General features: G+C 69.6%; 122 protein-coding genes and 3 tRNA genes (2 of these 125 running past the window's edge). 103 read left to right on the top strand and 22 right to left on the bottom strand.

Features of this window, described 5'->3' with window-relative positions; all coding sequences use genetic code 11:
• Positions 1-70, bottom strand: partial view of a GNAT family N-acetyltransferase gene (locus tag ACZ7PG_RS14625; protein WP_470239560.1) — the 5' end (the start) only. The gene continues 869 nt to the left of window position 1, outside the view; only the first 70 of its 939 coding nucleotides appear in the window; it begins with the start codon at positions 68-70; the stop codon falls past the left edge of the window.
• Between the two features lie 238 nt (positions 71-308).
• On the opposite strand from ACZ7PG_RS14625, the gene ACZ7PG_RS14620 reads away from it, so the two are divergent.
• From ACZ7PG_RS14620 to ACZ7PG_RS14595, 6 genes are all read left to right on the top strand, one after another.
• On the top strand, positions 309-2954 hold the full coding sequence (locus tag ACZ7PG_RS14620; RefSeq protein WP_470239559.1) for a putative bifunctional diguanylate cyclase/phosphodiesterase: 2646 nt from the start codon (positions 309-311) through the stop codon (positions 2952-2954).
• An 80-nt stretch (positions 2955-3034) separates the two neighbouring features.
• Positions 3035-3107 (top strand) — tRNA-Thr (locus ACZ7PG_RS14615).
• A 50-nt stretch (positions 3108-3157) separates the two neighbouring features.
• Positions 3158-3230, top strand: a tRNA-Met gene (locus tag ACZ7PG_RS14610).
• Positions 3231-3281: 51 nt separating this feature from the next.
• Complete coding sequence (gene rpmG / locus ACZ7PG_RS14605) at positions 3282-3446, top strand: 50S ribosomal protein L33 (protein WP_005152047.1); 165 nt, start codon at positions 3282-3284, stop codon at positions 3444-3446.
• A gap of 79 nt (positions 3447-3525) precedes the next feature.
• Entirely contained in the window at positions 3526-3975 is a 450-nt protein-coding gene (locus ACZ7PG_RS14600) for a MaoC family dehydratase N-terminal domain-containing protein (protein WP_470239558.1), read from the top strand.
• The gene (locus tag ACZ7PG_RS14595) at positions 3972-4370 is read left to right on the top strand and encodes a MaoC family dehydratase (protein WP_470239557.1); all 399 of its coding nucleotides are present in this window, start codon (positions 3972-3974) and stop codon (positions 4368-4370) included. Before ACZ7PG_RS14600 ends, ACZ7PG_RS14595 begins: the two co-directional genes overlap by 4 nt.
• Before the next feature lie 157 nt (positions 4371-4527).
• On the opposite strand, the gene ACZ7PG_RS14590 is transcribed toward ACZ7PG_RS14595, so the two are convergent.
• The gene (locus ACZ7PG_RS14590) at positions 4528-5430 is read right to left on the bottom strand and encodes an SGNH/GDSL hydrolase family protein (protein WP_470239556.1); all 903 of its coding nucleotides are present in this window, start codon (positions 5428-5430) and stop codon (positions 4528-4530) included.
• A gap of 152 nt (positions 5431-5582) precedes the next feature.
• Between ACZ7PG_RS14590 and ACZ7PG_RS14585 the strand changes: the two genes are divergently transcribed.
• Entirely contained in the window at positions 5583-5798 is a 216-nt protein-coding gene (locus ACZ7PG_RS14585) for a hypothetical protein (protein ID WP_470239555.1), read from the top strand.
• Positions 5799-5802: 4 nt separating this feature from the next.
• Here the strand turns inward: ACZ7PG_RS14585 and ACZ7PG_RS14580 are convergent, their stop codons facing one another.
• Positions 5803-6687: a TIGR03619 family F420-dependent LLM class oxidoreductase gene (locus tag ACZ7PG_RS14580; RefSeq protein WP_470240761.1), complete on the bottom strand. Its 885-nt coding sequence runs from the start codon at positions 6685-6687 to the stop codon at positions 5803-5805.
• Positions 6688-6982: 295 nt separating this feature from the next.
• On the opposite strand from ACZ7PG_RS14580, the gene ACZ7PG_RS14575 reads away from it, so the two are divergent.
• The 6 genes from ACZ7PG_RS14575 (at position 6983) to ACZ7PG_RS14550 (ending at position 10577) form a co-directional block, all read left to right on the top strand.
• Positions 6983-7055: transfer RNA gene (locus ACZ7PG_RS14575), tRNA-Trp, on the top strand.
• A 26-nt stretch (positions 7056-7081) separates the two neighbouring features.
• On the top strand, positions 7082-7522 hold the full coding sequence (gene secE / locus ACZ7PG_RS14570; protein WP_470239554.1) for a preprotein translocase subunit SecE: 441 nt from the start codon (positions 7082-7084) through the stop codon (positions 7520-7522).
• A gap of 73 nt (positions 7523-7595) precedes the next feature.
• Entirely contained in the window at positions 7596-8423 is an 828-nt protein-coding gene (gene nusG, locus ACZ7PG_RS14565; protein WP_470239553.1) for a transcription termination/antitermination protein NusG, read from the top strand.
• 73 nt (positions 8424-8496) lie between these two features.
• Positions 8497-8934 carry a 50S ribosomal protein L11 gene (gene rplK / locus ACZ7PG_RS14560; RefSeq protein ID WP_470239552.1) on the top strand — a complete coding sequence of 146 codons (438 nt, stop codon included), beginning with the start codon at positions 8497-8499 and terminating at the stop codon, positions 8932-8934.
• 79 nt (positions 8935-9013) lie between these two features.
• Positions 9014-9733: a 50S ribosomal protein L1 gene (rplA, locus tag ACZ7PG_RS14555; protein ID WP_086675533.1), complete on the top strand. Its 720-nt coding sequence runs from the start codon at positions 9014-9016 to the stop codon at positions 9731-9733.
• Positions 9734-9803: 70 nt separating this feature from the next.
• Positions 9804-10577 (top strand): alpha/beta fold hydrolase, encoded by a 774-nt coding sequence (locus ACZ7PG_RS14550; protein WP_470239551.1) that lies wholly within the window; start codon positions 9804-9806, stop codon positions 10575-10577.
• A 1-nt stretch (position 10578) separates the two neighbouring features.
• On the opposite strand, the gene ACZ7PG_RS14545 is transcribed toward ACZ7PG_RS14550, so the two are convergent.
• Positions 10579-11436 (bottom strand): hypothetical protein, encoded by an 858-nt coding sequence (locus tag ACZ7PG_RS14545; RefSeq protein WP_470239550.1) that lies wholly within the window; start codon positions 11434-11436, stop codon positions 10579-10581.
• 279 nt (positions 11437-11715) lie between these two features.
• On the opposite strand from ACZ7PG_RS14545, the gene rplJ reads away from it, so the two are divergent.
• From rplJ to ACZ7PG_RS14465, 16 genes are all read left to right on the top strand, one after another.
• Positions 11716-12270 (top strand): 50S ribosomal protein L10, encoded by a 555-nt coding sequence (rplJ, locus tag ACZ7PG_RS14540; protein WP_155548847.1) that lies wholly within the window; start codon positions 11716-11718, stop codon positions 12268-12270.
• A gap of 50 nt (positions 12271-12320) precedes the next feature.
• Positions 12321-12704, top strand: a complete 384-nt coding sequence (rplL, locus tag ACZ7PG_RS14535; protein ID WP_284747833.1) for a 50S ribosomal protein L7/L12 — start codon at positions 12321-12323, stop codon at positions 12702-12704.
• A gap of 102 nt (positions 12705-12806) precedes the next feature.
• Positions 12807-12950, top strand: coding sequence for a hypothetical protein (locus tag ACZ7PG_RS14530; protein ID WP_470239549.1), 144 nt, complete (start codon positions 12807-12809; stop codon positions 12948-12950).
• Positions 12951-13237: 287 nt separating this feature from the next.
• On the top strand, positions 13238-14434 hold the full coding sequence (locus ACZ7PG_RS14525) for an ABC transporter ATP-binding protein (RefSeq protein WP_470239548.1): 1197 nt from the start codon (positions 13238-13240) through the stop codon (positions 14432-14434).
• A 38-nt stretch (positions 14435-14472) separates the two neighbouring features.
• On the top strand, positions 14473-15225 hold the full coding sequence (locus tag ACZ7PG_RS14520; protein WP_470240760.1) for an MlaE family ABC transporter permease: 753 nt from the start codon (positions 14473-14475) through the stop codon (positions 15223-15225).
• 4 nt (positions 15226-15229) lie between these two features.
• Positions 15230-16066 (top strand): MlaE family ABC transporter permease, encoded by an 837-nt coding sequence (locus ACZ7PG_RS14515; RefSeq protein ID WP_284747835.1) that lies wholly within the window; start codon positions 15230-15232, stop codon positions 16064-16066.
• Complete coding sequence (locus ACZ7PG_RS14510) at positions 16063-17388, top strand: MCE family protein (RefSeq protein WP_470239547.1); 1326 nt, start codon at positions 16063-16065, stop codon at positions 17386-17388. The genes ACZ7PG_RS14515 and ACZ7PG_RS14510 overlap by 4 nt, the downstream gene beginning before the upstream one ends.
• Positions 17385-18413 (top strand): MCE family protein, encoded by a 1029-nt coding sequence (locus tag ACZ7PG_RS14505; protein ID WP_470239546.1) that lies wholly within the window; start codon positions 17385-17387, stop codon positions 18411-18413. The genes ACZ7PG_RS14510 and ACZ7PG_RS14505 overlap by 4 nt, the downstream gene beginning before the upstream one ends.
• Entirely contained in the window at positions 18410-19396 is a 987-nt protein-coding gene (locus tag ACZ7PG_RS14500; protein WP_470239545.1) for an MCE family protein, read from the top strand. Before ACZ7PG_RS14505 ends, ACZ7PG_RS14500 begins: the two co-directional genes overlap by 4 nt.
• Positions 19393-20574 carry an MCE family protein gene (locus ACZ7PG_RS14495; protein WP_470239544.1) on the top strand — a complete coding sequence of 394 codons (1182 nt, stop codon included), beginning with the start codon at positions 19393-19395 and terminating at the stop codon, positions 20572-20574. Before ACZ7PG_RS14500 ends, ACZ7PG_RS14495 begins: the two co-directional genes overlap by 4 nt.
• A complete protein-coding gene (locus tag ACZ7PG_RS14490; RefSeq protein WP_470239543.1) occupies positions 20571-21749 on the top strand; it encodes an MCE family protein in 1179 nt (392 codons plus the stop codon). The genes ACZ7PG_RS14495 and ACZ7PG_RS14490 overlap by 4 nt, the downstream gene beginning before the upstream one ends.
• Positions 21749-23014 carry an MCE family protein gene (locus tag ACZ7PG_RS14485; RefSeq protein WP_470239542.1) on the top strand — a complete coding sequence of 422 codons (1266 nt, stop codon included), beginning with the start codon at positions 21749-21751 and terminating at the stop codon, positions 23012-23014. Before ACZ7PG_RS14490 ends, ACZ7PG_RS14485 begins: the two co-directional genes overlap by 1 nt.
• A 36-nt stretch (positions 23015-23050) precedes the next feature.
• Positions 23051-23641 carry a hypothetical protein gene (locus ACZ7PG_RS14480; protein WP_470239541.1) on the top strand — a complete coding sequence of 197 codons (591 nt, stop codon included), beginning with the start codon at positions 23051-23053 and terminating at the stop codon, positions 23639-23641.
• A 72-nt stretch (positions 23642-23713) separates the two neighbouring features.
• Positions 23714-24694, top strand: coding sequence for a hypothetical protein (locus tag ACZ7PG_RS14475; RefSeq protein WP_470240759.1), 981 nt, complete (start codon positions 23714-23716; stop codon positions 24692-24694).
• Positions 24695-25409: 715 nt separating this feature from the next.
• Complete coding sequence (gene rpoB, locus ACZ7PG_RS14470) at positions 25410-28913, top strand: DNA-directed RNA polymerase subunit beta (RefSeq protein ID WP_470239540.1); 3504 nt, start codon at positions 25410-25412, stop codon at positions 28911-28913.
• Between the two features lie 89 nt (positions 28914-29002).
• Positions 29003-32914, top strand: a complete 3912-nt coding sequence (locus ACZ7PG_RS14465; protein WP_470239539.1) for a DNA-directed RNA polymerase subunit beta' — start codon at positions 29003-29005, stop codon at positions 32912-32914.
• Between the two features lie 147 nt (positions 32915-33061).
• On the opposite strand, the gene ACZ7PG_RS14460 is transcribed toward ACZ7PG_RS14465, so the two are convergent.
• Complete coding sequence (locus ACZ7PG_RS14460) at positions 33062-33388, bottom strand: hypothetical protein (protein ID WP_470239538.1); 327 nt, start codon at positions 33386-33388, stop codon at positions 33062-33064.
• Between ACZ7PG_RS14460 and ACZ7PG_RS14455 the strand changes: the two genes are divergently transcribed.
• Positions 33372-34799 carry a hypothetical protein gene (locus tag ACZ7PG_RS14455; protein WP_470239537.1) on the top strand — a complete coding sequence of 476 codons (1428 nt, stop codon included), beginning with the start codon at positions 33372-33374 and terminating at the stop codon, positions 34797-34799. The genes ACZ7PG_RS14460 and ACZ7PG_RS14455 overlap by 17 nt on opposite strands.
• Positions 34800-34850: 51 nt before the next feature.
• Here ACZ7PG_RS14455 and ACZ7PG_RS14450 read toward each other — a convergent pair whose 3' ends face one another.
• Both ACZ7PG_RS14450 and ACZ7PG_RS14445 read right to left on the bottom strand, forming a co-directional pair.
• Positions 34851-35633 (bottom strand): M15 family metallopeptidase, encoded by a 783-nt coding sequence (locus tag ACZ7PG_RS14450; RefSeq protein ID WP_470239536.1) that lies wholly within the window; start codon positions 35631-35633, stop codon positions 34851-34853.
• Positions 35634-35679: 46 nt separating this feature from the next.
• Positions 35680-36180, bottom strand: a complete 501-nt coding sequence (locus ACZ7PG_RS14445; protein ID WP_470239535.1) for an Lrp/AsnC family transcriptional regulator — start codon at positions 36178-36180, stop codon at positions 35680-35682.
• A 95-nt stretch (positions 36181-36275) separates the two neighbouring features.
• Between ACZ7PG_RS14445 and ACZ7PG_RS14440 the strand changes: the two genes are divergently transcribed.
• The 6 genes from ACZ7PG_RS14440 (at position 36276) to ACZ7PG_RS14415 (ending at position 42470) form a co-directional block, all read left to right on the top strand.
• Positions 36276-37448 carry an MFS transporter gene (locus ACZ7PG_RS14440; protein WP_470239534.1) on the top strand — a complete coding sequence of 391 codons (1173 nt, stop codon included), beginning with the start codon at positions 36276-36278 and terminating at the stop codon, positions 37446-37448.
• Between the two features lie 61 nt (positions 37449-37509).
• The gene (locus ACZ7PG_RS14435) at positions 37510-38151 is read left to right on the top strand and encodes a zinc ribbon domain-containing protein (protein WP_470239533.1); all 642 of its coding nucleotides are present in this window, start codon (positions 37510-37512) and stop codon (positions 38149-38151) included.
• A gap of 269 nt (positions 38152-38420) precedes the next feature.
• Positions 38421-40268 (top strand): hypothetical protein, encoded by a 1848-nt coding sequence (locus ACZ7PG_RS14430; protein ID WP_470239532.1) that lies wholly within the window; start codon positions 38421-38423, stop codon positions 40266-40268.
• Positions 40269-40323: 55 nt separating this feature from the next.
• Entirely contained in the window at positions 40324-42006 is a 1683-nt protein-coding gene (locus ACZ7PG_RS14425) for a hypothetical protein (RefSeq protein WP_470239531.1), read from the top strand.
• Positions 42007-42031: 25 nt separating this feature from the next.
• The gene (locus ACZ7PG_RS14420) at positions 42032-42238 is read left to right on the top strand and encodes a hypothetical protein (RefSeq protein WP_470239530.1); all 207 of its coding nucleotides are present in this window, start codon (positions 42032-42034) and stop codon (positions 42236-42238) included.
• 13 nt (positions 42239-42251) lie between these two features.
• Positions 42252-42470, top strand: a complete 219-nt coding sequence (locus ACZ7PG_RS14415) for a hypothetical protein (protein ID WP_470239529.1) — start codon at positions 42252-42254, stop codon at positions 42468-42470.
• A 117-nt stretch (positions 42471-42587) separates the two neighbouring features.
• Here the strand turns inward: ACZ7PG_RS14415 and ACZ7PG_RS14410 are convergent, their stop codons facing one another.
• Positions 42588-43067: a GNAT family N-acetyltransferase gene (locus ACZ7PG_RS14410; RefSeq protein WP_470239528.1), complete on the bottom strand. Its 480-nt coding sequence runs from the start codon at positions 43065-43067 to the stop codon at positions 42588-42590.
• Positions 43068-43125: 58 nt separating this feature from the next.
• Here ACZ7PG_RS14410 and ACZ7PG_RS14405 point away from each other — a divergent pair, with 58 nt between their 5' ends.
• Positions 43126-43347, top strand: a complete 222-nt coding sequence (locus ACZ7PG_RS14405) for a hypothetical protein (protein WP_285482319.1) — start codon at positions 43126-43128, stop codon at positions 43345-43347.
• On the opposite strand, the gene ACZ7PG_RS14400 is transcribed toward ACZ7PG_RS14405, so the two are convergent.
• Genes ACZ7PG_RS14400 through ACZ7PG_RS14385 form a run of 4 tightly spaced genes read right to left on the bottom strand, consistent with a single transcriptional unit; the run spans position 43328 to position 46042 of the window.
• A complete protein-coding gene (locus ACZ7PG_RS14400; protein WP_470239527.1) occupies positions 43328-43945 on the bottom strand; it encodes a hypothetical protein in 618 nt (205 codons plus the stop codon). The two genes, ACZ7PG_RS14405 and ACZ7PG_RS14400, sit on opposite strands and share 20 nt — an antisense overlap.
• On the bottom strand, positions 43945-45135 hold the full coding sequence (locus tag ACZ7PG_RS14395) for a hypothetical protein (protein ID WP_470239526.1): 1191 nt from the start codon (positions 45133-45135) through the stop codon (positions 43945-43947). Before ACZ7PG_RS14395 ends, ACZ7PG_RS14400 begins: the two co-directional genes overlap by 1 nt.
• 8 nt (positions 45136-45143) lie before the next feature.
• Positions 45144-45485, bottom strand: coding sequence for a hypothetical protein (locus tag ACZ7PG_RS14390; protein WP_470239525.1), 342 nt, complete (start codon positions 45483-45485; stop codon positions 45144-45146).
• Positions 45485-46042 carry a YbaB/EbfC family nucleoid-associated protein gene (locus ACZ7PG_RS14385; RefSeq protein WP_470239524.1) on the bottom strand — a complete coding sequence of 186 codons (558 nt, stop codon included), beginning with the start codon at positions 46040-46042 and terminating at the stop codon, positions 45485-45487. Before ACZ7PG_RS14385 ends, ACZ7PG_RS14390 begins: the two co-directional genes overlap by 1 nt.
• 166 nt (positions 46043-46208) lie before the next feature.
• Between ACZ7PG_RS14385 and ACZ7PG_RS14380 the strand changes: the two genes are divergently transcribed.
• The 42 genes from ACZ7PG_RS14380 (at position 46209) to ACZ7PG_RS14175 (ending at position 72446) form a co-directional block, all read left to right on the top strand.
• Positions 46209-46364, top strand: a complete 156-nt coding sequence (locus ACZ7PG_RS14380) for a hypothetical protein (RefSeq protein ID WP_470239523.1) — start codon at positions 46209-46211, stop codon at positions 46362-46364.
• 508 nt (positions 46365-46872) lie between these two features.
• Positions 46873-47247, top strand: coding sequence for a 30S ribosomal protein S12 (gene rpsL / locus ACZ7PG_RS14375; RefSeq protein WP_003102113.1), 375 nt, complete (start codon positions 46873-46875; stop codon positions 47245-47247).
• Positions 47247-47717 (top strand): 30S ribosomal protein S7, encoded by a 471-nt coding sequence (rpsG, locus tag ACZ7PG_RS14370; protein ID WP_003102106.1) that lies wholly within the window; start codon positions 47247-47249, stop codon positions 47715-47717. The genes rpsL and rpsG overlap by 1 nt, the downstream gene beginning before the upstream one ends.
• A 63-nt stretch (positions 47718-47780) precedes the next feature.
• Complete coding sequence (gene fusA / locus ACZ7PG_RS14365; protein ID WP_470239522.1) at positions 47781-49880, top strand: elongation factor G; 2100 nt, start codon at positions 47781-47783, stop codon at positions 49878-49880.
• A gap of 129 nt (positions 49881-50009) precedes the next feature.
• Entirely contained in the window at positions 50010-51203 is a 1194-nt protein-coding gene (gene tuf / locus ACZ7PG_RS14360; RefSeq protein WP_155548869.1) for an elongation factor Tu, read from the top strand.
• 424 nt (positions 51204-51627) lie between these two features.
• On the top strand, positions 51628-51933 hold the full coding sequence (gene rpsJ / locus ACZ7PG_RS14355; RefSeq protein ID WP_003102098.1) for a 30S ribosomal protein S10: 306 nt from the start codon (positions 51628-51630) through the stop codon (positions 51931-51933).
• A 31-nt stretch (positions 51934-51964) separates the two neighbouring features.
• Complete coding sequence (gene rplC / locus ACZ7PG_RS14350) at positions 51965-52621, top strand: 50S ribosomal protein L3 (protein ID WP_470239521.1); 657 nt, start codon at positions 51965-51967, stop codon at positions 52619-52621.
• Positions 52618-53307, top strand: a complete 690-nt coding sequence (gene rplD / locus ACZ7PG_RS14345) for a 50S ribosomal protein L4 (RefSeq protein WP_155548870.1) — start codon at positions 52618-52620, stop codon at positions 53305-53307. Before rplC ends, rplD begins: the two co-directional genes overlap by 4 nt.
• Positions 53304-53615: a 50S ribosomal protein L23 gene (rplW, locus tag ACZ7PG_RS14340; protein WP_284745387.1), complete on the top strand. Its 312-nt coding sequence runs from the start codon at positions 53304-53306 to the stop codon at positions 53613-53615. The genes rplD and rplW overlap by 4 nt, the downstream gene beginning before the upstream one ends.
• Positions 53616-53630: 15 nt before the next feature.
• Complete coding sequence (gene rplB, locus ACZ7PG_RS14335) at positions 53631-54467, top strand: 50S ribosomal protein L2 (RefSeq protein WP_284745388.1); 837 nt, start codon at positions 53631-53633, stop codon at positions 54465-54467.
• 18 nt (positions 54468-54485) lie between these two features.
• On the top strand, positions 54486-54767 hold the full coding sequence (gene rpsS, locus ACZ7PG_RS14330) for a 30S ribosomal protein S19 (protein ID WP_026468892.1): 282 nt from the start codon (positions 54486-54488) through the stop codon (positions 54765-54767).
• A gap of 29 nt (positions 54768-54796) precedes the next feature.
• Positions 54797-55213 (top strand): 50S ribosomal protein L22, encoded by a 417-nt coding sequence (gene rplV / locus ACZ7PG_RS14325; RefSeq protein ID WP_470239520.1) that lies wholly within the window; start codon positions 54797-54799, stop codon positions 55211-55213.
• Positions 55213-56040: a 30S ribosomal protein S3 gene (rpsC, locus tag ACZ7PG_RS14320; protein ID WP_086842942.1), complete on the top strand. Its 828-nt coding sequence runs from the start codon at positions 55213-55215 to the stop codon at positions 56038-56040. Before rplV ends, rpsC begins: the two co-directional genes overlap by 1 nt.
• 3 nt (positions 56041-56043) lie before the next feature.
• A complete protein-coding gene (gene rplP, locus ACZ7PG_RS14315) occupies positions 56044-56463 on the top strand; it encodes a 50S ribosomal protein L16 (protein WP_004558864.1) in 420 nt (139 codons plus the stop codon).
• Positions 56463-56708: a 50S ribosomal protein L29 gene (rpmC, locus tag ACZ7PG_RS14310; RefSeq protein ID WP_086675500.1), complete on the top strand. Its 246-nt coding sequence runs from the start codon at positions 56463-56465 to the stop codon at positions 56706-56708. The genes rplP and rpmC overlap by 1 nt, the downstream gene beginning before the upstream one ends.
• On the top strand, positions 56705-56983 hold the full coding sequence (gene rpsQ / locus ACZ7PG_RS14305; RefSeq protein ID WP_086675499.1) for a 30S ribosomal protein S17: 279 nt from the start codon (positions 56705-56707) through the stop codon (positions 56981-56983). The genes rpmC and rpsQ overlap by 4 nt, the downstream gene beginning before the upstream one ends.
• Before the next feature lie 78 nt (positions 56984-57061).
• Positions 57062-57430 (top strand): 50S ribosomal protein L14, encoded by a 369-nt coding sequence (gene rplN, locus ACZ7PG_RS14300; RefSeq protein ID WP_004558867.1) that lies wholly within the window; start codon positions 57062-57064, stop codon positions 57428-57430.
• Positions 57430-57744, top strand: coding sequence for a 50S ribosomal protein L24 (gene rplX / locus ACZ7PG_RS14295; protein ID WP_086675498.1), 315 nt, complete (start codon positions 57430-57432; stop codon positions 57742-57744). The genes rplN and rplX overlap by 1 nt, the downstream gene beginning before the upstream one ends.
• A complete protein-coding gene (rplE, locus tag ACZ7PG_RS14290) occupies positions 57744-58307 on the top strand; it encodes a 50S ribosomal protein L5 (protein ID WP_284745391.1) in 564 nt (187 codons plus the stop codon). The genes rplX and rplE overlap by 1 nt, the downstream gene beginning before the upstream one ends.
• Positions 58308-58311: 4 nt before the next feature.
• On the top strand, positions 58312-58497 hold the full coding sequence (locus tag ACZ7PG_RS14285; protein WP_004558870.1) for a type Z 30S ribosomal protein S14: 186 nt from the start codon (positions 58312-58314) through the stop codon (positions 58495-58497).
• Between the two features lie 95 nt (positions 58498-58592).
• Positions 58593-58991, top strand: coding sequence for a 30S ribosomal protein S8 (gene rpsH, locus ACZ7PG_RS14280; protein WP_155548873.1), 399 nt, complete (start codon positions 58593-58595; stop codon positions 58989-58991).
• 16 nt (positions 58992-59007) lie between these two features.
• A complete protein-coding gene (rplF, locus tag ACZ7PG_RS14275; RefSeq protein ID WP_470239519.1) occupies positions 59008-59547 on the top strand; it encodes a 50S ribosomal protein L6 in 540 nt (179 codons plus the stop codon).
• A 2-nt stretch (positions 59548-59549) separates the two neighbouring features.
• Complete coding sequence (gene rplR, locus ACZ7PG_RS14270; RefSeq protein ID WP_470239518.1) at positions 59550-59948, top strand: 50S ribosomal protein L18; 399 nt, start codon at positions 59550-59552, stop codon at positions 59946-59948.
• A 34-nt stretch (positions 59949-59982) separates the two neighbouring features.
• The gene (rpsE, locus tag ACZ7PG_RS14265) at positions 59983-60630 is read left to right on the top strand and encodes a 30S ribosomal protein S5 (RefSeq protein ID WP_470239517.1); all 648 of its coding nucleotides are present in this window, start codon (positions 59983-59985) and stop codon (positions 60628-60630) included.
• A 1-nt stretch (position 60631) separates the two neighbouring features.
• Positions 60632-60817, top strand: a complete 186-nt coding sequence (rpmD, locus tag ACZ7PG_RS14260; protein ID WP_470239516.1) for a 50S ribosomal protein L30 — start codon at positions 60632-60634, stop codon at positions 60815-60817.
• The gene (rplO, locus tag ACZ7PG_RS14255; RefSeq protein WP_470239515.1) at positions 60814-61260 is read left to right on the top strand and encodes a 50S ribosomal protein L15; all 447 of its coding nucleotides are present in this window, start codon (positions 60814-60816) and stop codon (positions 61258-61260) included. Before rpmD ends, rplO begins: the two co-directional genes overlap by 4 nt.
• Before the next feature lie 99 nt (positions 61261-61359).
• Entirely contained in the window at positions 61360-61968 is a 609-nt protein-coding gene (locus ACZ7PG_RS14250) for a hypothetical protein (protein WP_470239514.1), read from the top strand.
• Positions 61969-62016: 48 nt separating this feature from the next.
• Positions 62017-63084 carry a hypothetical protein gene (locus ACZ7PG_RS14245; RefSeq protein WP_470239513.1) on the top strand — a complete coding sequence of 356 codons (1068 nt, stop codon included), beginning with the start codon at positions 62017-62019 and terminating at the stop codon, positions 63082-63084.
• A 31-nt stretch (positions 63085-63115) separates the two neighbouring features.
• Entirely contained in the window at positions 63116-63748 is a 633-nt protein-coding gene (locus ACZ7PG_RS14240; protein WP_470239512.1) for a LysE family translocator, read from the top strand.
• A 266-nt stretch (positions 63749-64014) separates the two neighbouring features.
• The gene (gene secY / locus ACZ7PG_RS14235) at positions 64015-65322 is read left to right on the top strand and encodes a preprotein translocase subunit SecY (protein WP_470239511.1); all 1308 of its coding nucleotides are present in this window, start codon (positions 64015-64017) and stop codon (positions 65320-65322) included.
• Positions 65319-65873 carry an adenylate kinase gene (locus ACZ7PG_RS14230; RefSeq protein ID WP_470239510.1) on the top strand — a complete coding sequence of 185 codons (555 nt, stop codon included), beginning with the start codon at positions 65319-65321 and terminating at the stop codon, positions 65871-65873. Before secY ends, ACZ7PG_RS14230 begins: the two co-directional genes overlap by 4 nt.
• Before the next feature lie 44 nt (positions 65874-65917).
• Positions 65918-66694, top strand: coding sequence for a type I methionyl aminopeptidase (gene map / locus ACZ7PG_RS14225; RefSeq protein WP_470239509.1), 777 nt, complete (start codon positions 65918-65920; stop codon positions 66692-66694).
• A gap of 263 nt (positions 66695-66957) precedes the next feature.
• The gene (gene infA, locus ACZ7PG_RS14220; RefSeq protein ID WP_004558881.1) at positions 66958-67179 is read left to right on the top strand and encodes a translation initiation factor IF-1; all 222 of its coding nucleotides are present in this window, start codon (positions 66958-66960) and stop codon (positions 67177-67179) included.
• Between the two features lie 37 nt (positions 67180-67216).
• Positions 67217-67330 carry a 50S ribosomal protein L36 gene (gene rpmJ / locus ACZ7PG_RS14215; RefSeq protein ID WP_004558882.1) on the top strand — a complete coding sequence of 38 codons (114 nt, stop codon included), beginning with the start codon at positions 67217-67219 and terminating at the stop codon, positions 67328-67330.
• Positions 67331-67627: 297 nt separating this feature from the next.
• Positions 67628-68008 carry a 30S ribosomal protein S13 gene (gene rpsM / locus ACZ7PG_RS14210; protein ID WP_004558883.1) on the top strand — a complete coding sequence of 127 codons (381 nt, stop codon included), beginning with the start codon at positions 67628-67630 and terminating at the stop codon, positions 68006-68008.
• Complete coding sequence (locus ACZ7PG_RS14205; RefSeq protein WP_086681363.1) at positions 68005-68190, top strand: hypothetical protein; 186 nt, start codon at positions 68005-68007, stop codon at positions 68188-68190. Before rpsM ends, ACZ7PG_RS14205 begins: the two co-directional genes overlap by 4 nt.
• A gap of 18 nt (positions 68191-68208) precedes the next feature.
• Positions 68209-68616, top strand: coding sequence for a 30S ribosomal protein S11 (rpsK, locus tag ACZ7PG_RS14200; protein WP_004558885.1), 408 nt, complete (start codon positions 68209-68211; stop codon positions 68614-68616).
• 23 nt (positions 68617-68639) lie between these two features.
• The gene (gene rpsD, locus ACZ7PG_RS14195) at positions 68640-69245 is read left to right on the top strand and encodes a 30S ribosomal protein S4 (protein ID WP_364623796.1); all 606 of its coding nucleotides are present in this window, start codon (positions 68640-68642) and stop codon (positions 69243-69245) included.
• A gap of 105 nt (positions 69246-69350) precedes the next feature.
• Positions 69351-70424 carry a DNA-directed RNA polymerase subunit alpha gene (locus ACZ7PG_RS14190; protein WP_364623794.1) on the top strand — a complete coding sequence of 358 codons (1074 nt, stop codon included), beginning with the start codon at positions 69351-69353 and terminating at the stop codon, positions 70422-70424.
• A 44-nt stretch (positions 70425-70468) separates the two neighbouring features.
• Positions 70469-71143, top strand: a complete 675-nt coding sequence (rplQ, locus tag ACZ7PG_RS14185) for a 50S ribosomal protein L17, sunset domain variant (protein ID WP_470239508.1) — start codon at positions 70469-70471, stop codon at positions 71141-71143.
• Positions 71144-71208: 65 nt separating this feature from the next.
• On the top strand, positions 71209-72057 hold the full coding sequence (gene truA / locus ACZ7PG_RS14180) for a tRNA pseudouridine(38-40) synthase TruA (RefSeq protein WP_470240758.1): 849 nt from the start codon (positions 71209-71211) through the stop codon (positions 72055-72057).
• Between the two features lie 41 nt (positions 72058-72098).
• The gene (locus ACZ7PG_RS14175; RefSeq protein ID WP_470239507.1) at positions 72099-72446 is read left to right on the top strand and encodes a DUF6355 family natural product biosynthesis protein; all 348 of its coding nucleotides are present in this window, start codon (positions 72099-72101) and stop codon (positions 72444-72446) included.
• A 51-nt stretch (positions 72447-72497) separates the two neighbouring features.
• On the opposite strand, the gene ACZ7PG_RS14170 is transcribed toward ACZ7PG_RS14175, so the two are convergent.
• The 3 genes from ACZ7PG_RS14170 to ACZ7PG_RS14160 are packed head-to-tail and all read right to left on the bottom strand — an operon-like array spanning position 72498 to position 74766.
• Positions 72498-73217 (bottom strand): hypothetical protein, encoded by a 720-nt coding sequence (locus ACZ7PG_RS14170; protein WP_364623790.1) that lies wholly within the window; start codon positions 73215-73217, stop codon positions 72498-72500.
• Entirely contained in the window at positions 73214-74449 is a 1236-nt protein-coding gene (gene eccE, locus ACZ7PG_RS14165) for a type VII secretion protein EccE (RefSeq protein WP_470239506.1), read from the bottom strand. Before eccE ends, ACZ7PG_RS14170 begins: the two co-directional genes overlap by 4 nt.
• Positions 74413-74766: a hypothetical protein gene (locus ACZ7PG_RS14160; protein WP_470239505.1), complete on the bottom strand. Its 354-nt coding sequence runs from the start codon at positions 74764-74766 to the stop codon at positions 74413-74415. The genes eccE and ACZ7PG_RS14160 overlap by 37 nt, the downstream gene beginning before the upstream one ends.
• Before the next feature lie 250 nt (positions 74767-75016).
• On the opposite strand from ACZ7PG_RS14160, the gene eccB reads away from it, so the two are divergent.
• From eccB to ACZ7PG_RS14145, 3 genes are all read left to right on the top strand, one after another.
• Positions 75017-76657 carry a type VII secretion protein EccB gene (eccB, locus tag ACZ7PG_RS14155; RefSeq protein ID WP_470239504.1) on the top strand — a complete coding sequence of 547 codons (1641 nt, stop codon included), beginning with the start codon at positions 75017-75019 and terminating at the stop codon, positions 76655-76657.
• A 67-nt stretch (positions 76658-76724) separates the two neighbouring features.
• Positions 76725-77042: a hypothetical protein gene (locus ACZ7PG_RS14150; protein ID WP_470239503.1), complete on the top strand. Its 318-nt coding sequence runs from the start codon at positions 76725-76727 to the stop codon at positions 77040-77042.
• Entirely contained in the window at positions 77042-78184 is a 1143-nt protein-coding gene (locus tag ACZ7PG_RS14145) for a WXG100 family type VII secretion target (protein WP_470239502.1), read from the top strand. Before ACZ7PG_RS14150 ends, ACZ7PG_RS14145 begins: the two co-directional genes overlap by 1 nt.
• A gap of 42 nt (positions 78185-78226) precedes the next feature.
• Here ACZ7PG_RS14145 and ACZ7PG_RS14140 read toward each other — a convergent pair whose 3' ends face one another.
• Positions 78227-79852: a S8 family serine peptidase gene (locus ACZ7PG_RS14140; protein WP_470239501.1), complete on the bottom strand. Its 1626-nt coding sequence runs from the start codon at positions 79850-79852 to the stop codon at positions 78227-78229.
• 20 nt (positions 79853-79872) lie between these two features.
• Positions 79873-81237, bottom strand: a complete 1365-nt coding sequence (eccD, locus tag ACZ7PG_RS14135) for a type VII secretion integral membrane protein EccD (RefSeq protein WP_470239500.1) — start codon at positions 81235-81237, stop codon at positions 79873-79875.
• Between the two features lie 305 nt (positions 81238-81542).
• Here eccD and eccCa point away from each other — a divergent pair, with 305 nt between their 5' ends.
• The 5 genes from eccCa (at position 81543) to ACZ7PG_RS14110 (ending at position 88988) form a co-directional block, all read left to right on the top strand.
• Positions 81543-85556, top strand: a complete 4014-nt coding sequence (eccCa, locus tag ACZ7PG_RS14130; protein WP_470239499.1) for a type VII secretion protein EccCa — start codon at positions 81543-81545, stop codon at positions 85554-85556.
• A 103-nt stretch (positions 85557-85659) separates the two neighbouring features.
• On the top strand, positions 85660-87678 hold the full coding sequence (locus ACZ7PG_RS14125; RefSeq protein WP_470239498.1) for a type VII secretion-associated protein: 2019 nt from the start codon (positions 85660-85662) through the stop codon (positions 87676-87678).
• 15 nt (positions 87679-87693) lie between these two features.
• Positions 87694-88050, top strand: a complete 357-nt coding sequence (locus tag ACZ7PG_RS14120) for a hypothetical protein (RefSeq protein ID WP_470239497.1) — start codon at positions 87694-87696, stop codon at positions 88048-88050.
• Positions 88051-88307: 257 nt separating this feature from the next.
• Entirely contained in the window at positions 88308-88634 is a 327-nt protein-coding gene (locus tag ACZ7PG_RS14115; protein WP_470239496.1) for a WXG100 family type VII secretion target, read from the top strand.
• 60 nt (positions 88635-88694) lie between these two features.
• Positions 88695-88988: a WXG100 family type VII secretion target gene (locus ACZ7PG_RS14110; protein WP_470239495.1), complete on the top strand. Its 294-nt coding sequence runs from the start codon at positions 88695-88697 to the stop codon at positions 88986-88988.
• 78 nt (positions 88989-89066) lie between these two features.
• Here ACZ7PG_RS14110 and ACZ7PG_RS14105 read toward each other — a convergent pair whose 3' ends face one another.
• The gene (locus tag ACZ7PG_RS14105; protein ID WP_470239494.1) at positions 89067-89807 is read right to left on the bottom strand and encodes a DUF4333 domain-containing protein; all 741 of its coding nucleotides are present in this window, start codon (positions 89805-89807) and stop codon (positions 89067-89069) included.
• Positions 89808-89836: 29 nt separating this feature from the next.
• On the bottom strand, positions 89837-90730 hold the full coding sequence (locus ACZ7PG_RS14100) for a hypothetical protein (protein WP_470239493.1): 894 nt from the start codon (positions 90728-90730) through the stop codon (positions 89837-89839).
• Between the two features lie 262 nt (positions 90731-90992).
• Between ACZ7PG_RS14100 and rplM the strand changes: the two genes are divergently transcribed.
• The 3 genes from rplM to glmM all read left to right on the top strand — a co-directional run bounded on the left by rplM (position 90993) and on the right by glmM (position 93589).
• Positions 90993-91445, top strand: a complete 453-nt coding sequence (gene rplM / locus ACZ7PG_RS14095) for a 50S ribosomal protein L13 (protein WP_470239492.1) — start codon at positions 90993-90995, stop codon at positions 91443-91445.
• 14 nt (positions 91446-91459) lie between these two features.
• Positions 91460-92068, top strand: a complete 609-nt coding sequence (gene rpsI / locus ACZ7PG_RS14090; protein WP_470239491.1) for a 30S ribosomal protein S9 — start codon at positions 91460-91462, stop codon at positions 92066-92068.
• A gap of 186 nt (positions 92069-92254) precedes the next feature.
• On the top strand, positions 92255-93589 hold the full coding sequence (gene glmM, locus ACZ7PG_RS14085; protein WP_470239490.1) for a phosphoglucosamine mutase: 1335 nt from the start codon (positions 92255-92257) through the stop codon (positions 93587-93589).
• Here the strand turns inward: glmM and ACZ7PG_RS14080 are convergent.
• Positions 93575-94456 carry a cytochrome P450 gene (locus ACZ7PG_RS14080; protein ID WP_470239489.1) on the bottom strand — a complete coding sequence of 294 codons (882 nt, stop codon included), beginning with the start codon at positions 94454-94456 and terminating at the stop codon, positions 93575-93577. The genes glmM and ACZ7PG_RS14080 overlap by 15 nt on opposite strands.
• Before the next feature lie 30 nt (positions 94457-94486).
• On the opposite strand from ACZ7PG_RS14080, the gene ACZ7PG_RS14075 reads away from it, so the two are divergent.
• The 5 genes from ACZ7PG_RS14075 to ACZ7PG_RS14055 all read left to right on the top strand — a co-directional run bounded on the left by ACZ7PG_RS14075 (position 94487) and on the right by ACZ7PG_RS14055 (position 99762).
• Positions 94487-96022, top strand: coding sequence for a fatty acyl-AMP ligase (locus tag ACZ7PG_RS14075; RefSeq protein WP_470239488.1), 1536 nt, complete (start codon positions 94487-94489; stop codon positions 96020-96022).
• Positions 96015-96275: an acyl carrier protein gene (locus ACZ7PG_RS14070; RefSeq protein ID WP_470239487.1), complete on the top strand. Its 261-nt coding sequence runs from the start codon at positions 96015-96017 to the stop codon at positions 96273-96275. Before ACZ7PG_RS14075 ends, ACZ7PG_RS14070 begins: the two co-directional genes overlap by 8 nt.
• A gap of 175 nt (positions 96276-96450) precedes the next feature.
• Entirely contained in the window at positions 96451-96729 is a 279-nt protein-coding gene (locus tag ACZ7PG_RS14065; RefSeq protein WP_470239486.1) for a hypothetical protein, read from the top strand.
• On the top strand, positions 96729-99269 hold the full coding sequence (locus tag ACZ7PG_RS14060; protein ID WP_470239485.1) for a WXG100 family type VII secretion target: 2541 nt from the start codon (positions 96729-96731) through the stop codon (positions 99267-99269). The genes ACZ7PG_RS14065 and ACZ7PG_RS14060 overlap by 1 nt, the downstream gene beginning before the upstream one ends.
• A 25-nt stretch (positions 99270-99294) precedes the next feature.
• A complete protein-coding gene (locus ACZ7PG_RS14055) occupies positions 99295-99762 on the top strand; it encodes a hypothetical protein (protein ID WP_470239484.1) in 468 nt (155 codons plus the stop codon).
• Between the two features lie 42 nt (positions 99763-99804).
• Here ACZ7PG_RS14055 and ACZ7PG_RS14050 read toward each other — a convergent pair whose 3' ends face one another.
• Positions 99805-100629: a dienelactone hydrolase family protein gene (locus ACZ7PG_RS14050; RefSeq protein ID WP_470239483.1), complete on the bottom strand. Its 825-nt coding sequence runs from the start codon at positions 100627-100629 to the stop codon at positions 99805-99807.
• A 348-nt stretch (positions 100630-100977) separates the two neighbouring features.
• Here ACZ7PG_RS14050 and glmS point away from each other — a divergent pair, with 348 nt between their 5' ends.
• The 8 genes from glmS to tsaE are packed head-to-tail and all read left to right on the top strand — an operon-like array spanning position 100978 to position 110396.
• A complete protein-coding gene (glmS, locus tag ACZ7PG_RS14045) occupies positions 100978-102837 on the top strand; it encodes a glutamine--fructose-6-phosphate transaminase (isomerizing) (protein ID WP_470239482.1) in 1860 nt (619 codons plus the stop codon).
• Between the two features lie 17 nt (positions 102838-102854).
• Complete coding sequence (locus ACZ7PG_RS14040; RefSeq protein WP_470239481.1) at positions 102855-104294, top strand: NAD(P)H-hydrate dehydratase; 1440 nt, start codon at positions 102855-102857, stop codon at positions 104292-104294.
• Positions 104295-104350: 56 nt separating this feature from the next.
• A complete protein-coding gene (locus ACZ7PG_RS14035; RefSeq protein ID WP_470239480.1) occupies positions 104351-105184 on the top strand; it encodes a DeoR/GlpR family DNA-binding transcription regulator in 834 nt (277 codons plus the stop codon).
• Entirely contained in the window at positions 105174-106604 is a 1431-nt protein-coding gene (xylB, locus tag ACZ7PG_RS14030; protein WP_470239479.1) for a xylulokinase, read from the top strand. The genes ACZ7PG_RS14035 and xylB overlap by 11 nt, the downstream gene beginning before the upstream one ends.
• A gap of 3 nt (positions 106605-106607) precedes the next feature.
• Positions 106608-107696: an ABC transporter ATP-binding protein gene (locus tag ACZ7PG_RS14025; protein ID WP_470239478.1), complete on the top strand. Its 1089-nt coding sequence runs from the start codon at positions 106608-106610 to the stop codon at positions 107694-107696.
• Between the two features lie 29 nt (positions 107697-107725).
• Positions 107726-108841 (top strand): alanine racemase, encoded by a 1116-nt coding sequence (alr, locus tag ACZ7PG_RS14020; RefSeq protein ID WP_470239477.1) that lies wholly within the window; start codon positions 107726-107728, stop codon positions 108839-108841.
• Positions 108838-109935: an alpha/beta fold hydrolase gene (locus ACZ7PG_RS14015; protein WP_470239476.1), complete on the top strand. Its 1098-nt coding sequence runs from the start codon at positions 108838-108840 to the stop codon at positions 109933-109935. The genes alr and ACZ7PG_RS14015 overlap by 4 nt, the downstream gene beginning before the upstream one ends.
• Positions 109932-110396, top strand: a complete 465-nt coding sequence (gene tsaE, locus ACZ7PG_RS14010) for a tRNA (adenosine(37)-N6)-threonylcarbamoyltransferase complex ATPase subunit type 1 TsaE (protein WP_470239475.1) — start codon at positions 109932-109934, stop codon at positions 110394-110396. Before ACZ7PG_RS14015 ends, tsaE begins: the two co-directional genes overlap by 4 nt.
• Positions 110397-110445: 49 nt before the next feature.
• Here the strand turns inward: tsaE and ACZ7PG_RS14005 are convergent, their stop codons facing one another.
• Positions 110446-110501: the 3' end of a serine hydrolase gene (locus ACZ7PG_RS14005; RefSeq protein WP_470240757.1), read on the bottom strand. It continues 907 nt past the right edge of the window; 56 of the gene's 963 nt are visible here — the last part of the coding sequence; its start codon lies off the right edge, out of view; the stop codon is at positions 110446-110448.

Genomic DNA, 110501 nt, shown 5'->3' with positions numbered 1-110501 from the left:
AACCGGGGAGCAGGGGATCCGCCGCCGCGAGCCGCGCCGCGTGGTCGGTGGCAATCACGTCGCTGTGCATGGGCACATTGAAGCGCTACCCGGACTGGCGTGCGAAGAGAACCACCCCTGCTCGCCACCCCCCAATGTTTCACCCCTTGGTCCACGCAGGTCAGCGCCATCGAGGCATTGTTAACCCTGGGGTGATCTCCTACTGTCTCGAAAGGGACGCGGGTACGCCCTACGGGGTACGGTATGGCCCTTGTCCACACCCGAAGTCACGGATCAGCACCGGTGGACAAGCCGGGAGGGAAGGTCGGATGCCGGACACCAACGCCCACGGCGACGCCGTCGCACAGGCGCAGCCCGGGCCGGGAGCCGCTTCCGGGACACCGCCCGTTTCCGTCGAAGCTCGCACCGACGAGCGCCGGTTCCGCGCGTACACCTTCGCCGTCCTGAGCATCGGGCTCGTCGCCGCGTTCGCCGTCGGGTCCTGGCTGCCGTTCCACTGGGACAGCAGGCTGCTGTGGATCGGGCCGGTGCTCGCGGTCGCGTTCCTGCTCGCCGAACAGCTCGGCATCAACGTCGACGTCCGCAGCGGCATCTCGTGGACCATCTCCTTCACCGAGATCCCGCTCGTCATCGGGTTCTTCGTCGCGCCGTTCGAGGTCGTGCTGGCCGCGCACCTCGTCGCCGGCATCGGGACGCTGCTCGCGCGCAAGGTCGCCGGCCGCGTCCTCTACAACGCGGGCGCGTTCCTGCTCGAGATCACCGGTGCCTTCGCGGTCGCCGGGCTGGTCAAGTACGCCGTCGGCGCGGGCGTCGGCGACAAGATCCCGTGGGTCGCCGCGCTGGCCGGCACGCTCACCGCGCCGCTGGTGAGTACCTTGCTCGCGCTGGCCGCCGTCCGCGTCCTGCGGCGCCGCATGCGAGTCAGCACCGCGGTCCGGCTCACCGCGCGGATCCTGGTCGTCGGCTTCGTCAACGCGTCCGTCGGCCTCTCCGGCTACCTCGTCATCTCGAACACGCCCAAGGCGTGGCCGCTGGTGCTCGCCGTGTTCCTCGGCCTGACCGCGCTCTACTGGGCCTACTCCGACCTGCTGCGCGAGCAGCGGGACATGGAGGCGCTCTCCGACGTCAGCCTGATGGTGGCCCGCTCCGGCCAGCAGGCGGCGGCGCGTCCGGCCAGCCGCGCCGACGAGCTCGTCGGCGGCGTCGACGTCCGCGAGTGGGCCACGATCGCCGAGCGCATCAAGGACCAGCTGGCCGCGGGCCGCGTCGTGCTGAGACTCCGGCTCGAGCCGAAGGACACCATGCGCGTGGTCGTCGCCGGCGACGACCTGCCGCCCGCCGACCCGGCCGCCGACGACCCGCTGCTGCGCCTGCCCGGCGCGCACGTCCGGCACTTCCGGATCACCGAGGCCAACCCCGACGTCCGCGCGGCGCTGCTCGACCGCGGCGCGCAGGAGGCGCTCGTCGTCCCGCTGCGCAGCGCGAACCAGCTGCTCGGCGTCGTCGAGGCGCACGACCGGCTGTCCCGCTGGCGCGGGTTCGGCAAGTACGACGTGCAGCTGCTCGGCACGATGGCCAGCCACCTCGCGACGTCGCTGGACAACCGGCGCCTGCTCGCGACGCTGCGCCACGACGCCTATCACGACCCGCTCACCGGGCACCTCAACCGGCCGGGCTTCCGGCAGGTGGCGAAGGAACCGTTGCGGGACTTCGCGAACGCCGTGGTGCTGCGGATCGACCTCGACGTCTTCTCGACGGTCAGCGACGCGCTGGGCTACGCCTGGGCCGACCGGATGGTGATCGCCGCCGGCCGCCGCATCCGCGACGCGCTCGGCCCCGACGTCCCGCTCGCCCGCCTCGAGGGCGCGTCGTTCGCGGCGCTGCTCGTCGGCTGCCCGCCCGAGGACGCCCACGCGGCGGCGGAACGGCTGCGCGAGGAGCTGTCCGCGCCGTACCCGGTGGACCGGCTGTCGGTCGAGGCCAACGCGATGATCGGCTACGCGACGACGACGCCCGAGGAGTCCGGCGACGTCGTGGACATCGAAGGCCTGCTGCAGCGCGCCGATGTCGCTGTTCGCGCTACCAAGGGTGGCGAAGAGGTCCGCGGGTACGTGCCGAGCATGGGCCAGATCTTCCTGCGCCGCTTCCAGATGGTCACGCAGTTCCGGCAGTCCCTCGAGGACGGCCAGGTCAGCGTCCATTACCAGCCCAAGATCACCTTGCCGAACCGCCAGGTCCAGGGCGTCGAGGCGCTGGTCCGCTGGGTGCACCCGGAGTTCGGCAGGCTCGGCCCGGACGAGTTCGTCCCGGCCATCGAGGCGGCCGGCCTGATCGGCGTGCTGACGTCGTTCGTGCTCGGCGAGGCGCTCAAGCGCTGCCGCAAGTGGCTCGACGAGGGCCTGCGGATCTCGGTGGCGGTCAACCTGTCGGTGCGCAACCTGGCCGACGAGGACTTCCCGAACAAGGTGGCCCGCGAGCTGGAGCGCGTCGGCATCCCGCCCGAGCTCCTGACGTTCGAGCTGACCGAGTCCGGTGTGATGTCGGACCCGCAGAAGGCGCTGCCGATCCTGCGCGAGCTGCACTCGCTGGGCATCACGCTGGCGGTGGACGACTTCGGCACCGGCTACTCGTCGCTGGCCTACCTGCGGCAGCTGCCGGTCGACCAGGTCAAGATCGACAAGAGCTTCGTCCTCGGCATGGGCACCGACCTCGGCGACCTGGCCGTCGTGCGGTCGATCGTCGAGCTGGGCCACTCGCTCGGCCTGACGGTGGTCGCGGAGGGCGTCGAGGAAGACGTGGCGCGAGACCAGCTCGAGGCGATGGGTTGTGACGTCGCCCAGGGCTACTTGATCTCCCGGCCGCTGCCGGAGGACCGCCTGGAGGCGTGGCTGCAGGCCCGCACGGCGCGCTCGCCGGGACGCCACTCCGAGACCGTGCTTACGCTGCTGACCTGAGGTTTTGTGCTAACGGGACCCCGGTTGCACGGGCGGGTGACAGGGCTTGCTAACCTTTCCAAGTCCTCGCGAGAGGCCAGGCCCCTTTAGCTCAGTCGGCAGAGCGTCTCCATGGTAAGGAGAAGGTCTACGGTTCGATTCCGTAAAGGGGCTCACGACCTCAGCCGCGTCACGCCTGCGTGTCGCGGCTTGGGTCATGTAAGGGCGGTGTAGCTCAGTTGGCAGAGCAAGCGGCTCATAATCGCTGTGTCGCCGGTTCAAGTCCGGCCACCGCTACGCGGTAACGACTGGGGCTGGCCCCCGGGACCTGAGAGAGAAGGAAACGCTGTGGCTGCCACCGACGTGCGACCCAAGATCACGCTGGCGTGCGAAGAGTGCAAGCACCGCAACTACATCACCAAGAAGAACCGGCGCAACAACCCGGATCGCCTGGAGATGAAGAAGTTCTGCCCGAACTGCGGTACGCACCGGACGCACAAGGAAACCCGCTGACGTAGCGCGTTCACACCAGCTTTCGAAGAGCCGCCCCGGACCACCGGGGCGGCTCTTCTGCTGTTGGTAGCCTCTCCGGGTGCCCTTGGACGAGTCGTTCACCGGGCGGGTGTACCCGCCGCAGACCAGCTACGAAGTGAGCCGGGAGAAGATCCGGGAGTTCGCCGACGCGATCGGCGACGACAACCCGGTCTACCGCGACCCGGAGGCAGCGAAGGCGGCCGGCTACCCGGACGTGATCGCGCCCCCGACGTTCCTCACGATCATCAACCTGGCATCGATCAACTCGATCGTCACGGACCCCGAGCTGGGCCTCGACTATTCCAGGATGGTCCACGGCGACCAGCAGTTCACGTACAGCCGCCCGGCCCACGCAGGCGACAAGCTGCTGCTGACCACGCACATCGACCGCATCATGGCCAGGGCGGGCAACGACTTCATCAACTTGCGCGCGGAGATAACGGACGCCGAAGGCGCACACATCGCGACGACGAAGGCCCAGCTAGTGGTGCGAGGGGAGAGCGCGTGAACACCGGCGACGAGCTGCCCACCCTCGAGGTGAGGATCACGCGCGACCAGCTGGTCCGCTACGCGGGAGCGGCCCTGGACTTCAACCCGATCCACTGGAACGAGGCCTTCGCCAAGGAGGTAGGGCTCCCGGACGTGATCGCCCACGGAATGCTGACGATGGCGGTGGCCGGCCGGGTGGTGACGGACTGGCTGGGCGACCCAGGCCGCCTGCTGGACTTCAGCGCGCGTTTCACGCGCCCGGTAGTGGTCCCCAACACACCCGAGGGAGCCCTGGTGGAGATCACCGGCAAGGTAGCGGCCATAGACGACGAGGGCACAGCCCGCATCGACCTGGTGGTCAAGTACGACGGCAAGACGGTCCTAGGCAAGCCCCAGGCACTGGTGCGCACGTAAGACGGCAGCACAAAGAGGGCAACGCGAACCCAGACCGCCCCCAGCACCCCGATCCGAAGCCACAACACGGCCGCCGCCACCGGGTCAAGGCATCTTTCCCGCCTTGACGCGGTCGCGCCGGCCGTAGTCACAATGAGGGCTTCGGGGTGCCGGAGGCCTAGAACAGCTTCAAAACCCCCAGAACAGCATCAGCCATCCCCTGCTCCCCCCGAGCATTGGGATGCAGAGCGGTCCCATGCAGGGTGGGAATCACACCCTCGACCCACCGGGTATCCGAAGCCGTACAAACATCATGCCCCTTACCAGGCGTAGCGGTATCGGCATACCCAGCCGAATGACCATCAGCCTGATCCTCGAGCATCTTGTTCAACTTCCCCAAAGCCCCCCGGAAGTAAGCAACATCCCCAGCCCCGATCGGCAGCACCGGCCAGCACCCATCCCCATCGGGCAGCACGGACGGATACCCGACAACAACGACCTTCGCCTTCGGAGCCTGCTTGTGGATCCGATCGAGCACAGCACCGACCTTCGGCGCAGTGGCATCGATCCGTTCAGCGAGCTGATCACGCCCACCAGCGGTCAGCTTGTCCTTGCAGGGTGACCCGGACCGATGAGCCGTCGCACAGGAAGAAGCCAGCGACAGAAACCCGATGTCGTTCCCCCCGATGCCCAGCGTGACAAGCGTCGTCTTCGCGGTCACGGCATCCAACTGAGGCGGGTTGGAGCCGTTGCCGGTCTTCTGAGAAGCGGTCAAGTTGGCGGTAGTAGCCCCACTGCAGCTGACGTCATCGAACTCGGCCGGCTTCAGATCAGCCGAGACGAGCCGCGGGTAGTTGTCATCGGACCGGTCACAACCAGGCGGCGTCCCGACGTTCTTCCCGGTGCGCGGCGAGGCTGTGTAGGAGTCACCCAGCGCGACGTAGCGACCGCTGCCGTCCCCGGTCGCCGCACCAGCCGGTGGCGCGGACGACGATCCGTGATCCCACTTGTAGTAGCCGTAAGCCAGAAGCCCGACCACGAGTACGACGACGAGGCAGCCGCCCCCGCTGTTCTTCGCCACCCTACGTTTCTACCGAACTCCGGACGGTTTCGACCGCGTCGATCTGGGTGACTAGGGAAAACCTGAACGAGGTATTGACTGTTGCGCGAGACGCGGATCACAGCGAGGGTGGGCCCGTCCGATGTTGTCCGGTGAGAAAGGCAGGAAAGCAAGTGAGCCTGAACCTGAACAAGCTCGTCGACAAGGCCTACGAGGACAAGTCGATCAAGGAGCTGCTGGACGCGCCGCCGTCCGCGCTCGAAGGGCTCACGCCGAAGCACGACGAACTGCTCGCCGAACTGAAGATCAAGACCATTCGCGACCTCGCGAACTGGAAGTACGCCGCCAAGGCCCGGGCACTCGCGACCCTCGCCGACAGCGAGAGCTGAGGCCTCAGACGGCCAGTTCGGCCGCCAGCTCCAGGGCGTGGTCGACGTCCTTGGCGACGTAGTGGAGGTCGACCAGCACCTCCGTGATGCCCAGCTCGCGGGCCACGTCCAGGCACGGCGACACGTCCGCGACCGTGTCGACCCCGGTACCCGCGCGCGGGTTGATCCGCAGCACGCGCCGCAGGGTGCCGGGGTCGCGCCCGGCCTTCTCCGCCGCTTCGAGCGCGACCGACCAGAGGTCGTTCAGGTACTGCTTCGGCATCCAGCCGGCCAGCCAGCCGTCGGCCCGCCGGCCCACCCGCGCCAGCGCCGGCGGCGAGAACCCGCCGAGCAGCACCGGCGGCCGCGGGTCCTGGGCCGGGCGCAGGCCGACCGTCGACGGCGCGATCCGCCACTGCGGGCCCTCGTGCTCGACCGGATCGCCGGTCCACAGCGCCTCGAGGGCGTCGAGCAGCTCCTCGAGCCGCTTGCCGCGGCCCTCCCACGACTTGCCGGTGGCGAAGTACTCCTCGCGCAGCCAGCCGACCCCGAAGCCGACGTCCAGCCGTCCGCCGCTGGCGAGGTCGAGCGAGGTCAGGGCGCGGGCGAGCAACACCGGGGAATAGACCGGGCCGGTCAGGGCGCTCATCCCGAGGCGGGCTGTGCGGGTCACGGCGGCCGCGGTCGCGAGCGTCGTGAACGGGTCCGCGAAGGTCTCGAACTCCTTGGGGTACGGGTGCTCCGGCGTCCCGCCGCCCGGGTACAGGTCGGACGGCTCGTGCGGCGTCAGGATCCGGTCGCCGACCCATAAGGAGCCGAAGCCGAGGTCCTCCGCGGCTGTCGCGAAGCGCGCGACGGCGGCGGGGTCGGCGAGGGTGCCGTACTGGGGGAGCGCCAGCCCGAGCCGCATCCCGCTCACCGGTCCACGACGGACGGACGTGGCGGAGCGGCCGGCCCGGGTGTGAAGCTCCGGAAGTCACACCCCGGGATGCTCGTCATGGCGGACATCCTGGCATGATCGGGTGGTCGGCGGGGAGTTTTCCGTCGGCCGGCCGGGGTGCGGCGGTCGATCGGGGGGCGCGGTTGCGGGCTCTCACGGGGGTTGCCGTAGACTTCGGGACTTGGAACGCACTACGGTCATCCCCGCCTGGATGGTGGGGACGATGGAATGCGTCCTCCGGGGCTCCGAGCGATCGGGGCTCCAAAGGGGTGTAGCTCAATTGGCAGAGCAGCGGTCTCCAAAACCGCAGGTTGCAGGTTCAAGTCCTGTCACCCCTGCGTAACGGAACTGGTGGAGCAGAGGAGTGGTCGTGAGCGACAGCGACGCCAGCGGCGGCGAGCAGGAGCAGGACGGCAGCGGGCAGAAGCCCGAGAGCCCGTCCCGTCCCGTCACAGCCGCTGCCAGGCGTGAGCGACGTGCGACCGCTCGTCCGGCGGGCAAGTCCGCGGCACGTGCGGACGACAAGTCCCGGCCGGCCGGGAAGTCGGGGGAGAAGTCCGCCTCCGACGCGAAGGGCGCTCCGACCCCGAAGCGGGACCAGAAGCCGAAGAAGGCGTCGGTGTTCGCGCGGCTGGTCCGCTTCATCCGCGAGGTGTGGGCGGAGCTGCGCAAGGTCATCTGGCCGAACCGCAAGCAGATGGTCACCTACACGGCGGTCGTGCTGGCCTTCGTGGTGTTCATGGTGGCCCTCGTCAGCGTGCTCGATCTGGCATTCAAGTGGGGCATCGGCAAGATCTTCGGCTGACGCGCCTCGGCGCGCGCCGATGGGGCTCAGGTCCCGGCCTGACCCCGGCAATGATCAACTGAGAGGACGGAACGTGACCTCCGACAACGGCACATCAGCCGGTCATGACCTGACCGAGCTTTCCGACGAGCAGGTGCACGCGGCACTCGGTGACGAGGAGTCCGCGCACCTGGAGCCCGTCGAGGTGTCCGACGAGGTCGACGAAGCCGCTTCCAGCGACGAGAGCACCGAAGACGAAGCCGCCTCCGACGACGCCGAGGCCGAGCCCGCCGCGGCGGACGACGACCCCGTCGCCACGCTGCGCGCCGAGCTGGTCGCCGCGCCGGGCGAGTGGTACGTCGTGCACTCCTACGCGGGGTACGAGAACAAGGTCAAGACCAACCTCGAGACCCGCACCACGACGCTGGACGTCGAGGACTACATCTTCCAGATCGAGGTCCCGACCGAAGAGGTCACCGAGATCAAGAACGGCCAGCGCAAGCAGGTGCAGCGCAAGGTGCTGCCCGGCTACATCCTGGTCCGGATGGACCTGAACGACGCCTCGTGGAGCGCGGTGCGCAACACGCCGGGCGTCACCGGGTTCGTCGGCGCCACCTCGCGGCCGTCGCCGCTGACCGTGGACGAGGTGCTGAAGTTCCTCGCCCCGCGCGTCGAGAAGGAAGCCCCGGCGAAGGGCGGCAAGGGCGATTCCGCCACGACCGCCGCTCCGCTCGGTGGCCCGGCCGTCGAGGTCGACTTCGAGATCGGCGAGTCGGTCACGGTCATGGACGGCCCGTTCGCGACGCTGCCGGCGACGATCTCCGAGGTCAACGTCGACGGGCAGAAGCTGAAGGTCCTGGTGTCGATCTTCGGCCGGGAGACCCCGGTCGAGCTGTCGTTCACGCAGGTCTCCAAGATCTGACGGCTGCAGCGCGGCCGCAGTCCCCACGTCCACGGCAGGTACGCGGGGAACGTAGTACAGGACAGGAAAAGAAATGCCACCCAAGAAGAAGAAGCTTGCGGCGATCATCAAGCTGCAGATCAAGGCGGGTGCGGCCAACCCCGCGCCGCCGGTCGGCCCCGCGTTGGGTCAGCACGGCGTCAACATCATGGAGTTCTGCAAGGCCTACAACGCCGCGACCGAGTCGCAGCGCGGGGACGTCGTCCCGGTCGAGATCTCCGTGTACGAAGACCGGTCGTTCGACTTCAAGCTGAAGACGCCGCCGGCCGCGCGCCTGCTGCTCAAGGCCGCTGGTGTCGAAAAGGGCTCGGGCGAGCCGCACAAGACCAAGGTCGCCAAGGTCACTTGGGACCAGGTCCGCGACATCGCCAAGACCAAGGAGTCCGACCTCAACGCGCACGACATCGACCAGGCGGCGAAGATCATCGCCGGCACCGCCCGCTCCATGGGCATCACGGTCGTCGACGCCTGACGTCTGCAGCTTTACCCGTGGGAGAGCCCCGTGCGGCTCGTCACCACACTGATCCGTTTTCGAAGTTAAGGACAGAAGCATGACCAAGCACAGCAAGGCATACCGCCAGGCTGCGGAGCTCGTCGACAAGGCGCGGCTGTACGCGCCGATCGAGGCCGCGAAGCTGGCGAAGGAAACCTCCAAGACCAAGATGGACGCGACCGTCGAGGTCGCGATGCGTCTCGGTGTGGACCCGCGCAAGGCCGACCAGATGGTCCGCGGCACCGTGAACCTGCCGCACGGCACCGGTAAGACCGCCCGCGTCATCGTCTTCGCCGTCGGCGACAAGGCCGCCGAGGCCGAGGCCGCCGGTGCGGACGCGGTCGGCACCGACGAGCTGATCGAGCGCATCCAGGGTGGCTGGCTCGACTTCGACGCCGCGATCGCGACGCCGGACCAGATGGCCAAGGTGGGCCGCATCGCCCGCATCCTCGGCCCGCGTGGCCTGATGCCGAACCCGAAGACCGGCACGGTGACCCCCGCGGTCGAGAAGGCCGTGAAGGACATCAAGGGCGGTAAGATCAACTTCCGCGTCGACAAGCAGGCCAACCTGCACCTGGTGATCGGCAAGGCTTCCTTCGACACGGAGAAGCTGGTCGAGAACTACGCCGCCGCGCTGGACGAGATCCTCCGCGCCAAGCCGTCGTCGGCGAAGGGCCGGTACCTGAAGAAGGTCACCTTCACCACGACGATGGGTCCGGGCATCCCGGTCGACCCGCTGCGGACCCGCAACCTCCTTTCCGAGGACGCGAACGTCTGAGTCGGACATCACCGGAAAGGGCGTCCCCGCTTGCTGCGGGGGCGCCCTTTCTTCGTGTCTGATGGAGGTCATGCCGACTTTCGCGTCGTTCGACGGCCTCCGGTTGAACTACACCGTCTGGGAGGGCGACGCCGCCCACCGCCCGGTGCTGCTGCAGCACGGCTTCGCGGCCGACACGAACGCGAACTGGATCTCGACCGGCGTCGTCGCCGCGCTGCGCAAGGCCGGCCTGACGGTGATCTCGCTGGACGCGCGCGGCCACGGCCGTTCCGAGAAGCCGCACGACGAGTCCCGCTACACCGAGGACAGCATGGCCCGGGACGTCTCGGCCCTGCTGGACGAGCTGCGCCTCGACGAGGTCTCCCTGGTCGGCTACTCGATGGGCGCGATCATCGCCCTGACGGCCACGGCGGCCGACAAGCGCATCCGCTGCCTGGCAACGGGCGGCGTGGGTTCGGGCATCGTCGACTTCGGCGGCGTCGACACCCGGGTCGTCAAGCCGGCCGACATCGCGTCAGCCCTGCTGGCGGAGGACCCGTCGACGGTCCCGCCATCGGGAGTCCCGTTCCGCCTCCTGGCCGACGCGGTCGGCGGCGACCGCCAGGCGCTGGCGGCAGTGGCACTGGCCTCGCGCGAAGGACACCTGAACCTGTCGTCGATCGGCGTCCCGACACTGGTACTGGCGGGGGACCAGGACCCACTGGCCGCGGAGCCGGAACGCCTGGCGGCGGCGATCGCGGGCGCCAGGCTGGTCCGCATTCCGGGCGACCACATGACGGCGGTGATGTCCCCGGCGTTCTCGGAGGCACTGGTGACGTTCCTGACGGCGCCGCACCCCCGCTGAGTCAGCTGGTCGGCGGCGCCGCCGGGCACGGCGTGGGTTCGTTGGTGTGCGCGACGATCAGCCACTGGCTCTTGTCGACCTTCTGCACGGTGAACGCGCCGAGCGCGGGACCGCCCTTGATGCCGAACCGGCAGGAGCTGATCGTGAACCGGTCGCCGGGCAGGGGCTCCGACACGTACGACGGCATCGACTCGGCGTAGTCGTTCTTGCTGGTGACCTTGCGGTTCAGCTCGTGCACCGCCACCTGGCAGTCGGCGTAGCCCAGGTCCTGGGCGAACTTCTGCTGGATGGGCTCGTCCATCCGCCCGCAGGCCTGCGGCACGAGGTTCTGCGCGATGGCGTCGTAGACCTCGCGGACCGCCTCGTACGGACTGGTCGAGAGGATGCGGTTGGTGTGATAGGTCCCGCCGCCTTCTTGGGCCAGCTGGGCCGACGTCTTGCCGGCGTCGTTGGGGAAGAAGTGGTTGTACAGCCACGTCCCCGCCAGGCCCAGGATCACGATCGCCAGTACCCACGCGATGACCTTCTTGCCGAGCCAGCTCACCCACTTCGGCGCCCGGCGGCGCTCGGTCGGGACCAGCTGGTAACCCGGGGGAACAACCGGCGGCTGGCCGCCCTGCTGGGCGACCGGCTGAGACGTCGGTGCCTGGACGACTCCCGCGTCCGACGGAGGTGCCGGCTGGTTGCCCTGCTGGGACTGCGTGAACCTCAAGTAGTCCTGGAACTGCTGGAACTGCCTGAACTCCTCGAGCTGCGCCGGATCCACCGGCGGCTGCGGACCACCGGAAGAAGCGGGCGCGTTCGGCCCCGCCGGTTCGATTTCCGAGCCCGGCTTTCCGTCATCGCGCTGCTCCGCCACGTGACCATGATGCCCCACGCCGCCGGGAACGTGGGGGTCGGAGAAGGCCTGTCGGCCTGACGAGGTATTCTTGACGACGTTCTACCGAAGACCGCTGGTTTTCCCCGTCCGAGACGGGGAACGAAGGTCCCGCAACTCGTCGGGCGGCCCGCGCAGGAGGAACGAGGCTCGGCACCCTGTGTGCCGTATGACGCCCCGCGCCTGCTTGCGCGAGGGCGTTTCGTCGTATCGGGGGCCCCTCGGCGCCAGTGGAAACACTAGCCAAGAGAGGAGGCGACCATGGCGAAGCCCGACAAGGTGGCGGCCGTCGCCGAGATCGCGGAGAGCTTCCGCACCAGCTCGGCCACCGTCGTTACCCAGTACACCGGCCTCTCCGTGTCCCAGCTGTCCCAGCTGCGCCGCGCTCTCGGCACCAGTGCCAAGTACCGGGTCGCGAAGAACACCCTCGTCAAGCGTGCCGCTGAGGACGCCGGCGTCAAGGGTCTCGAGAACCTGTTCGTCGGCGCCACCGCCATCGCCTTCGTCGAGGGTGAAGCGGTCGACGCCGCCAAGGCGCTTCGCGACTTCGCGAAGGACAACAACGCGCTTGTGATCAAGGGCGGCTACATGGACGGCAAAGCGCTGTCCGTGGACGAGATCAACCGGATCGCCGATCTCGACAGCCGTGAGGTCCTGCTCGCCAAGGCGGCGGGCGCGTTCAAGGCGAAGCTCTCCCAGGCCGCCGCGCTGTTCCAGGCGCCGGCGTCCCAGGTCGCCCGCCTGGCTGCCGCGCTGGAGGAGAAGCAGCGCAACGCCGCCGGTACCGAAGCAGCCGAAGCACCCGCCGAGAGCTGAACCACCCCCCACCCCGAACGTCTAGTTCGTTTTTCTGAGAGGAAGCCATCATGGCGAAGCTGAGCACCGCCGAGCTGATCGACGCCTTCAAGGAGCTGACCCTCCTCGAGCTGTCCGAGTTCGTGAAGGAGTTCGAAGAGGTCTTCGACGTCACCGCCGCCGCGCCGGTCGCCGTCGCCGCCGGCCCGGCCGCCGCCGCTGCCGCCCCGGTCGAGGAGCAGGACGAGTTCGACGTCATCCTCGAGGGCGCGGGCGACAAGAAGATCCAGGTCATCAAGGTCGTCCGCGAGGTCGTCTCCGGTCTGGGCCTGAAGGAGGCCAAGGAGCTGGTCGAGGCCGCTCCCAAGGCCCTCCTGGAGAAGGTCGACAAGGAGGCCGCCGAGGCCGCCAAGGAGAAGCTCGAGGCCGCGGGCGCCAAGATCTCCATCAAGTGATCCCGGGCGCGCGAGCGCCTGTGCACCACCTCGAGAAGGGGCGGGCATCCACTCGGATGCCCGCCCCTTCCGTGTTGCGCGGACGGCTCTCGAAGCGATTCGATGACCATGACCGACTCGCAGCACCTCGAACTCCTCGCGCAGCAGCTGTCCGCCCGCAAGCCCCTGGTGACGCTTTCGCCGGCGGCCGTGGTCGCGCCCGTGCTGTTCCTGCTGGTCCTCGCCGCTTTCACCGTGATCCCCTAGGAGCGGTGTCCGAATAGCCCCGAGTCCCTAAATCGAGGGTTCCGGGCTCCGGAGATCTGCGTCGTTGCCCCGAATGGACTACCGTGCCTCCCGATGCCGATCACGGCGGGGTGACGATGGATCCGGGTCTGGCCAGAAAAGAAAACTGGTGAGTAACCTGTTCGCACTCAGCTCGTTGCACCTGGTTGACGCGGGTTCATGGGGCCCCGGCCCGCACCTGCCGCCGACGTGGGGTGGCTTGGGTGTGGCAGCGGGCGCAATGACGCGGAACAGCTCCTGGAGGTGCGATGGGTGCCGAGGTGGTCATCGAAGGTCTGACCAAGTCCTTCGGTAAGCAGGCCATCTGGCGGGACGTCACGTTGACACTGCCTCCGGGCGAGGTGTCGGCGATGCTCGGTCCGTCGGGAACCGGCAAGTCGGTGTTCCTCAAGTCGATGATCGGGCTGCTCAAGCCCGACCGCGGCCGCTGTGTGATCAACGGGGTGGACATCGTCACCTGCTCCGAGCACAAGCTGTACGAGATCCGGAAGCTCTTCGGCGTCCTCTTCCAGGACGGCGCGCTGTTCGGCTCGATGAACCTCTACGACAACGTCGCCTTCCCGCTGCGCGAGCACACGAAGAAGTCCGAGACGGAAATCCGCCGGATCGTCCTCGAGAAGCTCGACATGACCGGTCTGAACGGCGCCGACAAGAAGCTCCCCGGTGAGATCTCCGGCGGTATGCGCAAGCGCGCCGGCCTCGCCCGCGCCCTCGTGCTGGACCCGGAGATCATCCTGGTCGACGAGCCGGACTCGGGTCTCGACCCGGTCCGCACCACCTACATTTCGCAGCTGTTCCTCGACGTCAACGCGCAGATCGACGCGACGTTCCTGATCGTCACGCACAACATCAACCTGGCCCGCACGGTCCCGGACAACCTGGGCATGCTCTTCCGCAAGGAACTGGTCATGTTCGGCCCCCGCGAGGTGCTGCTGACCAGCGAAGAGCCGGTCGTCAAGCAGTTCCTCAACGGCAAGATGCAGGGCCCGATCGGCATGTCCGAGGAGAAGGACTCCGCCCAGATGGCCGCCGAGCAGGCGATGTTCGACGCCGGTCACCACGCGGGCGGGGTCGAGGACGTCACCGGGGTGCCGCCGCAGATGCAGACGACGCCGGGCGTGCCGACGCGGATGGGCGGGGTCCGCCGCAAGGACCGGGTCATGGAGATCATGCACCGCCTGCCGGACGCCGCGCAGCAGAGCATCATCGCCTCCCTGTCGCCGGACGAGCAGCGCCACTACGGCGTCAGCCCGCGGCGCGTCGCGCAGGCCCAGCAGCAGCAACAGCAGCAGGTCCCGGCGGGTGCCCGCCAGGGCGACGGCGTCCCGAACCAGCACCACGGGCAGCTGCCCGCCGACCAGGTGGCCCGGATCCCGGGCGGCGGCCAGCCGCCGAGACCCGGCACGCACCGGATGCCACCGAGCAACGGGCCAGGTGGCAGGTGAGCTCTCCCGCTTCACAGGCGAAGATCCCCGGGATCGGCATGCTCCGCGAAACCGGGAACCTGTTCGCCCTCGGCCTCGACATCGTTCGTGGCATCTTCCAGCGCCCGTTCCAGCTGCGGGAGTTCATCCAGCAGTCGTGGTTCATCGCGAGCGTGACCATCCTGCCGACGGCCCTGGTGGCCATCCCCTTCGGCGCGGTCATCTCGCTGCAGTTCGGTTCGCTCGCCCGCCAGCTGGGCGCGCAGTCCTACACCGGCGCGGGCTCCGTGCTCGCCACCGTGCAGCAGGCCAGTCCGCTGGTCACCGCGCTGCTGGTGGCGGGCGCGGGCGGCTCGGCCGTCTGCGCCGACATCGGCGCTCGCACCATCCGAGAAGAGATCGCCGCGATGGAGGTGCTCGGCGTCTCCGCGGTGCAGCGGCTGATCGTGCCGCGCACCCTCGCGATGATGCTGATCGCGTTGCTGCTCAACGGCATGGTCAGCGTCATCGGTGTGCTGGGCGGCTACTTCTTCAACGTCGTGCTGCAGGGCGGGACGCCGGGCGCGTACCTGGCGAGCTTCTCCGCCCTCGCGCAGCTGCCCGACCTCTGGGTCGGTGAGCTCAAGGCGCTGATCTTCGGGTTCATCGCCGCCGTCGTCGCGTCCTACCGGGGCCTCAACCCCACCGGCGGCCCCAAGGGCGTCGGGGACGCGGTGAACCAGTCGGTGGTCATCACGTTCCTCATGCTGTTCGTCGTGAACTTCGTGATCACCCTGATCTACCTGCAGATCGTGCCCGGAAAGCTGGACTAGCGCCATGACGTTCCTCCAGGGCGCGAAACGCGTCGCCAACCGACCCCTCCAGACACTGGACACCTTGGGTGACCAGATGTCGTTCTACGGCCGGGCGTTGCTGTGGACACCGCGGACGCTGCGCCGCTACACGAAGGAAGTCCTCCGGCTGCTGGCCGAGGTGAGCTTCGGGTCCGGTTCGCTCGCGGTCATCGGCGGCACGGTGGGCGTGATGGTCGGCCTGACGCTGTTCACCGGTGTCCTCGTCGGCCTCCAGGGCTACTCGGCGCTGAACTCGATCGGGACGTCGGCCTTCACCGGCTTCCTGACGGCGTTCTTCAACACCCGCGAGATCGCGCCGCTGGTCGCCGGCCTCGCCTTGAGCGCCACGGTCGGCGCCGGGTTCACCGCGCAGCTGGGCGCCATGCGGATCTCCGAGGAGATCGACGCGCTGGAAGTCATGGGTGTGCCGAGCCTGCCGTACCTGGTGACGACGCGGATCATCGCCGGGTTCGTCGCGGTCATCCCGCTCTACATCATCGGCCTGCTGAGCTCGTACCTCGCGTCACGACTGGTCGTCATCTACATCTACAACCAGTCGGCCGGTACCTATGACCACTACTTCGACCTGTTCCTACCACCGCAGGACGTGCTCTATTCGTTCATCAAGGTGCTGATCTTCAGCGTCCTGATCATCCTGTCGCACTGCTACTTCGGGTACCGCGCGACCGGCGGCCCGGCCGGTGTCGGCGTCGCGGTCGGCAAGGCCGTGCGCCTGTCCATCGTCACGGTGTCGATCATGAACTTCTTCATCGGCTTCGCCATCTGGGGAACCGACGTCACGGTAAGGATCGCGGGATGAGGACGCTCCGACGCAGGCTGCTGGGCCTGGCGCTCATCGCCGTGATGGTCGGCGGCGTGGCGCTGTCCATCGCCATGTACGACAAGGCGTTCACGTCCGTCGTCACGGTCAAGCTGCAGGCCGACAAGATCGGCAACCAGCTGATCAAGCAGTCCGACGTCAAGGTGCGCGGGCTGATCGTCGGCTCGGTCCAGGACATCGTCGCCACCGACCACGGCGCGGAGCTGACCCTCGCGCTCAGCCCGGAGTCGGCGAAGCTGATCCCGGAGAACGTCTCGGCGCGGTTCCTGCCCAAGACGCTCTTCGGCGAGCGGTTCGTTTCGCTGGAGATCCCGAAGGACCCGTCGGCCAGGACGCTGGCCAGCGGCGACGTCATCCCGCAGGACCGCACGTCGAGCGCCGTCGAGCTGGACCAGGCCTTCGAGCACCTGATGCCGGTGCTGCAGGCGGTGCAGCCGCAGAAGCTGTCGGCGACGCTCACCGCCATCTCGACGGCCCTGCAGGGCCGCGGCGACCAGCTCGGCGACACGCTGACGCAGCTGGGCACCTACATCGGCGAGCTGAACCCGCACGAGCCCGAGCTGCAGCACAACCTCAAGGCGCTCGCGGAGTTCTCCGACCACCTCAAGGACGCCGCGCCCGACCTGGTGCAGAGCCTCGACAACCTGAGCACGACGACCCGGACCGTGGTCGACGAGCAGCAGAACCTCTCGAACCTCTACGGCAGCCTGACCCAGGCTTCGGTGGACCTGCAGACGTTCCTGCAGAACAACAAGGACAACATCATCTCCCTCGCCAGCACCGCCCGGCCCACGGCCGAACTGCTGGCGAAGTACGCGCCGGAGTACCCCTGCGTGATCTCGCAGATGGCCGACAACGTGCCGCTGATCGACCAGGCGCTCGGCAAGGGCACCGACAAGCCCGGCCTGCACGCGACGATCGAGATCATCGTGCCGCGCGCGCCGTACCAAGCGGGCAAGGAGGAGCCGCGGTTCGAGGACAAGCGCGGTCCGCGGTGCTACGACATGAAGGACATCCCCAAGCCGTTCCCGTCGGAGCCGCCGGACGGCGCGTTCCAGGACGGCACGAAGCACCAGACCGCGCCCAAGACCGTGGGCGACGGCCTCAACCCGGCCAAGTTCAAGGCCGACGCGGCCGGCGGCAACGGTAGCGGCGGAGATCTGGCCTACTCGCCGGCGGAGCAGGGCTTCCTGGCCGACCTCCTCGGCCCGCAGCTGGGCATGAACGCGGCCGACGTCCCGGGCTGGAGCTCGCTGCTCGTCGGACCGCTCTACCGCGGGGCGGAGGTGACGGTGAAGTGAGGGGACTGCTCGCACCGCTGATCAAGCTCGGCGTCTTCGTGGTCGTCACCGTGGTGCTCACGACGATCCTCGGGATCAGCATCGCCAACATCAACACCACCAGCACCAACGCCTACAAGGCGCGCTTCACCGACGCGACGCTGCTGCTGCCCAACGACGACGTCCGCATCGCCGGCGTCCGGGTCGGGCAGGTCAAGGACGTCAAGATCGTCGACAAGCGCCAGGCCGAGGTCGAGTTCGAGGTCGACGCCGGGCGGACGCTGCCGGCCGGGGTGACCGCGCAGATCAAGTTCCGCAACCTGGTCGGCCAGCGCTACGTCTCGCTCGGCGAGGGCGAGAACTCCGGCGGGAAGACCCTCGGCCCCGGCGGCACCATCCCGCTGGACCGCACCACCCCCGCGCTGGACCTGACCGAGCTGTTCAACGGCTTCAAGCCGCTGTTCACCGCGCTCAACCCGGACGACGTCAACAAGCTGTCCTACGAGGTCATCCAGGTCCTGCAGGGCGAGGGCGGCACCGTGGAGAGCCTGCTGTCGCACACGGCGTCGCTGGCCACCACGATCGCCGACAAGGACCAGGTGATCGGCCAGGTCATCGACAACCTCAACTCGGTGCTCGACACGGTCAACGCGCACACCCCGCAGCTCAACGACCTGATCGTCAAGCTGCAGCAGCTGGTGTCCGGGCTGGCCGCCGACCGCAAGCCGATCGGCGACGCGATCGAGAGCCTCGGCAACCTGGCCGAGACGACGTCGGGCCTGCTGGGTGACGTCCGGGAGCCGCTGAAGAACGACATCAGCGCCCTCGGGAACCTCACGGACCAGCTCAACAAGAACGAGCCGGAGCTGGAGCACTTCATCCAGTTCCTGCCGACCAAGGTGAGCACGCTGACCCGCACCGCGGACTACGGCTCCTGGTTCAACTTCTACGCCTGCGAGTTCTCCGGGAGCGTCAGCTTGCCCCCCTTGATCCCCGAAGTGTCGCTCCCGCTGGTGCCTCTCAACCGGGAGAGGTGCAAGGGATGAAGTCCTTCCAGAAGCGCAACCCCGTCCCGATCGCGCTGGTCGGCATCGCCGTACTGGCCCTCGGTTTCATCGCCGCGCTGAACTCCGACGACCTGCCGGTGATCGGCGGCGGGACGACCTACACCGCCGAGTTCAGCGAGGCCTCCGGGCTGCAGAAGGACAACGACGTCCGGGTCGCCGGCGTCAAGGTCGGCAAGGTCAGCGACATCGAGCTCGACGGCGCGTCGGTCAAGGTGTCGTTCAAGGTCAAGGACGCCTGGCTCGGCGACCGGACCAGCGCCGCGATCAAGATCAAGACGCTGCTCGGCCAGAAGTACCTGTCGCTGGACCCGCAGGGCGAGGGCTCGCTGAACCCGGGCACCGGGATCCCGCGGGACCGCACGATGGCCCCCTACGACGTGCTCGACGCGTTCCGCGGGCTGTCGCAGACGGTCGACAACATCGACACCCAGCAGCTGGCGAAGAGCTTCGACACCATCTCGGGGACGTTCGCGAACACGCCGGAAGACGTGAAGGGCGCGCTGTCCGGGCTGTCGAAGCTGTCGGACACGATCGCCTCGCGCGACACGCAGCTGTCGAACCTGCTGGCCAACACCCGCGAGGTGTCGCAGACGCTGGTCGACCGCGACACCGAGGTCCAGAAGCTGCTCGACGACGGCAACCAGTTGCTCGCCGAGCTCTCCAAGCGCGAAGACGCGATCACGTCGCTGCTGAACGGCTCGCGTGAGCTCGCGACGCAGCTGCAGGGCCTGATCGACGACAACGGCAAGCAGCTCGACCCGGTGCTCACCTCGCTGGACCAGCTGACGTCGATGCTGCAGCGCAACCAGGACTCGCTGGCCCAGGGCATCGCGAAGTTCGCGCCGTTCATCCGCGTCTTCACCAACACCATCGGCAACGGCCGCTGGTTCGACAACTACATCTGCGGCCTGGTGCTGCCGTCGTTCGGCCCGATCAACGAAGAGGGGTGCTACACGAAATGAGTGACACCCGCTTCGGAATGGCCCTGACCCGGGGCTTCACCATCGCGATCGTCCTCGCGCTCGTCGTCGCCGGCGGGATCTGGTGGACGCTCAAGGACGCCGGCCGCAACCACCTGACCGCGTACTTCGCCGGTGCCGTCGGCCTGTACGAGGGCAACAGCGTGCGGATGCTCGGCGTCGACATGGGCACGGTCACCAAGATCCAGCCCATGGGCAACCAGGTGAAGGTCGAGTTCGAGTACGACCGCTCGGTCGCCGTCCCGGCCGACGCCAAGGCGCTCATCGTGGCGCCGTCGCTGGTGTCGGACCGCTACGTCCAGCTCGCCCCGGCCTACACCGGCGGTCCGCGGATCTCCGACGGCGCGGTCATCGGCCTCGACCGCACCGAGGTGCCCCTCGAGGTCGACCAGCTGGCGGCCAGCCTGGCCAGGGTCAGCGAGACCCTCGGCCCGAACGGCGCCAACAAGAACGGGTCGCTGTCGAACCTGCTGACCACCGCGGCGGCCAACGTCGACGGCAACGGCCAGGCCCTGCACGACACGATCACCAAGCTCGGCCAGGCGGCCGGCACGCTGTCGGGCAACAAGGACGACCTGTTCTCCACCGTGGAGAACCTCGGCAAGTTCTCGCAGACGCTGGCCGACAGCGACAAGCAGGTCCGCAGCTTCGAGAGCCAGCTCGCCGACGTCAGCGGCTACCTCGCGTCCGAAAAGGACAACCTCGCCGCGACCGTCCAGCAGCTCGGCACCACGCTCACCTCGGTGCAGGCGTTCATCGACCAGAACCACGAGCGGCTCAAGTCCAACGTGGACAAGCTGGCCGGCATCACCAAGGTGCTCGTCGACCAGCGCAGCTCGCTCGCCGAGATCCTCGACGTCGCGCCGGTCGGCCTGAGCAACCTGGTCAACACCTACAACGGCTCGGCGGGCACGCTCGACGCCCGGCCGAACCTCAACGAGCTGACCCAGCCGCCGCTGGTGATGATCTGCCGGCTGCTCAAGCAGGCCGGCAAGGGCATCCCCGACGTGCTGGGCAGCGCCTGCGAGGGCATCGCCGGCGTCGTCGACAAGGTGATCCCGCTGCCGTCCGTGGCGCAGACGGTCCAGGCGCTCCAGGCGGGCCAGCTGCCGCCGCTGCCGCTGCCCATCGCCGGGCAGCTCTACGGAGGTGGCCAGTGAGGAAGCTACTGACCGTCGGGGCATTGGCCACGGTGTCCGCGCTGGTTCTCTCGGGCTGCGCCTTCAAGGGCATCTACGACCTGCCGCTGCCCGGCGGCGCCGACCTCGGCGACCACCCGTACACGGTGAACGTCGAGTTCCGGGACGTGCTCGACCTGACTCCGCAGGCCGGGGTCAAGGTCGACGAGGTGCCGGTCGGCCGGGTCGAGAACGTCGGGCTCACCAAGGACGGCTGGCACGCGCTGGTGACGCTGAAGGTCAACGGCGGCATCAAGCTGCCGGCCAACGCGATCGCCAACGTGAAGCAGTCCAGCCTGCTCGGTGAGAAGTACGTCGAGCTGGCCTCGCCCGGCGACGACCAGGCCCAGGGCAAGCTCGCCGACAACGCGACGATCCCGCTGGCCCGAACGAACCGCAGCGTCGAGGTCGAAGAGCTGCTCGGTGCGTTGTCGCTGCTGCTCAACGGTGGTGGCATCGACCAGCTCAACACCATCACCAAGGAGCTCAACAACGCCACGTCCGGCCGCGAGCCGGACATCAAGGCGCTGCTGGACAACGCGAACCAGCTGGTCACGAACCTCGACCAGCAGTCGCGGAACATCACCCGGGCCATCGACGGGCTGAACCGGCTGTCCTCGACCCTGAACGGCCAGAAGGACAAGCTCGTCGGCGCGGTCGACAACCTCGGACCCGGCCTCGGCGTGCTGGAGCAGCAGCGCGGCCAGCTGGTCACGATGCTGCAGGCGCTGGACAACCTCTCCGGCGTCGCCACCGACACGGTGAACCGCTCGCAGAAGGACCTCGTCGCCGACCTGAAGGCGCTGACGCCGACGCTGCAGAAGCTCGGCGAGGCGGGCAACGACCTGCCGAAGGCCCTGCAGATCCTGCTGACGTTCCCGTTCAGCGACCAGGCCGTCAACGGCGTCAAGGGCGACTACTTCAACCTGTACGCGAAGGTGGACCTGAACCTGAAGACGGTCGTCGAGAACCTGGGCAACAGCCGCCAGAACATCCTGTCCGGGCAGCTGCCGCTGGCGGGGCTGACCGGCGGTACCGAAGGCGCGTCGGGCAACCCGCCGCTGCCGATCCCCGGGGAGAGCGGCCAGCCGCAGTCCGGGCAGTCGAAGCCGGGGCTCGGCAACCTCTTCGGGCTCCTGCCGGGAGGTGGGGGCTGATGCTGGTACGCCGGACGAAACTCCAGCTGGTCGCCTTCGCGATCATTTCGGTCGTCGCGATCGTGTACGCGCTGATCCGGTTCGCCGGGCTCGGCACCGTCTTCGGCAACGACGGCTACACGGTGAAGCTGCAGCTCAACGAGTCGGGCGGCATCTTCACCAACGCCGAGGTCACCTACCGCGGCTACAACATCGGCCGGGTCGGCGAGATGCGGCTGACCCCGACCGGGCTCGAAGCCGACCTGAACATCGACCCGTCGGCACCGCAGGTGCCCGCGGACCTCGACGCGGTCGTCGCCAACCGGTCGGCGGTCGGCGAGCAGTACGTCGACCTCAAGCCTAAGGCCGACAAGGGCCCGTACCTGGCGGGCGGCTCGGTGATCCCGGCGTCGAAGACGACCACCCCGCTCAGCACCGACCGGCTGATCGGCGACCTCGACACGCTCGCCGCGTCGGTCCCGGTCGACTCGCTGCGCACGGTGGTCGACGAGTCCTACGACGCCTTCCGCGGCACCGGCGGCGACCTGCAGAAGCTGCTCGACACCGCGCGCAGCTTCACCGCGACCGCGCAGGAGTACCTGCCGCAGACGATCCAGCTGCTCGACCAGGGCGGCAAGGTGCTGGACACGCAGAACGACGAGGCCGAGAACTTCGCGTCGTTCAGCAAGAGCCTCAACGAGCTCACCGGGACCCTGAAGAACTCCGACGGTGACCTGCGCAAGCTCATCGGCATCACGCCGCAGGTGGCGACGCAGATCAGCCAGGTGCTGAAGGAGTCCGGGCCCGGCCTCGGCGCGCTGACGGCGAACCTGCTGACCACGGCCAACCTGACCGTGACCCGGCTCGACGGCATCGAGCAGGGCCTGGTCACCTACCCGGCGCTGGCCGGCGCGGCGAGCAGCGTGGCGCCCGGCGACGGCACCGCACACCTCGGCCTGGTGCTCAACCTCTTCAACCCGCCGGCGTGCACGAAGGGGTACCTGCCGTACTCGCAGTACCGCACCGGAGCCGACACTTCGCCGAAGCCGGCGAAGGAGGACGCGTACTGTGCCGAACCGAAGGGCAGCCCGATCAACGTCCGGGGTGCGCAGAACGCGCCGTACGGCGGGGTGCCGGTCGCGCCGTCCTCGAGCGACGTCAACGCGAACGCCAACCGGCCGGCGGAGGAGCTGGCCGAGGAGCGGGACACCCGGGGTGTGCCGGGCATCGTCGGGAGCCCCGGCGTCAGCCTGACCAGCCTGGGTTCGCTGCTCGGCCTGGCCTGACGTGGATTTGATGACCGTTACCTACCCTGGAGTGCTATGAGTGCGGACGAGCCGGCCGACGTGGCGGTGAAGGAGCCCGAAGCGGCGCCCGCGGCCGACGGGACGCCGCCGAAGGAGTCTTCGCGGATCCTGGTGCTCGGCGCCGCGGCGCTGGCACTGGCCGCGCTGATCGCGGCGGCGATCTTCGGCGTCCAGTGGTGGGTGGCGGCGAACGACGACAACGCCGGCTTGGCGGCCTCGCGCGAGGCCGTGGTCAAGGCCGGCACGAACGCGCTGAAGGCCTACACCGAGGTCGACTACACGGACCTGGACGGCTTCTTCGCCCGGCAGAAGTCCGTGTCGGACGACAAGATGTCGCAGCAGATCGACCAGTCGGCGCCGACGTTCCGCAAGGCGCTCGCCGACGCCAAGACGAAGGTCACCACGGACGTCCAGGACATCGCCGTCGAGGAGCTGGACGACCACGAAGGCAAGGCCAGCTTCCTGGCCGCCATCGCCACGACCGTCACCCAGGGGGACAAGAGCAGCGCGAAGCCGCTGCGCCTCGAGGTGTCGATGACCCGCGTGGGCGACGACTGGAAGCTGTCCGGCATCGACAGCGTCCCGCTCGTCGCGGCCGGCCAGTAGCGTCTTTCAGAAGGAGCAGCAGTGCCCCCCTCCCGCCGCCAGCCCAGCACCCCGCCGTCGCGCCGGCCCCGCGTGGCCGGTCTGCGCAAGCCTGCCTCGGACGAGTCCGCCGCCGAGCGGACCGGCCAGCTCCCCGCGGTGCCGTCGCCGCCGGCCGAGACCAAGAAGCCGCGGCCCCGGCCCGCGCCGCGTCCGGCGCCGAAGCCGGCCGCCAAGCCCGAGTCGTTCGAGGCCGCGAGCGGGCAGCTGGACACCGCGCCGTCCGCCGAGGACACGGCGGTGTTCGCGGCGGTCGAGACCGAGGACGAGGCCAAGGTCGACGCCCTCACCGGCGAGCCCGAAGCCGAGGAGGCGCCCGCGCGGCCGGCGCCGCGGCGGAAGAAGCGCGACACGGGGATCGCGAAGCCGACCGACGTCGCCGAGGTCCCGGTCGCCGACGAGGAGGAGCCGGCGAAGCCCGCGGGCCCGAAGGCGCAGCGGCCGTACGTCGTCGCGGGCGCGTTGGTGCTCGTCGCGCTGGTCCTGGGCGGCCTGGCGTTCTGGTTCAAGTCCGAGGAGGTCGCCGTGTCGCAGGCGACCAGCAACACCGCGCTGCTGGACGTCGCGAAGACGGCCCAGGTCAAGGACGCCGTGTCGAAGGCGGCCGAGGCGCTGTTCTCCTACGACTTCAACAACATCAAGAAGACCGAGGACGCGGCGAACGACCTGCTCGCCAACGACGACGTCAAGAACAAGTACAACTCGCTGATGGGCGAGGTGAAGCGGCTCGCGCCGGCCCAGAAGATGATCGTGACGTGCAAGGTGACGCGCGCGGCGGTGATCATGCTCAACGGCGACCTGGCGAAGGTGATGGTCTTCGTCGACCAGACCTCGACCCGCACGGACACGAAGAAGACGACCGCGGGCACCGCCCAGCTCCACCTGAACGCCCAGCTGCAGGGTGACAAGTGGAAGATCACGGACATGGACACCTACAACGCGCCCAAGGTCCCGGCGGCCACCCAGGCGCCGGCGTCCTCGGCCCCGCCGGCGTCGCCCTCGCCGACGAAGTAGCGCTCGCGACGGCCGCGGCCCGTGACCCCGATCGGGTCGCGGGCCGCCGCTGTGTCCGGGGCTCAGCGGCCCGTGGCGCCGCGCTCCGCCCGGGGTGGTCCGACGGGTGCCGATGGAGGCGTCCGGGGCGTCAGCGAGGACGTCGTCCGGCGCGGGGCGCGTGCGACGCCTGGGGCCGCTGGGACGGCGTCCACCCGGTCACTCGAAGCGCCGCGACACGCCGTTCGCGGCGGAACCGGTGCCGTCCGAAGTGGCCTGGAACACAGGGTGCGCCGGGGTCGAAACAGGGTAAACGCCCAGGTCCAACCCCTATTACTGGCGCTACTCGCCGGTAACTGGAACACTATACGGCCGCTCACGCTCCGCTGAACCTCTTCCACGCTGCGCCAACCGGCGGGACCCCCGTGTGGCATCTTGACTCTCGGGCCCGGTGGGTTCACGCTTACTCCCGAACGGCGAAACCGGCGGCCCTTGCGGGAGGGACAACCGGTTCGCCTGGAGGCATACCTGAAGACGTCGCGAGGCAGGCTGGGCCCCATCGGGAGCGCCCCCTGGACAGACCGCGCCGTTCGGGCTAGACTGCCTCTTTGCGCTGCCCTCTTTCAGGCTGCCCGGAGCCGGTAGTTAGGATAGTGGGCACACGGCACCCTTGACAGTCGCTGATAGCTGTTGCTATGGCGGCCGTCACCGCTCATTGTCCCCGGAAGGACGCATCTTGGCAGTCTCTCCCGCGAACCAGGCCACTGCTGCGACCACCTCGGCTGAATCTCGCTCGGAGTCCACGGGAATCCCCGGCGCGCCCAAGCGGGTTTCCTTCGCAAAGATTCGCGAACCGCTCAACACGCCCAACCTGCTCGACGTCCAGATCCAGTCGTTCCAGTGGTTCACCGGGGACGAAGCGTGGTTCGAACGCCGTGTCGAAGAAGGTGAAGAAAACCCGGTCGGCGGCCTCGAAGAGGTCCTGAACGAGATCTCCCCGATCGAGGACTTCTCCGGTTCGATGTCCCTGTCCTTCTCCGCTCCGCGCTTCGACGAGGTCAAGGCCTCGATCGAGGAGTGCAAGGACAAGGACATGACCTACGCCGCCCCGCTGTTCGTGACGGCCGAGTTCGTCAACAACAACACGGGCGAGATCAAGAGCCAGACGGTCTTCCTCGGCGACTTCCCGGTCATGACCGACAAGGGCACGTTCATCATCAACGGCACCGAGCGTGTCGTCGTGTCCCAGCTGGTCCGCTCGCCGGGCGTCTACTACTCGAAGGACGTCGACAAGACGACCGACAAGGACGTCTTCAGCGTCCGCGTGATCCCGAGCCGCGGCGCGTGGCTCGAGTTCGACGTCGACAAGCGCGACACCGTCGGCGTCCGCATCGACCGCAAGCGCCGCCAGCCGGTCACCGTGCTGCTGAAGGCGCTGGGCTGGACCACCGAGGCGATCCGCGAGCGCTTCTCCTTCTCGGAGACGCTGCTGGCCACCCTCGAGAAGGACCACACCGCCGGTACCGACGAGGCGCTGCTCGACATCTACCGCAAGCTGCGCCCGGGCGAACCGCCCACCAAGGAGAGCGCGCAGACCCTGCTGGAGAACCTGTTCTTCAAGGCGAAGCGCTACGACCTGGCCAAGGTCGGCCGGTACAAGGTCAACAAGAAGCTGGGCCTCGACACCCCGTACGACACCGGGACGCTGACCGAAGAGGACATCGTCACGACCATCGAGTACCTGGTCCGGCTGCACGCCGGCGAGGACAAGGTCACCGGCGCGAACGGCACCGAGATCCCGGTCGAGACCGACGACATCGACCACTTCGGCAACCGTCGCCTGCGCACCGTGGGCGAGCTGATCCAGAACCAGATCCGGGTCGGCCTGTCGCGCACCGAGCGCGTCGTGCGTGAGCGCATGACCACGCAGGACGTCGAGGCGATCACCCCGCAGACCCTGATCAACATCCGCCCGATCGGCGCGGCGATCAAGGAGTTCTTCGGCACCTCGCAGCTGTCGCAGTTCATGGACCAGAACAACCCGCTGTCGGGCCTGACGCACAAGCGTCGTCTGTCGGCCCTCGGCCCGGGTGGTCTGTCCCGTGAGCGCGCCGGCATGGAGGTCCGGGACGTCCACCCGTCGCACTACGGCCGGATGTGCCCGATCGAGACGCCGGAAGGCCCGAACATCGGCCTGATCGGCTCGCTCTGCTCCTACGCGCGGGTCAACCCGTTCGGCTTCATCGAGACGCCGTACCGCAAGGTCGTCGAGGGCCGGGTCACCGACCAGGTCGACTACCTGACCGCGGACGAAGAGGACCGGTACGTCAAGGCCCAGGCCAACGCGCCGATCTCGGACGACGGCACCTTCGTCGAAGACCGGGTCATGGCCCGCCGCAAGGGTGGCGAGGTCGAGCTGATCGACCCGCTCGACATCGACTACATGGACGTCTCGCCGCGGCAGATGGTCTCGGTCGCGACGGCGATGATCCCGTTCCTCGAGCACGACGACGCGAACCGCGCCCTGATGGGTGCGAACATGCAGCGCCAGGCCGTGCCGCTGCTGCGCAACCAGGCCCCGTACGTGGGCACGGGTGTGGAGCTGCGCGCCGCGGTCGACGCCGGTGACGTGCTCGTCGCCGAGCAGGCCGGCATCGTCGAGGAGCTCTCGGCCGACCTGATCACGATCATGCACGACGACGGCACGCGGAAGAGCTACGGACTGTACAAGTTCCGCCGCTCGAACCACGGCACCTGCTTCAACCACCGCCCGATCGTCAACGAGGGCGACCGGGTCGAGCAGGGTCAGGTCATCGCCGACGGCCCGTCCACCGAGAACGGTGAGATGGCGCTCGGCAAGAACCTGCTCGTCGCGGTCATGCCGTGGGAGGGCCACAACTACGAGGACGCGATCATCCTCTCGGAGCGCCTGGTGCAGGACGACGTCTTGACGTCGATCCACATCGAGGAGCACGAGATCGACGCCCGCGACACGAAGCTGGGCGCCGAGGAGATCACCCGGGACATCCCGAACGTCTCCGAGGAGGTCCTGGCCGACCTCGACGAGCGCGGCATCATCCGCATCGGTGCCGAGGTCCGCGACGGCGACATCCTGGTCGGCAAGGTCACGCCGAAGGGCGAGACCGAGCTGACGCCGGAAGAGCGCCTGCTCCGCGCGATCTTCGGCGAGAAGGCCCGCGAAGTCCGCGACACCTCGCTGAAGGTGCCGCACGGCGAGACCGGCAAGGTCATCGGCATCCGCGTGTTCTCGCGCGAGGACGACGACGAGCTACCCCCGGGCGTCAACGAGCTGGTCCGCGTCTACGTGGCCCAGAAGCGCAAGATCCAGCCGGGCGACAAGCTCGCCGGCCGGCACGGCAACAAGGGCGTCATCGGCAAGATCCTGCCGGTCGAGGACATGCCGTTCATGGAGGACGGCACCCCGGTCGACATCATCCTGAACACGCACGGTGTGCCGCGACGGATGAACATCGGCCAGATCCTCGAGCTGCACCTGGGCTGGCTGGCCTCGCAGGGCTGGACGATCGAGGGCAACCCGGACTGGGCGGCCAACCTGTCCGAGGAGCTCTACGACGTCGCGCCCGGCACGAACACCGCGACCCCGGTGTTCGACGGCGCGAAGGAAGAGGAGCTCACCGGGCTGCTCGGGGCGACCAAGCCGAACCGCGACGGCGAGCGCATGGTCAAGGAGAACGGCAAGGCGACCCTGCTGGACGGCCGCTCCGGCGAGCCGTACCCGTACCCGGTCGCGGTGGGCTACATGTACATCCTGAAGCTCCACCACCTGGTCGACGACAAGATCCACGCCCGCTCCACCGGCCCGTACTCGATGATCACGCAGCAGCCGCTGGGTGGTAAGGCGCAGTTCGGTGGCCAGCGCTTCGGTGAGATGGAGTGCTGGGCGATGCAGGCGTACGGCGCTGCCTACACGCTGCAGGAGCTGCTGACGATCAAGTCGGACGACGTGGTCGGCCGCGTCAAGGTGTACGAGGCCATCGTCAAGGGGGAGAACATCCCCGAGCCGGGCATCCCGGAGTCGTTCAAGGTGCTCCTGAAGGAGCTCCAGTCGCTGTGCCTCAACGTCGAGGTGCTCTCCAGCGACGGTGCGGCGATCGAGATGCGCGACTCCGACGACGAGGACCTCGAGCGCGCCGCGGCGAACCTCGGCATCAACCTGTCCCGCAACGAGTCGCCCTCGGTGGACGACGTCGTGCACTGATCGCGAGCTGAGCCGGGGCCGGCCTCCCGCAGGCCCCGGCTCGCCCGCCACCCCCTCTCTAGCCGAAACAACCCCAAGGGGATCTAGACGTGCTGGACGTCAACTTTTTCGATGAGCTCCGCATTGGTCTCGCCACGGCCGACGACATCCGTCAGTGGTCGTTCGGCGAGGTCAAGAAGCCGGAGACCATCAACTACCGGACGCTCAAGCCCGAGAAGGACGGCCTCTTCTGCGAGAAGATCTTCGGTCCGACCCGGGACTGGGAGTGCTACTGCGGCAAGTACAAGCGCGTCCGCTTCAAGGGCATCATCTGTGAGCGCTGCGGCGTCGAGGTGACTCGCGCCAAGGTGCGCCGTGAGCGGATGGGCCACATCGAGCTGGCCGCCCCGGTCACCCACATCTGGTACTTCAAGGGTGTTCCCTCGCGCCTCGGCTACCTGCTGGACCTGGCGCCGAAGGACCTCGAGAAGATCATCTACTTCGCTGCTTACGTCATCACGGGCGTGAACACGGAGCTGCGCCACAACGACCTGCCGACCCTCGAGAACGAGATCGGCGTCGAGCGCAAGAACCTCGAGACCAAGCGTGACGCGGACATCGAGACCCGCGCGCAGAAGCTGGAAGCCGACCTGGCCGAGCTGGAGGCGGAGGGCGCCAAGTCCGACGTCCGCCGCAAGGTCAAGGAAGGCGGCGAGCGCGAGATGCGTCAGCTGCGTGACCGCGCCGGTCGCGAGCTGGACCGCCTCGAGGAGGTCTGGACGACCTTCACGAAGCTCGACACCCGCCAGCTGATCGCCGACGAGCTGCTCTACCGCGAGCTCGTCGACCGCTACGGCGAGTACTTCACCGGCGGCATGGGCGCGGAGGCCATCCAGAAGCTGGCCACCGAGTTCGACGTCAGCGCCGAGGCCGACAACCTGCGCGACACCATCCGCAACGGCAAGGGGCAGAAGAAGCTCCGCGCGCTGAAGCGGCTCAAGGTCGTCGCCGCGTTCCAGGCGACCGGCAACGACCCGCGCGGCATGGTGCTCGACGCCGTCCCGGTCATCCCGCCGGACCTGCGCCCGATGGTGCAGCTCGACGGTGGCCGGTTCGCGACGTCGGACCTGAACGACCTGTACCGCCGTGTGATCAACCGCAACAACCGCCTCAAGCGGCTGATCGACCTCGGCGCGCCCGAGATCATCGTCAACAACGAGAAGCGGATGCTGCAGGAGGCCGTCGACGCGCTGTTCGACAACGGCCGCCGCGGGCGTCCGGTCACCGGCCCGGGCAACCGGCCGCTGAAGTCGCTGTCCGACCTCCTCAAGGGCAAGCAGGGCCGGTTCCGCCAGAACCTGCTCGGCAAGCGCGTCGACTACTCGGGCCGTTCGGTCATCATCGTCGGCCCGCAGCTGAAGCTGCACCAGTGCGGCCTGCCGAAGGACATGGCGCTCGAGCTGTTCAAGCCGTTCGTCATGAAGCGGCTGGTCGACCTGAACCACGCGCAGAACATCAAGTCCGCCAAGCGGATGGTGGAGCGCTCGCGGCCGCAGGTGTGGGACGTGCTGGAAGAGGTCATCACCGGCCACCCGGTGATGCTGAACCGCGCGCCGACGCTGCACCGCCTCGGCATCCAGGCCTTCGAGCCGCAGCTGGTCGAAGGCAAGGCCATCCAGCTGCACCCGCTGGTCTGCGAGGCGTTCAACGCGGACTTCGACGGTGACCAGATGGCCGTGCACCTCCCGCTGTCTGCGGAGGCGCAGGCCGAGGCCCGCATCCTGATGCTGTCGGCGAACAACATCCTCTCGCCGGCGTCGGGCCGTCCGCTCGCCATGCCGCGACTGGACATGGTGACGGGTCTGTTCCACCTGACCCGCCTCAACGAGAAGGCCGAGGGCGCGGGCGGCGCGTACTCGTCGACGGCCGAGGCCATCATGGCCTTCGACCGCAAGGCACTGGGCCTGCACGCCCCGGTCAAGATCCGCATCACCGACCGTCAGCCGGCGAAGGCCGACGAAGCGGCGCTCGCGGAGAAGGGCTGGGAGCCGGGCAAGACCTGGCTGGCCGAGACGACCCTGGGCCGCGTGCTGTTCAACGAGCTGCTGCCGGCGGACTACCCGTTCATCAACGAGCCGATGCCGAAGAAGCGTCAGGCCGCGATCGTGAACGACCTCGCCGAGCGGTACTCGATGACCCAGGTCGCGCAGACCCTGGACCGCCTGAAGGACGCCGGTTTCTACTGGGCGACCCGCTCGGGCGTCACCATCGCCATCTCGGACGTGCTCACCCCGGTGGGCAAGGCGGCCATCCTCGACGAGTACGAGGGCAAGGCCTCCCAGGTGGAGAAGCGCTACCAGCGTGGTCAGCTGTCGCACACCGAGCGCAACAACGAGCTCGTCAAGGTGTGGACGCAGGCCACCGAAGAGGTCCACAAGATCATGGAGACGGCGCTGCCGGACGACAACCCGATCGCGGTGATCGTGAAGTCGGGCGCGGCGGGCAACATGACGCAGGTCCGGTCGCTGGCCGGTATGCGTGGCCTGGTGTCGAACCCGAAGGGTGAGTACATCCCGCGTCCGATCAAGGCCAACTTCCGTGAAGGCCTGTCGGTGGCGGAGTACTTCATCGCGACGCACGGTGCCCGGAAGGGCCTGGCGGACACGGCGCTGCGTACCGCCGACTCGGGTTACCTGACCCGTCGTCTGGTGGACGTCTCGCAGGACGTCATCGTCCGCGAGATCGACTGCGGCACCACCCGCGGCATCATGATGCCGATCGGCGAGGACATCGGCGACGGCAAGGTCCTGCGCGACCAGCACGTCGAGACCTCCGTGTACGCGCGGAACCTCGCGACGGACGCGGTGGACGCCAAGGGCAACGTCGTGCTGAACGGTGGCGACGACATCGGCGACCCGGCCCTCGACAAGCTGCTCTCCAGCGGCATCTCGAAGGTCAAGGTCCGCTCGGTGCTGACCTGCGAGTCGGCCGTCGGCATCTGCGCGACCTGCTACGGCCGCTCGATGGCGACCGGTCAGCTCGTCGACGTCGGCGAGGCCGTCGGTATCGTCGCGGCCCAGTCGATCGGTGAGCCGGGTACGCAGCTGACGATGCGTACGTTCCACCAGGGTGGTGTCGCCGGTGACGACATCACGACCGGTCTGCCCCGTGTGCAGGAGCTCTTCGAAGCTCGTGTCCCGAAGGGCAAGGCGCCGATCGCCGACGTCGATGGCCGCGTGCGCATCGAGGAGAGCGAGCGGTTCTGGAAGATCACGCTGATCCCGGACGACGGCGGCGAAGAGATCGTCTTCGACAAGCTGTCCAAGCGTCAGCGGCTCGCGAACACCCCGAACGGCCCGCTGGGCGACGGTGACCACGTCAACGTCGGGCAGCAGCTGCTCGAGGGCACCCCGGACCCGCACGAGGTCCTGCGCGTGATGGGCCCGCGTGAGGCGCAGATGCACCTCACCGACGAGGTCCAGAAGGTGTACCGGGCCCAGGGTGTGTCGATCCACGACAAGCACATCGAGGTCATCGTGCGGCAGATGCTGCGCCGCGTGACGGTCATCGACTCGGGTGGCACGGACTTCCTGCCGGGCGAGCTGCCCGAGCGGACCAAGTTCGAGGCGCGCAACCGCTCGACGGTGTCCGAAGGCGGCGAGCCGGCTTCGGGTCGTCCGGTGCTGATGGGCATCACGAAGGCGTCGCTCACCACGGACTCGTGGCTGTCGGCGGCGTCGTTCCAGGAGACCACGCGAGTGCTGACCGACGCGGCCATCAACGGCCGTTCGGACCGGCTCGTGGGCCTCAAGGAGAACGTGATCATCGGTAAGCTGATCCCGGCCGGTACGGGCATCAACAAGTACCGCAACATCCAGGTGCAGCCGACCGAGGAGGCGCGGGTCGCCGCTTACGCGATCCCGTCCTACGACGACGGTTACTACACCCCGGACGTGTTCGGTACGGGTACCGGTGCCGCGGTTCCGCTGGACGACTACGACTTCGGCCGCGACTTCCGCTGACCGAGTCCCGCTCAACGGGAAAGGCCCTCGCCGGGTTTCCGGCGGGGGCCTTTCCCGTTTCCCAACCGTCACCCCAAACGGTTGCGCACCCCGCTAGATTGACGAGGTTCACGCGGTTCGGGGGCTTTGCGCGTTTCCAACGGGTATTCAGGGGTGACTGTTCGTGAACAAATCCAGAAGCGCGAGATCTGTCGCGCGTTCTTTCGCCGTGCTCGCCGCCGCGGCCTTGCTGACCGGCGTGTTCGCCACACCGGCAGGCGCGGAAGATGAGCCGGCACCGACGTCGGTCGCGACGTCGGAGGCACCGTCGAGCAGCTCGGCCGTGCCGACGCCCACGGCACCGGAAAGCGAGCCGGCGCCGGACAGCAAGCCGGCGGTGGTCGAACCGAAGGCGGAGCGGGCGCAGGTCGCGGTCTCGGTCGATTTCGACAAGCCTTCATACGGGACCGACGAAGACGTGACCTTCACGCTCAAGCTGAAGAACGGCGCGACCCGCGCGACCGGCCTCACGATCTACCAGCAGAGTCTCGACCCGACCGACCTGGCCGTGCCGTACGGCGGATGGGGTCCGCTCGCGAGTGCGCCGGGCGTGACGCTCGAACCCGATGAGGCTTTCGAGCTGAAGGTCTCCGGCAAGGTCCGGGACCTCGACCAGCACACCGCGGTCGTGCGGGGGGTCCTGTTCGACGGGTCCGGTTCCAGCGCCAGCCAGTCGTTCAGCTTCAGCGTCCCGGTGACGAAGGTGTCCGGTCGCGCGACGGGGACCGTGTACGGGGACAAGAACGGCAACGGGTCGTTCGACAGCGGTGAGCAGCTGGCCGGCGCCAAGCTCACCTTGCGGTACGTCCACGGCAGCGGCACCTACACCGCCACGAGCGACGCCGCCGGGAAGTTCGGCTTCGACGTCTCGGCCGGGGACTACTACCTCGGCGGCGAGGTCGTCGACGGGTGGCTGATCCCGTGGCAGACCGTGCGGATCACGCCGGATTCGGAGGACCTGCTGGTCCGCGGGGCGCCGCCGTTGAACGGCGCGCTCAAGGCGTCGATGGCCTTCACCCAGGACAGCTACCAGGTCGGCGATCTGGCGCACCTCACCGTGACGCTGTCGAACTCCGGCTCGATCCCGATGCGGGGCGTCGTGGCCGAGTGCAACCGGGTCGGGAGCGACTACGTCCTGCAGGGCACCGGGCCCGGCTGGGGTGACCTGGTCTATTCGCGTGGGGTGACGATCGCCCCCGGTGAGACCCGCACCTTCGATGTCACGGACACGGTGCCGAAGACCGCGTTCAACCGCGGTCTCGTCGTCGCGGCCTGCGACTTCGGGTACTACGAGGTCGACATCGAGAACCACGCGGAGGCCGACGACCAAGCCGCGGTGCCGGGCGCCAAGGGCTCCGTCGTCGGGGACGTCACCCACGGTCCGGGCGAGGGGCTGGCCGGGGTCAAGGTCGTGCTCGTCTCCGACCAGCACTGCCCGGTCACCGGCGAGCAGACGACCGATGCGAAGGGGCACTTCGAATTCCACGACGTGGCGCCCGGCCCCGCGTACCAGCTCTACCTCCTGCCGCCGGCGGGTTGGAAGGTCAAGTACGAGAACCCGACCTCGATCGACGTCTGGGGTGGCCAGGACGGCCGGGTCGGGATCGACGTCGAGGAGGGTGACGCACCCTTGCCGACCGTGCCCGTCAACCCCGCGGACTGCGCGCCCGGTGCCCCGACGTCCACCACTGGTGCGGCGGGTGGTTCCGGCGGCGGCGAAAGCACAGGCGGTGGCCTCGCTTCCACCGGCGTCGACGCCCTCGGGCTCGGCGTGCTCGCGCTGGCGGCCCTGGGTCTGGGCGGTGGACTGGTGATCGGCTCGCGCCGGCGCCGGAACGCGGCCTGACGCACACCGTGAAGCGCCCCCGGTCCACAGTGGACCGGGGGCACTTTCGTTTCAGCGCAGGCTGCACCGCGACACGGGGAAGTCGAAGTAGGTGTCCGGGAACGGTTCGCCGTCGAGGGTGTAGTGCCACCACTCCTCGGGCAGGTTGTGGAAGCCGGCGGCGATCATGGTGCCGCGGAGCAGGTCGCGGTTCTGCCGCGCGACGCCGGTGATCGCCGGGTTGTCGGTGTGGGCGAGCGGGTCGAAGCAGTCGTAGCCGGTGCCCATGTCGACCATGTTGTCGGGGAAGCGCTGGTTTCGCGGCGCGAAGCACGGCTTGAGCGGCTCACCGGGGAAGTACGGCCGCTGGAACCGCGGCGGGAGCTTGACGACGGTGAGGTCCATCGTGCTGCCGCGGCTGTGCCCGGACTTCTCGGCGATGTACCCGTCCTCGAACAGCCGGTCCTTGGCGACGTTCGGGTAGAACTCCGCCTTCATCTTCTCGTCGGCGAGGTCCTTCGCCCACCGCACGAAGTGGTCGACCGCGCGCTGCGGGCGGTAGCAGTCGTAGACCTTGAGCGTGTAGCCCTGCCTGAGCAACTTCGCCTGCGCTTGGCGAAGTCCCGAAGCGGCCTGCCGGGTCAGGATGCAGGTGGGTTCGAGGTAGCCGTCGATGCGCTGCCCGACGAAGTTGTGCGGGGTGGCGTAGCGGATGTCCTGCAGGATCGACGGGGCGACGTCGGAGAGCGCGACGAACTCGGCGGGCGCGGCCGGCGGTGCGGCCTGGGCGGTGCTGGGGACGGCGAGGGCGGCCACCGCGGTGAGGGTGACGGCCAGCGCACGGAAGATCGGCATCCCCCTCGTCTATCAGCCGGAGGCCGGGCAAACAGCCGCCAACCGGTCAGGACCACCCTTCGGAGGTGGTCGCGCGCAGGAAGTCGTCCGTGGGCGGCTGCACCGGCCGTCCCTCGAACTGTGTCGACAGCACCACCGACGACCGCAGCTCGCCGTGCTTGCCGAGCCGCTCCAGCAGACCCTCGAAGTGTTCGAGCGAGGCCGCGCGGATCTTCAGCATCGTGCAGTGGTCGCCGGACAGGCGGTGGATCTCGACGACCTCCGGGTAGTCCTCGGACTTCGACGTCTTCAGCAGGCAGCTGCTCAGCGCGCAGCGCATCTCGACGAACGCCTGCAGGGGCTGACCCGCGCGCCGCGCGTCGACCTGCGCGCGGTAGCCGGTGATCACCCCGGTCTCCTCCAGCCGCCGCACGCGCTCGGCCACCGCCGGCGCCGAGAGGTTGATCCGCCGGCCCAGCTCCTTGAACGACAGGCGCCCGTCGGACTGCAGCAGGTCCAGCAGCCGCCAGTCGACGTCGTCCAGCGGCTTTTCCGAACGGAAGGTCATGGGCCCCATCTTCCTTCCGAAGAGCGGCCGTGGCGACGGATTTGCCGTCGTCCGGCCCTTCGAAAGATCGCCGGGAGTTCCTAAAGTTGCTGGTCATGGGGACTTCGACGGTGACCGGCCGGACCCGGTCGATGGGCGCGCTGTTCGCGGGCGTCGCGCTGCTCAACACGGCCACGGTCGGGCTGAGCACCGCGGCGACGCTGATCGTCGCCGCGGGCAGCGGACCGGGCTGGAGCGGGCTGCCGAGCGTCGCGAACGTGCTCGGCACGGCCGCCGGCGCGCTCGGCGCGGGACTGCTGCTGCCGGCCCACGGCCGCCGTCGCGTGCTGGCCGCCGGGTACGGGGTCGCCGCGGCCGGTGCGCTGGTCGCGTTCGCCGGCGCGCTGACGACGTCGCTGGTGCCGCTCCTGCTCGGCATCCTGCTGGTCGGCCTCGGCAACGGCGGCGCGCAGCTGTCGCGCTACCTGGCCGCGGACCTGTACCCGGAGGAACGCCGGGGCCGCGCGCTGTCGAACGTCGTCTGGGCCGGGACGATCGGGGCACTCGCGGGGCCGGCGCTGATGGCGCCGGCGGCCGACCTCGCCACGCGCTTCGGCTGGCCGTCGCTGTCCGGGCCGGTCGCCGTCGCGGTGCTGGCCACGGCGGGCGCGGCGCTGGCGGCCGCGTTCCTGCCGCGGCACGTCCCGCCCCCGCGGGAAAAGCCGGTGACGGCGCCGGTGCGCGCGACCGGCGTCGCGCGGCCGCTGGTCGCGATGGTCGCCGCACAGCTCACGATGGTCGCGGTGATGACGATGACGCCGTTGCAGCTGGAGGACCACGGCCACGGTCTCGACGTCGTCGGCTGGGTGCTGAGCGCGCACCTGTTCGGCATGTTCGCTCTGGCGCCGCTGTCCGGCCGGATCGCCGACCGCTGGGGCCCGGGCGTCACGATCAACGCGGGTCTCGGGGTCCTGGCGCTGTCGACGGCGACCGCGCTGGCGGCACCGACCGCGCACACGTCCGGCCTGCCGGTGGCGTTGTTCCTGCTGGGGTACGGCTGGAACCTGGTGTTCGTCGGCGGCAGCGCGCAGCTCAGCCGCGACCTCGCCCCGGAGACGCGCAGCCGGGTGCAGGGGACCGTCGACGCCGTCGTGTGGTCGGCGTCCGCGCTGGCCGGGCTGGGCTCCGGGCAGCTGTTCGCCGGCGGCGGGTACGGGCTCGTCGTGGTCGTCGGCGGGGTGCTGGCCCTGCTCCCGCTGGTGCTGCTCGTCCCTCGTAACGGCCGGTAGCCGGGTCGTTGTCGGCAAATCTCTCGTCGCCGGGTGCGCGGTGCACTGGCGAAGATGGGCCGTGGCTGACTCTGTGCCCTTCACGGACAACTTCTCGGACCTCTCGAACACGCAGGGGTACCAGTTCGAATTCCGCTGCGAGCGCTGCGGCAACGGCTATCGGTCCGCTTTCGCGCGCGACAACATGGAAACCGGGCGAAGCGTGCTTCGCACGGTCGGCTCGTTCTTCGGCGGGACGCTGCGAGACCTGAGCAACTCGGCCGACCAGTGGCGCTACGACCGCGCGACCAACTCGCCGGCCAAGGACCGCGCACTGGCCGCCGCGGTCAAGGAGATCACCCCGAGCTTCCGCCAGTGCCGCGGCTGCGGCGACTGGATGTGCCACGACCAGTGCTGGAACGAGGAGATCGGCCAGTGCCTGCGCTGCTCGCCGAGCGTCGCCGAGGAGATCTCGCGCGCGCAGGCGTCGGCCCAGCGCGACCAGATCTGGGACAAGGCCCGTGACAAGGACTGGACGTCCGACCTCGACCTCGACACCCGGGCGAAGGTCACCTGCCCGGGCTGCGGCCTGAAGGCCGACGGCGGGAAGTTCTGCTCGTCGTGCGGGACTTCGCTGGCGCTCAAGGTTCGCTGCGGCGGCTGCGGGAGCGAGGGCAACAAGCCCGGCGCCCTGTTCTGCTCGGACTGCGGCGGCAAACTCTGACCGGAGTTCCCGGCACTTCATAACGAATCGATAACCAGCAGTCCCGGCGTTCAGGCGCCGGGGCTGCGCCATTGTGACCAACCGTGACACGCCCGGTTGGTCTAGACGCGGTGCCCACCCATTCGGCCTAGTGAGCCTCGTCAAGTCGGTTCGACCAGTGGGAGATTAACCCGTTCGTGGCAGTTCTCATTCTTTGATCACGGTTGGACCCTTTGCCCGCTTGGCGCGAATGTCCCCACGGTTTCCATCCGTGAAGAACAGGGAGAACCATGCGATCAACTCCGTCGCGTCCGGGCCGGTGGCGAAGGGTGGTGACCGGCGCCGCGGCACTCGCCCTCGCGGCCGGCGCGGTCACGTACACCGGCTCGTCCACCGGCGCCTACGCCGACGTCCAGACCGTCACCGACACGAAGACCGCGTCCGACGGCAAGCAGTACTGGGTGCAGAACCACCTGGCGTCGAAGGATCTCGCGCGGGCGGAGAGCGGCACGCCGAAGAAGTGGCTGCTCGTCTGGGCCGGTGACGAGAACATCGCCGACACGCTCGTCAAGGACGTCAAGAACCTGCCGGGCACGCTCGGCGGCGGGCTCAACAAGATCAAGAACGCCTTGCCCGGCCCGGACTTCCTGGCCGTGATCGACGCCACGCAGGGGTCGCCGACGTACGGCAAGGTCGTCAACACCGCCACCGTCGGCCCGCTGGTCGAGAACGAGCCGCACCACATGCAGTACGTGTGGCACCGGGGCGACACCGTCTACGCCGGGGCGCTGTTCGCCGCCGCGACGTACGCCTTCGACGTCAGCGCGTTGCCGCAGCTGAAGCTCAAGGGCGTCAGCCTGCCGACGAACACGCTCGGCGGCTCGGTTCCCGACGCCTACTGGGTGCTCAAGGACGGCACCGCGTACGGCACGTACATGGGCGGCCCGGTCGTGCCCGGCCCGCACTCGTACGCCGACGGCTCCACCCAGATCGGCAACGGCTTCGCGGGCAGCCCCGGCGAAGTCGTCCACTTCGGCAAGAACGCCGAGGTGCTATCGGAGTCCCCGGCGGCGACCCCGCAGGGCGACAACCAGAAGCTCTGCGACAACCTGCCGCAGCTGGGCAAGCCGACGTGCGCCAACCCGCACGGCATCCAGGCGCGCGAGGACCTGAACACGCTCGTCACGAGCGACTACGCCGAGCCGCGCAACATCATCCTCGACCCGGTGAAGCAGCCGTCGCCGTACCTGCGCCGGCCGACCGTGCGGACCTGGGACATCGCCGACCGCAACCACCCGAAGCTGAAGTCGGTGTCGTACCTGCAGGACGGCCCACGCGCCGATCCCGCCGACCCGCTGCACGCCGAGAGCCGCGCGGTCATGGAGACCACGGTGACGAACCTGCCGGGCCACAAGGGCGCGTTCGCCCAGACCATGCAGGGCGGCGCGGTGTTCTACACGCCGGACATCACCGCGGCCGAGCCGCACTGGATCGAGGTGTTCGACGACGGTGCCGCCAACAAGTCCATCTACGCGAACAACGACTCGAACGGCGCCAGCTCCAACGGCGGCTGGATCCAGACCAGCCCGGACGACAAGTACCTCTACCGCGCGATCGTCGGGCGGCAGAAGGGCACCCTCTCGGCCGACGACCCCGGCACCACCGGCGGCGTCTACGTCCTCGACATCCAGAAGCTGCTCGCCGCCGGCGACAAGGTCGAGGACATCCAGGGCCGGGTCGACACCAAGGCGAAGGCGCAGCAGGGCGGGGGCGGCGACCTGCCGACCGTCGTCGGCGCGGCCCCGATCAACCCCGGCACGCCGGGCGCGGGCCCGCACTGGGGCGTCTACGACAACTGGGCGCTCGGCAGCGACGGTTTCTACCGCGAAACCACGACGCCGCAGCACCTCGCGGTGTCGAACTACTTCGTCGCGCGGTCCGGTTTGGACGGTGACCACAAGGTCAACCTGCTGAACCTCGGCCCGGACGGGAAAGTCGCGGTGGACTCGGACTTCCGGGACGAGTTCACCGGCCAGGTCGGCATCAACTTCAACCGCAAGTCGTGGCCGCACGGGGACTTCGGCAACGCCAAGCCGCACTCCGAGCTGTTCGTGGTCGCGGACGCGGACATCAAGTAGCCGACGCGGGCGGGGTCGCCCGCGGCCCCGCCCGTCTCCTCCCCGGAAGGTTCCGATGGATCACTCCCACGCCGCGCCCACCGGCTCGTCCACTGTGGACATCCTGGCGCTGGTCCTCCGGCTGGCCCTCTTGCTTTCCACGGCTTTCCTCGCCGGCGGCGGCCTCCTGCGCCCGCCGGGGCGGCGCCCGCCGCGCACGCTGTACGTCCTCGGCGGGGTTTCGGCGCTGCTCGCCGTGGTGTCGGCCTTCGCCGTCGACGTCAACGTGGTCGCCCTGGCGATCCACGTCGTGCTCGCGGTGGCGGTGCCGGTCCTCCCGCGGGCGAGCCGCTGGACGTCGGCCGCGCTGCTGGTGCTCGTCGTGCTGGAGACATCGCTCGGCGGCACCGGCGTCGAGTTCGCGATCGACACGGTGTTCGTCGCCGGGGCGGCCGTGTGGTTCGGCTTCGCGCTGCTCGGGCCGGTGACGACGGCGGCCGTCCGGCCCGGGCCCCTCGCGCTCACCCTCGGCGGCCTGCTGGTCCTGGCCGGCGCGGTCCGGTTCGGGTTGTCCGGCCTCGGGTTCGACCGGCGGCTGTACACGACGCTCTTCGGGCTCGCGGTGCTCGCGGTCGTGGTGCTGCCGGTCGTGGTGAGCGTGCTCGCCGGGGTCTTCACGGGCCGCGCTTACCGTTTCGGCGCGGCCGCGGTCGCGCTCGGGTTCCTCGCGTGGGCCGCGCTCGGCGCGATCCCGGCACCACCGCCGCTGCCCGTCCCGGGCGTACCGCTGCTGGCCGACGAGGCCGGGTTCCCCGTGCTGGTCAGCCCGCAGCGGCCGGGGCGCAACGTCGTCCACTTCCCGCCCGGCGCGGGCGACGACCTGTCCGTCGGGGCCGGCGGGCTGGTCACGAAGGCCGTCGCGCGGCCCGGCGCCGAGGGCACGTGGGCCGACGTCGACCTGCCGCCCGGCCGCAGCGACCTCGAGATCCGCCGCGGTGACGCGACGACGGTCGTCGAGGTCGACGCGGGCACAGCACCCGGCCCGGTGGTCACCGAGGCCGACGCGCCGGAATGCGCGTCGGCGGCCCTCGGCGGCCTGGTCGCCGGCCGCTCCGACGTGCTGACGGCGTGCCCGTCCGACGCGCTGACGCCGGAGGACAGCGGTGCGCTGGTCAAGCTCGTCGAGTTCCTCGCCGGGCGGAAGCCGTCCGCGATCACGCTGGTGGAGGACGACTCCCCACGCGGAGCCGCGGCGGCGAAGCTGGTGCGGGACACGGCATCGCGCACCGGACTGGCCGTGCGATCGGACGCCGGGCCCGACACCGCGCTCGTCGTCGTCTCGGGCTGGGCCGCGGGGTACACGGCGATGACGCGGGCCGCCGAGCTGCAACGGCTGGAGCCGACGCACCAGTACGGGCTCTACCTGGCGCCGTGGCTGCTGAACGGGCCGATCGTCAACGCCGTCGCGAGCGCGTCGCTGCCGCTGCGCTTCGACCCCCGCGACGCGACCGCGGTCGGGTATGCCGTCGCGGTCGGCGACCGCTTCGGCGGCGAAAGCCCGACGCTCGGCGGCTTCCGGAGCTGGCTGGGCGCGGACCGTTCGGCGGGGGAGGTGCAGATCTTCGCCGCCGCCCAGGTCAACGCCATGCCGATGTACCCCACCGAACCCCACGCCACCGGAATGGTGATGGACCGCGACTACGCGGGCCAGTGGGTCCCCGACGGAACCATCGTGCCCATCACGTCGGTTCTCCGCTGAAACCCCTTGTTATGAAAGGAAAAGCATGAAGCGTCTTGCTGCCCGCGTGCTGCTGCCGCTCGCCGCGGCGACGGCGTTCACCGGCCTGGCCGCCGAGGTCGCCTCGGCCGACCCGACCGACGGTTCCGTCTGGCTGGTGCCCGGCGTCGACCTCGGCGGCGTGCTCGGGCCGATCGGCCAGCCGGTCGACCTGCTCGCGCCCGTCTTCGACCTCATCACCGCTGTTTCCTGAAAGGCAGAGAACCATGAAGAAGACCCTCGCTGTCGCGATCCTCACCGGCGCGGCCCTGTTCGGCGCGGCGGCGCCCGCGCTGGCCGCCGACACCCCCGGCGTCGTCGTGGTCGACGAGCCGGACACGAGTGGCCTGAACAACATCTGGACGTTCGCGCCGCTCGGCGTCCCGGTGCTCGGCCTGATCCAGTCGATCAACGGCGTGCCGGGCAAGATCCTGCCCTCCTTCTGACCCTCCGGCGGCCCCTCACCCGAGGGGCCGCCGTTCGGGCAGGGGAGTGCCGCATCTCCCTGGGCGGGCGCGTGGTGACCGCGCGGAAGTCGGCGCCCGGCGAAGTCGCCGCCTGCGTCAGCTGAGGGTCTTCGCGAACCAGTGCTCGGCGAACTGCCTGTCGTTGAAGGGTTCGACCTCGTCGTAGCCGAGCTTCGCGTAGAGCGCGCGGGCCTCGACGAGGTCGTGGCGGGTGTCGAGCCGCATGAGGTCCGAGCCGAGCCGCCGGGCCGCGTCCTCGGCGGCCGCCACCAGCACGGGGCCGCCCGCGGTCCCGCGGTGGGCCGGCTTGACGAACACCTTCGTCAGCTCGCTGATCCCCGGCGCGACGACGCGGGTCCCCGCGCAGCCCGCGACCTCGCCGTCGCGGTACCCGACGAGGAACGCCCCGGTGGGCGCCATCAGGTCGGTCCCGGGCTCCTCGGCGACGTACCGCGTGAGCTCGGCTTCGGTGATCGGACGCCCGTAGTAGCGCGAAGCGACTTCGTCCATGTACTCGCGCATGATCGCGACGGCGTCCGGGTGAGCGATGTCAATCTGGGTGATCTTCCAGTTCACGTCCTCATCCTGGGGTCGCTGTCCAGCGAATTGGCCGGGCCCCGGGCACCATGAAGGTATGACGACGATCACGAAGCGCCTGACAGTGGTGGCCGTCCTGCTGATCACGGTGGGTGCGATCCTGCTGTCGGTGGGCGCGCTCGGCTTCCGGTCCGACGAGCAGGCCGACGCCAACATCGGCGCGGGGTTCGCCCTGCTGGCCGGGCCCTACATCGTGGGTCTGGGCCTGGTGTTCGCGCTGTCGGCGGGCTTGACCCACCTCACGACGCGCCGCCGCTGATGCTCCACAGCGTCGCGGGCAGCCGGTCGGCCAGGTCGGCCAGGTAGCCGGCCTCGGCCACGATGTTCTGCCTGGTCGCGCAGCCCTGACCCCAGGTGCGGGCGGACCCGTGCTCCACGACGACGTCCCGCTGCCCGAACCGCGGGTTCGCCGCCAGCCACCGGGACAGCTCGGCCGCCAGCCGCGGGTCCGTCGGCATCGTCACGCCCTGGCCCGGGACGATCCGCAGCTCCGGGCACGGCGGCACCCGCACCTGCGTGACGTGGATGTCGCGGAAGTACGTGTGGTCGTCGAAGTGCCGGTACGGCTCTTGGCCGTCGACGGCGATCACCGGCCGGTCGCCGTGGCGGAACTCGACCCACGACTTGTGGTCGCTGCCGGCCAGCGGAAGCCCGGTCGGGTGGATGACCCCGAACGTCGGCGCCGGGTTCGCGTCGCCGGCGACGCCGCTGTGGAACGTGCCGCCGCGCTCGGCCGCGAAGGCCTTGAACCAATGCTCCCGGCGGCCCTCGACGTACTTCGTGTGCGAGCGCCACCAGAGCGCGGCCGCGGCCGCGAACCCGGCCACGATCAGGACGATCACCAGTGCCAGGATCATCAGAAGTCCAGGTCCTCACGGGTTTCTTCGTCGGATTGAGTCCGGCCGGTCTCGCCGTAGTCGCTCGCCTTCTTGGCGTTCTTGACGTGGCTGTTGAGCTTGCCGAGGTGGTCGTTCAGCGTCTTCGCCGGGTTGTCGCCGGGCTTGGCCGGGTTGAAGCCGAAGACGCCCTTGGCCGCCGCCTCGCCGCCCTTCTTCGCGATCTCGGACAGCGCGTTCTCGCCGGTCCGCTTGCCGATCATCCCCTCGGCGCCCTTGAGCTTGTCCACCATGCTCTTCCCCGCGTTGCTGTCGGCGAGCTCCTTCAGCTTGCCCGCGGTCTTGCCCTCGGTGAAGATCTTGCCCAGCTTCGTCGCGGCCAGCTTGGCCTTCATCTTCTGCAGCCAGTCGAGGATCTTCTGCAGCAGCTCGCGGACCTTCGAGACCTTTTTGGTCGTCTTCGCGGCGGTCGTGCCGAGCTTGACCTCCGACGCCGTGCCCGCGGTGGCGACCGACGCTCCGCAGGAGGGCACCGCGGCCGCCAGCGCCGGGATCCAGATCATGATCAGCCACGTGACCAGCTCGGTGAGGATCGCCTTGATCAGGTCCTCGATGAAGCTCATCAGCATGCTGCTCAGCTGCAGCATCTGCGCCATGTCGCCGGACTTCGCGGAGACCCCGCCGATGCCGTGGGCGAACTCGCCGAGCGACGTGCGCGCGGCGTCGCCGGCGTCGCCCTTCCAGCCGGCCAGCGACGTGTCCGCGACCTCGGCGAAGTTCTTCGCCAGCTGGTCCAGCCCGGTCGCGATGGCGTTGAAGTTGTCCGCCGCGATGCCGAGCGCGGGCCCGTCGCCGCTGACGAAGTGGATCGCGTCCTGGATCGGCTGGACGGCGCTGATCAGGAAGTTGAGCCCCTGCCCGACGAGCCAGCCGAGCGGGTCGGTGGCGATGTCGGTGATCGTGCTCGCGCTCGACTGGATGAAGCTCGTCGTGTCGGTCGCGATGCTGCCGAGCCCGAGGGCGATGTCGACGCCGTCCGGGTGCGGCGCCGTGGCGGCCTTCGCCACCGAGACGAAGTCCTTCCCGACGGTCACGGCGCTGCCGACGAAGGGGGTCGCCTTGACCGCGTTGTCGACGTTCACCCCGAGCACGGTGGCCGGGTCGTCGCTCTTCACGCTGACGCCGCTCGCGACGTCCTGGAACTCCGCCATCGTTGCTCCTACGGCTTCTTCGGGCCGTCGAGCAGGACCTCGACCTGCCCGAAGAAGGCCTTGTGGTCGTCTTCGGTGCCTTGGTAGACGCTCGCCGCGTCGGTGAACTTGCCCTGCGCCGACGTCAGGCCTTCGGCCATCGACGCCAGCAGGTCGCGCAGCTCGTGCAGCGTTTCGTCGTACCCGTGCTTGGTGAACAGGCCCACCACGCCCCACGACTTGTCACCGACGTCGGCCTGGCCGACCTTCTCGGTGAACTTCGCGCCCTGGTCCTTGTACTTGCCGAGCACGCCGACGTACTCGCGCAGCGCGTCGACCTCGACCTGGTAGCCGCCGGTTCCGTCGGGCATCAGTCCTCCTCGTCGAACAGGTTCCGCAGGAAGCTGTCGCCCGCGGACCCACCGCTCGCGGGCGGCGGCGGGGGTGGCGGGGTGTCGCCGGCCTGGCGCAGCACCCGCTCCTCGGAGAAGTCCTCGGCGGGGGCCGGCGTCGCCGGCGTTCCTTCCGCCAGCTTCGACCGCATCTCCTCGACCGTGGTTCCGAACGCGACGGCCTGCGTTTCGAGGACCTGGTCGACCAGGCCGAGCTCGTCGCCCAGGTGCTCCTGGACGAGCACCGCCTGCCGCCGGGCCGCGTCGCCGACGGCCTCGCGCAGGGTCGCCATGAGCGTCGCGGCCAGCGCCTGCGAGCCCTTCGCGAGCGCCGCGTCGGTGAACGTGACGTCGAGGACCGCGCCACCCGGACCGGTGACCACGGTCACGCCGCCGTCGGGCGACGACGCACCGGCTCTCAGCCCGGCCAGCTCCTGCTGCATCGCGTCGAGGCCGGCGTACCGGTCGTCGACGTTCCGGATGCCCGACTGGAACCGCTCGAACTCGGTCACCAGCTGCTCGAACTCGGCCGACATGTCTGTGGCTCCTCCCCGCTCGCCCGGTGCTCGCCACCCATCGTGGCTCCTCGGCGACGGTGTGACGCACGGAACGCCCGATCCGATCCCACTGCGTCACCCGGTCGGGTAATGGGTAGGTTTCCGGCCGCAAGGGGAAGCAGGGGACGAGCGCTAGGAGTGCGTGATGAGCAGCAGCGAAGGGGCCGAGCGGCCCGACGAAGAGAAGAAGTCGAGCGGCAGCCACGCGGCGCCCGAGGGGGCGGGCGTGCACCCGCTCATCGACCTCTCCCGCGACCCGAACCCGGGCAAGCCGGACCACGCGAAGCCCGACGAGGACTGAACCGCGGGCCGGTCGGTCCGGAGACGCCAGGCGGGGGGCCTGGCTCCGGCCGGCCGGCGCGGTGCTCCGCCCGGTCCGGGAACATTCCCCAGGCCGGGGCTGTTGTAGACGCTGTGGCCGGTGGTCCCGGCCGCGATCACCCGGGAACGACCGGCGCCAGAACCGCGGCGCCGCAACGGGGTGACCGGAGTGCGGAACATCCCGCGGCCCGGTGCTGTTCGGAGGTAGGCTGAAGGTTCGCCGACCTTCGGACCCCCCGCCGCGTTCCGCCCCGACCCGGGCGGGTATCTTTGGAGACCGTGCCCGGCATGCGTCGGGCCGCTCCGCGTGCCGTGCGGCATGGGCGGGGTGCTCAGGCACCCGGTCACCGGCTTCGGCAGGTCGGGGTTCCGACGGAAAAATCCCTCCGGGAAGTTACCGGTCGCGAGACCGTGACGCGGGCCGACACGCCCGACCGCGGGGGCCGGTGAAGACACGAAGAAGCAGATCACGACAGGAAGCTGGTCCATTGCCCACGATCCAGCAGCTGGTCCGCAAGGGCCGCCAGGACAAGGCTGCCAAGCAGAAGACCGCGGCCCTCAAGGGGAGCCCGCAGCGGCGTGGCGTGTGCACTCGCGTGTACACCACGACCCCCAAGAAGCCGAACTCGGCGCTTCGCAAGGTCGCGCGTGTGAAGCTGACCAGCGGCATCGAGGTCACCGCCTACATCCCCGGTGAGGGCCACAACCTGCAGGAGCACTCGATGGTGCTCGTGCGTGGTGGTCGTGTGAAGGACCTTCCGGGTGTCCGTTACAAGATCATCCGCGGTTCGCTCGACACGCAGGGTGTCAAGAACCGCAAGCAGGCGCGCAGCCGGTACGGCGCGAAGAAGGAGAAGAGCTAATGCCCCGCAAGGGTCCGGCCCCGAAGCGGCCGCTGATCTCCGACCCCGTCTACGCCTCCCCGCTGGTCACCCAGCTGGTGAACAAGGTGCTGAAGGACGGGAAGCGGTCCCTGGCCGAGCGCATCGTTTACGGCGCGCTCGAAGGCGCTCGCGAGAAGACGGGCACCGACCCGGTCGTCACGCTGAAGCGCGCCCTCGACAACGTGAAGCCCACCATCGAGGTGAAGAGCCGCCGCGTCGGTGGCGCCACCTACCAGGTGCCGATCGAGGTCAAGCCGGGCCGCTCCACCACGCTGGCCCTGCGCTGGCTGGTCTCCTTCTCGCAGGCTCGCCGCGAGAAGACGATGATCGAGCGCCTGCAGAACGAGCTCCTGGACGCTTCCAACGGCCTCGGTGCCTCGGTGAAGCGTCGCGAGGACACGCACAAGATGGCCGAGTCCAACCGGGCCTTCGCGCACTACCGCTGGTGATGACCGCCCGGCTGTCGACCAAGCCATGCCGGGCCCCAAGCTTGAGAACAGGGGAACACTCTCGTGGCACGTGACGTGCTGACCGACCTGACGCAGGTCCGCAACATCGGCATCATGGCCCACATCGACGCCGGCAAGACCACCACCACCGAGCGGATCCTGTTCTACACCGGGGTCAACTACAAGATCGGTGAAGTCCACGACGGCGCCGCCACCATGGACTGGATGGAGGAGGAGCAGAAGCGGGGTATCACCATCACCTCGGCTGCGACCACCACCTTCTGGGACGACCACCAGATCAACATCATCGACACCCCCGGGCACGTCGACTTCACCGTCGAGGTGGAGCGGAACCTGCGGGTGCTCGACGGTGCGGTCGCCGTCTTCGACGGCAAGGAAGGCGTCGAGCCGCAGTCCGAGCAGGTCTGGCGGCAGGCGGACAAGTACGACGTCCCGCGCATCTGCTTCGTCAACAAGATGGACAAGCTGGGTGCGGACTTCTACTACACCGTGAAGACCATCGTGGAGCGCCTCGGCGTCCGCCCGCTGGTCATCCAGCTCCCGATCGGCGCCGAGAACGACTTCGAAGGCGTCGTCGACCTGGTCCGCATGAAGGCGCTGACCTGGCGCGGCGAGGTCCAGAAGGGCGAGGACTACTCCGTCGAGGAGATCCCGGCCGACCTGGCCGAGCTGGCCGCGGAGTACCGCGAGAAGCTCATCGAGACCGTCTCCGAAGCGGACGACACGCTGATGGAGAAGTTCCTCGAGGGCGAGGAGCTGACGGAGGCCGAGATCAAGTCCGGCATCCGGAAGCTCACGATCACCCGTGAGGTCTTCCCGGTCCTGGCCGGTTCCGCGTTCAAGAACAAGGGCGTCCAGCCCATGCTCGACGCGGTCATCGACTACCTGCCGTCGCCGCTGGACATGCCGGCGGTCGAGGGCACGCTGACCGACGGGGAGACCCCGGCCACGCGTACCGCTTCGGTCGACGAGCCGTTCGCCGCGCTCGCCTTCAAGATCGCCGCGCACCCGTTCTTCGGCAAGCTGACCTACATCCGGGTGTACTCGGGCAAGGTCGCCGCCGGCGCTCAGGTCATCAACGCGACCAAGGAGCGCAAGGAGCGCATCGGGAAGATCTTCCAGATGCACTCCAACAAGGAGAACCCGGTCAACGACGCCCAGGTCGGCCACATCTACGCGGTCATCGGGCTGAAGGACACCACCACGGGCGACACCTTGGCGGACCCGCAGAACCCGATCGTGCTCGAGTCGATGACGTTCCCCGAGCCGGTCATCCGGGTCGCGATCGAGCCGAAGACGAAGGCCGACCAGGAGAAGCTGTCCCTGGCGATCCAGAAGCTGGCCGAAGAGGACCCGACGTTCCAGGTCAAGCTGGACGAGGACACCGGCCAGACGATCATCGCGGGTATGGGTGAGCTGCACCTCGAGGTGCTGGTGAACCGGATGAAGTCCGACTACAAGGTCGAGGCGAACATCGGTAAGCCGCAGGTCGCCTACCGCGAGACGATCAAGAAGACGGTCGAGAAGCTCGACTACGTCCACAAGAAGCAGACCGGTGGTTCCGGCCAGTTCGCGAAGGTCATCGTGAAGCTGGAGCCGCTCGAGCGCACCGATGGCGCGCTCTACGAGTTCGACAACAAGGTGACCGGTGGTCGCGTGCCGCGGGAGTACATCCCGTCGGTCGACGCGGGCGCGCAGGACGCGATGCAGTACGGCGTCCTGGCCGGCTACCCGCTCGTCGGGTTGAAGTTCACCCTGTTGGACGGTGCTTACCACGAGGTCGACTCTTCGGAGATGGCGTTCAAGATCGCCGGTTCCATGGCGATGAAGGAAGCCGCGAAGAAGGCTCACCCGGTGATCCTGGAGCCGATGATGGCGGTCGAGGTGACCACGCCCGAGGACTACATGGGTGACGTCATCGGTGACCTCAACTCCCGCCGTGGTCAGATCCAGGCCATGGAGGAGCGGTCGGGTACCCGCGTCGTGAAGGCGCTGGTCCCGCTGTCGGAGATGTTCGGCTACGTCGGTGACCTCCGGTCCCGCACGCAGGGCCGGGCGAACTACTCCATGGTGTTCGACTCCTACGCCGAGGTTCCCGCGAACGTCGCGAAGGAAATCATCGCGAAGGCGACGGGGGAGTAACTCCCCCACCGCGCGCGGGCATTAAGGGACTCTCCTGAACGTCCGCAGCACCGACGAAGGAACATTCGGGGGTCGGCAGCCACGCCGGCCCCCGAGCACAAAGCGAAATCAGTCCAGGAGGACATTCCAGTGGCGAAGGCGAAGTTCGAGCGGAGCAAGCCGCACGTCAACATCGGGACCATCGGTCACGTCGACCACGGCAAGACCACGCTGACCGCGGCGATCACCAAGGTTCTGCACGACAAGTACCCGGAGCTCAACGAGTCCCGGGCGTTCGACCAGATCGACAACGCGCCGGAAGAGAAGCAGCGCGGCATCACGATCAACATCTCGCACGTCGAGTACCAGACCGAGAAGCGTCACTACGCCCACGTGGACGCCCCCGGTCACGCGGACTACATCAAGAACATGATCACCGGTGCCGCTCAGATGGACGGCGCGATCCTCGTGGTCGCGGCGACCGACGGCCCGATGCCGCAGACCCGTGAGCACGTGCTGCTCGCCCGCCAGGTCGGCGTGCCCTACATCGTGGTCGCGCTGAACAAGGCCGACATGGTCGACGACGAGGAGATCCTGGAGCTCGTCGAGCTCGAGGTCCGCGAGCTGCTGTCCTCGCAGGAGTTCCCCGGCGACGACGCCCCGGTCGTGCGCGTCTCGGGCCTCAAGGCCCTCGAGGGCGACGAGAAGTGGGCCGAGGCCGTTCTCGAGCTGATGACCGCCGTCGACGACAACGTGCCGGACCCGGTGCGCGAGCTCGACAAGCCGTTCCTCATGCCGATCGAGGACGTCTTCACGATCACCGGTCGCGGCACCGTCGTCACCGGCCGCGTCGAGCGTGGCGTGGTCAACGTGAACGAAGAGGTCGAGATCGTCGGCATCAAGGAGAAGTCGACCAAGACGACTGTCACCGGTGTCGAGATGTTCCGCAAGCTGCTCGACCAGGGCCAGGCGGGCGACAACGTCGGCCTCCTCGTCCGCGGCATCAAGCGCGAGGACGTCGAGCGCGGCCAGGTCGTCGTGAAGCCGGGTACCACCACCCCGCACACCGACTTCGAGGGCCGGGTCTACATCCTGTCGAAGGACGAGGGTGGCCGTCACACCCCGTTCTTCAACAACTACCGCCCGCAGTTCTACTTCCGCACCACCGACGTGACCGGCGTCGTGACCCTCCCCGAGGGCACCGAGATGGTCATGCCGGGCGACAACACCGACATCTCGGTCGCGCTGATCCAGCCGGTCGCGATGGACGTGAACCTGCGCTTCGCCATCCGCGAGGGTGGCCGCACCGTCGGTGCGGGTCAGGTCACCAAGATCATCAAGTGATTTAGGCGCCCCTCCCGGGGGCAATACACCCCCGGGTCAGGGGCGTCAAATCACGTGTGCGACACTATTCAGGTTGCTCGTCCTGGGGCGGCCGATCCCTTCGGGTATTTGACGAACGGGTCCGGCCGCCTCGGTGCGAGTGGCCACGGTCCGCCGAGCTCTTCCTTCGGGTTGCAGGCGAGCGGGCAAAGGCAGTGAGACGACAGCGCTTGCAAAAGCAGAGCCGGCTCATAGCCTCCTCACGTTGAGGAAGACCAGGCAAGACGACGATCCCACGGGATCCGTCTGTGCGTCGGGCGCGACACGCCCGACCGCGTGGACCGGGGACAGGGCCGTTGAACTGCGGAAACTCTGGTCAGGATGGCGACATCCGGACCGGGTTTGTGAGATAGCGGCACGAGACGACAAGGAACGAGCAGCCACCATGGCGGGACAGAAGATCCGCATCCGGCTCAAGGCCTACGACCACGAGGCGATCGACACCTCGGCGCGCAAGATCGTGGAGACGGTCACGCGCACCGGAGCCCGTGTTGTCGGGCCGGTGCCGCTGCCCACCGAGAAGAACGTTTACTGCGTCATCCGCTCGCCGCACAAGTACAAGGACTCGCGCGAGCACTTCGAGATGCGCACGCACAAGCGTCTGATCGACATCCTCGACCCGACGCCGAAGACGGTCGACGCGCTCATGCGCATCGACCTGCCGGCGAGCGTCGACGTCAACATCCAGTAAGCGTTGGGCGAGCGGCGGAGATAAGAGACTCATGTCTGACAGGCAAATGAAGGGCATCCTGGGCACGAAGCTCGGCATGACCCAGGTCTTCGACGAACAGAACCGGGTTGTCCCGGTGACCGTCGTCCAGGCCGGCCCGAACGTGGTGACCCAGGTTCGGACCCAGGACAAAGATGGCTACACGGCCGTGCAGCTGGCGTTCGGCGCGGTCGACCCGCGCAGGGTGAACAAGCCGCGCACCGGCCACTACGACAAGGCGGGCGTGACCCCGCGGCGCTTCCTCGCCGAGCTGCGCACCACCGACGCCGAGACCTATGAGGTCGGCCAGGAGATCACCGCCGAGGTGTTCGCCGCCGGCGTCGAGGTCGACGTCACCGGTACCAGCAAGGGCAAGGGCTACGCCGGTGTCATGAAGCGCCACGGCTTCAAGGGCCAGGGCGCGAGCCACGGTGCCCAGGCCGTGCACCGCCGTCCGGGCTCGATCGGTGGCTGTGCCACCCCGGGCCGCGTTTTCAAGGGCGTGCGCATGGCAGGCCGGATGGGCAGTGACCGGGTCACCACGCAGAACCTGACCGTGCACGCCGTGCGTGCCGAGGACGGCCTGCTGCTGATCAAGGGCGCCGTGCCCGGTCCCAAGGGCGGCCTGCTGTTCGTGCGCAGCGCCGCGAAGGGTGGTAACTCCGAATGACAAGCGTCGAGCTGAAGACCCCGGCCGGTAAAGCCGACGGCACCGTGGACCTCCCCGAGGAGATCTTCGACGTGCAGGCCAATGTCGCGCTGATGCACCAGGTCGTGGTGGCCCAGCAGGCCGCCGCCCGCCAGGGCACGCACGACACGAAGACCCGTGGTGAGGTCTCCGGTGGCGGCAAGAAGCCGTACCGGCAGAAGGGCACCGGCCGTGCCCGCCAGGGTTCGACCCGCGCGCCGCAGTTCGTCGGCGGTGGCGTCGTCCACGGCCCCACGCCGCGCGACTACTCCCAGCGCACCCCGAAGAAGATGAAGGCCGCCGCTCTGCGTGGCGCCCTCTCCGACCGGGCGCGCGCCGGCCAGCTGCACATCGTCACCGAGCTGGTGACCGGTGAGAAGCCGTCCACCAAGGCCGCCAAGGCCGTGCTCGCCGCGGTGACGCAGGCGAAGCGCGTGCTCGTGGTGCTGCACCGGGACGACGAGTACAGCTGGGTTTCCCTGCGGAACCTGCCCGAGGTGCACCTGCTCTGGGCCGACCAGCTCAACACCTACGACGTGCTGGTCAACGACGACGTCGTGTTCACCAAGGCCGCGTACGACGTGTTCGTCGCCGGCCCCGCCCGCGGCAAGACCGTCAAGGCTTCCGCGCGGTCGGGCGAGGTCACGGAAGGGAGTGACGAGAAGTGAGTTCGGTCGCCATTCCGGACCCCCGCGACATCCTGCTCGCGCCGGTCATCTCCGAGAAGTCCTACGGGCTGCTCGAGGACCACAAGTACACGTTCATCGTCCGCCCGGACGCCAACAAGACCCAGGTCAAGATCGCGGTCGAGAAGGTGTTCGGCGTCAAGGTGGTCAGTGTCAACACGGCCAACCGCAAGGGCAAGCGTAAGCGGACTCGCGCCGGCTTCGGCAAGCGCAAGGACACCAAGCGCGCCATCGTGACTCTTTCGCCTGAAAGCAAGGCGATTGAGATCTTCGGCGGACCCACCGCGTAAAGGACTGAGCTGACAATGGGCATCCGCAAGTACAAGCCGACGACCCCCGGTCGTCGCGGTTCGAGCGTCTCGGACTTCGCCGAGATCACTCGCTCCACCCCGGAGAAGTCGCTGCTGCGTCCGCTGAGCGGCACCGGCGGTCGTAACTCGTCCGGCAAGATCACCACCCGGCACAAGGGTGGCGGCCACAAGCGCGCGTACCGGCTGATCGACTTCCGCCGGAACGACAAGGACGGCGTTCCCGCCAAGGTCGCGCACATCGAGTACGACCCCAACCGGTCCGCTCGAATCGCGCTGCTGCACTACGCCGACGGCGAGAAGCGCTACATCATCGCGCCGGAGAAGCTCAAGCAGGGTGACACGGTTGAGAACGGCCCCCGCGCCGACATCAAGCCGGGCAACAACCTGCCGCTGCGCAACATCCCGGTCGGCACCGTGATCCACGCGATCGAGCTCCGCCCCGGCGGCGGCGCGAAGATGGCGCGGTCCGCGGGCGCGAAGGTGCAGCTCGTCGCCAAGGACGGTCCGTACGCCCAGCTGCGTCTCCCCTCGGGTGAGATCCGCAACGTGGACGTGCGCAACCGCGCCACCATCGGCGAGGTCGGCAACTCCGAGCACGCGAACATCAACTGGGGCAAGGCCGGCCGCAACCGCTGGCGCGGCAAGCGCCCCACGGTCCGTGGTGTCGTCATGAACCCGGTCGACCACCCGCACGGTGGTGGTGAGGGTAAGACCTCCGGTGGTCGCCACCCGGTCAACCCGAACGGTAAGCCCGAGGGTCGCACGCGCCGGCGCAAGCCGAGCGACGCCCTCATCGTCCGCCGCCGGCGTACCGGCAAGAACAAGCGCTGAGCAGGGAGGTAGAAGAACATGCCACGTAGCCTCAAGAAGGGCCCCTTCGTGGACGACCACCTGCTCAAGAAGGTGGACGTGCTCAACGAATCGGGCAAGAAGACCGTGATCAAGACTTGGTCGCGCCGCTCGACGATCATCCCGGACTTCCTGGGTCACACGATCGCCGTGCACGACGGCCGCAAGCACGTCCCGGTGTTCGTCACCGAGGCCATGGTGGGTCACAAGCTGGGCGAGTTCGCCCCGACGCGGACCTTCAAGGGTCACATCAAGGACGACCGCAAGTCGCGCCGCCGCTGAGCGGGCACGAAACAAGACAGGAAGTAGCGATGAACGCCCAGAACGACGCGACGGTCGAGGCCTTGCCTACGGCTTACGCGCGGGCTCGCTTCGTCCGGGACTCGCCGACCAAGGTGCGCCGGGTGATCGAGCTCATCAAGGGACGTAGCGCCGCCGACGCCTTGGCCGTGCTCCGGTTCGCCCCGCAGGCGGCCAGCGAGCCGGTCGCGAAGGTGCTCGCCAGCGCCGTGGCCAACGCCGAGAACAACCTTCAGCTGGACCCGGACACCCTCTGGGTCAAGAACGCGTACGCCGACGAGGGCCCGACCCTCAAGCGGATCCGCCCGCGGGCCCAGGGCCGTGCGTACCGGATCCGCAAGCGGACCAGCCACATCACCGTCGAGGTGGAGTCGCGTCCGGCCGTCGCGCCGAAGGCTCAGAGCAAGAAGAAGGCAGGTGGCCGGTAGTGGGCCAGAAGATCAACCCGCACGGTTTCCGCCTGGGTATCACCACGGACTGGAAGTCGCGCTGGTACGCCGACAAGCAGTACGCCGAGTACGTGGCCGAGGACGTCAAGATCCGCAAGCTGCTGGCGACGGGCATGGAGCGCGCCGGCATCTCCAAGGTCGAGATCGAGCGCACCCGTGACCGCGTCCGCGTCGACATCCACACCGCCCGGCCGGGCATCGTCATCGGCCGCCGCGGCGCGGAGGCCGACCGGATCCGTGGCGCGCTGGAGAAGCTGACCAAGAAGCAGGTCCAGCTGAACATCCTCGAGGTCAAGAACCCCGAGGCCGACGCCCAGCTGGTCGCCCAGGCGGTCGCGGAGCAGCTTTCCAACCGTGTGGCGTTCCGCCGCGCGATGCGGAAGGCGATCCAGACCTCCATGCGCTCGCCGCAGGTCAAGGGCATCCGCGTGCAGTGCGGCGGTCGTCTCGGCGGTGCCGAGATGTCCCGCTCCGAGCACTACCGCGATGGCCGCGTCCCGCTGCACACGCTGCGCGCCGACATCGACTACGGCTTCTTCGAGGCCAAGACGACGTTCGGTCGCATCGGCGTCAAGGTGTGGATCTACAAGGGTGAGCTCGTCGGTGGCCTGAAGGCTCGCGAGGCCCGCGACGCCGCCGAGCGCGCGCCGCGTCGCGACCGCGACCGCAGCGACCGGCCGTCCCGTCCGCGTCGTTCCGGCGCCTCGGGCACGACCGCCACCTCGACCGAAGCCGGCCGCGCCGCCGCTGCCGCCACGACCGAGGCGGCCCCGGCCACCGAGACCGCAGAAAAGACGGAGGGCTGAGACGTGCTCATCCCGCGCAGGGTCAAGCACCGGAAGCAGCACTCCCCGAAGCGCCACGGCGCCGCCAAGGGTGGCACGAAGGTCAGCTTCGGCGAGTACGGCATCCAGGCGCTTGAGCACAGCTACGTGACGAACCGGCAGATCGAGTCCGCTCGTATCGCCATGACGCGTCACATCAAGCGTGGCGGCAAGGTGTGGACGACCATCTACCCGGACCGCCCGCTGACGAAGAAGCCGGCCGAAACCCGCATGGGTTCCGGTAAGGGTTCGCCCGAGTGGTGGATCGCCAACGTGAAGCCGGGCCGCGTGATGTTCGAGATCTCGTTCCCGAACGAGGAGACCGCCCGTGAGGCCCTCCGTCGCGCGATCCACAAGCTGCCCATGAAGTGCCGCATCGTGACCCGTGAAGGTGGTGAGTTCTGATGGCGAACGCTGGTGCTCTGGCATCGGAGCTGCGTGAGCTCACCGCGGAAGAGCTCGTCCTGCGTCTGAAGGAATACAAGGAGGAGCTCTTCAACCTCCGCTTCCAGATGGCGACCGGGCAGCTCGACAACAACCGCCGTCTGCGCACCGTCCGCACGGACATCGCGCGGATCTACACGGTCATGCGCGAGCGCGAACTCGGCCTGTCCGTTGCCCCCGACGCCGAGAGTGAAGGTGCCGCATGAGCGAGCCCACCACCGAGACGCCGGCCCGGAACGACCGCAAGGTCCGCGAGGGCTACGTGGTCTCGGACAAGATGAACAAGACGATCGTGGTCGAGCTCGAGGACCGCAAGAAGCACCCCCGTTACTCGAAGGTTCTCCGCAGCACCACCAAGGTCAAGGTGCACGACGAGAACAACGAGGCGGGCGTGGGCGACCGGGTCACCCTGATGGAGACCCGCCCGCTGTCGGCGACGAAGCGGTGGCGCCTGGTGCAGATCGTGGAGAAGGCCAAGTAAGCAGGGCTCTTTCAGAGTTCTTAGTTCCGCAAGGCTCGCTCGTCGGGGCGAGAACCGGCGCGACATACAGGAGTTGACGTGATCCAGCAGGAGTCGCGGCTTCGGGTAGCCGACAACACGGGTGCGAAGGAAATCCTCTGCATCCGCGTTCTCGGTGGCTCTGGGCGGCGCTACGCCGGCATCGGCGACATCATCGTCGCCACCGTGAAGGACGCCATCCCGGCTGCCGGGGTGAAGAAGGGCGATGTCGTCAAGGCTGTCATCGTCCGCACGGTCAAGGAGCGTCGTCGTCCGGACGGTTCCTACATCCGGTTCGACGAGAACGCCGCCGTGCTCATCAAGAACGACAACGAGCCCCGCGGGACCCGCATCTTCGGCCCGGTGGGCCGCGAGCTGCGCGACCGAAAGTTCATGAAGATCATTTCGCTCGCGCCGGAGGTCTTGTGATGAAGGTGAAGAAGGGCGACACGGTCGTCGTCATCGCCGGCAAGGACAAGGGCGCCAAGGGCAAGGTCATCCAGGCTTACCCCGAGCGCGACCGCGTGCTGGTCGAGGGCGTGAACCGGATCAAGAAGCACACGCGGATCACCCAGACCCAGCGCGGCGCGCAGTCCGGTGGCATCGTCACGCAGGAGGCGCCCATCCACGTCTCGAACGTGATGGTCGTCGACTCGGACGGCAAGCCGTCCCGGGTGGGTTACCGCATCGGCGAGGACGGCAAGAAGGTCCGGATCTCGCGCCGGAACGGTAAGGACATCTGATGACCACCGCAGAGAAGGTCGCGCCGCGCCTCAAGGTGCGCTACCGCGAAGAGATCAAGGGCCAGCTGCAGGCGGAGTTCTCCTTCGTCAACGTCCACCAGATCCCGGGCGTCGTGAAGGTCGTCGTGAACATGGGCGTCGGCGACGCCGCCCGCGACAGCAAGCTGATCGAGGGTGCGGTCAAGGACCTCGCCCTGATCACCGGCCAGAAGCCCGAGGTTCGCAAGGCCCGCAAGTCCATCGCGCAGTTCAAGCTGCGCGAGGGTCAGCCGATCGGCGCGCGCGTCACGCTGCGCGGCGACCGCATGTGGGAGTTCCTCGACCGGCTGCTGACCATCGCGCTGCCGCGTATCCGCGACTTCCGCGGGCTTTCGCCCAAGCAGTTCGACGGCCACGGCAACTACACGTTCGGTCTCAACGAGCAGTCGATGTTCCACGAGATCGACCCTGACTCCATCGACCGCCCGCGCGGCATGGACGTCACCGTCGTCACGACCGCCACGAACGACGACGAGGGCCGGGCGCTGCTGCGCAAGCTCGGCTTCCCGTTCAAGGAGAACTGAGCCGATGGCCAAGAAAGCACTGGTCCACAAGGCCGCGAAGAAGCCGAAGTTCGCCGTGCGTGCCTACACCCGCTGCCAGCGGTGCGGCCGGCCGCACGCCGTGTTCCGCAAGTTCGGTCTCTGCCGGATCTGCCTTCGCGAGATGGCGCACGCGGGCGAGCTGCCCGGGGTCCGCAAGTCCAGCTGGTAGAAGCGTTCTTCATCTTTAACTCCCACTTCGCCACAGGCCCCGCCGCCCGCACTCCGGGCGGCGGGGAACCAGGCGAGAAAGGTTGACAGGTCACCATGACGATGACCGACCCGATCGCAGACTTCTTGACCCGTCTGCGTAACGCGAACTCGGCGTACCACGACGAGGTCGTGCTTCCCCACTCGAAGCTCAAGGCGAACATCGCGGAGATCCTCAAGCGCGAGGGTTACATCGCGAGCTACCGCGACGAGCCGGGCGAGAAGCACAAGAACCTGATCGTCGAGCTCAAGTACGGCCCCAACCGTGAGCGGAGCATCGCCGGCCTCCGGCGCGTCTCCAAGCCCGGTCTGCGGGTCTACGCAAAATCGACCGAACTGCCGTCCGTTCTCGGTGGCCTCGGCGTCGCGATCATCTCGACGTCTTCGGGGCTGCAGACGGACCGTCAGGCCAAGCGAAACAGCGTGGGCGGCGAAGTCCTCGCCTACGTCTGGTAAGGAAGGGGGCACAGACATGTCACGCATCGGAAAGCTGCCGGTCGCCGTCCCCTCCGGGGTCGAGGTGACCATCGACGGTCAGCGCATCAGCGTCAAGGGCCCCAAGGGGACCCTGGAGCACACCATCGCCGAGCCGATCACGGTCGAGCGCGACGACGACGGAACACTGCTGGTCAAGCGCCCGGATGACGAGCGCACCAGCAAGGCCCTGCACGGCCTCACCCGCACCCTGGTGAACAACCTGGTCGTCGGTGTGACCGCGGGCTACGAGAAGAAGCTCGAGATCCACGGTGTCGGTTACCGCGTGCAGGCGAAGGGTTCGGACCTCGAGTTCGCCCTCGGCTACTCGCACCCGGTGAAGATCGAGGCTCCGGAGGGCATCACCTTCAAGGTGGAGACCCCGACCCGGTTCTCGGTCTCCGGTATCGACAAGCAGAAGGTCGGCCAGATCTCGGCCGTCATCCGCAAGCTGCGGCGCCCGGACCCCTACAAGGGCAAGGGCCTGCGCTACGAGGGTGAGAAGATCCGCCGCAAGGTCGGAAAGACGGGTAAGTGATCATGAGCGACACGACTACGAAGCGCAAGCCGGTGGGCAAGGACATCTCGACCCGCCGCCGCGTCGCGAAGGCCCGTCGGCACTTCCGGCTCCGCAAGAAGGTTTCGGGCACCGAGCAGCGTCCCCGCCTGGTCGTCAAGCGGTCCTCGCGGCACATCGCCGTGCAGGTCATCGACGACCTCGCCGGCCACACGCTGGCCTCGGCGTCCACCCTCGAGGCGGACCTCCGGTCGTTCGACGGTGACAAGAAGGCCAAGGCCGCCAAGGTCGGGGAACTCGTCGCCGAACGTGCGAAGAACGCCGGGATCACGGCTGTGGTGTTCGACCGTGGGGGCAACGCCTACCACGGCCGCATCGCCGCGCTCGCCGACGCCGCCCGTGAGGCGGGGTTGGAGTTCTGACGATGCAGAAGCTTGTTAACGGAAGGAAAGCCTGATGCCGGGACGTACACGGCAATTCGGCGGCGGACAGGGCGGACCCGGCGGACAGGGCGGCAACGACCGCAATGACCGTCGCGGTGGCGGCCGGGACCGGCGCGACAGCGGCCGTGGCGGGGCCGGCCAGGACAAGACCCCGCACCTCGAGAAGGTCGTGACGATCAACCGCGTCGCCAAGGTCGTCAAGGGTGGTCGTCGCTTCAGCTTCACCGCCCTCGTCGTCGTCGGTGACGGCGACGGTCAGGTCGGCGTCGGCTACGGCAAGGCCAAGGAAGTTCCCGCGGCCATCGCCAAGGGCGTCGAGGAAGCGAAGAAGAACTTCTTCCGCGTCCCGCGCGTCGGCGGCACCATTCCCCACCCGATCCAGGGTGAGGAAGCCGCCGGTGTCGTGCTGCTCCGTCCGGCTTCCGCCGGTACCGGCGTCATCGCCGGTGGCCCGGTGCGCGCCGTGCTGGAGTGCGCGGGTGTCCACGACGTGCTGTCGAAGTCGCTCGGCTCCGACAACGCGATCAACATCGTGCACGCGACCGTGGCGGCCCTGAAGGGTCTGCAGCGTCCCGAAGAGGTCGCGGCCCGCCGCGGTCTCCCGCTCGAGGACGTCGCGCCGGCTCGGATGCTGCGCCAGCGCGCGGGTCAGGGGTCCTGACATGGCTCAGCTCAAGGTCACCCAGGTCAAGAGCAAGATCGGCACGAAGCACGCTCACCGCGAGTCGCTGCGCACCCTCGGGCTGCGCAAGATCCGCCAGAGCGTCGTGCGTGAGGACACCTCCCAGGTTCGCGGCCTGATCCACACCGTCCGCCACCTGGTGGAGGTCGAGGAGGTCCAGTCATGACGGCCATCAAGATCCACCACCTGCGCCCGGCTCCGGGCTCGAAGCGCGAGAAGATGCGCGTCGGCCGTGGTGAGGGTTCGAAGGGCAAGACCGCCGGTCGCGGTACGAAGGGCACCAAGGCCCGGAAGAACGTGCCCGCCGGGTTCGAGGGTGGGCAGATGCCCATCCACATGCGGCTCCCGAAGCTTCGCGGCTTCAAGAACCGCTTCCGCACCGAGTACCAGCCGGTGAACGTGGGCGACATCGCCCGCGTCTTCCCGGACGGTGGCAAGGTCGGTGCCGAGGAGCTCGCCGCCGCGGGTCTCGTCCGCAAGGGCAAGCTCGTCAAGGTGCTCGGCAACGGTGACGTCGACGGCGTCAAGCTCGACGTGACCGCCGACGGTTTCTCCGGCTCCGCCAAGGAGAAACTCGAAGCGGCCGGTGGCTCCGCCACCACCAACTGAGCTGAATCTCGTCCGAAGGCCCGTCTGGTTCGCCAGGCGGGCCTTCGGCGTTCCCAGATTCGCTTGTGGTGGCCCCGGTCCGCCGGAAGGATCGGCGGAATGGCTCCCCCTCGCCGGCCGATCCGCCTCGGCCCCTTCGCGCCGGTGTTCACCGCGCTCGCGTTCACGCTGACGGTCCTGGGAACGTTCCTGCCGTTCTTCCGCACCGAGCAGACGGTGGGGCTGGAGCCGTCCGGGATCGCGCGGACGACGGTGCGGGCCTGGCGGATCGACTTCACGTTCCCGGGCCAGGGGGAGCTCAGCTCGCCATCGGTGCCCTTGGGGCTGCCGCTCCTGCTGGCGAGCGCACTCCTCCTGGTGGCGGGGATCCTCGGCATCCGCCAGTCGGTGACGGGCCACCCGTCCGCGGCCACGCGCCGGACGACGCTGCTGGGAGCGGCGTTCCTGGCGGGAGTGGTGTGCACGATCGCCGTGCACGGCGCCCGCGGGCTGTTCGACGACAGCGCGCCGGAGATGGAGACAACGCCGATGGCCGGCATGTGGATCCTGGCGGCGGCAGTCTTGGCAGCAGCGGTATCGGCGGTGTTGGGCCACCAACGGGTCGCGACGGGCCGCCCGGAGTGGGCGGACCCCGAGGCCGCGTACGCGGACACGACAACGCCACCATCGGGCGTCGCGATCACGGTCCTGCCCCCGGAGGGCGACTGACCGGACAGGTTCCTTGCCGCGCCGCGGATCCGGACGGAGGATCACAGGGTGGACAGACCGTCGCAGAAGCCGCCCGAGCACCCCGACCCGCCATCCGAGGCGGGGGAGTCGCCGCTGAGCTTCCCGGTCGAGGCCCCGAAGCTCGCGGGCGTGGAGCCGGGCGCGGGGGAGCCGCTCAGCTTCCCGGCGGAGGTCGCACCGTCTGTGGGGTCGGGGGAGGCGGCGGACCCGCTGGCGTTCCCGGCGGAAGCGGCGCGGGCGGGTGAGCCGCTGGTCTTCCCGGCTGCGGTGGCACCCGCGGCACCCGCCGATCCGCTCGACTTTCCCGCACCGGCCCTGCCCGCAGCCTCGCAACCCTTCCCAGCCCAAGCCGCGCAGCTGCCGTACCCGGTCGCCGAGCTACCGGGCTCGGTCACCGCCATCCCGGCTCCGGTCCCAACCCCCGTCCCGGCAGCCCCTGACCCCGCACCCACCCCGGCCACCGAAGCCACCACCCCCTCCGGCCTCCTCCGCTTCCTCCCACCGGTCCTCACCGCCGCAGCCGCGCTCATGACCGCCGGGGGCGTCTTCCTCCCTCTCTTCCGGCTGCAGGAGCACGTCACCGTCCGGCAGCGGTTCTTCGAAGCCCAGCTCACCGTCACCCAGACCGCCTGGGGAAGCCGCGTCGACATCCCCGGGCAGGATGCCGTCGACCAAGCTGCCCCGCCCGTCGGTATTCCGCTGGTCCTCGCCGTTCTCGTCCTGGCCGTCGCCGCTTTCACGGCCTTCTCGCGGCCCGGTCGCGGGGTCGGCCGGTGGCTGATCGCCGCGGCGGCGCTCTTCACCGCCGGTGTCGTCAGCACCGTCGGCATGATCGGGCCCGGGTGGGCCGCCATGGCGGACGGCATGGACCTCGAGGTCATCACCGCGGCCGGCATGTGGCTGCTGATCGGGGGCACCCTGCTGGCGGCCGTCGCGGCCGTGCTCGCGTACCTACCCGCCTGGCGGCGCGCCGGCGAAAGCTGGGCCGATCCCACGCTCGCCTACGCCGACACCCCGACCCCGCCCACCGGCGTCGCCATCACGGTGCTTCCCCCGGAAGAGCCCGGACCCGAACAACCAGGACAACCCGGATAACCCGCTCGCCACCGGGGTTACCGTGAGAACCATGACGTGGCTGCTGGTCTTCTTCGGGGCGTCCGTGCTCATCGCGCTTACGCCAGGGGCGAACAACCTGCTCGGTCTCCACCACGGGATGACGCACGGTGTTCGCCGCGGCCTCGCCGGGCTGGGTGGCCGGCTGGCCGCGTTCACCCTGCTGATCACCGCCGTGGCGGCCGGGCTCGGGCAGCTGCTGGCCGCGTCCGAGACCGCGCTCACGATCATCAAGTGGGCCGGTGCCGCCTACCTGCTCTACCTCGGCGTGCGGATCCTGTGGTCGACCTTCCGGCACAAGAACGACGAATCGGGCACCCCCGAAACCAAGGCCGAGCCGGCGACGGCGTGGCGGGTCGCGCGCAAGGAGTTCGGCGTCGCGATCACCAACCCGAAGGCGATCCTCATCTTCACCGCGTTCGTCCCGCAGTTCATCGACGCAGGTCACGGGCCATTTTCGGCCCAGATCGCCCTGCTCGGCGCGGTCTACCTGCTGGCCGAGTTCCTGGCCGGCTCGGTGTACGTCGGGGTCGGCGCCGCGGTGAAGTCGATCGAGCTGACGCGGCGGGCGCGGCGCAACGTCGATCGTGGCACCGGTGTGGTCCTCGTCGGGCTGGCCGGCGTGCTCGCGACGTCGACCGCCTGACCGGATCTTGTGGCCCTGTGTCAAGGATTACGGGCAACCCGGCGATGTGGATCAACCCGCCGGAGCAACCTTGGTACGGAAAACGCACACGCACTGCGGACACGCCCTGTGAAGCTGTTAGAGTCGGCGACACGCTTCGGGACGAGTGTGCCCCGAAGCGTTCCTGGCTTGCGTGCCAGTAGTGCTGTGTGTTCCCGCCGGCCACCCGTGCCGGCCAAGCCGATCGTCGGTTGAGGACGGCCGACGACGCCGAGGAGGTCCCCCGCGTGTTCAGCGCCTTCCGCTCGGCTCTCGCGACGCCGGATCTACGCAAGAAGATCCTGTTCACGCTAGCCATCGTCGCGGTCTACCGAATCGGTGCGACCATTCCGGCACCCGGGATCTCATACGGGGCGGTACAGGCCTGTAGCTCCCAGGCGCAGCAGGAAGGCGTCTACCAGCTGCTGAACCTGTTCAGCGGCGGTGCGCTGCTGCAGCTGTCGCTCTTCTCGACCGGCATCATGCCGTACATCACGGCGAGCATCATCATCCAGCTGCTGACCGTGGTCATCCCGCGGTTCGAGGAGCTGAAGAAGGAAGGCCAGTCCGGCCAGGGCAAGCTGACCCAGTACACCCGGTACCTGACGGTCGCGCTGGCGATCCTGCAGGCCACCGGCGTGGTCGCGCTCGCGGACCGCAAGCAGCTCTTCCCGGACTGCGACCAGCCGATCATCCCGGACAACAGCGTCTACTCGCTCGCCATCATCGTCATCACCATGACCGCGGGCACCGCCGTCATGATGTGGCTGGGTGAGCTGATCACCGAGCGCGGCGTCGGCAACGGCATGTCCGTCCTGATCTTCCTGAACATCGCCGCGCGCATCCCGGTCGAGGGCGGCAACATCCTCAGCAACGGCGGTGGCGTCGCGCTGACGATGATCTGCGTCTTCGGCCTCGTGATCATCGCGAGCGTCATCTTCGTCGAGCAGGGGCAGCGCCGGATCCCGGTGCAGTACGCCAAGCGCATGATCGGCCGCCGGATGTACGGCGGCACGTCGACCTACCTGCCGATCAAGGTGAACCAGGCCGGCGTCATCCCGGTCATCTTCGCGTCGTCCCTGCTGTACCTGCCGGACCTGATCAGCCGCCTCGTCGGCGACCAGAACGCCAACTCCGGCTGGCAGGTCTTCATCAAGAACTACATCGTGAACCAGTCCAGCTGGGTGCACATCGCGCTGTACTTCGCGCTGATCATCTTCTTCACGTACTTCTACATCACGATCACGTTCAACGTGGACGAGCGCGCGGACGAGATGAAGAAGTTCGGTGGCTTCATCCCGGGCATCCGCCCGGGCCGTCCCACCGCGGAGTACCTGAGCTTCGTGCTCGGCCGGATCACCCTTCCGGGTTCGCTGTACCTGGGCATCATCGCGATTCTTCCGAACTTCTTCCTGTCGGTGACCGGTAGCGGGAACAACCAGAACTTCCCGTTCGGTGGCACGGCTGTGCTGATCATGGTCGGTGTCGGGCTCGACACCGTGAAGCAGATCGAAAGCCAGCTGATGCAGCGCAACTACGAAGGGTTCTTGAAGTGACGCGGCTGGTTCTCGTCGGTCCGCCAGGCGCGGGCAAAGGTACGCAGGCGGAGGCTCTGTCGGAGCAGCTGCGCATCCCGCACATCTCCACGGGTGAACTGTTCCGCGCGCACGTCGGCCAGGAGACCCCGCTGGGTCAGGAAGCCAAGCGCTACATGGACTCGGGCGAGCTCGTGCCCGACTCGGTGACGAACGAAATGGTCCGCGAGCGGCTGGCGGAGCCGGACGCGAAGGTCGGCTTCCTGCTCGACGGCTTCCCCCGCAACACCAAGCAGGCCGAGGTGCTCGGCGAGATCCTCGGCGACGCCGACGTCTCGCTCGACGCCGTGATCCAGCTGCAGGTGCCGGAGGACGTCGTGGTCGCGCGGCTCATGTCGCGCGGCCGCGCGGACGACACCGAAGAGGTCATCCGCCGCCGTCAGCAGATCTACGTGTCCGAGACCGCGCCGCTGCTGGAGTACTACGCCGGCATCCTGGTGACCGTCGACGGCGTCGGCAGTGTCGAGGAGATCTCCGGCCGGGTGCTGAAAGCGCTGCGCGACCGCACGTGAATCTCGGAGGATTGCGTGTTCTGCAAGTGCTCCGGCGTGGGCGCATGATCGAGGTCAAGACCCCGGACGAGCTGCAGGCGATGCGGGCCGCGGGGCTCGTCGTCGCCCGCACGCTGGCGGCCGTCCGCGCCACCGCGAAACCGGGCGTCAGCACGGCCGAGCTCGACGAGCTGGCCGAGCAGACGATCCGGGACGCCGGCGCGGTGCCGTCCTTCAAGGGCTACCACGGCTTCCCGGCGTCGATCTGCGCGTCGGTGAACGAGCAGATCGTCCACGGCATCCCGGCGAAGACCCAGGTGCTGGCCGACGGCGACATCATCTCCGTCGACTGCGGGGCGATCCTCGACGGCTGGCACGGCGACTCCGCCGTCACGCTGGCCATCGGTGACGTCTCCGGCGCCGACCTGGCGCTGTCCGCGGCGACCGAAGCGGCGATGTGGGCCGGCATCGAGGCGGTCAGCGCCGGCGGCCGGTTGACCGACATCTCCTACGCCGTCCAGTCGGCCGCCGAACGCGCGGGCCGCGACGACGGCATCGAGTACGGGATGATCGTCGAGTACGGCGGCCACGGCATCGGGCGCCAGATGCACATGGACCCGTTCCTGCCGAACATCGGCAAGCCGGGCAAGGGCCCGCGGCTGAAGCCCGGCATGGCGCTGGCGATCGAGCCGATGCTGACCGGCGGCGGCGGCGAAACCCGCGAGCTGGACGACGGCTGGACGGTCGTCACGGCCGACGGCTCCCGCGCGGCCCACTGGGAGCACACGGTGGCGATCACCGAAGAAGGCCCCTGGGTTCTCACCGCTCCTGAAGAGGCCTGACCTGCGGTTTCACCCTTCCGGGGTGATCGCGGTCACGGCAAGTTGAGCGTTCTCCTAGCATGGTTACCCCCAGTTTGGGGGTCGCGACACGGGTTGCGTACACTGTCAAGTCGGCGCACTTATCGTGCCCGGATCCTGCGCGCTCGTGAATTCACGGTCTTGGGAGTCGGGCACCAGTGTGCCGACGTTCCACCCAGACAGGCACTCGTGCTCAACTGATCACACAGTGTAGCGATAGTGTAGCGACAGGAAATGCGGAGGACATGGCGAAGAAAGACGGGGCCATCGAGGTCGAAGGCCGCGTAGTCGAGCCGCTCCCCAACGCGATGTTCCGCGTCGAGTTGGAGAACGGTCACAAGGTCCTGGCACACATCAGCGGCAAGATGCGGCAGCACTACATCCGCATCCTGCCGGAGGACAGGGTTGTCGTGGAGCTCTCGCCCTACGACCTCTCTCGTGGTCGCATCGTCTACCGCTACAAGTGATCACGAAGAGCAGCTCAGAAGCAGGAGAGCAGAAGACGTGAAGGTCCAGCCGAGCGTCAAGAAGATCTGCGACAAGTGCAAGGTGATCCGCCGTCACGGCCGGATCATGGTGATCTGCGAGAACCTGCGGCACAAGCAGCGGCAGGGCTGATCGCTGAACCTTATTTTGGTTAGGACGGCGCTACGGACCGCAGGTCACCTGCCTGTGGTCACCTTCGCGCCGGCCGACGGCAGAATAAGGTTCACCTCGCACTCGACCAGAGTGGATTGACGGCTACACACCCTCCCCGCACCTGCCGGGCCACGCGAGTGGCCCGGTTCACCCCCGGACTTCAGGCCGGGGCCGGGACACCCGAAGCGCAAGCAGAGGGCACGACAGGCGAGTCGGTCCCGGAACCGGACGGGGAGCAGACCTGAGGATGAATTCAATGAAGGAGCATCAACGCCAATGGCACGACTCGCTGGCGTAGACCTCCCCCGCGAAAAGCGGTTGGAGATCGCGCTTACGTACATCTACGGCATCGGCCGTACCCGCTCGAAGCAGCTCATCAAGGCTGCCGAGCTCAACGCGGACACCCGCGTGAAGGACCTCAGCGATGACGACCTCGCGAAGCTGCGTACGTACATCGAAGAGAACTTCAAGGTCGAGGGTGACCTTCGCCGCGAGGTGAACGCCGACATCCGTCGGAAGATCGAGATCGGGTGCTACGAGGGCCTTCGCTGGCGCCGCGGACTTCCCGTCCGTGGGCAGCGCACGAAGACCAACGCCCGTACCCGCAAGGGTCCGAAGAAGACGGTTGCCGGCAAGAAGAAGGCTGGCAAGAAGTGAGCGTCCAGGGCAAGAAGGTCGTGCAGATGGGCGGCGTCCAGCGCCGTGGCACGGCTTGCGTTTCGCCCAAGGCGCTCTACGCCCGCCCGATGGCGCTCCGCAACCTGTACACCGACGCCGGTTCGATCATCCGGCGCGGACAGGCCGAAGCGGTCGCCGCTCACCAAGAGAACGCGCGCTAACAGGAGATCCCTCACAACATGCCACCGAAGTCTCGTACTGCGGCCGGGGCCAAGAAGGTCCGCCGCAAGGAAAAGAAGAATGTCGCGCACGGTCACGCGCACATCAAGAGCACCTTCAACAACACCATCGTCTCGATCACGGACCCGACCGGTGCCGTGATCGCGTGGGCGTCGAGTGGTCACGTGGGCTTCAAGGGCTCGCGCAAGTCCACCCCGTTCGCCGCGCAGATGGCCGCCGAGAACGCTGCCCGCAAGGCCGCCGAGCACGGCATGAAGAAGGTCGACGTCTTCGTGAAGGGCCCGGGTTCGGGTCGCGAGACGGCGATCCGCTCGCTGCAGGCGGCCGGCCTCGAGGTCGGCACCATCCAGGACGTGACCCCGCAGCCTCACAACGGCTGCCGCCCGCCCAAGCGGCGCCGGGTCTGAGGAACGGGGAGGAGTAAGAAGAAATGGCTCGTTACACCGGCCCCGCGACGCGTATTTCGCGTCGCCTCAAGGTTGACCTCATCGGCGGCGACCAGGCTTTCGAGCGTCGCCCCTACCCGCCGGGCCAGCACGGCCGCGGGCGCATCAAGGAGTCCGAGTACCTCCTGCAGTCGCAGGAGAAGCAGAAGGCTCGCTACACCTACGGCGTTCTCGAGCGTCAGTTCGTCCGGTACTACAAGGAAGCCGTCCGGCGTCCGGGTAAGACCGGTGAGAACCTGCTGCAGATCCTCGAGTCCCGCCTGGACAACGTGATCTACCGCGCCGGCATCGCCCGCACCCGCCGTCAGGCGCGTCAGCTGGTGAGCCACGGCCACTTCCTGGTCAACGGCGTCAAGGTCAACGTCCCGTCCTACCAGGTCTCGAAGTGGGACATCATCGACGTGCGGCCGAAGTCGTTCTCGATGCTGCCCCTGGTCGTGGCCAAGGAGTCCTACGGCGACCGCCCGATCCCGGCGTGGCTGCAGGTCGTCCAGTCCAACCTCCGCGTGCTGGTCCACCAGCTGCCGGAGCGTGCGCAGATCGACGTTCCGGTTCAGGAACAGCTGATCGTCGAGCTCTACTCGAAGTAGTCCGGCCCCGGCTGGACCACGGGCGGCGGCGCAACAGGTGCGCCGCCGCCGCGCCATCCCTTCGACGTCATATGGCGGGCGTCGTCTGGAAAGGAATTAGGAAGAATGCTGATTTCCCAGCGGCCGGCTCTCGGCGAAGAGACGGTCAACGAGACCCGCTCCCGGTTCACCATCGAACCGCTGGAGCCCGGCTTCGGCTACACGCTCGGCAACTCGCTGCGTCGTACGCTGCTGTCGTCCATCCCGGGCGCGGCCGTGACGAGCATCCGCATCGACGGCGTGCTGCACGAGTTCACCACCGTTCCCGGGGTGAAGGAAGACGTCACCGACATCATCCTGAACCTCAAGGAGCTCGTGGTGTCCTCGGAAGAGGACGAGCCGGTCACCATGTACCTGCGCAAGCAGGGCCCCGGTGAGGTCACCGCCGCTGACATCGTGCCCCCGGCCGGCGTCACCGTGCACAACCCGGACCTGCACATCGCGTCGCTGAACGGCAAGGGCAAGCTCGAGATCGAGCTCGTCGTCGAGCGCGGCCGCGGTTACGTTCCGGCCCTGCAGAACAAGCAGGCGGGCGCGGAGATCGGCCGGATCCCGGTCGACTCGATCTACTCGCCGGTGCTGAAGGTGACGTACAAGGTCGAGGCGACTCGTGTCGAGCAGCGCACCGACTTCGACAAGCTGATCCTGGACGTCGAGACCAAGCCGTCGATCACGCCGCGCGACGCGGTCGCGTCGGCCGGCAAGACGCTGGTGGAGCTGTTCGGTCTCGCCCGCGAGCTGAACGTCGACGCCGAGGGCATCGAGATCGGCCCGTCGCCGCAGGAAGCGGACACCATCGCCGCCTACGCGATGCCGATCGAGGACCTGGACCTCACCGTCCGGTCGTACAACTGCCTCAAGCGCGAGGGCATCCACACGGTGGGCGAGCTGGTCTCGCGCAGCGAGGCGGACCTGCTCGACATCCGCAACTTCGGCGCCAAGTCGATCGACGAGGTCAAGCTCAAGCTCGTCGGCCTCGGCCTCGCGCTGAAGGACAGCCCGCCCGGGTTCGACCCGACCGCGGCTGCCGCCAGCTACGACGGTGAAGGCTGGTCGGAGGGTGTCGGTGGCATCGCCGACGGGATTTCGGACGGCCACCACGACGATGGCCAGGACTACGCAGAGACCGAGCAGCTCTAGGGCTCTGTGCCTGGACGCTGCGAGCTGAACTAGTAGGAGAACCAATGCCCACCCCTACCAAGGGAGCCCGGCTCGGCGGGTCGTCCGCGCACGAGCGGCTGATCCTGGCCAACTTGGCCACGCAGCTGTTCGAGCACGGCAAGATCACCACGACCGAGGCGAAGGCGAAGCGGGTCCGTCCGCTGGCCGAGAAGCTGATCACCAAGGCGAAGCGGGGCGACCTGCACAACCGCCGGCAGGTGCAGCGCGTCGTCCGTGACAAGGACGTCGTCCACAAGCTGTTCGCCGAGATCGGCCCGCACTTCGCGGAGCGCGAGGGCGGCTACACCCGCATCACCAAGACGATGCCGCGCAAGGGCGACAACGCCAAGATGGCGGTCATCGAACTGGTGCCGGAGAAGACGGTGACCTCGGAAGCCGAGCGCGCTCGGAAGACGAAGTTCGCCAAGGACGAGAAGCCGGCTGCCGTCGAGGCCGCCCCCGCTGCCGAGGAAGCCGCTACCGAGGCTCCCTACGGCGAGGGCAGCCACGCCGCGCTCGAGGACGGGACGCAGCCCGAGGGCTTCCCGATCAAGGGCAACGACGAGTCGAAGTACTACCACACCGAGGAAAGCCCGTACTACGAGCAGACCAAGGCCGAGGTGTGGTTCGCCTCCGCCGAGGCTGCCGAAGCCGCGGGCTTCTCGCTGCCGCCGTCGCAGCAGGACGACGAGTCCTGACGACGGAAGCCGTACCGAACGAGCCCGCCACTCCCGCTGGGGAGGGCGGGCTCGTTCGTCTGCGCCTGGACGTCTCCTACGACGGCACGGACTTCTCGGGCTGGGCCCGCCAGCCGTCGCGCCGCACGGTGCAGGGGGTCCTGGAAGAGGCGCTGCACCGGCAGCCCCCAGGGGCGTCGGTGCCCAAGTCCGTGGTGGTCGCGGGCCGCACGGACGCCGGAGTGCACGCGACGGGCCAGGTGGTGCACGTCGACGTCGTACCGCTGTCGGAGCCTTCGGGCCGGATCCCGGTCTCCGCGCTCGGCGTGCCCGACCTGACCCGCATGACGGGCCGCTGGAACCGCCTCCTCCCGGGCGACGTCCGGGTGCTGGGCGCCCGGGTCGCCCCGGACGGTTTCGACGCCCGGTTCTCGGCGATCCGCCGCCACTACCGCTACCGGGTGTCCGACGCGCCGTGGGGCGTGGACCCGTTGCGCCGCAACGACACGCTGGCCTGGAACCGTCCACTCTCGACGGACGCAATGAACGCGGCGGCGGCGTCCCTGCTGGGCCTGCAGGACTTCGCGGCGTACTGCAAGCAGCGCGACACGGGCACGACGATCCGCGAGCTGCAGCGCCTGGAGTGGCGCCGGGTCGACGAGCACCTGCTGGAGGTATCGGTCTCGGCGGACGCGTTCTGCCACTCGATGGTCCGCAGCCTGGTGGGAGCGTTGCTGTTGGTCGGCGACGGCCGTCGAGGACGTGACTGGCCATCGGAGGTCCTGGCGAGCGGGGTCCGTGACAGCGCGGTGGCCCCTGCGCACGGGCTCACGTTGACGGCGGTGGACTACCCGCCGGACGCCGAACTCGCGGCCCGCGCCGAGCAAACGCGCAACGTCCGCACGTCACCCGGACAAGATCAACAGATCGGGTGAAGGCGGCGAGCACGCCGTCCGGGATGTGGCATGTTCGAGGCATGTCGACAAGTCTTCGTCGCATCACCGCGGGAATCGCGGCCGCTTTCGGCGCCGCGCTGATGCTCCCCGCCACGGCCACCGCGGCGCCGGTCCCGTTCCCCTGCGGGTACAGCTCGCAGGGGATGGACGCGCACTACCGGCACTGCGCCAACACCTTCGCCCTGATCCACGTGGACTGGGACAACGGCAACCACTACACCGACTGCTACGGCCCCTGGGACGAGCAAACGCTCTGGCACGACGGCACCCACCGCCAGGTCAACGCGTACTTCGTGAACACGCCGCCGCGGCTGCTGAAGAACGTCTCCGGCAACTGGATCTGCAGCGCCTCCCAGCCGGACGCATAGAAAAGCAGGTGGCTCCCCGAGGGGAACCACCCGCCTTCGTCGTGAAGAGCCTCAGTCGCCGCGGCGGACGGGGCCCAGGAGCTGCTGCTCCTTGCCCGTCGTCACCAGCCTCAACGGCCGCCACAGGTTGCGGCCCAGGGCCACCACCTGGTCGTCCTTCAGCATCGTCAGCTGGCGCATCATCTGCGGCGGCAGGTTCCAGATGCGGCCCGCCAGCTCGGCCTGGCCGGCCGGGAGGCGCTGCATCAGCACCAGGTCCGCCGCGTTCGCCGTCACGCCCGCCTGGGGGTGCAGGTACGGCAGCACGTACACCGTCGTCTGCCAGGGCGACCGCGGCGGGAACAGGTCCTGCGGGGTCGGGCCGCCGTCGGTCACCACCAGCAGCGGTGCGTCCTCCGACGGCCGCGGCAGCTCGACCGGCGACAGCCGCCTGATCTGCACCAGCGGGGATGGCCGGCCGTCGCCGCTGCCGGCTGCTCGGGACAGCACCTGCCACTCGGTCGGGCGACCGGTCGCGACCACGACCCACGCGCCGACCGCCATCGCGCGCATCGCCACCTGGCGGGCCAGGTACAGGCCGCCCACCAGGACGATGCGGGTCGGCGTCGAGCGCAGTGCCGAGATCGTCAGCGGCTCGCCCTTCAGGCCCGAGCCGAGGACGATGCCGCCGCGGTCGCCCGAGGGGCTGACCGCGTCGAGCATCGCGGGGTCGACCGTGAACTCCGGCGCCACACCGGTGTTCTGCCCGGCGTCGCGGACGCGGGAACTCATGCTGTGCCTCCGATCGGCAGCGTCGCGGCGAACGCCGAGACCTGGAGCCCGCGCAGCGGCGTCAAGTTGACGTCCAGCCGCTCGGCCAGCCCGTGCAGCCGCTGGTCGGCGGCGTCGAGCTCACGCGGGTTGCGCGCGCTCACCCGGACCACGCCGCGCAGGCCGATCTTGCCCTCGTCGGACGCCGGGGAAATCGACATCGCGAGCGTCGACGACAGCGCGCGGACGCTCGTCAGCGCGTTCAAGCTGCCGGCGATCTTGCCCTTCGGCCAGCCGGTGATCGCGTAGCTCGCGTGACCGATGCCGGCCGCGGTCACGCCGGACCAGCGCTCCTGCAGCGTCACCTTGTTCGGCGAGCCGGCGACCGACGTCAGCTCCGCGGCCGAAATGCTCGCGCGCAGCAGCTCGTCCGGGTCGAGCGGCCGGGTCGGCACGCCCTGCGACTCCAGCGCGTTGCGCACCCGCGAAAGCGCGCCGATCAGCGCGCGGTGGGCGCCGACGACGCCGCCGCCCCGCTCCCGGATCGCCGCCGGGCAGCGCTTCGGGTCCAGCCGGATCGCGACCCACGTCGTCCGCCGCGCCGCCGCGGGCAGCGGCCCGAGCACCTCCATGTAGGAGCTCAGCGCGGGCGAATCCGCCGGCAGCGCCGCGCTGCCCGGGTAGCAGTGCCAGATCATCTGGATCGAGTCGAGGACCACGCCGCGGTCTTCGAGGCACGGCGCGAGCGCGGACAGCGGCAGGCTCGGCGCGCCACCGGCCTGGGTGATCAGCGCCGGCGTCGGCTCGACGAGCAGCACCGCCGTCCAGGTGCCGTCGTTCCAGGCGAGCCCGACCTGCTGGCGTTCGTGGTCGACGCCGTGCGCCACGACGAGATCCGGCACCGCGATGCGGAGCAGGTTCACACGGGCGTCGTCCGGGCCGGTCACGGTGGTCTCTTCGGCGGCCAGCTCCTCGACCGTGCTCGGCGGCAACGGATCCGCGACACGATCGTGCGAACGGAAGGAGTAGCGCATCGTCAGCCCGATCCACTGGGTGAACCAGCGGCCGCGCCAGCGCAGCAGCGCGACGATGAGGGCGAAGCCGACGACGCCGATCGCGACGTACTTCATCGACATGTTGATCGCGAGCAGCACGAGCCCGACCGCGAGCCCGACCTCGAGCACGACGAGGTTCGCCACGGGGAGCGGACCGAGGCTCACGCCCGAGGACCGGCGCCGCGCGGGGGGCGCCATCCGCACCGGGCTGGGCGGGGGAGTGGAGGGGCCGCTGTCGTCGGGTCCCTGCGGACCGCCGGGGCCGCCAGGACCACCGCCGCCCGGGCCACCGGGGCCACCAGGTCCACCAGGACCGCCGGGGCCACCGCCACCGGGCCCACCAGGACCGCCGGGGCCACCAGGACCACCGGGACGTCCGCCGGGGCCACCAGGACCACCAAGGCCGGGGCCGCCGGGACCGCGCGGGGGCATGGAGGGACCGCCGGGGCCACCACCGGGTCCACCGGGAACGCCACCGGGCCCGCCCGGCACGCCTCCCGGACCGCCGGGGCCACCGGGTCTCCCGGGCCGCGGCGGCGGGCCCGGCGGGCGGCCGGAAGGCGGGGGCCCGGGTGGGCCAGGCGGACGTGGAGGAGTGGTGACGGACATCCGCGCTTTCTCTTCCCCTCGTGCTTGCTGCGTACCCGGAAGCCGGGTCCCGGGGAATCCGACCCTAGCCGGAGTTGGTAGAAACCCCACACCAGACGGTCCCCGTACGGCTATCCTGCGGAACCGTACCGCGACGGGGAGAGCTGTAGGTCGAGAATGCCATCAACACCCACGACTAAGTCTCAGGTTCAGGCGTACAAGTTCGTCCTGCGCCGGATGCAGTCGGCGCTGGTCCGGCGGGACGCCGTGATGCTGCACGACCCGATGCGCACCCACACGAGGGCGACGATCGTCGGGGTGGTGCTCGGTGCCCTCGTCGCGATCGTGTTCGTCGTCTTGGCCCTGCTCAGCCCGGCGCCGTCGGTGCCCGAGGCCGGCGGCATCGTGATCGGCGAGGAGTCCGGCACCGTCTACGTGGTGATGGGGAACCCGAAGACGCTCGTCCCGACGTTCAACCTCGCGTCGGCGCGGCTTCTCCTGCTGGCTCAGCAGAAGAATTCGAACACGGGCAACAACCCCGGGGCCGCGCCGGCCGCCGCCCCGGCCCCGGCGAGCCCCGCCGCTGTGAAGAATCCCACTGTCGTTTCCGACGAGCAGCTGAAGAACATCCCGCGCGGAAAGCTGACCGGGATCCCGGACGGACCGCAGCTGATCCCGACGGACTCCCAGCGGATCACCCCGAACTGGGCGGTGTGCGACCAGGTTCAGCTCGACCCGACGCTGCCGGTGCCCGACAGCGTCAACCAGACCAACACCTACGTCTTCGGCGGCGTCGCCCCGAGTGCCCTCGGCACCGAGCTGGGCGAGAACGAGGCGCTGCTGGCGAAGGCCGACAACGGCAAGACCTACCTCGTCTACCGGCTGCCCAGCACGCAGAACCGCCCGAACGCCAACACCGTCCGCGCCGAGATCGACGCCAGTGACACGCGCAACGCGGTTTCGACGGCGCTGCAGCTGAACCAGAAGCCGCGGAAGATCACGCAGGGGCTGCTGAACGCGATCCCGGAGGTCCCGCCGCTGATCCCGCCGCAGGTTCCGGACGGCGCGGCCCCCGGCAACCTCGACGGGCTGAGCGCGGGCGACGTCTTCGCCACGCAGCCGACCGGTGCCGAGCCGCAGTACTGGGCGATCACCACCCGCGGCATCCAGCAGGTGTCGAACGCGGTCGCCGACATCATGCGCGTCGCGAAGCACGGCAGCGCGAGCGAGCTCCGCACGCTCGGTCTCGACAAGCTGTCCGGCCTCACCGTCCTGAAGCCCGGCGACCCGGACTACATCCCGGTCGACGAGTTCCCGCGGTCGGTCCCGACCGTCCTCGACGCGACGAAGAACTCGGCGGTCGCCTGCCTCGGCTGGTCCGTGGTCGGCGACGGCGACAACCGCGACGGCCACACGTCGGTCTACATCGAAACCCAGCTGCCGGGCCAGAACAGCCGCGGCCCGAAGTTCGCCACGACCAAGGTGACCACGCCGGGCCCGAACCGCGTGCCGATCAACGGTTTCTACCTCCAGCCCGGCTTCGGCGCGGTGGTGCAGTCCGCGACCGGCAAGGCCAGCTTCGGCAAGGGCGCGATCCAGCTGATCTCCGACCGCGGCATCCGCTACAGCGTCCCGGACGCCGCGACCGCCGACGCGATCGGCTTGAACAACCGGCAGCCCGCGCCCGAGTCGGTCATCGGCCTGCTGCCGACCGGGGCTTCGCTGAACACCCAGGACGTGCTCAAGCAGTTCGACTCGGTGCCGATCGACCCGAACGCCGGCTCGTTCCCGAGCCAGACTCCGCAAGCGGGCGGCTGAGGCGGAACCACCGGGCGGCGTCGGACGTCACACGCCCGATGGATCTTCTGGTGAGCGGAGAGGTGCCATGGCCGGCTTGAGGATGGACGGCGTGGTCGTCGCCGACTACGCCCGGACCGCTGAGGAGGCCGCTGACGACCTGCACGCGGCGGCGGCCGACGTGGGGGGCGAAGGCGTTTCCGGTGAGTCCTACGGCCCGCTGGGGGCGCGGATCGGGCTCGGTGAGTCCTACGGCCGCGCGGCCGGCGCGCTCCGGCGTCAGCTGTCCGACGGCGCCGAGGCGCTGAAGTCGGCCGCGGAAGCGCTGCGGCAGGTCACGGTCCGCCACAGCGGGCAGGACGCCGAGGCCGCGGAGCTGATCAAGCGGGCCGGCAGGGTCGAATGATGTTCGCCGAACCGGAAGGCTCCACGGACTCCATTCCGCACCCCCTTTCCAAGCGGGCCGCCGCGCCGGTGCCCACGGCGCCCGCAGTGGCCTTCGCGCCGGACGCGGAAGGCGACGAGATCGCCGCCACGGCCGAGCCGTACCTGGCGTACCTCACCGACGTCTCGCACCAGCTCGGGCTGGTCGATCCCGTCGAGACGTACTTCCGCCCGCTGATCGGCCGCTGGGGCGACCTCGGCGCCGAAGCCGGGCGGCTGCGCCAGGCCGCCGCCGCCGCGGCCGAGGTGTCCGCGCGGCTCGATGACGGGCTCGGCCGCCTCGACGCCGGCTGGGAAGGCCGGGACGCCGACGCGTTCGTCGCGTACATGCGTGAGATCGGGGCGGCGGGCGGCGACCTCCAGGAGGCGCTCACCGTCCTCGCCGGCGCGCTCGACGAACTGGTGACGACCCTCCGCCACGTCGTCGTCGACCTCGTCGAGGTGCTGGTCGACGCCGCGGACCTGATCTCCGAGACGATGACCCTGCCGAGCGGGGGCACCAAGCGGGCGCGCACCCAGCTGCAGGAGACGCAGGAGTCGGCGAAGGGGCTGTACGAGACCGCGCGGGACGTCCTCGAGGCGTTCGACCGGCTTTGCGACGGCGTCGACGACCCCGACGCGGCCGCCCGGAGCATCGAGATCGCGCACCGGTACCCGGAGGAACGGTTCCGGCTGCACGACGACTCCGTGATCGGCACTTCCGCCGCCGAGGAACCGGCTACAGCGGCTTCAGCGGCTGCAGTGTCGGACGCGGACTCGGCTTCGGACTCCGGGGACGCCACCACGCCGTCGTCGGCGAGCGGGGACCCGGCGGCGCCGAAGCACACCGCGGCGGGCCCGCCGGAGGCCGCGCAGCCCGCCGACGCGGCACCTCAGCCGCAGCCGGCGCCGGACAGCTCGGCGAACCAGAGCACGTCGGGCATGCCGATGATGCCGATGATGGGCTTCGGAGCGTTCGGCGGAGGCGGCGGCGGACAGCGCCAGTCGAAGAACCGGCCGATCGTGAAGTCGTCGGAACTGCTGGGGGAGCCCGGTTTGGTGGCCCCGCCGGTCATCGGCGAGGACGAAAACCCGGCGCCGAAGAAGAAGCCGCCGGCGAAGTGACCCGGTCCCGGCCCGCGGACTCCGCGGGCCGGGCGGCCACCGTCAGCGGCGGGCCGGGGCTTCTTCGGGCCGGTTGCGGCGGATGGTGCGCATCACGAACAGCGTGATCAGCAGCGCCACGATGCCGCCGCCGGTGCCGGCCAGCGCCACGATCATCGGGGTCGAGCTGTGGTCGTTCGCCGGCGGGAGCTGGGCCAGCTGCGGCGGCGGGATCGGGGCCAGGTTCCCCACTTCCGACGGCAGGCTCTGCGTCAGCGCCGCCACCGGGTCGATGACGCCGTAGCCGACGAAGTTGTCGCGCCCGCCCGGAGCCGCCGGGTGCTGCGCGGTCTCCTTGATCCGGTTGATGATGCCCTTGGCGTCGAGGTTCGGGTACTTGGCCTTGACCAGGGCCGCGACTCCCGCCACGTACGGCGAGGCGAAGCTCGTTCCCTGGATCGGGCTGGCCTTGTCACCGCTCTCGAACGTCAGGTTCGCCAGGCCGGTGGAGCCTTCGGCGGGGTCGAGCGAGATGATCTGCGTCCCCGGCGCCGCGACCCCGACCCACGGGCCGTGCACGCTGAACGAGGCCACGCTGCCGAACTCGTCGATCGCCCCGACCGACAGCACGTCGTCGGCGAACCACGGCGGCGTCACGATCGTCTTGGGCTTCTTCGCGTCCGGCTGGTCGTTCTGCGGGCAGGTGTCCGTCGCGTTGCCGGCGGCGGCGACGATCACGATGCCCGCCAGCGCCGCGTGGTGCACCGCGGCCTGGACCTGCTGCTCGCCTTCGGTGATGTTGCCGGTGGCGGTGCGGCAGTTGTCGACCGACATGTTGATGATGTCGGCCGACTTGCGGTCGGCGATGCCGCGGATGATCTCGGCCAGCGTCTTCAACGTGCCCGCGGTGCCGGCCTTCTCCAGCTGGCGGCCGCCGTTCGACTGCCCGGGAGACGTCTGATCGCCGTCACCGGTGCCCGAGCCGCCACCGCCGCTCGGCGGGAGCGAGGTCTCCGACCCGGTGGGCGGGTTGGTGCTCGACGACGGCGTGCCGCCGGTGGTGTTGCTCGCCGGCGGCGTCGGCGTCGAGGTGTCGGGCTCGTAGTTCTCGCTCAGCTGGCGGTAGGACACGATCGTCGCGTCCGGGGCCACGCCGATGAACCCGACCTCCGGGTTGTCCGGCTTCGCCGCGATGATCCCGGCGACCTCGGTGCCGTGGCCGTCGCAGTCCTCGAGTCCCTTCGGCTGGCCGCTCGTCGGTGTCGCGACGTAGTCACCACCGGACTCGAGGTTCGGCAGCCAGGGGTGCCTCGTCACGCCCGTGTCGACCACCGCGACCTTGACGCCCCGGCCGACGCCGCCGTTCGTGGCGGCCTTGACGATCTCCTGGGCCTTCGTGATCTGCAGGTAGTCCTGACCCCACGGCCGGTTCTTCAGCACGATGTTCTGGCCCAGCGTGCTGCGCTGGACGCAGCCCTTCGACTGCTTGTACTTCTTGTCCGGCTGGCCCGTGTCCGGGAGCAGCTTGGTCATGTCCACCGGGGGCGGCGTCGCGAAGTAGCCGTCGGCGGGCGCCTGCTGCGCCCAGACCGGCACCGCGACGGCCACCGAGGAGAGAAAGCCGATCGTGCCGGTCAGCAACGCCGTCGTGGTCCGCCGGGTGGCGCCGAAACGCCGTCCTACTGCCATCCGAGACTCACCCGATCCGGTCACTTGAAGTTCAGGTGCCGCAGGGTGGTGTACAGGTCCATCACACCCAGGGCGAGGGGGAGCACGGAGGCGATGCAGAGCGCCTCGATGATCTCCACCGTGCGCCGCAGCGGCGGCGAGAAGCGCTGGTTGGGGAAGATCACGCCGACCACGAGCGCGCCCGCGGCCAGCAGGATCAGGATGCCGAAGACGTAGAGCAGGCGGTTCTGCGCGCTCGCCGAGACCAGCCAGCCGATCGCGATCCCGGTCGCCGAGACGAGGCCCGTGGTGAGCAGGGCGATCGCCTGGCTGCCGTTGGCGTACGCGCGGGCGCGCAGGAGCAGCACGAGCGTCGCGACGACGCCCAGGATGATCCCGAACGCGCCGGGCGCGCTCGCGGCGATGATCGCGGCCAGCGCGACCGTGACGCCGCAGCCGACCATCAGGCCGGTCATGTAGTTGTGCGCGATCGCCGTGCGGCGCTCGATCGCCCGGTAGTCCGGGAAACCGGAGTCTTCCTTGAGCTCCTCCGCGCTGCCCGGGACGTGCGGCAGCGGCAGCTTCGCGAGCCAGATCGTGGCGCGCGGCAGGATCGAGATGCAGGCGAGGGCGACCGCGACCGTCCCGGCCGCGATCCCGGCCGCCGGGTGCGCGACGAGCGTGCCGAACAGGAAGGCCAGGCCGCCGAAGGTGCCCGCGGTGGCGGCGGCGATGAACGTCGTGATGCCCGCGCCGATCACCATGATGCAGACCGACGCGACGATGATCACGAGGACCGCGCCGAGCAGCAGGTTCGCCCGCATCGACAGGCCGGGCACGATGTAGAAGCCGCTGACGAACGCCAGCGGCAGGCCGCCGGCCGCGGCGATCAGCACCCCGGTCGCTTCCGCGCCGTAGGCCTTGGCGAGCGTCGCGCCGATCGCGACGCACGCGATCGCGCCGATGCCGCCGGCGATGGCGGCGCCGAGCGCGTTGCCGCCGTAGAGCGAGCCGCTCATGAACAGCGCGATCGCGGCGGCGACCAGCGCCAGCCCGCCCGCGACGTGCCCGAAGCGGTTCGCCGTCTCCTTGGTCCAGGGGCGGAAGCTGTCGGGGGAGGACTCCGCGATGGCGTCGACGACGTCGTCGTACAGCGGCGGCGGCGGGTTCTCGTTGCGCTTGCGCAGCTGGAGCAGCTCGCCGTCGACGACGCCGAGCGAGGCCAGGGTGCGGCTCGGGTCGAGCGGGGCGTCCCCGAGCTTGGCGAGCGCCCAGCCACCGTGCCGGGCCCCGCCGTCCGGCGACGACTCCTTGGCCATGTCCAGGAGCATCGGCAGGAGATCGGCCACCGCGACATCGGCGGGCAGGGCCACATCGATCCGCGTCGAGGGCGCGACGACCGTCACCCTGCTGAAAACTGTCGTGCCCGTAGCCACTGCACTGCCCCCGCTCGGTCGAGACTGCTCCCGGGGGAACTTATACCGAACCCCGGTGCCGACATCATCGAACGTCCGAAAATCACCGTCATCCGCAGGTCGGGTCCGGAACTCGGGCGTTACTGTCGGTGGCAGGCCCTACACTCGCCGGGCGAGGGTGGGGCAATGTTCACGAGGGGATCCGGCATCCGGCGGAATTCCCCCACGGCGTTCGATAGGTTGTTCGCGCACCAAGCGGTGGCCGCCATCGTCGAGTTTGAATGAGGGGTCCTTCGATGAGCACGCTGCAGTTCAAGAAGTCGCCACGGCTGGCGGCACCGCGCCCGCCGGGTGGTGAGGTGCACCTCGAGCCGCCGCCCGAGGTGCCCCGCGTCATCCCCGGCAACATCGTCATGAAGGCGCTTCCGATCGTCATGATCGTCGCGTCGCTCGGGATGATGGTCTTCATGTTCCAGGCCAGCAACCGGAACCCGATGATGATGGCCATGGGCGGCATGATGGTCGTCGGCACGCTCGGGATGATGGCCGGCGGCGGTGGCAAGGGCGGTGGCGCCAAGCGCGCCGAGATGGACGAGGACCGCAAGGACTACCTCCGTTACCTCGGGCAGATGCGCGACCGGGCCCGTGAGGCGATGGTCGACCAGCGCGCCGCGCTCGAGTGGGTGCACCCCGACCCGCAGTCGCTGTGGTCCCTCGCGGCCAGCCGCCGGATGTGGGAACGCCGCCAGAACGACCAGGACTTCCTGCACCTGCGCGTCGGGCGCAGCTCGCACCGCCTCGCGACGCGGCTGGTCCCGCCGCAGACCGGGCCGGTCGACGAGCTGGAGCCGATCGCCACCCTCGCGCTGCGCCGGTTCGTGCGCGCGCACTCGATCGTGCCGGACCTGCCGACCCAGATCACCCTGCGCGGGTTCGCCGCGGTGAGCATGCAGGGCGACCGGGCGCTGACCCGCGGCCTGACCCGCGCGATGCTCGCGCAGATGGTCGCCTTCCACAGCCCCGACGACGTGCTGATCGCGGTCGCCACCGCGGGTCGCGCGAAGGAGGAGTGGGAGTGGGCGAAGTGGCTCCCGCACGCCCAGCACCCCACGCTCGCCGACGGCATCGGCCAGCTCCGGATGATGGCCGGGTCGCTGGCCCAGATCGAAAACTGGCTCGACGAAGAGCTGCGTGACCGCCAGCGGTTCTCCCGCAACGCCACCCCGGCGCCCGACCAGCCGCACGTCGTGATCATCATCGACGACGCCGAGGTCACCCGCGAAGAGCAGATCATCCTCGAAGAGGGCCTGGTCGGCGTCACGCTGGTCGACCTGTCGGACTCCATCGGCAACCTCGCCGCCCGCCGCGGGCTGCGGCTGGTCGTCGAGGCCGACAGGCTGGGTGCGCGCAGCGCCGGCGGCGTCGAGTGGTTCGGCCGCCCGGACACCCTCAGCCTGGTCGAGACCGAGTCACTGGCCCGCCTGATCTCGCCCTACCGCGTCGGTGGCGCGGCGGGGCAGGACGTCGGCGACGAAGAGCCGCTGCTGTCGAACCCGTCGTTGCTGGAGCTGCTCGGTATCCCGGGTGACCCGATGACGTTCGACGTGCAGCAGGCGTGGCGGCCCCGCCCGATCCGTGACCGCTACCGCGTCCCGTTCGGTGTCGGTGAATACGGCCAGCCGGTGGAGCTGGACATCAAGGAAGCCGCCGCGGAAGGCATGGGCCCGCACGGTCTGTGCATCGGCGCGACCGGTTCCGGCAAGTCGGAGTTCCTCCGCACGCTGGTGCTGGGAATGCTGGCCACGCACTCGTCGTCGACGCTGAACTTCGTCCTCGTCGACTTCAAGGGTGGCGCCACGTTCCTCGGTCTGGACAAGGCACCGCACGTCTCCGCGGTCATCACCAACCTCGCGGACGAAGTCACCCTGGTCGACCGCATGAAGGACGCGCTGGCGGGGGAGATGAACCGCCGTCAGGAAGCGTTGAAGAACGGCGGTAACTTCAAGAACGTCTGGGAATACGAGAAAGCCCGCGAGAACGGCGCCGACCTCGACCCCCTGCCCGCGCTGTTCATCGTCTGTGACGAGTTCTCCGAACTCCTCGCGGCGAAGCCGGACTTCATCGACCTGTTCGTCGCGATCGGCCGGCTGGGCCGGTCGCTGCAGATGCACATGCTGCTCGCCTCCCAGCGCCTCGAAGAAGGCAAGCTGCGCGGCCTCGACTCGCACCTGTCCTACCGGATCGGCCTGAAGACGTTCTCCGCGGCGGAGTCCCGCGCGGCGATCGGCGTGCCGGACGCGTTCGAGCTGCCCTCGGTCCCCGGTGGCGGCTACCTCAAGTTCGACACCTCAACCCTGGTCCGCTTCAAGGCCTCCTACGTGTCGGGCCCGTATCGCCCGGCGGGGATCCAGGCCGCCGGCCCCGCGGCGACGGTGGTGCGGGCGGACAAACGCCCGCAGCTGTTCGTGCCGGACTTCGTGGAACTGCCGAAGGAACCGGAACCGGAGCTGATCGAAGCGGCCCCGAAGGAAGCGGCGCCGCAGTCGGAGGAGGCGGTCGAACCCAGCGAGCTGGACGTGATCGTGTCGCGGCTGATCGGGCAGGGCCCGCCCGCGCACGAGGTGTGGCTGCCGCCGCTGAAGGACCCCAACTCCCTCGACACGCTCCTGCCGAACCTCAACCCCACCGACGACCGCGGTCTGTCGCCGGTCGGGTTCTTCGGCAACGGCCGGCTGCAGGTCCCGCTGGGGATCGTCGACCGGCCGTACGAGCAGCGCCGCGACCCGCTGTGGGCGGACTTCTCCGGTGCTGCCGGGCACGGTGTGATCGTGGGTGGGCCGCAGTCGGGCAAGTCGACGATGCTGCGGACGCTGATCATGTCGATGGCGTTGACCCACACCCCCGAAGAGGCGCAGTTCTACTGCCTGGACCTCGGTGGTGGCACCCTGGCAGGCCTCGCCGACCTCCCCCACGTCGGTGGCGTCGCCGTCGCGCGGCGGGAGCCGGACAAGGCCCGCCGGATCGTGGCCGAGCTGACCACCCTGCTCGTCGAGCGGGAAGGCCGGTTCGGGGCGCTGGGCATCGACTCGATGACCGAGTTCCGCAACCGCAAGCGCCGGGGTGAGATCCGCGCGGACCAGGACCCGTTCGGCGACGCGTTCCTGATCGTCGACGGCTGGCGCGCCCTGCGCGACGACTTCGAAGAGCTGGAAACCACGATCACCCGGATCGCGACGCAGGGTCTGTCCTACGGCGTGCACGTGATCGTGGCGGCGAACCGGTGGGCGGACATCCGCCCGGCGATCAAGGACATGATCGGCACCCGGTTCGAGCTGCGGCTGGGTGACCCGACCGAGTCGGACATCGACCGCCGCGTCGCGGTGAACATCCCGACCGGCCGCCCGGGCCGCGGCCTGACCCGGGAGAAGCTGCACCTGCTGGGCGGGCTGCCCCGCATCGACGGCTCCAGCGACCCGGAGACGATCGCGGCCGGCGTCGCCGACGCGGTGGCGAAGGTCAAGGGTGCGTGGCGCGGGCGGGTGGCGCCGCAGGTCCGGCTGCTGCCGGAGATGATCACCTACGACGACGTCCTCAAGCTCGACCAGGCCCGCGACTCCAAGCTGATCCCGATCGGGGTCAACGAGGAGGACCTGCAGCCGATCTACCTGGACTTCAACGCCGAGCCGCACTTCTACGCCTTCGCCGACGGCGAGTCGGGGAAGACGAACCTGCTGCGGCAGATCGCCCGCGGCATCTCCGAGCGGTTCACCTCCAAGGAAGCGCTGATCCTGCTGGTCGACTACCGGCGCACGATGCTCGGGTTCGTCCAGGGCGACTCGCTGCTCGGGTATGCGGTGTCGGCGGCGCAGCTGGAGAGCATGGTCAACGACGTCTTCAACTCGATGACGCGTCGGCTGCCGGGTCCGGATGTGACGCAGGAACAGCTGAAGACGCGGTCGTGGTGGAAGGGCCCGGAGCTGTTCATCCTGGTCGACGACTACGACCTGGTGGCCACGTCGTCGAACAACCCGCTGCGGAAGATCTCCGACTTCCTGCCGCAGGCCAAGGACGTCGGCCTGCACCTGGTGGTCGTGCGCCGCACCGGTGGTGCGTCGAAGGCGATGTACGACCCGATCATCGGCAAGCTCAAGGAGATCGCGGCACCGGGCATGGTCATGAACGGCTCGCGGGACGAGGGTGCGCTGGTCGGCAACATCAAGGCCAGTGCGATGCCGCCGGGCCGAGGCAACCTGATGACGCGCAAGTCGGGTAAGCAGCTCATCCAGGTGTCGTGGATCCAGCCCGACTAGATACGGCGACAGGGCGTCCCTCGCCGAAGGGTAGGTTCCTTCCCGAGGGCGCGCCCCGTCGGCCGGGCGTGGGGGATTGCGACGGAAATTGCGGGAGCTGCTGGTGACGGTCCGGGTTGCGGTGGACTTCGGGACGTCGAGCACCTGCGTCGTCGCCTCGGTGAACGGGCGCGATCCGCAGGTCGTGGTGATCGACGGCCAGCCGCTGATGTCCTCGGCGGTGTTCGCGGCGGCGGACGGCACGCTGTTCGTCGGCCAGGAGGCCGAGCGGCAGGCGGCCGTCGACCCGTCGCGCTACGAGCCGAACCCGAAGCGCCGGATCGACGAAGGCGAGCTGCTGCTCGGTGACAGCGTCCTGCGCGTCACCGACGTCGTGCACGCCGTGCTGGGCCGCGCGGTCGCCGAGGCGCGGCGCCTCGCCGGCGAGGCCGAGGTCGACCTGCTGGTGCTGACCCACCCCGCGGACTGGGGTGCCATCCGCACCCGGCTGCTGCGGCAGGCGGCCGGCGGGCTGGCGCGCGAGGTCGCGCTGGTGCCCGAGCCGGTCGCGGCGGCGGTCTACCACGCGGCGACGTTCGCGCCGCAGGACGTGACGAACGACCGCACCGTCGAGTTCAGCGGCCGTCCCGGCGACGCGCTGGCGGTGCTGGACCTCGGCGGCGGCACGGTCGACGTCAGCGTGGTGCGGCGACTGCCGCCGGACACCGCGCGCGACCGCGCCGGCCGTCCGCAGCGCGGCGGCTTCCAGGTGCTGGCCACCCGGGGCGACCCGGCCTTCGGCGGCGCGGACATCGACCAGGCGCTGCTGGAGCACGTCGGCGCGCTCGTGGCCGGGGCGGAGCAGGACGCGTGGCGCCAGCTCGTCGAAGGGCGTGAGCTGGTCGACCGGCGCCGCCGCCGCGTGCTGCGCCAGGACGTTCGAGGGGCCAAGGAAACGCTTTCGCGGCACGCCTACACCGACGTGCCGATGCCACCGCCGTTCGCGGACGCGCACGTGACACGCGAGGACCTGGAACGGCTGATCACCGCGCCGCTGGGGCGCGCGGTGGAGCTGACGGTCGCGGCGATCGGCGACGCCGGCCTGCGGCCGAAGCAGCTCACGGCGATCTTCCTGGTCGGCGGGTCGAGCCGGATCCCGATGATTTCGCGGCTGGTGCACGAACGCACCGGTGTCGTCCCGACGAGCCTCGACCAGCCCGAGACGGTGGTCGCGCGCGGCGCACTGCGGGCGGTGCTGGTCGACCCGGACCGCACGGGCGCGCTGCCCGGCGAGGCGATGGCCCGGCTGGGCGCGGTGCCGGGCGGTGCCCTCAACCCGGCCGCCCAGCGCACGGAGGTCGTCCGCCCCGGCGACGTCGCCCCGCGCCCCGGCGACGCGGGCCAGCGTCCGGCGCCGCCGCGCGCGCCGGTGCCGCCCGCCGCCAACGGCTTCCCGAACCGCGCCGCCCCGCCGCCGTCCCCACCGCACGGTCAGCCGGTGGCCCGGCCGCCGTGGACCCCGCCCGCCGGTCAGGCCGGGCCGCCCGGCAACCGTCCCGGCGGGCCCACCGCGCCGCCGGAGAAGAAGGCCGGCCGCGGAAAGCTGTGGGGGATCGTCGCCGGCGCTGTCGTCGTCGTGGCCGCGCTCGTCGTCACGGGGATCTTCGTGTTCAGCGACTCCGGCGGCCAGGCCGAGACCGGCCGGACGCTCGCGCAGTACGACTTCAAGTTCGTCTCGCCCGAGGACTGGGTGCAGACCGACGACCGGGTCGCCCAGCGGCAGGTCGTGATCCACCCGCAGGAGTCCCGGGACGGCAACGACCTCCTGGTCGCGCAGGAGTTCGTGATGGAGTACGACGCGACGGCGGACCCGCAGAAGCTGGTGGACGAGCTCAGGACCGGTGCGGAGAAGGACCCCGACCACTACGGTTCGTTCAACCCGGCGCTGTCGTACGCGGGCAAGACCGTGATCGGCTACCACGAGATCAAGAAGGACCGGCCCGACCTCCAGGTCGACTGGTACGTCGTGGCCAAGGGCCGGATCCGGGTCCACGTCGGCTGCCAGTACGCCACGGCACAGCTGCGCGACCGGGTCGCCGCCGCCTGCACGCAAGCCGTGCGCACGGTCGAGATCCTCAACTGAGAGAGAAGGCACGCGGTGCCGTCCGAAGAGTTCGAAAGCGCCGCGTCGGCCTTCCGGCGCACCGGTGAAGACGCGGTGACGCACGCGCGGCGCGTCACCGGAAACGCGAAGGCGCGCAGCCGGCGTCACCACAGCGAAAACGTCGAATTGCTCAAGCGAAGTGGCCGGGGCGCGAAGTCCGGCGATCCGACTCCCGGCACGCTGCGCGCCGCCGCGGAACGGTTCCGCCGCGCGCGCGGGCTGTCGGTCCCGACGGTTCCGGATCCGGCCGATTCGGTTCCTTCGCGTTCGCAATCCAGCGCTCGCGCCCCTCGATCGGGTGATGAGGACGAAGACTTTTCCCAGATGCGAATCATGAATCGCGACGCATGAGTGCCCGTCGGTGATCGCTGTGCGTGTGCTAACCACGCTGGTGGAGAACACTTTTTCGAGTGACGCGTCGCCGGGACGGGGCGATTCGTTGCTACCGGCCGCGATCGGTTCCCGGCGAGAGCGTTCACGCAAGCAACTACTTGCGGGCAAAGCACGACAAGGGGGAACCGGACATGGCAGGGTCTGCGTCGTAGGGCCGTACAAGCGAGCAAGAAGTTGTTACGGCCGACCATCACTCTTACGAAGGGGGTTCCGGTATGAGCGCCGGGTCCGGATTCCAGGGAACAGTTGCACAGTTCACCGACGCCGAGGGCAAGGTCACCGAGGTCCGCGCCGGGATGGACGCGAACCTGTCCACGCTGCGCGACCGCATCGAGGCCACCCGCGCGGGCTGGCAGGGTGAAGCGCAGAAGGCGTTCGACCACGTCATGATGCGCTTCGACGACGACGCCCGTCAGATGAACCAGGCCCTGCAGAAGATCGCGGACCTGCTGCGCGAGGCCGGTTCCAAGTACGAGAAGTCCGAGCAGCAGCAGCAGGAGATCCTCGGCGCCGTCAACCGCGGCTTCGACGCGCTCGGCTGAGCACCACCCCTGAACTTTCTTTACACCCACCCAAATTCTTGAGTACCGAGGGAGCACATCATGCCTGATGGCGCCGGCATTGTCGTTAATTACGCCACCATCCGCGCGGCTGCGGACGACTGCACGCAGACGGGTGGCGAGCTGCAGCAGGCGTTCGACCGCCTGAAGGACGACCTCAAGCCGCTGATCACCACCTGGACCGGTTCCGCCAAGGAGCAGTACGACCAGGCCCAGCGCACCTGGGACCAGAAGTTCGAGGACCTGAAGCAGGTTCTGGCGCAGATCGCCGCCGCTCTGCCGCAGATCGCCGATGGCTACCAGCAGACCGACAGCGCCGTCGAAGGCCTGTTCTGAGCCGCTAGCCCCGGGAACCACGGCGGGCCCGCACTTCGGTGCGGGGCCCGCCGTTTTCCTTTTCCGGCAAGGGAAAACTCAGTGCGGCGCGCCGACCTCGTACTCGGGCCGGTCGTTGAGCACCCGCACGGTCACCTTCTTGTCCTGCCCGCCGATCTTCACCGTGCAGTCGAACGTCGTGCCGTTCACGGCGGCTTCGTTCGCCGGGCACTGCGCGTTCTTCACGTCCGGCTCGCCGTAGTTCTCGTTGAGGACCTTGACCACACCGTCCTCAAGGGACTGTTGCTCGAGCACGTCGCCGCGGAACGCGCCCAGCAGCCACGCGGCCCCGCCGCCGACGGCGAGCACCAGCACGACGGCGCCGGTGATCAGCAGTGGTTTCTTGGACTTCGGCTGCTTCTTCCCGGGCTCGGCGGCGAACGCGCCGAGGCCGCCGTACTGGCTCGGCTGGAACCCGCCGCCGTACTGCTGCTGCCCGGAAGCCGGCCCGGAAGGCTGTGCCGGCCACCCGCCGCCGGGCGTGCCCGGCTGCTGGGGCGTCGGCTGGGACGGCGGCTGCCACGGACCGCCGGCGGGCTGCCCCGGCTGCCACGGCCCCGAGAACGACCCGCTCGTGCCCGGCTGCTGCGGCGCCTGGTTCCACTGGCCGGTGTAGGAACCCGAGACCGCGCCCGGGTCCGCGTTCTGCTGCCACTGCCCGGCGTGCGGGCCGGTCGCCTGCTGCTCGGGTTGCCAGGCGCCCGGCTGCTGAGGCGGGTTCGCCGGCGGCTGCCACCACTGCGGCTGCCGCGGGTCGGGCGGCTGGGACGGCGGTGTCATCGGAGGTCACCTCGGGTCGTGGCCACGGTTCAGCTGCCCTGCGCTTCGCCGAGCCGGCGGTAGAAGTCGTCCATGGCGGCCCGGTCGGGCAGCACCGTGATCTGCGCCGCGTCCGGCAGCTTCGGCATGTCCTGCAGGCTGGCCTTGCCGGTGAACCGGAAGTCGTACTTGAGCTCCACCTGGTGGCCGTCGCCGGCGAACTTGGCGTCCATCACGAACGAGACCAGGCTGCCGTCCGGGTTGAGCGTGATCGTGGTCGGCACCATGGCCTTCTTCAGCTCCGGCCCGACCTGGCTCGTGATGCTGGCCGGCAGGATCTCGACCTTGTTCTTGACGAAGACCTCGAACGGCACGGTGACCGTCAGCGCGGTCTTGCCGTCGCCGAGGCTCTTCGCCCCGCGGACCGCGCGCTTGTCGGCCTTGTAGGCGTCGACGGTCGAGTCCGCCATCCGGCACGGGGTCAGCACCCCGCCCCAGGCGCACGGCAGGATCAGGCCGGCCTCGGGCTTCGGCATCGACACCCACGCCGTGGGCGAGACGCCCTTCTGGACGTACATCGGGCCGAGGTAGGTGTACTCGACCGCGCCGTCGGCCGGCGTGTAGGTGTCGATGATCTCGTCGGGGTTCTTCTGCGACCGGTGCCGCACCGCCCGGCTCTCCGGGCTGCCGGTGCGGGCCGACGTCACGGTGCTGTGGATCCACTTGTCGTCGAACTTGAAGTAGGCGTCCAGTGAGTTGGTGACGTCGCGCGTGTCGGTGATGGCGTCCCCGAGCTTGCCGATGACCTGCTCGAACTTGCCGCCGACGTAGTCCGCCGCGTCGTCGCCCTTCGGCAGGGCGGTACCGGCCTTGGCCGTGCCGCAGGCGCTGACCAGGGCCAGGACGGCAGCCAGGACGAAGATCGCCGTCGGTCGTCTGTTCATCGCCGTCCCCCCGCTCGCGGTGTCGCCCGGATCGTCTCATCCTCGCGTGTCGGGGCGGCGCGTGCAGGCACTTCGGCGGGAAAACCCGGTAGAGTCCGGCTGCGCCCGGGCCGTTCGATGCCTAGGATGTGCCCACCAACCCACCCCGATGCACAGCGGCGGTGGGCGTGCGGGTATCTTCATATGTCGTTGTGCGTTGCGGCGCATCAGCGCGCTAGGCCCGCACAGAACCCACACGCAATGTTGACGACGAGGTAGACCCTTGCCCACGTACAGCCCCAAGCCCGGCGACGTCACTCGTGCCTGGCACGTGATCGACGCCGAGGATGTCGTGCTCGGCCGGCTTGCGACCGAGGTCGCCACGCTGCTGCGCGGCAAGCACAAGCCGACCTACGCCCCTCACATGGACACCGGCGACTTCGTCGTCATCGTCAACGCCGAGAAGGTCGCGCTCACCGGTAACAAGCGCGAGCAGAAGTTCGCGTACCGGCACAGCGGTTACCCGGGCGGTCTGCGGAAGCGCTCGTTCGGCGAGCTGCTCGACACCAAGCCCGAACACCTTGTCGAAAAGGTCGTCAAGGGCATGCTGCCGAAGAACAAGCTCGGCCGCGCCCAGGCGAAGAAGCTGAAGGTCTACGCCGGCCCGCAGCACCCGCACACCGCGCAGCAGCCGCAGGTGCGCGAGATCACCAAGATCGCGCAGGTCGCGCAGTGAGTGAGGAACAGTCTGTGACCAGCACCGAGCCCGAGACCGCCGAGGTCACGACCGAGGCGACCGAGACCGGCGCCGTCGAGACCAGCGAGACCCCGGCCGAGACCACCGAGGCCCCGGCCGCTGCCGAAGCCCCGGTCGCCGCCGAAGCTCCGGCCGCCGCCGAAGCCCCGGCTGCCGGTGACGCTCCGGTCGCCACGAGCGAGTCGGCCGCCGCGCCGCGCCCGTCGCGTGCCGCCGGCGGCAACGCGCAGACCGTCGGCCGCCGCAAGGAGGCCGTCGTCCGCGTGCGTGTCGTCCCGGGCACCGGCGAGTTCAAGCTCAACGGCCGCACCCTCGAGGAGTACTTCCCGAACAAGGTGCACCAGCAGCTCATCAAGGACCCGCTGGTCCTGGTCGAGAAGCCGGACTCGTTCGACATCTTCGCCAACCTGCACGGTGGCGGCGTCTCCGGCCAGGCCGGCGCGCTGCGCCTGGCGATCGCCCGCGCCCTCATCGAGGTCGACGCGGACGACCGTCCCGCCCTCAAGAAGGCCGGCTTCCTGACCCGTGACGCGCGCGCCACGGAGCGGAAGAAGTACGGCCTCAAGAAGGCCCGCAAGGCCCCGCAGTACAGCAAGCGCTGATCGCGCCTCTGGCGCAACCCACCGGAGCGCCCATCCGTCCATCGGATGGGCGCTCTGTTGTTTTCAAGACTCGGCGTTTTTCAGGGGTGTGTCGTTTTCGCCTCCGGGAGCGACACTCGGGGGTGGCGCAAGGCGGTCCGCCCACGTCGCTAGGTTGTCGTGGTCATTCCACAAGGAGGTCGATCGATGGCACGCCTGTTCGGTACCGACGGGGTCCGTGGCCTGGCCAACGCCGAGCTGACGCCCGAGCTGGCGCTGGCGCTGGCCGCCAGCGCCGCCCGCGTGCTCGCCGCGCACGACCGCTCCCACCGGCCGATCGCGGTCGTCGGCCGCGACCCGCGTGCCAGCGGCGAGATGCTCGAAGCCGCCGTCGTGGCGGGTCTCACTTCCGCCGGAGCCGACGTGCTCCGCGTCGGCGTGCTGCCGACGCCGGCCGTCGCCTACCTGGTCGGCTCGCTCGAAGCCGACCTCGGCGTGATGATCTCCGCCTCGCACAACCCGATGCCCGACAACGGCATCAAGCTCTTCGCCTCGGGCGGCCACAAGCTCCCCGACGGCATCGAGGACGAGATCGAAGCCGGCCTCGCGGACGGCAAGGTCCGCCCGACCGGCGCCGGCGTGGGCCGCGTCCACGACGTCGACGACGCCCTCGAGCGCTACGCCACCCACCTGCTCGGCGCCACGCCGCACTCGCTCGCCGGGCTGAAGGTCGTCGTCGACTGCGCGAACGGCGCGTCGTCGGCCGCCGCCCCCGAGGTCTACCGCCGCGCCGGCGCCGAGGTCGTCGAGCTGTACGCGGAGCCGGACGGCGTCAACATCAACGAGCACTGCGGCTCGAACCACCCGGAGAAGCTGCGTGAGGCGGTCGTCGCGCACGGCGCCGACCTGGGCATCGCCCACGACGGCGACGCCGACCGCTGCGTGGCCGTCGACTCCGCCGGCGAGCTGGTGGACGGCGACCAGATCATGGCGGTGCTGGCGCTCGCGTTCGCCGAGTCCGGCGAGCTGATCAAGGACACGCTGGTCGCGACCGTGATGAGCAACCTCGGCCTGCACCTGGCGATGAAGGCCCACGGCATCGCGGTCGTCACGACGGCGGTGGGCGACCGGTACGTCCTCGAGGAGCTGCGCGCGAGCGGCTTCGCCCTCGGCGGCGAGCAGTCCGGCCACGTCGTGCTGCCGGCGCACGCCACCACCGGCGACGGCCTGCTCACGGCCTTGCGCCTGATGAGCCGCATGGCCGAGACGGGCAAGTCCCTCGAAGACCTCGCGGCCGTGATGAACCGGCTGCCGCAGGTCCTGGTGAATGTCCCGGTCGCGGACAAGGCGGCGGTGGCGGACTCGAGCGAGGTTCGCGACGCCGTCACCGAGGTCGAGGCCGAGCTGGGCGAAGAGGGCCGGGTGCTGCTGCGCCCGTCCGGCACCGAGCAGCTGGTCCGCGTGATGGTGGAGGCCACGGCCCAGGCGACCGCGCAGGCCGCGGCCGACCGGCTGGTGGGCGTCGTCTCAGCGGTTTCCTGACCGGGTGACCACGGCCTTCGCCAGGCCGTGGAACACCGGGTGGGTCTTCCACTCGACGTCGCCGACCGCGCAGCCGCCGTCGAGGAGCTTCGCCAACGCCGTGAGCGCTACTTCGCCCTCGGCCAGCGCGACTCCCGAACCGGGGCACGCGTGGCGGCCGAGGCCGAACGGGAGCCCGTCGGTCAGCGACACCGCCAGCGGGCCGTCGGGTGCGAAGCGCAGCACGAACCGCGCCGGGCAGATCGAGGTCACCAGCTCACGCACGCTCCGCGGGCTGGAAGTGGCCAGTTCCAGCCCGGCGCAGGCCAGGAAGTTCAGCGAGTTCTCGTAGGCGGCGTGCGCCAGCACGACCGGGTTGAGCATCAGCTCGTCCTCGTCGAGCCGGCCGGCCGCGTGGGCCTCCCGCAACGCCGTCAGACCGCCCGGCCCGGCTTGCGTCCGGCTCAGCTGCACCGCGAGCCGGAACGCCGACGCCTGCCCGGCGCGGTCGGCCCCGCCGAAGACGTCGAGGTTCGCCGTCGTCCTCTCCAGGTGGTCCAGGAAGACGTCGTCGAGGGGCACGCCCAGCACCGCCGACGTCACCGCGCCCGCCACCGGCCGCGCGAAGTCGCGCACGAGGTCGAACGACGACCCCAGCCCCGCGACCACGGCTTCGATCTCCGCGATCACCGAGCCGGGGAGTGGCTCGAGCCCCGCGATGATCTCCCGCAGCACGCCGCGCACCCGTGCGTGGCCGTCGCCGTCGCGCAGCAGGACGCTGGGCGAACCGCCACCGGGATCGGACGTCAGATCGGGGGAACGCAGGGCGTGTGCGCACGCGTCGCGGCCGGAGACCAGGCCGATCCCGTGCCGTTCGAACTCGTCCATCGCCTGCCCACGGTAGGGCAGGATGAGCCCGTGCCGCCCGCAGATGTCCCGGAAGAGGTCCTGACCACGCCGTTCACGGACTACCTGCTCCGCAACGCCGCCGTCGACCGCCCGGCCTTCACCTGCCGCACCTTCCCGGGTCCCGCGGACCACACCCTGGGCTGGCCCGAGCTGCTCGACCGCGTCCGCGGCGTCGCGCGCGAGCTGCGCCGCCGTACCCGGCCGGGTGACCGGGTGGCGATCGTCGCCCGCCAGGACCTCGGGTACGTCGTCGCCTTCCTCGGGACGCTCTACGCGGGGCGGGTCGCGGTGCCGCTGTCCGTCCCGACCGGCCGATCCGGCCGCGCCCGGATCGAGTCGGCCTTCGCGGACGCCACTCCGGCGGCCTGCCTGACCTCCCGAAACCTCCTGGACAAGATCCCGTCGGGCCCTGCCTTCGCCGTCGAGGACATCGAGCCCGACGACACCGAGCCGCCCGCCGAGGTGGCCATGACCGACCCGGCGTACCTGCAGTACACGTCGGGTTCGACGCGCAGTCCGGCCGGCGCCGTGATCTCGCACCGGGCGCTCGTGGCCGCCTGCTGGCAGACCACCGGGTGCTACCACGCGGACGCGTCGACCCACCTCGCCGGCTGGGTGCCGTTCTTCCACGACATGGGGTTGATCCTGCTCGTCGGCGTGCCCGTCTTCCTCGGCGCGCACTCGGTGTTCTTCACGCCGATGGAGTTCGTGCGCGACCCGCTGCGCTGGATCCGGCTGCTCGCCGAGCACCCCGGCGCGATCACCGCCGCGCCGAACTTCGCCTTCGACCTGGTCGCCGAGGCCGCCGGCGAACTGGCGGGCGTCGACCTCTCGCACGTCAACTCCGTGCTGAACGGCAGCGAGCCGATCCGCGCGGCCAGCGTCGACGCCTTCGCCCGCGCTTTCGCGCCGTTCGGGCTGCCGCGCACCGCCATCAAGCCGTGCTACGGCCTGGCCGAGGCCACGGTGTTCGTCGCGAGCGCGGGTGACGAAGGCCCGACGGTCACGAAGTTCGACCGCGGCGAGCTGGTGTCCGTGGGGCGGCCGTACGGCCAGCGGATCCGCATTGTCGACAAAGAGATCCAGGTGTCCGGTCCCAACGTCGCGGACGGCTACTGGGGGCGGGACGGCGGGTTCGCCGAGGACGGCTGGCTCCGCACCGGCGACCTCGGCTTCGTCCACGACGGACAGCTGTACATCGACGGCCGGCTCAAGGACCTGATCATCGTCGACGGCCGCAACCACTACCCGCAGGACATCGAGGCCACGGTCGAGGCGGCGCACGCGCGCGTCCGGGCCGGGCGCGTCGCCGCGTTCGCCGTGCGGGACGAGCGCGGTGAGGGTGTCGCGGTCGTGGCCGGCTGCACGGCGCCGGACGACGACGTCGAGACGGCCGTGCGGCGGGCCGTGTCGGCGGGCCACGACCTGCCGCTGCGCGCACTCTGGCTGGTCCCGCCGGGCGCGGTGCCGCGGACCTCCAGCGGCAAGGTGTCCCGCGCCGCGGCCCGCGACCGCTGGTGGGGCGAGAATGGGCGCCATGACTGACGCGGGCGAGTACACCGACGAGATCAGGAAGATCGTCTGCACCGCGCTGCAGCTGCCCCTCGAGCGGCTCACCGACACGACACCGTTCGACGACATCGGCATGACGTCCCGCGAGCGCATCCAGCTGCTCGCCCGGGTCGAGGTGCGCTACGGCGTCTCCGTCGACCTGGACGAGCTCGACCGGCTGGTGGACGTCCGCGGCGTGGCCGAAGTCATTTCCGAGACGGTCGCCGCGCAGCACCCCACCGGGTGAGTGCACTTGGGCAAAGCCCAGGTCGGCCGCTCGGCCGAACGCTAGACTCTGTGTGCATCTGCGACGGCACCGAACGGCGTCCGGGTGCGTCACAGTCTTGACACCGGAACAGGGGCTGTGGATCGAAGGGGGCAAGCCGACCATGCCAAACGGTTACGAAGCGAGTTCTGAGGCGATGACGCGGGCGCAGGTCCGCCTCAACGACGTCGCGGACGACCCGGCCGCCGAGGCCAAGAAGGTCGCGCCGACCGAAATCGCGCAGGCGGACTTCGGCCGTGTCCACGGTGACGGCTACGGCAAGTACAAATCCGGGATCGACGAGATCGGCGCGGGGATGACCGGGCTGTCGAACGCGCTGATGAACCTCGGCAGCGGAATCGGGACCGCCGGGTCCAAGTACACCGCGCAGGAATCGCACGCCGGCGCGCAGGCGAACTCGGCGGGGAGCAAGTAATGGCGGACTGGGCCGAAGTCAAGAAGATCCTCGATGATCCGAACGTCTCCATGGAGACGAAGACGGAGCTCATGGAGGAGTACGACCGCAACACCTTCAACTTCAACGACGAAGAAGAGAAGTACGCCAAGGAGTACATCGAGAACTACTCCGACGACGGCGGTGACTACCGGGTCTTCGAAAACGACGACACCGACGAAATCGTCGCGCGGGCCAAGCAGGAGTCGCAGGCCAAGGGCAAGGAACAGCAGGCACAGACCGACCGCAAGAACACCGCGAAGAAGAACCTCGACGGAATCGCGACGCCCACGCTGGGTGCCGGCGCGAAGACGTCCGACGAAATGCTCGACCAGGGCAACGTCACGGTCGACTTCCTGGTCCTGTGGACCGACGAGATCTGGAACAAGATCAAGGGCGGGTCCGGCCACATCGACTCGCAGAAGGACCTCAAGGACAAGTTCCACGAGAACCGCGGCATCCAGTTCCAGAAGTTCCTCACCGAGGCCGACGACCTTTCGAAGGCGCACAAGGTCGTCGAGGACACGCTGACCAAGAGCGACACCGAGCTCCAGACCCTCTTCGGGGAGTGGAAGGGCAAGGGCGCGAACGCGGCGGAGATCAAGTACGACGAGGCGATCAAGCCGCACGCCAAGGAGCTGTCGCAGCAGATCGACGGCGCCGCGAAGCTGATCCCGCAGACCGTGACGCACGTCTACGACGCCGTCAAGAAGAAGGTCGACGAGGTCCTGCAGCTGCACCGCACGACGGTCGCCCAGGCCGACATCAACATGGCCAAGGACGTTCTCAAGATCGCCAACGGCGAGACCGAGGAGTTCGACGACTTCATGAAGGTCGCGGGCTGGGTCGACGCCGTCAACGCGAAGAACGGCAACCAGACGAACCTCGCCGAGCGGCTGCAGAACGACGACTGCGGCTTCAACGACGAGAACAAGGAGTACGGCCGCAACGTCTGCCGCTACTGGCGTGACGGCGCGTTCGCGACCGAGTACCAGGGCCTGATCAACGCCTTCAACGGCTCCTGCAAGTCCGCCAAGGACACCATCGACCAGCAGTTCGGCGCGCTCGAGCGGTTCATGGACGGCTACCGCAACCAGCTCACCGAGGCGAAGAGCGACGGCGGCGGCGACAAGAGCGGCGGCGGCGACACGCACAACGGGAACGGCGGCGACACCGGCGGCGGCTCGAACGGCGGCGGCGGGTCCACCGGCGGTGGCGGCAGCACCGGGGGCGGGGGCAGCACGGGCGGCGGGGGCAGCACGACGCCGTCGGCGGCCGAGCCGCCCGCGGCCGAGGACCCGGCCAAGCCCGAGGACGGCAAGAACCCGATCACCGGGAAGCCCCTCGAGATGGACCCGGACACCGGCAAGCCGTACCCGATCGACCCGACGACCGGTGAAGCCATCAAGGACACCGACGACACCGACACGGTCTCGGTCAAGAAGGGCGACAACACGATCGAGATGTCCGAGCCCGACAAAGAGGGCAAGCAGGACATCTCCGTGGACGACGGCCACGGCAACAAGAAGGACTACCACCTCGACTGGGGTGACGACGACAAGGCCGAAGCGGGCAAGGACGGCAAGGACGGCGCCAAGGCCGACGACGGCAGCTTCGGCCCGCAGGGTTCGCAGCAGGGGGCGGTCAAGGACGGGCAGCCCTCGGCCGATGGCAGCTACAAGCCGGGTCCCGACGGCAAGATCCACATCAAGGACGGCAACCTCGAGATCACGGCCGAGCGGCCGGAGGGTCCCGACGGCCCGACGATCGTGACCGTCGACGACGGCAAGGGCGAGCCGACGACGTACACGCTCGACGAGAAGGACGACCCCAAGGCGAGCGACCTCAAGACCGACCCCGCGTCCACGGACGGCAGCGGCTCCGCGATCCGGCACGACGCGGACGCCGAGTCGCCGCTGACCAAGGACCCGGCACCGGCCAACCCGGACCCGGGCTTCACGCAGGGCGCGGCGGCGGCCGGCTCGGGCGGGTTCAGCACGCCCGGGGGCCAGGACTTCTCCGGCGACTTCGGCGGCAGCGTCGGCGCGGAACCGGCGGTGGCCGTGGCCGACGCGGGTGCCGGCGGCGGCGACGCCGGGGTGGCCGGCGGTGGCGGTGGCGATTCGACGACCACGGCCGGGGCGAGCGACTTCGGGTCGGCCGTCACCGGCGGCGGGACGGCCGACTTCGCCGGCGCGGTGTCGCTCGACCCGGGCGCGCAGACCGGCAGCGACACGTCCCTGCCGGCTTCCGACGGTGGCGTCCTCGGCGCGACCCCGGTCGACCCGGGCGCGCACCAGGCCGCCGCGAGCGCGGGCGGCGGGATGAGCGGCATGAGTGGCATGGGCGGGATGATGGGCGGCATGGGCGGCGCACCGGGTGGCGGCGGTGGCGGCGACCAGCAGCGCGGGCCCAGCCAGTACCGCATCGAGGGCGGCGTCTTCGAGACGAGCGGCGCCAAGGGCCGGATCAGCGGCTCGCTCGACGACGAGGGTGACCGTTCGATCCGGTACGACCGGTGACCAGGGCCAGGGCTGAGGAGGGGCGATGACCAGCGCCGAAGACCGGTACCGCGCGGCGATCTCGACGATGGACGCCGCGGCGCGCGAGCAGGACGAGCAGCGGGGCCTGCGCGAACGCCGTGTCGCGGAGGCCGAGACGCAGGCTCGCGAGGGGCTGAAGAACGAGCTCGCCGCCGCGCAGAAGTACGCCGAGCACATGGACGAGCTCAACAAGCGCAAGCAGAGCGCGGGCGGCTGGGCGACGGAGAAGACGCTGGCCGACAAGGGCCGCGAGTCCTTGATGGAGTTCGGCGTCGCGGACGAAGAGGCGGACACGGGCCGCACGCCGTACCCGACGCCGAGCTACGGCACCCCGATACCCGCGGCGGCCGCGGTGACGCCGCCGCCGGAACCTCCCGCGCCCCCGGCGGCGCCGGAGCCGCCGAAGCGGGGCCGGCACGCGCGTCAGGTGGAGGACGACGACGACTTCTCCAGCACCAGCTGGCTGGTCTGAGGTTCTTCGGAAGGGCCCGGCTCCGGCCGGGCCCTTTTCGCGTCAGTGCGCGGGTTCTTCTTCGCGCTCGATGGGGGCGCGCTTGACGTCGGCTTCCAGCAGAGGCCGCCACTTGTCCGTGCCGGTCAGATGGGTCAGGAAGAACGCGGTGAACAGCGCGCGCGTGAGCTGCTGGGTCTTGCGGTGCGGCTTGCCGTGCATGATCAGCTGCGACCAGTGCCGGCCCTCGGTGACACCGAGGTGGGTCGACTTGCCGAGGGTGCGCAGCTGGACGTCTTCGCCGCCCCAGGCGTTCGTGATGGCCTCGGCATGCCCGACCTTAGGCGCGACGAGATCTTCTTCGGCGGCGAGGTGCAGGCCGGGAACGGTGATGGCCTTGGCCGACTCGGTGGCCGGCGGGAGCGTCTGGGCAGCGGTGATGGTCGCGACGGCCTTGATCCGCGGGTGCTCGGACCGCGCGTCCTGAGCCGCGGCGAGGACGGCGGAGCCACCCCCGGTCGAGTGCCCGGCAAGGCCGAGCTTGCCCGGGTCGACGCTGATGCCATCCGGCCCGAGCCGCACGGTCGTGACGACGTCAAGGGTGGTCATCAGGTCGGCGGCGAGCAACCGGTGCGACGGCAGCGGCCCCCGCTGGGTAGCAGGCGCGGCGGCAACAATGCCCCAGCTGGCAAGGTGGTGCAGCAGCTGCCGGTACCGATCAGGAGGCTGCAGCCACCCGTGCCCGAAGGCAACGGCGGGCAACCCAAGCCCAGCGCGCGGCGTGAAGACCACACCAGGCAGCCCAACCAGGGCAAGATTGCCCCGCAGGACCTCGTGCGGACCGGGGTGCATCAGCTCCGCGAGCAACTGCTTGGGCTTGCTGGCCATAGAGGGAACCCTACTGCGCACCCCGGCCAGAGGCGCGCCCGCCGCCCCGGCGAGCCAAAGGCACGAGACCGGCAGCCGAGAGCAGAACAGGCACTCCACCCAGCCCCAGCCCACCACCCCGATCCGAAGCCAGAACACGGACGGCAACACCGGGTCAAGGCATCTTTCCCGCCTTGACGCGGTGCTGCCGTCCGTAGTGACAATCAGGCGCCGGGGTGGCGGGCAAACGAACGCCACATGTGGGTGACAAAGCATTGGTCCGGACCACAGCGTCAGAGAAACCCCCAGGTCAAACTCGGTAACCAGACCCCGTCAACCCGCCGAACATCCCTCGTTAGGCTGGTGCGCGTGTGTGGAATCGTAGGATACGTCGGGCACCGCCCGGCTCTGGACGTGGTCCTCGGCGGGCTCCGGCGCATGGAGTACCGCGGGTACGACTCGGCCGGGATCGCCGTGCTGGACGGTGGCGAACTGACCGTCGAGCGCAAGGCGGGGCGCCTGGCGAACCTGGAAGCCGAGCTCGACAAGGTCGGCCGCGAGAGCATCACCGGCACCGCCGGCATGGGCCACACCCGCTGGGCCACCCACGGCGCGCCGATCGACCGCAACTCGCACCCGCACCGCGACGCCTCCCAGCGCGTCGCCGTCGTGCACAACGGCATCATCGAGAACTTCGCCGCCCTGCGCGCCGAGCTCGAGGCCGACGGCGTCGAGATGGCCAGTGACACCGACAGCGAGACCGCCGCGCACCTCGTCGCCCGCGCCTACACCGAGGGTGAGACGAAGGGCGACCTCGCCGCCAGCGTCGCCGCCGTCTGCCGTCGCCTCGAAGGCGCCTTCACGCTGGTTGTGACGCACGCCGACCAGCCGGACACCATCGTGGCCGCGCGCCGGTCGTCGCCGCTGGTCGTCGGGGTCGGGGACGGGGAGCACTTCGTCGCCTCCGACGTCGCCGCGTTCATCGAGCACACCCGCGAGGCCGTCGAGCTCGGCCAGGACCAGCTCGTCGTCATCACCCGCGAGGGCTACGAGGTCACCGACTTCCACGGCGACGCCGCCCAGGCCAAGCCGTTCACCGTCGACTGGGACCTGTCCGCCGCCGAAAAGGGCGGTCACGAGTACTTCATGCTCAAGGAGATCGAGGAGCAGCCGGAGGCGCTCGCGAACACCCTTCGCGGGCACTTCGACAACGGCCGCATCATCCTCGACGAGCAGCGCATCTCCGACCAGGACCTCCGTGACGTCGACAAGGTCTTCGTCGTCGCCTGCGGTTCGGCCTACCACTCCGGCCTGGTCGCGAAGTACGCGATCGAGCACTGGACGCGGCTGCCGGTCGAGGTGGAGCTGGCGTCGGAGTTCCGCTACCGCGACCCGGTGCTGGACCGCGCGACGCTGGTCGTCGCCGTGTCGCAGTCCGGCGAGACCGCCGACACGCTGGAAGCCGTCCGGCACGCACGTGAGCAGAAGGCGCGCGTCCTGGCCGTCTGCAACACCAACGGCGCGCAGATCCCGCGTGAGTCCGACGCCGTCCTCTACACCCACGCCGGGCCCGAGATCGGCGTCGCGTCGACCAAGGCGTTCCTCGCCCAGATCGCGGCCAACTACCTGGTCGGCCTGGCGCTGGCGCAGGCCCGCGGCACCAAGTACCCGGACGAGGTCGCCCGCGAGTTCGCCGAGCTGGAGGCCATGCCCGCGGCCGTCCAGAAGGTACTGTCCACTGTGGACCAGGTGCGCGACCTCGGCCGCCGGATCGCCGACTCGAAGGCGGTGCTGTTCCTCGGCCGCCACGTCGGGTTCCCGGTCGCCCTCGAAGGCGCGCTGAAGCTCAAGGAACTCGCGTACATGCACGCCGAGGGCTTCGCCGCCGGCGAGCTCAAGCACGGCCCGATCGCGCTGATCGAGGACGGCCTGCCGGTCGTCGTCGTGATGCCGTCGCCCAAGGGCCGCGCGGTGCTGCACTCGAAGCTGGTGTCGAACATCAGCGAGATCCAGGCCCGCGGTGCCCGCACGATCGTGATCGCCGAAGAGGGCGACGAGACGGTCCGGCCGTTCGCCGACGAGCTCATCGAGGTCCCCGCGGTGCCGACGCTGCTGCAGCCGCTCGTGTCCACGGTGCCGCTGCAGGTGCTGGCCGCGGAGATCGCCCGCACGCGCGGGTACGACGTCGATAAGCCGCGTAACCTGGCGAAGTCCGTCACAGTCGAGTAGTCGCCGGAGGCTCCGCCGTGCAGGGAATCTGGACCACGGAACGGATTCGCGAGGCGGAGGCCAGGGCGTTCGCCGTCACGCCGGACGGCGAACTGATGCGGCGGGCGTCGTTCGGGCTCGCGGTGCAGATCGCCGACCTGCTCGAAGACCACACCGGCGGCGTCTCCGGCCGCCGGGCCGTGTTGCTCGTCGGCTCCGGTGACAACGGCGGTGACGCGCTCTGGGCCGGGGCGTTCCTGCGCCGTCGCGGGGTCGCGGTCACGGCGATCCTGCTCAAACCCGAGAAGGCGCACCCCGCCGGTCTCAAAGCACTGAAGCGGGCCGGCGGTCGCGCAGTGTCCGCCGAGGACGGTCCACAGTGGATCGAACGCGCGGACGTCGTGGTCGATGGGATCGTCGGCATCTCGGCCAGCGGCTCCCTGCGACCGGACGCCGCGAGGCTCGTCGAGCTGGTCGAAGCCCCGATCGTCGCGGTCGATCTGCCCAGCGGCGTCGACCCGGACACCGGCGCGGTCGACGGCCCGGCGGTGAAGGCGACCCGCACGGTGACGTTCGGCGCGCTCAAGCCGGTGCACGCGCTGGCGCCTACGTGGTGCGGCGAAGTCGTGCTGGTCGACATCGGCCTCGAGCTGAGCGACCCGGACCTCCAGCGCCTCGACGTCGTCGACGTCGCCGCGGCGTGGCCGGTGCCCGGCCCGGACGACGACAAGTACAGCCAGGGCGTGGTCGGGATCGCGGCGGGCTCGGCGACGTACCCGGGCGCGGCGGTGCTGGCGGCGGGCTCGGCGGTCCGCGCGACGGCCGGGCTGGTGCGCTACGCGGGCCACGCGGCCGACGTCGTCCGGCAGCAGTGGCCGGAGATCATCGCGACGGGCACGGTCGCCGACGCCGGTCGCGTCCAGGCGTGGGCGGTCGGGCCGGGCATCGGCACCGGCTCCGAAGGCCGCGACGTGCTGCGGCACGTGCTGGGCCAGGGCGTCCCGGTCTGCGCGGACGCCGACGCGACGACGATCATCGCGAAGTCCCCGGACGTCCTCGACGCCCGCGACCCGGACACGCCGCTGGTCCTGACTCCGCACGCGGGCGAGTACGAGCGCCTGATGGGCCGGAAGCCGGGCGCGGACCGGGTGGCCGCGGCCCGCGAAGCGGCGAAGAAGTACAACGCGGTCGTGCTGCTGAAGGGCCACGTCACGGTGGTCGCGGCCCCGGACGGTCGCGTCGCGGTCAACACGCCCCGCGGGGCCTGGCTGGCGACGGCGGGCTCGGGCGACGTGCTGTCCGGCCTGGTCGGAGCTCTCCTGGCGGCCGGCCTGGACCCGTGGCTGGCCGCCGCGGCGGCGGCGAACGTCCACTCGCTGGCGGGCGCGGTCGCGGCCCAGAACGCCCCGACGTCGGCATCGGGCCTGGTCCACGCCATCCCGGAGGCGATCCGGGCGATCCGCTCTCTAACGTCCTGAGAAGAGTTATCGAGTTCTCTGTTAACTCCGGGCGGCAAATCTGGTAAGAATGCCGTGTGAGCGGCAGCACAGCATCTGGAGACCGGAAGACCCGGCCGTCCGATGCTGTCGTCGAACAGCGCCGGCAGGACATCCTCGACCACGTCATCGAGCACGGCGAAGCCCGCATCGACGACCTGACGACGAGGTTCCGCGTCAGCCTGATGACCATGCACCGCGATCTCGACGACCTCGCGGAACGCCGTCTCCTGCGCAAGCTCCGCGGCAAGGTCGAGGCCTACCCGGCCCTCACCATCGAGACCGCCGCCCGCTTCCGCGACACCCTCCACCACGGCGAGAAGGAAGCCCTCGGCGAGGCCGCCGCGAACCACGTCCAGCCCGGCCAGACCGTCTTCGTTGACGACTCCACCACCCTCCTCCCGCTGGTCAGGCGGCTCGCCGAGATCGACGCCCTCACCGTCGTCACGAACTCGCTGCACGCCGCCCGGCTGCTCGGCCCGAAGATCGACGTCGTGCTGGCGGGTGGCCGCTACTCCCACGAGTACGACTCCTGCGCCGGCCCCGAGGTCCTGAACCTGCTCGACTCCATCCGCGCCGACATCTCGTTCGTCTCGGTCACCGCCGTCGCCGTCGGGCGGCTCTTCCACCCCGACCGCGACTACGCCGAGCTGAAGAAGGCGGCGCTGCGGGTCGCGAACCGGACGGTCCTCGTCGTCGACCACTCGAAGTTCGGCCGGACCGCCACCTACGGGCACGGCGACGTCGGCGACTACGACCTGCTGATCACCGGCGAAACCACGCCGACCGAGGAGATCGAGGCCGCGCTCAACGCCGGCACCACGATCGAGATCGTCGAACACGTCGCAGAGGGGCAGCCCTATGACAGCTGAGCTGGTCGCCGGCATCGACTCGTCCACCCAGTCGACCAAGGTCGTCGTGTGCGACGCCGCAACGGGCGAAATCGTCCGCACCGGCCGCGCGCCGCACCCCGAGGGCACCGAAGTCGACCCCGCCGCCTGGTGGGACGCCTTCGGAGAAGCCACGAAGGGCCTGCTCGACGACGTCAAGGCCATCGGCGTCGGCGGTCAGCAGCACGGCATGGTCACCCTCGACGAGAACGACGAGGTCGTCCGCCCCGCGCTGCTGTGGAACGACACCCGCTCCGCGCAGTCGGCGCTCGACCTCGTCGACGAGCTCGGCGGGCCCTCGGTCTGGGCGAAGTCCGTCGGCTCGGTGCCGGTCGCCAGCTTCACCGTCACGAAGCTGCGCTGGCTGGCCGACAACGAGCCCGCGCTCGCCGACCGCGTCGCCCGCGTGCTGCTCCCGCACGACTGGCTGACCTGGAAGCTCACCGGCGGCAACCCGGTCACCGACCGCGGCGACGCGTCCGGCACCGGCTACTTCTCGCCGTCCGACAACGCCTACCGCCTCGATGTCCTGAGCCACGCCTTCGGCGGCCGGACGCCGGAGCTGCCCACCGTGCTCGGCCCGGCCGACGCCGCCGGCCACACTTCCGGCGGCGTGCTCGTCTCGGCGGGCACCGGCGACAACATGGCCGCCGCGCTCGGGCTCGAACTGCGGGCGGGCGACGTCGTCGTCTCGCTCGGCACCAGCGGCACCGTGTTCGGCGTCGCCGAGACCGGCGCGGCCGACGCGTCCGGCGAGGTCGCCGGGTTCGCCGACGCCACCGGCCGGTTCCTGCCGCTCGCGTGCACCCTCAACGCCGCGCGCGTGCTCACCGCGACGGCCGGCATGCTCGGCGCGACGCTGAGCGAGTTCGACCGGCTCGCGCTGCGGGCCGAGCCCGGCGCCGGCGGCCTGACCTTCCTGCCCTACCTTGACGGCGAGCGCACCCCGAACCTGCCCGGCGCCACCGGCTCGCTGGCCGGCCTGACCAGGGCGAACATGACCCCGGAGAACCTCGCGCGCAGCGCCGTCGAAGGCATGCTGTGCGGCCTGGCCGCCGGTCTCGACGCGGTGCGCGCGCACGGCCTCGACGTCCACCGCGTGCTGCTGATCGGCGGGGGCGCGCAGTCGGCCGCCGTCCGCACGGTCGCGCCGCTTGTGTTCGGCGTGCCCGTGCACCTGCCCGAGGTCGCCGAGTACGTCGCCATCGGCGCGGCGCGGCAGGCGGCCTGGGCCCTGACTTCCAGTGCGGAACCCCCGTCCTGGCAGGAAAACACCAAGACGCGGCTCGAGCTGGACGAGCCGACCGAGGCGCAGCGCGCCGAGGGCCACCGGATCCAGCAGCGCCACCTCGAAGCCCGCGAAGCGGCGCACGGGGTCCGGCGGAATCTCGGAGAGGACTGACCGATGGCTTCCATCACCTACGACAAGGCGACCCGGCGTTACCCGGGTTCGGAGCGCCCCGCGGTCGACGCGCTGGACCTGGAGATCGCCGACGGCGAGTTCCTGGTGCTGGTCGGCCCGTCCGGCTGCGGCAAGTCGACCAGCCTGCGGATGCTCGCCGGCCTCGAGGACATCGACGACGGCGCCGTCTGGATCGGCGACCGCGACGTGACCCAGCTGCCGCCGCGTTCGCGCGACATCGCGATGGTGTTCCAGAACTACGCGCTGTACCCGCACATGACGGTCGCGCAGAACATGGGCTTCGCGCTGAAGATCGCCGGGCGCCCCGCGTCCGAGATCAAGCAGAAGGTCCTCGAGGCCGCGAAGCTGCTCGACATCGTGGACTACCTCGACCGCAAGCCGAAGGCGCTCTCCGGTGGTCAGCGCCAGCGCGTCGCGATGGGCCGCGCGATCGTCCGCGAGCCGCAGGTCTTCCTGATGGACGAGCCGCTGTCGAACCTCGACGCGAAGCTGCGCGTCTCGACGCGTACGCAGATCGCCGCGCTCCAGCGCCGTCTCGGCGTCACGACGGTCTACGTCACGCACGACCAGGTCGAGGCCATGACGATGGGTGACCGCGTCGCGGTGCTCTCGGACGGCCTGCTCATGCAGTGCGACACCCCGCGCGCGCTGTACGACCGGCCCGCAAACGCTTTCGTCGCCGGGTTCATCGGCTCGCCGGCGATGAACCTCGTCACCGCGAAGCTGACGGCGGACGGCGCCGAGGTCGGTGGCGCGCGCGTGCCGCTGACCCGCGAGACCATCGCGGCGGCCGACGGCGACACCGTGACCCTCGGCTTCCGGCCGGAGGCCCTCGAGGTCGCCACCGGTGAAGGCACCCTGCCGATCAAGGTGGAGCTGGTCGAGGAGCTCGGCTCGGACGCCTACGTCTACGGCAAGCTCGCCGAGACCGACGCGGCCGACAACAAGTCGAACGTCGTCGCCCGGGTCGACCCGCGCACGCCGCCCGCCATGGGCGACACGCTCAACCTGCGGATCCGTCCCGACGAGCTGCACGTGTTCTCCGCCACGTCCGGGTTGCGCCTGCCCTGACCTCGGGTCATGGGAAACTGGAGGGCGCTATGACCTCCAGTTTCCCCAGGGCCCAGGTCGACATCGACCTCGACGCGATCCGCCACAACCTCAGCCTGCTGGGCGCCCGCGCGCCCGGCTCCGAGGTGATGGCGGTGGTGAAGGCCGACGCCTACGGCCACGGCGCGCTGCCGGTGGCGCGCGCCGCGGTCGAGGCCGGGGCGAGCTGGCTCGGCACCTGCTCGCTCGGCGAGGCTCTGGCTCTGCGCGAAGCCGGGATCACGACCCGGCTGTTCAGCTGGCTGGACACCCTGGACGTCGACTTCGCGGCCGGCCTCGAGGCGGACATCGACGTCGCCGCCAGCTCGCTGGGTGAGCTACGCCGCATCGCCGACGCCGCGAAACCGGGTACCCGGGCCCGTGTGCACCTCAAGATCGACACCGGGCTTTCGCGCAACGGCTGCCCGCCCGCCCGCTGGGCCGAGCTGGTCTCCGCCGCCGCGGCCGAACCGCGGGTCGAGGTCGTCGCGATCTGGTCCCACCTCGCGTGCGCGGACGAGCCGGACCACCCGGCGACCGACATGCAGGCCAAGCGGTTCGCCGAGGCCTACGACGCCGCTCGCGCCGCCGGGCTCGACCCGAAGCGGCACCTGGCGAACTCCGCGGCCCTGCTCACCCGGCCGGACCTGCACTTCGACGTCGTCCGGCCCGGCATCGCGATGTACGGGCTCAACCCGGTGCCGAAGGCCGAAGACCTGCGGCCGGCCATGACGTTCCGGTCCGCGGTCGCGCTGGTCAAGCGCGTCGAAGCCGGCGAATCGGTGTCCTACGGGCACACCTGGACGGCGTCGCGCGACACGAACCTGGCGCTCGTGCCGGCCGGGTACGCCGACGGTGTGCCGCGGTCGCTGTCCGGGCGGATGGACGTCTGGCTCGGCGGGCAGCGGCGGCCGGTGGCCGGGCGGGTCTGCATGGACCAGCTGGTCGTCGACTGCGGTGACGACGAGCCGTCCGTCGGCGACGAGGTCGTCCTGTTCGGCGCCGGGACGCACGGCGAGCCGACAGCCCGCGAATGGGCCGACAAGCTGGGCACCATCGACTACGAGATCGTCACCTCGATGTACCGCCCGCGGGTGCGGCGCCGGTATCTGGGAGAGCGCTCGTGACACCTTCACGTCGACTGCTGGCCATCGCCGGCGGGGTCGGGGCCATCGCCACCGGGACTGCCGCCGCCGCAATCGTCGCCGCGCAGCAACGGCGGCACAGTGAGGATCCGTACGTGGACGAGCCGCTGGGGGAGCTGAAGCCGGACCGTACTTACACGGTCGCGGCCGACGACGGCACGCCGCTTTCGGTCGAGGAGATCGACCCGGGGGACGGCGGCAAACCCGAACTGACTGTCGTGGGGGTGCACGGCTTCGCGCTTTCGCGTCGCTGCTGGCACTTCCAGCGTCGCGACCTGGCCTCCCTGAGGCTGCCTCGTGTGCGTCAGGTGTACTACGACCACCGCGGCCACGGTCTGTCCGGTGCGGCGTCCGCGGAGAATTCGACGATCGAGCAGCTGGCGCGCGACCTCGACGTCGTGCTGCGGTCCGTGGTGCCGGACGGGCCCATCGTGCTGATGGGGCACTCGATGGGCGGCATGGTGATCATGGAGCTGGCCGCCGAGTTCCCCGAGCTGTTCGAAGAGCGGGTCGAAGGCGTCGCGTTCATCGCGACCGCGGCCGGCGAAGTGGGCGCACGCGGGTTGCCGCGGTCGCTGCTCTCGAAGTACAACCCGCTGACGCGCGCCGCCGGCGGTCTCGCCGGCTGGCAGCCGGGGCTGGTCGAGTTCGTCCGCGCCGCGGGCGGGCAGCTGACGCGCCAAGCCGTGCGGCGCCTGGCTTTCGGCAGCCGCGACGTCGCCCCGAGGCTCGTCGACTTCATGCTCGAAATGCTCGAGGTGACGCCGGTCCGCGGGCTCGTCAACTTCGTCGACACACTCGGCAGCCACAACCGGTACGCGGCGCTGGCTGGGCTGAAGCACGCGGAAGTGCTGGTCATCGGTGGTGACTCGGACCGGTTCACGCCGTTCTCGCACGCCGAGCGGATCGCCTCCGAGCTGCCCGACGCGGAGCTGGTGCGCGTCCGCGGCGCCGGGCACATGGTGGTGCTCGAGCAGCCCGAGCTGGTGAACAGCCATCTGATAGATCTCCTGCAACGCTGTTCCGGTGTGGACGGCGTGCTTTCGGCACAGCGAAACTGGTGGTGGCAGCGTTGACGTTGGTGTTCCCGACGCCCGAAGACACGATGGAGTTCGGCCGGTCCCTGGGCCGTTCCCTGCGCGCGGGTGACCTGGTCCTGCTCGCGGGACCCCTTGGCGCGGGCAAGACGACGCTGACCCGCGGCATCGCGGACGGCCTCGGCGTCGGCGGCCGGGTGAGCTCGCCGACGTTCGTGCTGGCCCGCGTCCACCCGGCGGGCGCGTCCGGAGTGCCGTTGGTGCACGTGGACGCGTATCGCCTCGGCGGCGACCTGTCCCAGCTGGACGACCTGGACCTGGACACGGACCTGGAACGCTCGGCGATCGTGGTCGAGTGGGGCGAGGGTTCGGCGGAACGCCTGTCGGCCGACTACCTGGTGGTGCGGCTGGACCGGCGCGAGGACGACGTGCGCGAGGTCGTCCTCGAACCGCACGGCATCTGGGCCGACCGGACTCCGGAGCTCGCCAAGACCTCGTGAGTGAGAAACAGTGTTCTAACCCTGTTTCCCACTCACGAGGTAGCTGCGGTCAGCCGCCGTTGTACTGCTGGTAGGCCGGTGCCCGGAACGTCCTGGTGCCGGCGC

This window comes from Amycolatopsis sp. NPDC114504, assembly GCF_055633595.1.
This window is presented reverse-complemented; position numbering and strand designations above follow the sequence as displayed.

Bases quoted from the DNA above. Each gene is read 5' to 3' on its own strand.
- ACZ7PG_RS14175 (WP_470239507.1), top strand. From the start codon at position 72,099: ATGTCGACAAGTCTTCGTCGCATCACCGCGGGAATCGCGGCCGCTTTC.
- glmM (WP_470239490.1), top strand. From the start codon at position 92,255: ATGGCACGCCTGTTCGGTACCGACGGGGTCCGTGGCCTGGCCAACGCC.
- ACZ7PG_RS14445 (WP_470239535.1), bottom strand. From the start codon at position 36,180: ATGACCTTCCGTTCGGAAAAGCCGCTGGACGACGTCGACTGGCGGCTG.
- rplL (WP_284747833.1), top strand. From the start codon at position 12,321: ATGGCGAAGCTGAGCACCGCCGAGCTGATCGACGCCTTCAAGGAGCTG.
- ACZ7PG_RS14530 (WP_470239549.1), top strand. From the start codon at position 12,807: ATGACCATGACCGACTCGCAGCACCTCGAACTCCTCGCGCAGCAGCTG.
- ACZ7PG_RS14440 (WP_470239534.1), top strand. From the start codon at position 36,276: ATGGGGACTTCGACGGTGACCGGCCGGACCCGGTCGATGGGCGCGCTG.
- rpsD (WP_364623796.1), top strand. From the start codon at position 68,640: ATGGCTCGTTACACCGGCCCCGCGACGCGTATTTCGCGTCGCCTCAAG.
- ACZ7PG_RS14620 (WP_470239559.1), top strand. From the start codon at position 309: ATGCCGGACACCAACGCCCACGGCGACGCCGTCGCACAGGCGCAGCCC.
- ACZ7PG_RS14170 (WP_364623790.1), bottom strand. From the start codon at position 73,217: ATGAGTTCCCGCGTCCGCGACGCCGGGCAGAACACCGGTGTGGCGCCG.
- ACZ7PG_RS14240 (WP_470239512.1), top strand. From the start codon at position 63,116: ATGACGTGGCTGCTGGTCTTCTTCGGGGCGTCCGTGCTCATCGCGCTT.
- alr (WP_470239477.1), top strand. From the start codon at position 107,726: ATGACCTCCAGTTTCCCCAGGGCCCAGGTCGACATCGACCTCGACGCG.
- eccCa (WP_470239499.1), top strand. From the start codon at position 81,543: ATGAGCACGCTGCAGTTCAAGAAGTCGCCACGGCTGGCGGCACCGCGC.
- rpsS (WP_026468892.1), top strand. From the start codon at position 54,486: ATGCCACGTAGCCTCAAGAAGGGCCCCTTCGTGGACGACCACCTGCTC.
- ACZ7PG_RS14495 (WP_470239544.1), top strand. From the start codon at position 19,393: ATGAGTGACACCCGCTTCGGAATGGCCCTGACCCGGGGCTTCACCATC.
- ACZ7PG_RS14500 (WP_470239545.1), top strand. From the start codon at position 18,410: ATGAAGTCCTTCCAGAAGCGCAACCCCGTCCCGATCGCGCTGGTCGGC.
- ACZ7PG_RS14065 (WP_470239486.1), top strand. From the start codon at position 96,451: ATGACGCGGGCGCAGGTCCGCCTCAACGACGTCGCGGACGACCCGGCC.
- ACZ7PG_RS14110 (WP_470239495.1), top strand. From the start codon at position 88,695: ATGCCTGATGGCGCCGGCATTGTCGTTAATTACGCCACCATCCGCGCG.
- rpsK (WP_004558885.1), top strand. From the start codon at position 68,209: ATGCCACCGAAGTCTCGTACTGCGGCCGGGGCCAAGAAGGTCCGCCGC.
- ACZ7PG_RS14510 (WP_470239547.1), top strand. From the start codon at position 16,063: ATGAGGACGCTCCGACGCAGGCTGCTGGGCCTGGCGCTCATCGCCGTG.
- ACZ7PG_RS14395 (WP_470239526.1), bottom strand. From the start codon at position 45,135: ATGGCGGAGTTCCAGGACGTCGCGAGCGGCGTCAGCGTGAAGAGCGAC.
- rplJ (WP_155548847.1), top strand. From the start codon at position 11,716: ATGGCGAAGCCCGACAAGGTGGCGGCCGTCGCCGAGATCGCGGAGAGC.
- ACZ7PG_RS14480 (WP_470239541.1), top strand. From the start codon at position 23,051: ATGAGTGCGGACGAGCCGGCCGACGTGGCGGTGAAGGAGCCCGAAGCG.
- ACZ7PG_RS14055 (WP_470239484.1), top strand. From the start codon at position 99,295: ATGACCAGCGCCGAAGACCGGTACCGCGCGGCGATCTCGACGATGGAC.
- rplC (WP_470239521.1), top strand. From the start codon at position 51,965: ATGTCTGACAGGCAAATGAAGGGCATCCTGGGCACGAAGCTCGGCATG.
- rplA (WP_086675533.1), top strand. From the start codon at position 9,014: ATGACCAAGCACAGCAAGGCATACCGCCAGGCTGCGGAGCTCGTCGAC.
- ACZ7PG_RS14070 (WP_470239487.1), top strand. From the start codon at position 96,015: ATGACTGACGCGGGCGAGTACACCGACGAGATCAGGAAGATCGTCTGC.
- rpsG (WP_003102106.1), top strand. From the start codon at position 47,247: ATGCCCCGCAAGGGTCCGGCCCCGAAGCGGCCGCTGATCTCCGACCCC.
- rpsQ (WP_086675499.1), top strand. From the start codon at position 56,705: ATGAGCGAGCCCACCACCGAGACGCCGGCCCGGAACGACCGCAAGGTC.
- eccE (WP_470239506.1), bottom strand. From the start codon at position 74,449: ATGGCGCCCCCCGCGCGGCGCCGGTCCTCGGGCGTGAGCCTCGGTCCG.
- ACZ7PG_RS14140 (WP_470239501.1), bottom strand. From the start codon at position 79,852: ATGGCAGTAGGACGGCGTTTCGGCGCCACCCGGCGGACCACGACGGCG.
- ACZ7PG_RS14525 (WP_470239548.1), top strand. From the start codon at position 13,238: ATGGGTGCCGAGGTGGTCATCGAAGGTCTGACCAAGTCCTTCGGTAAG.
- rpsM (WP_004558883.1), top strand. From the start codon at position 67,628: ATGGCACGACTCGCTGGCGTAGACCTCCCCCGCGAAAAGCGGTTGGAG.
- rplX (WP_086675498.1), top strand. From the start codon at position 57,430: ATGAAGGTGAAGAAGGGCGACACGGTCGTCGTCATCGCCGGCAAGGAC.
- ACZ7PG_RS14520 (WP_470240760.1), top strand. From the start codon at position 14,473: ATGCTCCGCGAAACCGGGAACCTGTTCGCCCTCGGCCTCGACATCGTT.
- ACZ7PG_RS14025 (WP_470239478.1), top strand. From the start codon at position 106,608: ATGGCTTCCATCACCTACGACAAGGCGACCCGGCGTTACCCGGGTTCG.
- rplD (WP_155548870.1), top strand. From the start codon at position 52,618: ATGACAAGCGTCGAGCTGAAGACCCCGGCCGGTAAAGCCGACGGCACC.
- ACZ7PG_RS14450 (WP_470239536.1), bottom strand. From the start codon at position 35,633: ATGCCGATCTTCCGTGCGCTGGCCGTCACCCTCACCGCGGTGGCCGCC.
- rpsJ (WP_003102098.1), top strand. From the start codon at position 51,628: ATGGCGGGACAGAAGATCCGCATCCGGCTCAAGGCCTACGACCACGAG.
- xylB (WP_470239479.1), top strand. From the start codon at position 105,174: ATGACAGCTGAGCTGGTCGCCGGCATCGACTCGTCCACCCAGTCGACC.
- rplV (WP_470239520.1), top strand. From the start codon at position 54,797: ATGAACGCCCAGAACGACGCGACGGTCGAGGCCTTGCCTACGGCTTAC.
- ACZ7PG_RS14250 (WP_470239514.1), top strand. From the start codon at position 61,360: ATGGCTCCCCCTCGCCGGCCGATCCGCCTCGGCCCCTTCGCGCCGGTG.
- ACZ7PG_RS14485 (WP_470239542.1), top strand. From the start codon at position 21,749: ATGCTGGTACGCCGGACGAAACTCCAGCTGGTCGCCTTCGCGATCATT.
- ACZ7PG_RS14430 (WP_470239532.1), top strand. From the start codon at position 38,421: ATGCGATCAACTCCGTCGCGTCCGGGCCGGTGGCGAAGGGTGGTGACC.
- ACZ7PG_RS14150 (WP_470239503.1), top strand. From the start codon at position 76,725: ATGGCCGGCTTGAGGATGGACGGCGTGGTCGTCGCCGACTACGCCCGG.
- rplQ (WP_470239508.1), top strand. From the start codon at position 70,469: ATGCCCACCCCTACCAAGGGAGCCCGGCTCGGCGGGTCGTCCGCGCAC.
- ACZ7PG_RS14550 (WP_470239551.1), top strand. From the start codon at position 9,804: ATGCCGACTTTCGCGTCGTTCGACGGCCTCCGGTTGAACTACACCGTC.
- ACZ7PG_RS14190 (WP_364623794.1), top strand. From the start codon at position 69,351: ATGCTGATTTCCCAGCGGCCGGCTCTCGGCGAAGAGACGGTCAACGAG.
- ACZ7PG_RS14515 (WP_284747835.1), top strand. From the start codon at position 15,230: ATGACGTTCCTCCAGGGCGCGAAACGCGTCGCCAACCGACCCCTCCAG.
- map (WP_470239509.1), top strand. From the start codon at position 65,918: ATGATCGAGGTCAAGACCCCGGACGAGCTGCAGGCGATGCGGGCCGCG.
- ACZ7PG_RS14385 (WP_470239524.1), bottom strand. From the start codon at position 46,042: ATGTCGGCCGAGTTCGAGCAGCTGGTGACCGAGTTCGAGCGGTTCCAG.
- eccB (WP_470239504.1), top strand. From the start codon at position 75,017: ATGCCATCAACACCCACGACTAAGTCTCAGGTTCAGGCGTACAAGTTC.
- rplB (WP_284745388.1), top strand. From the start codon at position 53,631: ATGGGCATCCGCAAGTACAAGCCGACGACCCCCGGTCGTCGCGGTTCG.
- ACZ7PG_RS14415 (WP_470239529.1), top strand. From the start codon at position 42,252: ATGAAGAAGACCCTCGCTGTCGCGATCCTCACCGGCGCGGCCCTGTTC.
- ACZ7PG_RS14425 (WP_470239531.1), top strand. From the start codon at position 40,324: ATGGATCACTCCCACGCCGCGCCCACCGGCTCGTCCACTGTGGACATC.
- ACZ7PG_RS14115 (WP_470239496.1), top strand. From the start codon at position 88,308: ATGAGCGCCGGGTCCGGATTCCAGGGAACAGTTGCACAGTTCACCGAC.
- ACZ7PG_RS14060 (WP_470239485.1), top strand. From the start codon at position 96,729: ATGGCGGACTGGGCCGAAGTCAAGAAGATCCTCGATGATCCGAACGTC.
- ACZ7PG_RS14405 (WP_285482319.1), top strand. From the start codon at position 43,126: ATGACGACGATCACGAAGCGCCTGACAGTGGTGGCCGTCCTGCTGATC.
- rpmD (WP_470239516.1), top strand. From the start codon at position 60,632: ATGGCTCAGCTCAAGGTCACCCAGGTCAAGAGCAAGATCGGCACGAAG.
- ACZ7PG_RS14400 (WP_470239527.1), bottom strand. From the start codon at position 43,945: ATGATCCTGGCACTGGTGATCGTCCTGATCGTGGCCGGGTTCGCGGCC.
- rplO (WP_470239515.1), top strand. From the start codon at position 60,814: ATGACGGCCATCAAGATCCACCACCTGCGCCCGGCTCCGGGCTCGAAG.
- rplR (WP_470239518.1), top strand. From the start codon at position 59,550: ATGAGCGACACGACTACGAAGCGCAAGCCGGTGGGCAAGGACATCTCG.
- ACZ7PG_RS14380 (WP_470239523.1), top strand. From the start codon at position 46,209: ATGAGCAGCAGCGAAGGGGCCGAGCGGCCCGACGAAGAGAAGAAGTCG.
- ACZ7PG_RS14050 (WP_470239483.1), bottom strand. From the start codon at position 100,629: ATGGCCAGCAAGCCCAAGCAGTTGCTCGCGGAGCTGATGCACCCCGGT.
- rplK (WP_470239552.1), top strand. From the start codon at position 8,497: ATGCCACCCAAGAAGAAGAAGCTTGCGGCGATCATCAAGCTGCAGATC.
- ACZ7PG_RS14580 (WP_470240761.1), bottom strand. From the start codon at position 6,687: ATGCGGCTCGGGCTGGCGCTCCCCCAGTACGGCACCCTCGCCGACCCC.
- ACZ7PG_RS14080 (WP_470239489.1), bottom strand. From the start codon at position 94,456: ATGGACGAGTTCGAACGGCACGGGATCGGCCTGGTCTCCGGCCGCGAC.
- ACZ7PG_RS14420 (WP_470239530.1), top strand. From the start codon at position 42,032: ATGAAGCGTCTTGCTGCCCGCGTGCTGCTGCCGCTCGCCGCGGCGACG.
- rpmC (WP_086675500.1), top strand. From the start codon at position 56,463: ATGGCGAACGCTGGTGCTCTGGCATCGGAGCTGCGTGAGCTCACCGCG.
- rpsE (WP_470239517.1), top strand. From the start codon at position 59,983: ATGCCGGGACGTACACGGCAATTCGGCGGCGGACAGGGCGGACCCGGC.
- infA (WP_004558881.1), top strand. From the start codon at position 66,958: ATGGCGAAGAAAGACGGGGCCATCGAGGTCGAAGGCCGCGTAGTCGAG.
- ACZ7PG_RS14145 (WP_470239502.1), top strand. From the start codon at position 77,042: ATGTTCGCCGAACCGGAAGGCTCCACGGACTCCATTCCGCACCCCCTT.
- ACZ7PG_RS14390 (WP_470239525.1), bottom strand. From the start codon at position 45,485: ATGCCCGACGGAACCGGCGGCTACCAGGTCGAGGTCGACGCGCTGCGC.
- rplF (WP_470239519.1), top strand. From the start codon at position 59,008: ATGTCACGCATCGGAAAGCTGCCGGTCGCCGTCCCCTCCGGGGTCGAG.
- ACZ7PG_RS14285 (WP_004558870.1), top strand. From the start codon at position 58,312: ATGGCCAAGAAAGCACTGGTCCACAAGGCCGCGAAGAAGCCGAAGTTC.
- rpsH (WP_155548873.1), top strand. From the start codon at position 58,593: ATGACGATGACCGACCCGATCGCAGACTTCTTGACCCGTCTGCGTAAC.
- ACZ7PG_RS14105 (WP_470239494.1), bottom strand. From the start codon at position 89,807: ATGACACCGCCGTCCCAGCCGCCCGACCCGCGGCAGCCGCAGTGGTGG.
- rplE (WP_284745391.1), top strand. From the start codon at position 57,744: ATGACCACCGCAGAGAAGGTCGCGCCGCGCCTCAAGGTGCGCTACCGC.
- ACZ7PG_RS14100 (WP_470239493.1), bottom strand. From the start codon at position 90,730: ATGAACAGACGACCGACGGCGATCTTCGTCCTGGCTGCCGTCCTGGCC.